Origin of the sequence: Sphingopyxis sp., from assembly GCF_035686825.1 — a bacterium.
Classification (GTDB): Bacteria; Pseudomonadota; Alphaproteobacteria; order Sphingomonadales; family Sphingomonadaceae; genus Sphingopyxis.
Window position 1 is genome coordinate 168559 of sequence record NZ_DASRYZ010000004.1, and the last position, 112174, is coordinate 280732.

Annotated in this window: 111 protein-coding genes and 1 tRNA gene (1 of these 112 cut by a window edge); 56 read left to right on the top strand and 56 right to left on the bottom strand. The window is 66.2% G+C overall.

Going from position 1 to position 112174, the window contains the following annotated elements:
• The 8 genes from VFG17_RS09635 to VFG17_RS09670 all read right to left on the bottom strand — a co-directional run.
• Positions 1 to 692 carry the 5' portion of a hypothetical protein gene (locus VFG17_RS09635; protein ID WP_325029254.1) on the bottom strand. It extends 28 nt beyond the left edge of the window, so only the first 692 of its 720 coding nucleotides appear in the window; its start codon is at positions 690 to 692; the stop codon falls past the left edge of the window.
• A 360-nt stretch (positions 693 to 1052) separates the two neighbouring features.
• A complete protein-coding gene (locus VFG17_RS09640) occupies positions 1053 to 1262 on the bottom strand; it encodes a GIY-YIG nuclease family protein (RefSeq protein ID WP_414712945.1) in 210 nt (69 codons plus the stop codon).
• Positions 1263 to 1380: 118 nt separating this feature from the next.
• Complete coding sequence (locus VFG17_RS09645; RefSeq protein WP_325029255.1) at positions 1381 to 2382, bottom strand: DUF3800 domain-containing protein; 1002 nt, start codon at positions 2380 to 2382, stop codon at positions 1381 to 1383.
• A 44-nt stretch (positions 2383 to 2426) separates the two neighbouring features.
• Complete coding sequence (locus VFG17_RS09650) at positions 2427 to 2657, bottom strand: hypothetical protein (RefSeq protein WP_325029256.1); 231 nt, start codon at positions 2655 to 2657, stop codon at positions 2427 to 2429.
• Between the two features lie 122 nt (positions 2658 to 2779).
• Positions 2780 to 3844 carry a ribonucleotide-diphosphate reductase subunit beta gene (locus tag VFG17_RS09655; protein WP_325029257.1) on the bottom strand — a complete coding sequence of 355 codons (1065 nt, stop codon included), beginning with the start codon at positions 3842 to 3844 and terminating at the stop codon, positions 2780 to 2782.
• A gap of 121 nt (positions 3845 to 3965) precedes the next feature.
• Positions 3966 to 5933 carry a ribonucleoside-diphosphate reductase subunit alpha gene (locus VFG17_RS09660; protein ID WP_325029258.1) on the bottom strand — a complete coding sequence of 656 codons (1968 nt, stop codon included), beginning with the start codon at positions 5931 to 5933 and terminating at the stop codon, positions 3966 to 3968.
• A 729-nt stretch (positions 5934 to 6662) separates the two neighbouring features.
• Positions 6663 to 8951: an EAL domain-containing protein gene (locus VFG17_RS09665; RefSeq protein ID WP_325029259.1), complete on the bottom strand. Its 2289-nt coding sequence runs from the start codon at positions 8949 to 8951 to the stop codon at positions 6663 to 6665.
• A gap of 114 nt (positions 8952 to 9065) precedes the next feature.
• Positions 9066 to 10808 carry an acyl-CoA dehydrogenase gene (locus VFG17_RS09670; RefSeq protein ID WP_325029260.1) on the bottom strand — a complete coding sequence of 581 codons (1743 nt, stop codon included), beginning with the start codon at positions 10806 to 10808 and terminating at the stop codon, positions 9066 to 9068.
• Positions 10809 to 10859: 51 nt separating this feature from the next.
• Between VFG17_RS09670 and VFG17_RS09675 the strand changes: the two genes are divergently transcribed.
• Positions 10860 to 11807, top strand: a complete 948-nt coding sequence (locus VFG17_RS09675) for an L-threonylcarbamoyladenylate synthase (RefSeq protein WP_325029261.1) — start codon at positions 10860 to 10862, stop codon at positions 11805 to 11807.
• Positions 11808 to 11912: 105 nt separating this feature from the next.
• On the opposite strand, the gene VFG17_RS09680 is transcribed toward VFG17_RS09675, so the two are convergent.
• Genes VFG17_RS09680 through VFG17_RS09690 form a run of 3 tightly spaced genes read right to left on the bottom strand, consistent with a single transcriptional unit; the run spans position 11913 to position 14100 of the window.
• The gene (locus VFG17_RS09680) at positions 11913 to 12812 is read right to left on the bottom strand and encodes a DMT family transporter (protein WP_325029262.1); all 900 of its coding nucleotides are present in this window, start codon (positions 12810 to 12812) and stop codon (positions 11913 to 11915) included.
• 10 nt (positions 12813 to 12822) lie between these two features.
• Positions 12823 to 13602, bottom strand: a complete 780-nt coding sequence (locus tag VFG17_RS09685) for an SDR family NAD(P)-dependent oxidoreductase (RefSeq protein WP_325029263.1) — start codon at positions 13600 to 13602, stop codon at positions 12823 to 12825.
• A 9-nt stretch (positions 13603 to 13611) separates the two neighbouring features.
• On the bottom strand, positions 13612 to 14100 hold the full coding sequence (locus VFG17_RS09690; RefSeq protein ID WP_325029264.1) for a thioredoxin family protein: 489 nt from the start codon (positions 14098 to 14100) through the stop codon (positions 13612 to 13614).
• Positions 14101 to 14156: 56 nt separating this feature from the next.
• Between VFG17_RS09690 and VFG17_RS09695 the strand changes: the two genes are divergently transcribed.
• Positions 14157 to 15674 (top strand): acyl-CoA carboxylase subunit beta, encoded by a 1518-nt coding sequence (locus VFG17_RS09695; protein ID WP_325029265.1) that lies wholly within the window; start codon positions 14157 to 14159, stop codon positions 15672 to 15674.
• A 100-nt stretch (positions 15675 to 15774) separates the two neighbouring features.
• On the opposite strand, the gene VFG17_RS09700 is transcribed toward VFG17_RS09695, so the two are convergent.
• On the bottom strand, positions 15775 to 16626 hold the full coding sequence (locus VFG17_RS09700; protein ID WP_325029266.1) for a LytTR family DNA-binding domain-containing protein: 852 nt from the start codon (positions 16624 to 16626) through the stop codon (positions 15775 to 15777).
• Positions 16627 to 16718: 92 nt separating this feature from the next.
• On the opposite strand from VFG17_RS09700, the gene VFG17_RS09705 reads away from it, so the two are divergent.
• From VFG17_RS09705 to VFG17_RS09715, 3 genes are all read left to right on the top strand, one after another.
• Positions 16719 to 17864, top strand: coding sequence for an acyltransferase family protein (locus VFG17_RS09705; protein ID WP_325029267.1), 1146 nt, complete (start codon positions 16719 to 16721; stop codon positions 17862 to 17864).
• On the top strand, positions 17864 to 18061 hold the full coding sequence (locus VFG17_RS09710; RefSeq protein WP_325029268.1) for a hypothetical protein: 198 nt from the start codon (positions 17864 to 17866) through the stop codon (positions 18059 to 18061). The genes VFG17_RS09705 and VFG17_RS09710 overlap by 1 nt, the downstream gene beginning before the upstream one ends.
• 79 nt (positions 18062 to 18140) lie before the next feature.
• A complete protein-coding gene (locus VFG17_RS09715; RefSeq protein WP_325029269.1) occupies positions 18141 to 19250 on the top strand; it encodes a S41 family peptidase in 1110 nt (369 codons plus the stop codon).
• Positions 19251 to 19336: 86 nt separating this feature from the next.
• Here the strand turns inward: VFG17_RS09715 and VFG17_RS09720 are convergent, their stop codons facing one another.
• From VFG17_RS09720 to ispG, 3 genes are all read right to left on the bottom strand, one after another.
• Positions 19337 to 19816, bottom strand: coding sequence for a GNAT family N-acetyltransferase (locus VFG17_RS09720; RefSeq protein WP_325029270.1), 480 nt, complete (start codon positions 19814 to 19816; stop codon positions 19337 to 19339).
• A gap of 31 nt (positions 19817 to 19847) precedes the next feature.
• Positions 19848 to 20264: a hypothetical protein gene (locus VFG17_RS09725; protein WP_325029271.1), complete on the bottom strand. Its 417-nt coding sequence runs from the start codon at positions 20262 to 20264 to the stop codon at positions 19848 to 19850.
• A gap of 228 nt (positions 20265 to 20492) precedes the next feature.
• The gene (gene ispG, locus VFG17_RS09730) at positions 20493 to 21644 is read right to left on the bottom strand and encodes a flavodoxin-dependent (E)-4-hydroxy-3-methylbut-2-enyl-diphosphate synthase (RefSeq protein WP_325029272.1); all 1152 of its coding nucleotides are present in this window, start codon (positions 21642 to 21644) and stop codon (positions 20493 to 20495) included.
• Between the two features lie 194 nt (positions 21645 to 21838).
• On the opposite strand from ispG, the gene VFG17_RS09735 reads away from it, so the two are divergent.
• Both VFG17_RS09735 and VFG17_RS09740 read left to right on the top strand, forming a co-directional pair.
• Positions 21839 to 22591 (top strand): TorF family putative porin, encoded by a 753-nt coding sequence (locus VFG17_RS09735; protein ID WP_325029273.1) that lies wholly within the window; start codon positions 21839 to 21841, stop codon positions 22589 to 22591.
• Positions 22592 to 22826: 235 nt separating this feature from the next.
• On the top strand, positions 22827 to 23576 hold the full coding sequence (locus tag VFG17_RS09740) for a TorF family putative porin (protein WP_325029274.1): 750 nt from the start codon (positions 22827 to 22829) through the stop codon (positions 23574 to 23576).
• A gap of 156 nt (positions 23577 to 23732) precedes the next feature.
• Here VFG17_RS09740 and VFG17_RS09745 read toward each other — a convergent pair whose 3' ends face one another.
• The 4 genes from VFG17_RS09745 to VFG17_RS09760 all read right to left on the bottom strand — a co-directional run bounded on the left by VFG17_RS09745 (position 23733) and on the right by VFG17_RS09760 (position 28802).
• Positions 23733 to 24881, bottom strand: coding sequence for an alpha-hydroxy acid oxidase (locus VFG17_RS09745; RefSeq protein ID WP_325029534.1), 1149 nt, complete (start codon positions 24879 to 24881; stop codon positions 23733 to 23735).
• A 126-nt stretch (positions 24882 to 25007) separates the two neighbouring features.
• Positions 25008 to 26273 carry an FAD-dependent oxidoreductase gene (locus VFG17_RS09750; protein ID WP_325029275.1) on the bottom strand — a complete coding sequence of 422 codons (1266 nt, stop codon included), beginning with the start codon at positions 26271 to 26273 and terminating at the stop codon, positions 25008 to 25010.
• Entirely contained in the window at positions 26263 to 27927 is a 1665-nt protein-coding gene (locus tag VFG17_RS09755) for an amidohydrolase (RefSeq protein WP_325029276.1), read from the bottom strand. Before VFG17_RS09755 ends, VFG17_RS09750 begins: the two co-directional genes overlap by 11 nt.
• Entirely contained in the window at positions 27924 to 28802 is an 879-nt protein-coding gene (locus tag VFG17_RS09760; protein ID WP_325029277.1) for an NAD(P)-dependent oxidoreductase, read from the bottom strand. The genes VFG17_RS09755 and VFG17_RS09760 overlap by 4 nt, the downstream gene beginning before the upstream one ends.
• Positions 28803 to 28858: 56 nt before the next feature.
• Between VFG17_RS09760 and VFG17_RS09765 the strand changes: the two genes are divergently transcribed.
• The 4 genes from VFG17_RS09765 to VFG17_RS09780 all read left to right on the top strand — a co-directional run bounded on the left by VFG17_RS09765 (position 28859) and on the right by VFG17_RS09780 (position 31633).
• Positions 28859 to 30109, top strand: a complete 1251-nt coding sequence (locus VFG17_RS09765) for a threonine ammonia-lyase (protein ID WP_325029278.1) — start codon at positions 28859 to 28861, stop codon at positions 30107 to 30109.
• Positions 30110 to 30259: 150 nt separating this feature from the next.
• Entirely contained in the window at positions 30260 to 30649 is a 390-nt protein-coding gene (locus tag VFG17_RS09770) for an acyl-CoA thioesterase (protein ID WP_325029279.1), read from the top strand.
• On the top strand, positions 30646 to 31128 hold the full coding sequence (locus VFG17_RS09775; protein ID WP_325029280.1) for an N-acetyltransferase: 483 nt from the start codon (positions 30646 to 30648) through the stop codon (positions 31126 to 31128). Before VFG17_RS09770 ends, VFG17_RS09775 begins: the two co-directional genes overlap by 4 nt.
• Positions 31129 to 31204: 76 nt before the next feature.
• On the top strand, positions 31205 to 31633 hold the full coding sequence (locus VFG17_RS09780) for a VOC family protein (protein WP_325029281.1): 429 nt from the start codon (positions 31205 to 31207) through the stop codon (positions 31631 to 31633).
• Here VFG17_RS09780 and VFG17_RS09785 read toward each other — a convergent pair.
• The 4 genes from VFG17_RS09785 to VFG17_RS09800 form a co-directional block, all read right to left on the bottom strand.
• The gene (locus VFG17_RS09785) at positions 31623 to 32234 is read right to left on the bottom strand and encodes an HD domain-containing protein (RefSeq protein ID WP_325029282.1); all 612 of its coding nucleotides are present in this window, start codon (positions 32232 to 32234) and stop codon (positions 31623 to 31625) included. The genes VFG17_RS09780 and VFG17_RS09785 overlap by 11 nt on opposite strands.
• A gap of 81 nt (positions 32235 to 32315) precedes the next feature.
• Positions 32316 to 32861, bottom strand: a complete 546-nt coding sequence (locus VFG17_RS09790) for a helix-turn-helix transcriptional regulator (protein WP_325029283.1) — start codon at positions 32859 to 32861, stop codon at positions 32316 to 32318.
• 56 nt (positions 32862 to 32917) lie between these two features.
• A complete protein-coding gene (locus VFG17_RS09795; RefSeq protein ID WP_325029284.1) occupies positions 32918 to 33613 on the bottom strand; it encodes a class I SAM-dependent methyltransferase in 696 nt (231 codons plus the stop codon).
• A complete protein-coding gene (locus VFG17_RS09800) occupies positions 33606 to 34070 on the bottom strand; it encodes an Rrf2 family transcriptional regulator (RefSeq protein WP_325029285.1) in 465 nt (154 codons plus the stop codon). Before VFG17_RS09800 ends, VFG17_RS09795 begins: the two co-directional genes overlap by 8 nt.
• Positions 34071 to 34325: 255 nt before the next feature.
• Here VFG17_RS09800 and VFG17_RS09805 point away from each other — a divergent pair, with 255 nt between their 5' ends.
• Positions 34326 to 34844, top strand: a complete 519-nt coding sequence (locus tag VFG17_RS09805; RefSeq protein ID WP_325029286.1) for a GNAT family N-acetyltransferase — start codon at positions 34326 to 34328, stop codon at positions 34842 to 34844.
• Here VFG17_RS09805 and VFG17_RS09810 read toward each other — a convergent pair.
• The 4 genes from VFG17_RS09810 to VFG17_RS09825 all read right to left on the bottom strand — a co-directional run bounded on the left by VFG17_RS09810 (position 34823) and on the right by VFG17_RS09825 (position 37873).
• On the bottom strand, positions 34823 to 35602 hold the full coding sequence (locus VFG17_RS09810; RefSeq protein ID WP_325029287.1) for an esterase/lipase family protein: 780 nt from the start codon (positions 35600 to 35602) through the stop codon (positions 34823 to 34825). The two genes, VFG17_RS09805 and VFG17_RS09810, sit on opposite strands and share 22 nt — an antisense overlap.
• Before the next feature lie 47 nt (positions 35603 to 35649).
• Positions 35650 to 36825 carry a PQQ-dependent sugar dehydrogenase gene (locus tag VFG17_RS09815; protein ID WP_325029288.1) on the bottom strand — a complete coding sequence of 392 codons (1176 nt, stop codon included), beginning with the start codon at positions 36823 to 36825 and terminating at the stop codon, positions 35650 to 35652.
• A gap of 182 nt (positions 36826 to 37007) precedes the next feature.
• Positions 37008 to 37643 carry a sigma-70 family RNA polymerase sigma factor gene (locus VFG17_RS09820; protein ID WP_325029289.1) on the bottom strand — a complete coding sequence of 212 codons (636 nt, stop codon included), beginning with the start codon at positions 37641 to 37643 and terminating at the stop codon, positions 37008 to 37010.
• A complete protein-coding gene (locus VFG17_RS09825) occupies positions 37643 to 37873 on the bottom strand; it encodes a NepR family anti-sigma factor (protein WP_037554839.1) in 231 nt (76 codons plus the stop codon). The genes VFG17_RS09820 and VFG17_RS09825 overlap by 1 nt, the downstream gene beginning before the upstream one ends.
• 172 nt (positions 37874 to 38045) lie before the next feature.
• On the opposite strand from VFG17_RS09825, the gene VFG17_RS09830 reads away from it, so the two are divergent.
• A complete protein-coding gene (locus tag VFG17_RS09830) occupies positions 38046 to 38450 on the top strand; it encodes a BLUF domain-containing protein (RefSeq protein WP_325029290.1) in 405 nt (134 codons plus the stop codon).
• 142 nt (positions 38451 to 38592) lie between these two features.
• The gene (locus tag VFG17_RS09835) at positions 38593 to 39147 is read left to right on the top strand and encodes a sigma-70 family RNA polymerase sigma factor (protein WP_414712947.1); all 555 of its coding nucleotides are present in this window, start codon (positions 38593 to 38595) and stop codon (positions 39145 to 39147) included.
• Between the two features lie 86 nt (positions 39148 to 39233).
• Here the strand turns inward: VFG17_RS09835 and VFG17_RS09840 are convergent, their stop codons facing one another.
• Complete coding sequence (locus VFG17_RS09840) at positions 39234 to 40028, bottom strand: response regulator (protein ID WP_325029291.1); 795 nt, start codon at positions 40026 to 40028, stop codon at positions 39234 to 39236.
• Positions 40029 to 40237: 209 nt separating this feature from the next.
• Here VFG17_RS09840 and VFG17_RS09845 point away from each other — a divergent pair, with 209 nt between their 5' ends.
• The 13 genes from VFG17_RS09845 to fghA all read left to right on the top strand — a co-directional run bounded on the left by VFG17_RS09845 (position 40238) and on the right by fghA (position 53676).
• Positions 40238 to 41779 carry a sensor histidine kinase gene (locus tag VFG17_RS09845; protein WP_325029292.1) on the top strand — a complete coding sequence of 514 codons (1542 nt, stop codon included), beginning with the start codon at positions 40238 to 40240 and terminating at the stop codon, positions 41777 to 41779.
• Positions 41780 to 41834: 55 nt separating this feature from the next.
• Positions 41835 to 43085: a putative DNA modification/repair radical SAM protein gene (locus VFG17_RS09850; protein ID WP_325029293.1), complete on the top strand. Its 1251-nt coding sequence runs from the start codon at positions 41835 to 41837 to the stop codon at positions 43083 to 43085.
• Complete coding sequence (locus tag VFG17_RS09855) at positions 43082 to 44509, top strand: UdgX family uracil-DNA binding protein (protein ID WP_325029294.1); 1428 nt, start codon at positions 43082 to 43084, stop codon at positions 44507 to 44509. The genes VFG17_RS09850 and VFG17_RS09855 overlap by 4 nt, the downstream gene beginning before the upstream one ends.
• The gene (locus VFG17_RS09860) at positions 44509 to 45525 is read left to right on the top strand and encodes a ligase-associated DNA damage response exonuclease (protein ID WP_325029295.1); all 1017 of its coding nucleotides are present in this window, start codon (positions 44509 to 44511) and stop codon (positions 45523 to 45525) included. Before VFG17_RS09855 ends, VFG17_RS09860 begins: the two co-directional genes overlap by 1 nt.
• A complete protein-coding gene (locus VFG17_RS09865; RefSeq protein ID WP_325029296.1) occupies positions 45522 to 47090 on the top strand; it encodes a cisplatin damage response ATP-dependent DNA ligase in 1569 nt (522 codons plus the stop codon). The genes VFG17_RS09860 and VFG17_RS09865 overlap by 4 nt, the downstream gene beginning before the upstream one ends.
• 87 nt (positions 47091 to 47177) lie before the next feature.
• A complete protein-coding gene (locus VFG17_RS09870; RefSeq protein ID WP_325029297.1) occupies positions 47178 to 47792 on the top strand; it encodes a superoxide dismutase in 615 nt (204 codons plus the stop codon).
• Between the two features lie 112 nt (positions 47793 to 47904).
• Positions 47905 to 49284 carry an L-serine ammonia-lyase gene (locus tag VFG17_RS09875; RefSeq protein WP_325029298.1) on the top strand — a complete coding sequence of 460 codons (1380 nt, stop codon included), beginning with the start codon at positions 47905 to 47907 and terminating at the stop codon, positions 49282 to 49284.
• A 166-nt stretch (positions 49285 to 49450) separates the two neighbouring features.
• A complete protein-coding gene (locus VFG17_RS09880; RefSeq protein ID WP_325029299.1) occupies positions 49451 to 50563 on the top strand; it encodes an S-(hydroxymethyl)glutathione dehydrogenase/class III alcohol dehydrogenase in 1113 nt (370 codons plus the stop codon).
• A gap of 12 nt (positions 50564 to 50575) precedes the next feature.
• Positions 50576 to 50962: a VOC family protein gene (locus VFG17_RS09885; RefSeq protein ID WP_325029300.1), complete on the top strand. Its 387-nt coding sequence runs from the start codon at positions 50576 to 50578 to the stop codon at positions 50960 to 50962.
• A gap of 1 nt (position 50963) precedes the next feature.
• A complete protein-coding gene (purU, locus tag VFG17_RS09890) occupies positions 50964 to 51836 on the top strand; it encodes a formyltetrahydrofolate deformylase (protein ID WP_325029301.1) in 873 nt (290 codons plus the stop codon).
• A gap of 101 nt (positions 51837 to 51937) precedes the next feature.
• Positions 51938 to 52318 carry a VOC family protein gene (locus VFG17_RS09895; RefSeq protein WP_325029302.1) on the top strand — a complete coding sequence of 127 codons (381 nt, stop codon included), beginning with the start codon at positions 51938 to 51940 and terminating at the stop codon, positions 52316 to 52318.
• 9 nt (positions 52319 to 52327) lie between these two features.
• The gene (locus VFG17_RS09900) at positions 52328 to 52831 is read left to right on the top strand and encodes a prolyl-tRNA synthetase associated domain-containing protein (RefSeq protein ID WP_325029303.1); all 504 of its coding nucleotides are present in this window, start codon (positions 52328 to 52330) and stop codon (positions 52829 to 52831) included.
• Positions 52828 to 53676, top strand: a complete 849-nt coding sequence (fghA, locus tag VFG17_RS09905) for an S-formylglutathione hydrolase (RefSeq protein WP_325029304.1) — start codon at positions 52828 to 52830, stop codon at positions 53674 to 53676. The genes VFG17_RS09900 and fghA overlap by 4 nt, the downstream gene beginning before the upstream one ends.
• Before the next feature lie 80 nt (positions 53677 to 53756).
• Here fghA and VFG17_RS09910 read toward each other — a convergent pair whose 3' ends face one another.
• The 5 genes from VFG17_RS09910 to VFG17_RS09930 all read right to left on the bottom strand — a co-directional run bounded on the left by VFG17_RS09910 (position 53757) and on the right by VFG17_RS09930 (position 58645).
• Positions 53757 to 54743 (bottom strand): quinone oxidoreductase, encoded by a 987-nt coding sequence (locus VFG17_RS09910; protein ID WP_325029305.1) that lies wholly within the window; start codon positions 54741 to 54743, stop codon positions 53757 to 53759.
• Positions 54744 to 54841: 98 nt separating this feature from the next.
• Entirely contained in the window at positions 54842 to 56665 is a 1824-nt protein-coding gene (locus VFG17_RS09915) for a DEAD/DEAH box helicase (protein ID WP_325029306.1), read from the bottom strand.
• 147 nt (positions 56666 to 56812) lie between these two features.
• Positions 56813 to 57985 carry an NAD(P)/FAD-dependent oxidoreductase gene (locus tag VFG17_RS09920; RefSeq protein ID WP_325029307.1) on the bottom strand — a complete coding sequence of 391 codons (1173 nt, stop codon included), beginning with the start codon at positions 57983 to 57985 and terminating at the stop codon, positions 56813 to 56815.
• A 7-nt stretch (positions 57986 to 57992) separates the two neighbouring features.
• Entirely contained in the window at positions 57993 to 58172 is a 180-nt protein-coding gene (locus tag VFG17_RS09925; protein WP_054724496.1) for a hypothetical protein, read from the bottom strand.
• Positions 58169 to 58645 carry a GreA/GreB family elongation factor gene (locus VFG17_RS09930; protein ID WP_325029308.1) on the bottom strand — a complete coding sequence of 159 codons (477 nt, stop codon included), beginning with the start codon at positions 58643 to 58645 and terminating at the stop codon, positions 58169 to 58171. Before VFG17_RS09930 ends, VFG17_RS09925 begins: the two co-directional genes overlap by 4 nt.
• 119 nt (positions 58646 to 58764) lie before the next feature.
• Here VFG17_RS09930 and VFG17_RS09935 point away from each other — a divergent pair, with 119 nt between their 5' ends.
• On the top strand, positions 58765 to 59526 hold the full coding sequence (locus tag VFG17_RS09935) for a head GIN domain-containing protein (protein WP_325029309.1): 762 nt from the start codon (positions 58765 to 58767) through the stop codon (positions 59524 to 59526).
• A 44-nt stretch (positions 59527 to 59570) separates the two neighbouring features.
• A complete protein-coding gene (locus VFG17_RS09940; RefSeq protein ID WP_325029310.1) occupies positions 59571 to 60293 on the top strand; it encodes a head GIN domain-containing protein in 723 nt (240 codons plus the stop codon).
• A gap of 171 nt (positions 60294 to 60464) precedes the next feature.
• Here VFG17_RS09940 and VFG17_RS09945 read toward each other — a convergent pair whose 3' ends face one another.
• A complete protein-coding gene (locus tag VFG17_RS09945; protein WP_325029311.1) occupies positions 60465 to 61268 on the bottom strand; it encodes an SDR family oxidoreductase in 804 nt (267 codons plus the stop codon).
• Positions 61269 to 61378: 110 nt separating this feature from the next.
• Between VFG17_RS09945 and VFG17_RS09950 the strand changes: the two genes are divergently transcribed.
• The 9 genes from VFG17_RS09950 (at position 61379) to VFG17_RS09990 (ending at position 71523) form a co-directional block, all read left to right on the top strand.
• The gene (locus VFG17_RS09950; RefSeq protein WP_325029312.1) at positions 61379 to 61894 is read left to right on the top strand and encodes a hypothetical protein; all 516 of its coding nucleotides are present in this window, start codon (positions 61379 to 61381) and stop codon (positions 61892 to 61894) included.
• A 9-nt stretch (positions 61895 to 61903) separates the two neighbouring features.
• Entirely contained in the window at positions 61904 to 62902 is a 999-nt protein-coding gene (locus VFG17_RS09955) for a TonB family protein (protein WP_325029313.1), read from the top strand.
• A gap of 89 nt (positions 62903 to 62991) precedes the next feature.
• Positions 62992 to 63258 carry a hypothetical protein gene (locus VFG17_RS09960; protein WP_325029314.1) on the top strand — a complete coding sequence of 89 codons (267 nt, stop codon included), beginning with the start codon at positions 62992 to 62994 and terminating at the stop codon, positions 63256 to 63258.
• A gap of 112 nt (positions 63259 to 63370) precedes the next feature.
• Positions 63371 to 66106, top strand: a complete 2736-nt coding sequence (gene secA / locus VFG17_RS09965) for a preprotein translocase subunit SecA (protein ID WP_325029315.1) — start codon at positions 63371 to 63373, stop codon at positions 66104 to 66106.
• 247 nt (positions 66107 to 66353) lie between these two features.
• Positions 66354 to 67751: a circularly permuted type 2 ATP-grasp protein gene (locus tag VFG17_RS09970; RefSeq protein WP_325029536.1), complete on the top strand. Its 1398-nt coding sequence runs from the start codon at positions 66354 to 66356 to the stop codon at positions 67749 to 67751.
• A gap of 5 nt (positions 67752 to 67756) precedes the next feature.
• On the top strand, positions 67757 to 68701 hold the full coding sequence (locus tag VFG17_RS09975; protein ID WP_325029316.1) for an alpha-E domain-containing protein: 945 nt from the start codon (positions 67757 to 67759) through the stop codon (positions 68699 to 68701).
• 2 nt (positions 68702 to 68703) lie between these two features.
• On the top strand, positions 68704 to 69507 hold the full coding sequence (locus VFG17_RS09980; protein WP_325029317.1) for a transglutaminase family protein: 804 nt from the start codon (positions 68704 to 68706) through the stop codon (positions 69505 to 69507).
• A 47-nt stretch (positions 69508 to 69554) separates the two neighbouring features.
• Positions 69555 to 70286 carry a peptidase gene (locus tag VFG17_RS09985; protein ID WP_325029318.1) on the top strand — a complete coding sequence of 244 codons (732 nt, stop codon included), beginning with the start codon at positions 69555 to 69557 and terminating at the stop codon, positions 70284 to 70286.
• A 49-nt stretch (positions 70287 to 70335) separates the two neighbouring features.
• Complete coding sequence (locus tag VFG17_RS09990) at positions 70336 to 71523, top strand: serine hydrolase domain-containing protein (protein ID WP_325029319.1); 1188 nt, start codon at positions 70336 to 70338, stop codon at positions 71521 to 71523.
• 91 nt (positions 71524 to 71614) lie between these two features.
• Here the strand turns inward: VFG17_RS09990 and acs are convergent, their stop codons facing one another.
• Positions 71615 to 73579, bottom strand: a complete 1965-nt coding sequence (gene acs / locus VFG17_RS09995; protein WP_325029320.1) for an acetate--CoA ligase — start codon at positions 73577 to 73579, stop codon at positions 71615 to 71617.
• Between the two features lie 97 nt (positions 73580 to 73676).
• On the opposite strand from acs, the gene VFG17_RS10000 reads away from it, so the two are divergent.
• The gene (locus tag VFG17_RS10000) at positions 73677 to 75176 is read left to right on the top strand and encodes an aldehyde dehydrogenase family protein (RefSeq protein WP_325029321.1); all 1500 of its coding nucleotides are present in this window, start codon (positions 73677 to 73679) and stop codon (positions 75174 to 75176) included.
• Positions 75177 to 75285: 109 nt separating this feature from the next.
• On the opposite strand, the gene VFG17_RS10005 is transcribed toward VFG17_RS10000, so the two are convergent.
• From VFG17_RS10005 to fsa, 3 genes are all read right to left on the bottom strand, one after another.
• Positions 75286 to 76785, bottom strand: coding sequence for an acetyl-CoA acetyltransferase (locus VFG17_RS10005; RefSeq protein WP_325029322.1), 1500 nt, complete (start codon positions 76783 to 76785; stop codon positions 75286 to 75288).
• A gap of 1 nt (position 76786) precedes the next feature.
• Positions 76787 to 77581: an enoyl-CoA hydratase-related protein gene (locus tag VFG17_RS10010; RefSeq protein ID WP_325029323.1), complete on the bottom strand. Its 795-nt coding sequence runs from the start codon at positions 77579 to 77581 to the stop codon at positions 76787 to 76789.
• 193 nt (positions 77582 to 77774) lie between these two features.
• Positions 77775 to 78425 (bottom strand): fructose-6-phosphate aldolase, encoded by a 651-nt coding sequence (fsa, locus tag VFG17_RS10015; protein ID WP_325029324.1) that lies wholly within the window; start codon positions 78423 to 78425, stop codon positions 77775 to 77777.
• Positions 78426 to 78635: 210 nt separating this feature from the next.
• Here fsa and radA point away from each other — a divergent pair, with 210 nt between their 5' ends.
• From radA to VFG17_RS10035, 4 genes are read left to right on the top strand one after another with little or no spacing between them, the layout of a single operon-like run.
• On the top strand, positions 78636 to 79997 hold the full coding sequence (radA, locus tag VFG17_RS10020; protein ID WP_325029325.1) for a DNA repair protein RadA: 1362 nt from the start codon (positions 78636 to 78638) through the stop codon (positions 79995 to 79997).
• A gap of 10 nt (positions 79998 to 80007) precedes the next feature.
• The gene (locus VFG17_RS10025) at positions 80008 to 80550 is read left to right on the top strand and encodes a CvpA family protein (protein ID WP_325029326.1); all 543 of its coding nucleotides are present in this window, start codon (positions 80008 to 80010) and stop codon (positions 80548 to 80550) included.
• Positions 80547 to 80975: an iron-sulfur cluster assembly scaffold protein gene (locus tag VFG17_RS10030; protein WP_325029327.1), complete on the top strand. Its 429-nt coding sequence runs from the start codon at positions 80547 to 80549 to the stop codon at positions 80973 to 80975. The genes VFG17_RS10025 and VFG17_RS10030 overlap by 4 nt, the downstream gene beginning before the upstream one ends.
• Positions 80972 to 82879: a cation:proton antiporter gene (locus VFG17_RS10035; protein WP_414712946.1), complete on the top strand. Its 1908-nt coding sequence runs from the start codon at positions 80972 to 80974 to the stop codon at positions 82877 to 82879. Before VFG17_RS10030 ends, VFG17_RS10035 begins: the two co-directional genes overlap by 4 nt.
• A gap of 10 nt (positions 82880 to 82889) precedes the next feature.
• On the opposite strand, the gene aroB is transcribed toward VFG17_RS10035, so the two are convergent.
• Positions 82890 to 83996: a 3-dehydroquinate synthase gene (gene aroB, locus VFG17_RS10040; protein WP_325029328.1), complete on the bottom strand. Its 1107-nt coding sequence runs from the start codon at positions 83994 to 83996 to the stop codon at positions 82890 to 82892.
• Complete coding sequence (locus VFG17_RS10045; protein ID WP_325029329.1) at positions 83984 to 84562, bottom strand: shikimate kinase; 579 nt, start codon at positions 84560 to 84562, stop codon at positions 83984 to 83986. The genes aroB and VFG17_RS10045 overlap by 13 nt, the downstream gene beginning before the upstream one ends.
• Positions 84563 to 84706: 144 nt before the next feature.
• On the opposite strand from VFG17_RS10045, the gene VFG17_RS10050 reads away from it, so the two are divergent.
• From VFG17_RS10050 to VFG17_RS10065, 4 genes are all read left to right on the top strand, one after another.
• The gene (locus VFG17_RS10050) at positions 84707 to 86515 is read left to right on the top strand and encodes a hypothetical protein (protein WP_325029330.1); all 1809 of its coding nucleotides are present in this window, start codon (positions 84707 to 84709) and stop codon (positions 86513 to 86515) included.
• A 28-nt stretch (positions 86516 to 86543) separates the two neighbouring features.
• Positions 86544 to 87419 carry a tyrosine recombinase gene (locus VFG17_RS10055; RefSeq protein WP_414712948.1) on the top strand — a complete coding sequence of 292 codons (876 nt, stop codon included), beginning with the start codon at positions 86544 to 86546 and terminating at the stop codon, positions 87417 to 87419.
• A 9-nt stretch (positions 87420 to 87428) separates the two neighbouring features.
• Positions 87429 to 88376 carry an acetyl-CoA carboxylase carboxyltransferase subunit alpha gene (locus VFG17_RS10060; protein WP_325029332.1) on the top strand — a complete coding sequence of 316 codons (948 nt, stop codon included), beginning with the start codon at positions 87429 to 87431 and terminating at the stop codon, positions 88374 to 88376.
• Between the two features lie 135 nt (positions 88377 to 88511).
• The gene (locus tag VFG17_RS10065) at positions 88512 to 90011 is read left to right on the top strand and encodes a M48 family metalloprotease (protein ID WP_325029333.1); all 1500 of its coding nucleotides are present in this window, start codon (positions 88512 to 88514) and stop codon (positions 90009 to 90011) included.
• Positions 90012 to 90097: 86 nt separating this feature from the next.
• On the opposite strand, the gene VFG17_RS10070 is transcribed toward VFG17_RS10065, so the two are convergent.
• Positions 90098 to 90259, bottom strand: a complete 162-nt coding sequence (locus tag VFG17_RS10070) for a Flp family type IVb pilin (protein WP_325029334.1) — start codon at positions 90257 to 90259, stop codon at positions 90098 to 90100.
• 143 nt (positions 90260 to 90402) lie between these two features.
• Positions 90403 to 90552 (bottom strand): Flp family type IVb pilin, encoded by a 150-nt coding sequence (locus VFG17_RS10075; protein WP_325029335.1) that lies wholly within the window; start codon positions 90550 to 90552, stop codon positions 90403 to 90405.
• Between the two features lie 86 nt (positions 90553 to 90638).
• Here VFG17_RS10075 and VFG17_RS10080 point away from each other — a divergent pair, with 86 nt between their 5' ends.
• Complete coding sequence (locus tag VFG17_RS10080; RefSeq protein ID WP_325029336.1) at positions 90639 to 91067, top strand: (deoxy)nucleoside triphosphate pyrophosphohydrolase; 429 nt, start codon at positions 90639 to 90641, stop codon at positions 91065 to 91067.
• Here the strand turns inward: VFG17_RS10080 and VFG17_RS10085 are convergent.
• Positions 91064 to 91855 (bottom strand): methyltransferase domain-containing protein, encoded by a 792-nt coding sequence (locus VFG17_RS10085; RefSeq protein ID WP_325029337.1) that lies wholly within the window; start codon positions 91853 to 91855, stop codon positions 91064 to 91066. The two genes, VFG17_RS10080 and VFG17_RS10085, sit on opposite strands and share 4 nt — an antisense overlap.
• Before the next feature lie 102 nt (positions 91856 to 91957).
• Here VFG17_RS10085 and VFG17_RS10090 point away from each other — a divergent pair, with 102 nt between their 5' ends.
• The 4 genes from VFG17_RS10090 (at position 91958) to VFG17_RS10105 (ending at position 93674) form a co-directional block, all read left to right on the top strand.
• Positions 91958 to 92818, top strand: coding sequence for a ComF family protein (locus VFG17_RS10090; protein WP_325029338.1), 861 nt, complete (start codon positions 91958 to 91960; stop codon positions 92816 to 92818).
• Positions 92819 to 92822: 4 nt separating this feature from the next.
• A complete protein-coding gene (grxC, locus tag VFG17_RS10095) occupies positions 92823 to 93083 on the top strand; it encodes a glutaredoxin 3 (RefSeq protein WP_325029339.1) in 261 nt (86 codons plus the stop codon).
• 3 nt (positions 93084 to 93086) lie between these two features.
• Positions 93087 to 93548 carry a DUF1178 family protein gene (locus VFG17_RS10100; protein WP_325029340.1) on the top strand — a complete coding sequence of 154 codons (462 nt, stop codon included), beginning with the start codon at positions 93087 to 93089 and terminating at the stop codon, positions 93546 to 93548.
• Positions 93549 to 93597: 49 nt separating this feature from the next.
• Positions 93598 to 93674, top strand: a tRNA-Arg gene (locus VFG17_RS10105).
• 775 nt (positions 93675 to 94449) lie between these two features.
• Here VFG17_RS10105 and VFG17_RS10115 read toward each other — a convergent pair.
• Entirely contained in the window at positions 94450 to 94794 is a 345-nt protein-coding gene (locus VFG17_RS10115; RefSeq protein ID WP_325029342.1) for a helix-turn-helix transcriptional regulator, read from the bottom strand.
• A 279-nt stretch (positions 94795 to 95073) separates the two neighbouring features.
• On the opposite strand from VFG17_RS10115, the gene VFG17_RS10120 reads away from it, so the two are divergent.
• On the top strand, positions 95074 to 95754 hold the full coding sequence (locus VFG17_RS10120; protein ID WP_325029343.1) for a helix-turn-helix domain-containing protein: 681 nt from the start codon (positions 95074 to 95076) through the stop codon (positions 95752 to 95754).
• Positions 95751 to 97199, top strand: a complete 1449-nt coding sequence (locus VFG17_RS10125) for a hypothetical protein (protein ID WP_325029344.1) — start codon at positions 95751 to 95753, stop codon at positions 97197 to 97199. Before VFG17_RS10120 ends, VFG17_RS10125 begins: the two co-directional genes overlap by 4 nt.
• A gap of 103 nt (positions 97200 to 97302) precedes the next feature.
• On the opposite strand, the gene VFG17_RS10130 is transcribed toward VFG17_RS10125, so the two are convergent.
• The 10 genes from VFG17_RS10130 to hutI form a co-directional block, all read right to left on the bottom strand.
• Positions 97303 to 97869, bottom strand: coding sequence for a hypothetical protein (locus VFG17_RS10130; RefSeq protein WP_325029345.1), 567 nt, complete (start codon positions 97867 to 97869; stop codon positions 97303 to 97305).
• Between the two features lie 8 nt (positions 97870 to 97877).
• A complete protein-coding gene (locus tag VFG17_RS10135) occupies positions 97878 to 98603 on the bottom strand; it encodes a C39 family peptidase (protein ID WP_325029346.1) in 726 nt (241 codons plus the stop codon).
• Positions 98604 to 98619: 16 nt separating this feature from the next.
• Positions 98620 to 99027: a hypothetical protein gene (locus VFG17_RS10140; RefSeq protein ID WP_325029347.1), complete on the bottom strand. Its 408-nt coding sequence runs from the start codon at positions 99025 to 99027 to the stop codon at positions 98620 to 98622.
• A gap of 78 nt (positions 99028 to 99105) precedes the next feature.
• Positions 99106 to 99639 carry a hypothetical protein gene (locus VFG17_RS10145; RefSeq protein ID WP_325029348.1) on the bottom strand — a complete coding sequence of 178 codons (534 nt, stop codon included), beginning with the start codon at positions 99637 to 99639 and terminating at the stop codon, positions 99106 to 99108.
• A gap of 217 nt (positions 99640 to 99856) precedes the next feature.
• Positions 99857 to 100687, bottom strand: coding sequence for an FAS1-like dehydratase domain-containing protein (locus VFG17_RS10150; RefSeq protein ID WP_325029349.1), 831 nt, complete (start codon positions 100685 to 100687; stop codon positions 99857 to 99859).
• 3 nt (positions 100688 to 100690) lie between these two features.
• Positions 100691 to 101854, bottom strand: coding sequence for an acyl-CoA dehydrogenase family protein (locus VFG17_RS10155; protein WP_325029350.1), 1164 nt, complete (start codon positions 101852 to 101854; stop codon positions 100691 to 100693).
• 75 nt (positions 101855 to 101929) lie between these two features.
• Positions 101930 to 103594 carry a urocanate hydratase gene (gene hutU / locus VFG17_RS10160; RefSeq protein WP_325029351.1) on the bottom strand — a complete coding sequence of 555 codons (1665 nt, stop codon included), beginning with the start codon at positions 103592 to 103594 and terminating at the stop codon, positions 101930 to 101932.
• Entirely contained in the window at positions 103591 to 104394 is an 804-nt protein-coding gene (gene hutG, locus VFG17_RS10165) for an N-formylglutamate deformylase (RefSeq protein WP_325029352.1), read from the bottom strand. Before hutG ends, hutU begins: the two co-directional genes overlap by 4 nt.
• Complete coding sequence (gene hutH, locus VFG17_RS10170; RefSeq protein ID WP_325029353.1) at positions 104394 to 105914, bottom strand: histidine ammonia-lyase; 1521 nt, start codon at positions 105912 to 105914, stop codon at positions 104394 to 104396. Before hutH ends, hutG begins: the two co-directional genes overlap by 1 nt.
• A complete protein-coding gene (gene hutI / locus VFG17_RS10175) occupies positions 105911 to 107122 on the bottom strand; it encodes an imidazolonepropionase (RefSeq protein WP_325029354.1) in 1212 nt (403 codons plus the stop codon). The genes hutH and hutI overlap by 4 nt, the downstream gene beginning before the upstream one ends.
• Before the next feature lie 29 nt (positions 107123 to 107151).
• On the opposite strand from hutI, the gene VFG17_RS10180 reads away from it, so the two are divergent.
• Both VFG17_RS10180 and VFG17_RS10185 read left to right on the top strand, forming a co-directional pair.
• Positions 107152 to 108501: a formimidoylglutamate deiminase gene (locus VFG17_RS10180; RefSeq protein WP_325029538.1), complete on the top strand. Its 1350-nt coding sequence runs from the start codon at positions 107152 to 107154 to the stop codon at positions 108499 to 108501.
• Complete coding sequence (locus tag VFG17_RS10185; protein ID WP_325029355.1) at positions 108498 to 109178, top strand: UTRA domain-containing protein; 681 nt, start codon at positions 108498 to 108500, stop codon at positions 109176 to 109178. Before VFG17_RS10180 ends, VFG17_RS10185 begins: the two co-directional genes overlap by 4 nt.
• Here the strand turns inward: VFG17_RS10185 and VFG17_RS10190 are convergent.
• Positions 109162 to 110682, bottom strand: a complete 1521-nt coding sequence (locus VFG17_RS10190) for an MFS transporter (protein WP_325029356.1) — start codon at positions 110680 to 110682, stop codon at positions 109162 to 109164. The genes VFG17_RS10185 and VFG17_RS10190 overlap by 17 nt on opposite strands.
• Positions 110683 to 110959: 277 nt before the next feature.
• A complete protein-coding gene (locus VFG17_RS10195; RefSeq protein ID WP_325029357.1) occupies positions 110960 to 111994 on the bottom strand; it encodes a LacI family DNA-binding transcriptional regulator in 1035 nt (344 codons plus the stop codon).
• Positions 111995 to 112174: the final 180 nt, after the last annotated feature.

A 112174-nucleotide genomic window follows, 5' to 3' on the forward strand; every position in this document is an offset into this window, starting at 1 on the left:
GACGCGCGCGGCGGTTCGGTGGGCACCGCGGCGGCATCGTCCGCATCGTCGCGGTGCCAGCGCGGCAGCGCCCCGTCGCCCATATCGGCCACCTCCAGCGCCACCACGAGATCGCCCGGCGCCATCAGCGCTTCGGGCGCGGCGGGCGGCGCGGGGTGCAGATGGACCAAAGCCTCGGCCACCGGCGTGACCGCCGGTGCGGGGGCGGTGCCGCGGGCCGCGGCATCGCGGAAACAGTCGGGGCCATAGGCACGCAGCAGGAACATCAGCAACCGGTCGCTCTGGCGCAGGCGGCGTCCGACGCGGTTGCCGTCGCGGTCGAACACCGGCTCGTCGGTGCCGACGAGCGCGCGTTCGAAGGCGGCGTCGAGCAATTTCTTCGACGCCGCATCGATCGCCGCGCCCCAGGCGCGGTCGAACGCCTCGGCCCCCGGCGACCGGCGCAGGCGATAGGCGGAGGATTCGGACATGCCGACGCGCTGCGCCGCGGTGACGACCGACCCGCTGTCGGCCAGCGCCTCGATAAAGGCGCGCTGCTTGTCGGGCGACCAGCCGTCCTTGCGGCGCTTTTTCAGCACCGGCACCCAATCATAGGCGGCGGGGTCGTGGCCGTGCGCGTCGAGCGCGGGGGTGACATCGGCCGCGGCAACGGGGGCCGCGCCGGGCGAGGGGATGGGGGCGATGTGGCTCATCCGCCAGTTTGGAGCATAGCCGGATAATGTAGGAAAGGGGGTTTCGGGAGTGGGGTGTGCGAAATAGGATTTGGGGGGGCGGGGTGCGGCGTGGGCGAGGTTTGGTCTCGCGCGAAGGCGCAAAGTCACCAAGACACGGCGCGCTCCCCCCTTTCGTCACCCCGGACTTGATCCGGGGTCCATGACGCCGGCGCTGGAATGGATGCCGGATCAAGTCCGGCATGACGAAAGAGGGGGAAGCGCGGAGGGTCGGCGTCACGTGCCGAGCGGCGGCAACCCGAGTTCTTCGGCGAGGTCGCGCCAATCAGGATTCGCCGCCTCGATCAGCTCGATCTTCCACTGGCGCTGCCAGTTCTTGATCTACTTTTCGCGGGTGATCGCGGTGTGCATCGTCCCGGCGAGTTCGAACCAGACGAGCGTCTTGACGCCGTAGCGTTTGGTGAAGCCGCCGAAGCTGCCGTCGCGATGCTGGCAGACGCGCTGGATCAGGTGCGAGGTGACGCCGGTGTAGAGCGTGCCGTGCGGCGCGCCGGCCATGATATAGGCGCAGGGCTGGAAGTCGGCGTGCATGGGGTGGAGGCTAAGGCGGCGATGGACCCCGGATCAAGTCCGGGGTGACGAGATTAGGTCGGATTGGAGGCTTCTCTTCGGGTCGTCATGCCGGACTTGATCCGGCATCCATGCGTATTTAGCGACGGCTTGCCGCCGTGAGCATATCCCGGCCTCCGTGTCGGAACGCTTTCGTCACGATATTGCGATAAGGGAGATGAGAACTATCGACTGCCTTGCTCAGCGAGCAAAAGTGGAGTGCCTGTTCGCGCGCGATCATCAGTGCAGGAATCTGTCGCCAGCCTTCCGAACTAAGATTTCCTTTGAGTGCGCGCCGTGTAGCGTTGGTCACGATGTCTGCCAATTCGAGACCATAATCGACGCCCGAGTTGAACTGGAAATCTTCTTCCAAAAGCAACTTGAGATTATATCCGTGCTCGTAAGGAAGTATCGTTTCTTTCAGATAATCGGGCATCGGCATCAGATATTTGTTATCGAACGCAGTATAATCCAACCAGTCCAGCATAATCACGGGTTCGCGAGCTAACGCCGATTGGAGGAAGCCTGCCTTGGTTGTCGACCACCAGTTTTCCGAGCTCGTCTCGCTATCGATCCCCTTGCCATCAACCACCCAATGAAAATTGAGAATTTCCTTTGGTTGTCGCTGAATCCAATAGGCTGGAAGCTCCCGTATGATTCGAGCGAGTAGCACGTTCATTAGCGCGGCTTGCACATAGAGCGGCAGGGCCATCGCTTCGAGGCGAGACTTGAGCTTCTTCACGCCTGCGACAAGCTCTGGATGATGTTCGTCGGTTAGATTGGCAGTCAGCGCTTCGGCTGCTTTTAGTTGATGCTCTGCAAGATCCGCCGCAGATTCTCGCCCCATTTCGATCACGATAGCTTCGAAAAGACAGTGATTTCGCCGGAGCCATGTCATGACGGAATCGACTTGTGTTTCGTTAAGCCTCCGCCCTTTTACCTCACCGCCCTCCTTGGGCAGATGTTGACGCAGTCGCTCGTACTTCTGAAAAAGGCGACCAATCGTATAGTCAGGGACAATGAGCGCGCCGACTATACAAGGGCTTGTTTGCCCAGCAGCAGGTATCGCGAAAGTGCCAGATTCGTCGATGAAGATGTGCAAATCAAAGCTCGTCCTGCACTAGTTGGCAGTTGCGTTGCGGCTTTTTAAACCGAAAACCCCCCGGCATTCCGCCGGTTCGATCCCGCCGCCAGCACCTTCTTGCCTGTCGGGGTCAGCGCCCATTTGGCGCCCTGTTTGACGACGAGGCCCAGCGTGACGAGTTCGTCGCGGACGGGGTCGGTGGGGAGTTGGGGGCGGCGGTTCGAGAGGCCTTCGAGGGTCGCGCGCTGGGGCTGGCTGAGGATCAGGAGTTTTTCTTTTTTCTTTTCGGTCATTTTTGGCCTCGGGCTTCTTCTTGTCTGGTGCGGCAGGTGGGCTTTGGTGCCCACCCCGCTGCGACTAGCGGGCTCTGCCCGCAAGTCTCGCTGCCCCTCCCGCTTGCGGGAGGGGATATAAACTATTCCGCGGCGATGCCGGCCTTGGCGAACATGTCTTCGCCGTCGTCGCCCGCTTCGCCGGCCGTCGTGCCGTCGTCGTTGGCTTTCGCCTTCTTGCGGTTGTCGAAGCTCGACCACACGGTGTTCCAGTCGCCGCGCGTCGCGCCCTTGCTGTATTCGGTCGCGCGCGTTTCGAAGAAGTTCGCGTGCTCGACGCCGTTGAGGAGCGGGGCGAGCCAGGGGAGCGGGTGTTCGTCGATCATGTAGATCGGCTGGAAGCCGAGCTGGCCCAAGCGCCAGTCGGCGATGTAGCGGATGTAGCGCTTGATCTCCTTGGGCGTCATGCCGGGGACGGGGCCCTGTTCGAACGCGAGGTCGATGAACGCATCCTCGAGCCGCACCGTTTTCTGGCAGGTGTCGATGATGTCTTCCTTCACCGCCTTGGTCAGGCAGCCGCGTTCCTTGGTGAAGGTGTGGAACAGCTTGATGATGCCTTCGCAGTGGAGGCTTTCGTCGCGGATCGACCAGCTGACGATCTGGCCCATGCCCTTCATCTTGTTGAAGCGCGGGAAGTTCATCAGCATCGCGAAGCTGGCGAAGAGCTGCAAGCCTTCGGTAAAGCCGCCGAACATCGCGAGCGTGCGCGCGATATCCTCGTCGCTCTCGACCCCGAAGGTGCCCATATAGTCGTGCTTGGCGCGCATCTCGTCATATTCGAGGAACATGCCATATTCGCTCTCGGGCATACCGATCGTGTCGAGCAAATGGCTGTATGCCGCGATATGCACCGTTTCCATGTTGCTGAACGCGGTCAGCATCATCTTGATCTCGGTCGGCTTGAACACGCTGCCATATTTTTCGTGGTAGCAATCCTGCACCTCGATATCGGCCTGCGTGAAGAAGCGGAAAATCTGCGTGAGCAGATTGCGTTCGTGGTCCGAAATCTTCTGCGCCCAGTCGCGGCAATCCTCGCCCAGCGGCACTTCCTCGGGCACCCAGTGGATCTGCTGCTGGCGCTTCCAGAAATCGAACGCCCACGGATATTCGAAGGGCTTGTAGGTCTTGCGGGCTTCGAGAAGGGGCATCGGCTTATCCTTGGATCAGATCTTGTTCGTCATTCCGGCGAAAGCCGGAATCCATCGATGGTTTGCGCTCCTTCGCGTGGACCCCGGATCAAGTCCGGGGTGACGAGGGAGGGGCGAAGGCTCACTGACAGGCCAGGCACTCGTCGTAGTCGGTGCTGCCGGCCAGTTCGAACTTCGCGGCCTCGGGCGTATTGTCGGCCTCGACCCCGCCCGCGAAGCCGGCGCGCTGCACCGATTTCGAACGGAGATAATAGAGCGATTTGATCCCGAGTTCCCACGCGCGATAGTGGAGCATGAGCAGATCCCATTTCTCGACGTCGGCGGGGATGAACAGGTTCAGCGACGCCGCCTGATCGATGTAGGGCGTGCGATCGGCGGCGAGTTCGAGCAGCCAGCGCTGGTCGATCTCGAAGCTGGTCTTGTAGCAGTCCTTCTCGTCCTGCGTCAGGAAGTCGAGGTGCTGGACGCTGCCGCCGCGTTCGAGGATCGAGTTCCAGATCGCGTCGCTGTTCTTCGCCTTGTCGACGAGGAGCGCCTCGAGGTGCGGGTTGCGGATCGAGAAGCTGCCCGAGAGCGTCTTGTGCGTGTAGATGTTCGCGGGAATCGGCTCGATGCACGCGCTGGTGCCGCCGCAGATGATCGAGATCGACGCGGTCGGCGCGATCGCCATCTTGCAGCTGAAGCGTTCCATCACGCCCTGATCGGCGGCGTCGGGGCAGGGGCCGCGCTCGTTGGCGAGCAGCATCGAGGCGGCGTCGACCTGCGCGCGGATATGCTTGAAGACGCGCAGGTTCGACGATTTCGCCATCGCCCCTTCGAACGGCAGGCCGCGCGCCTGCAGGAAGCTGTGGAAGCCCATGACGCCGAGGCCGACCGAGCGTTCGCGGCTGGCGCTATATTTGGCGCGCGCCATTTCGGGCGGGGCGCGGTCGATATAGTCCTGAAGGACATTGTCGAGCATGCGCATGACATCCTCGATGAAGCTTTTGTCGCCGTTCCACTCGTCCCAGGTTTCGAGGTTGAGCGACGAGAGGCAGCAGACCGCGGTGCGATCGTTGCCGAGATGGTCGCGCCCCGTCGGTAGCGTGATTTCGCTGCAGAGGTTCGAGGTGGTGACCTTGAGCCCGAGGTCGCGATGATGCTTCGGCATCATGCGGTTCACCTGGTCGATGAAGATGATGTAGGGCTCGCCGGTCGCGAGGCGCGTTTCAACGAGCTTCTGGAACAGCCCGCGCGCATCGACGGTGCCGCGGACGCTCTGGTCCTTGGGGCTGCGCAGGTTGAATTCGGCGCCGTCGCGGACGGCCTCCATGAACTCGTCGGTGATCAGCACGCCGTGGTGGAGGTTGAGCGCCTTGCGGTTGAAGTCGCCCGAGGGTTTGCGGACCTCGAGAAACTCCTCGATCTCGGGGTGCGAGATGTCGAGGTAGCAGGCGGCCGAACCGCGGCGGAGCGAGCCTTGGCTGATCGCGAGGGTGAGGCTGTCCATCACGCGGACGAAGGGAATGATGCCGCTGGTCTTGCCGTTCAAACCGACGGGTTCGCCGATGCCGCGCACCGCGCCCCAATAGGTGCCGATGCCGCCGCCGCGGCTCGCGAGCCAGACATTCTCGTTCCACGTGCCGACGATGCCCTCGAGGCTGTCGTCGACCGAGTTGAGGTAGCAGGAGATCGGCAGGCCGCGGCCGGTGCCGCCGTTCGACAGAACGGGGGTCGCGGGCATGAACCACAGTTTCGAGATATAGTCGTAGAGGCGCTGCGCATGATCCTGATCGTCGGCATAGGCGTCGGCGACGCGCGCGAAGAGATCCTGGTATGATTCGCCGGGCAGGAGATAGCGGTCCTGCAGCGTTTCCTTGCCGAAATCGGTGAGCAGCGCGTCGCGGCTCGCATCGGTCGCGATGTCGAAGCGGCGCGCGTGAACCTTGGGCTCGCTGCCGTCGTTGAGCTTGGCCGCGGGCTTCGGCTCGGGCGCCGAATCATTCTTCGATTCGCGCTTCGCTTCGGATGCCGCCGGAGCGTCATTCTTCGCCAGTTCCATCGTCGCCACGTCGCTCGTCTCCACCCGTTCGCTTTCCCGAAAATCCATCGCATTCGCCCCCGATCTCAGCGCGCACATGGGTGCGCTTTGTTCCTGTCTTGTTCGACTCAGGGCGAAGCCCCGATCCTAGCATCTAAACCCGTCCACGGGGCACTTTTTTTGGGCGCAGCAAGGGTTTTTCCGGGTCCATATGCGATGGACGACGGAAATCCGCCACTTGCAGCCGAATACTATTTATTGGGGTGCCCCCGTGGTTGACCCACCACCTATAGTGCCACGTCGGCGCGACGATGCAAGACGGTAAATGACAGGTTGAAGACTCAACTCGTCGATAATTTGATTCGTCTCGTCGCCTCCGATGCACGAACAAAAGGCGTCGCGCCAGCGTTTCCGCGGCTTTGCGCGCGAAGGGGCGGATACGGGTGCGGGACCAAAATTTTTTCGGTCGCGAAGAAGGGCTTGCCGCGACGCGGCGCCATTACCCGAAGCGCGACGCGGCGACGGCCAGAGGGGCGGTCTCGCCTGGCGCCCGCACAGGATCGGCGTTGGGCAAAAAGAAAGGGCCCCGGCGATGCCGGAGCCCTCTCCTTTTAATTTGTTTCCGAGTTAGGCCTGGCCGCCACCGTTGCCGGTGCCGCCGCCACCCAGAAATTTCCAAAACCAACCCATTTCAGATCTCCTGTTGGCACTGCCCATGCGGAACAGTTAACAGGGCGTATACCTTAATTAGTAAGGTAAATCGAGTCTTAACTATAAGCATTATAGCCAATCTGGCAGTTATGCGATGCGGTTATGGGGAAGCGCCGTGAGAGTCGCGGTCAGTTCGGAAAACAATTGTGGTTTTCCAAGATGATAGCCTTGGCCGACATCGCAGCCGAGGCCGGCGAGCAGGGCCATGGTTTCGCCGTCCTCGATGCCTTCGGCGACCGCGACGGCGCCGAGGCGGTGCGCGAGATCGATCGTCGATTTGACCACTTCGAGGTTCCGCTGCGAATCGCGCATCGTCATCACGAATCGCTTGTCGATCTTGATCTCGTCGGCCTCGATCTCGGTCAGATATTCGAGGTTCGACTGGCCGGTGCCATAATCGTCGATCGACAGGCGGATGCCCGTCCGGCGCAGCTGTGCGAGCGTCTGGCGCGCCTGGCGGCTGTTTTCGATCTGCGCGGTTTCGGTGATCTCGATCGTCAGCGTCTCGGGGGGCAGGTGATGCGCGGTCAGCATCACGCGGATCGTGCCGACAAGGTCGCTGTGGTCGAGCAGGCTCGCCGACAGGTTAACCGACATGTTGATGTGGATGCCGCGCTCGCGCAGCTGCGCCGCCGACCGGATCGCCTGATCCATCACGAACAGCGTGAGGCGATAGATATCCTGGCTCTTTTCGGCCTGGACGATGAACTCGTCGGGCGGGATCGGCCCGCGCGTCGGGTGCGTCCAGCGCGCGAGCGCCTCGACCCCGACGAGCTTTTTCGACGCGATTTCATATTGCGGCTGGAAAGCGACCCAGATGTCGCCGCCGGTGAGCGCGTCTTCGAGCTGCGAGTGGAAGCTCAGCTGCCAGCCCGCGTCCTCCTTTTGGCGCGAGGTATATTTGGTCCAGAGCGACCGGGTGCGGATCGCGCGTTCGGCGGCGACGAGCGCGGCGGCGAGACGCTGCGCGTTCGAGCCTTCGAACTCGTCGTTGACGCCGAAGGCGATCGCGACGTCGACACGCAGCTCGCCGATCGTCAACGGCGCGTTGAACAGCGCGGCGAGGCCCGCGAGCTGCCCCTCGATCTGGCTGTGCTGATAATAGGGCACCAGCCAGGCGAAGGTGCCGTCGAGATCATGGTGGAGCGCAGTACCCTGCGACGCGAGCTGGAGCCGGCGGGTGACCTGTTCGACGAGCTTGCCGATGCCGTCGCCCGGGATGAAGGCGGCGAGATCTTCGAAATTGACGACCTTGGCGGCGATGACGGTGGCGCTGCCGAACGACGGCTGCGAGCGCAAGGCTTCGAAATTGGGGAGGCCCGACAGGGGGTTTTCACGCTGCGCCAGGCGGCGGCGGCTGGTACGCGAGACGTTTGCGCCGATCACGGCGGCAAGGAACAGGGCGGCCCCGATCGAACTGCTGACCAGCATCGTCATCAGATAGATTTTGCTGACGATCAGCACGATGGCGAGCGCCGCAGCGATGATGTTGAACCAGCGTGCGCGGCGAAAGGCGGCGGCGCCAAGCAGGAGAATCGCGGTCAATGCGAGATGCGGAAACCAGCCGATGTCGACAGGCATGCCGCGTTTCAACGTTTCGGCACCGATCACATGTACATAGGCCCCTGGCACGCGGTCGTGCCCGGGAAGATAATGATTGTCTTGAAACTCCGCCGCCGTCGGCGCGAAGATTACGTCGCGCCCGGCAAGTTCGCGCGCGACCTTGCCCGACAGGACGTCGCTTGCGCTATATTCGGTAATCGAACTCGTCTTGTAGGAATAGTCGAGAGCATAAACCCCGGCTTCGTTCGATCGCCGGTTCGCGAGCAATGACGAGAAGCTTGGAATGGCCCGTCCGTTGACGTCCAGCGTGATCGGTATCCGCCAGACCTGCCAGAGTTCATATTCCCAGCCGATGCATGCGATCCGGGCCGCGGTGCCGAAGGCGGGGCTGGGGAAGCGCGCCAATTCGGAATCGCCGCTGCGTGCCGATTTCGCCGCGACGGCAAGGATGGCGCGGTCGCCCATTTTCTTCACCGCCGCCGTCAGCAAGCGAAAATCGGAATCGCTTTCGCGCCGGTCATAAGTGAAGTCGATAAACAGGCGTTTCGCACCGGCCCGGTCGATCGCATCGACCAGCTGCGCGTGCCGGGTCATCGAAAAATCGCGACCGGCAACTTCGTCGAGTGTCCGGTCGTCGAGCGCCACCACGACGATGTCGTCCGACACCGGTCGCCACGCAACACGGCCGATCGCAGCCTCGATCACGCGATCGATCGGCTCGCTGACCGCCGCCAGCCCCACGACCACGCTGAGCAGCAACGACAGCGCGATCGTTCGCCAGCTGATGATCAGACTTTTGACCGGGAAGGGCACGCACGTCTCCAGCAATTGCCGGTCGCGTCTAGCCCCAGATGGTTATCATCGCGTTAATTATGAATGAAATCCCGTGCCGTGCGACGGAACGCAAAGCACAGGATTCCGGCAGATTCAGGCGATCGCGGGCAGCGGTTCGAGCGCGGCGTCGCCGGCGAGCGCCGATGCCGCCAGCCCGGTCGCCGCGGGGACGATCTGCTGAAGGTAGAAGCGCGTCGAGGCGATCTTGGCCTCGAGGAAGGCGCGGTCGCCGTGCCCCTCGTCGAGCGCGGCGCGCGCGGCCTTGTGCTGGATCGCCATCAGCCAGCCGCACGTCGCCGTCGCGAGCATGGTGAGATAGGGATAGCTGCCCGCGAGCCGGTCGGCGGTGTTCGCGTTCACCATCCAGTCGGTGACCGCGCGGCACGCGTCGACGAGCTGCTGCAATTCGGGGGAATCGGCGGCGCCCGCCGCAATGTCGTCGATCAGGCCGCGGACGAGATCGCCGCCCGCCATGCCGAGCTTGCGGCCCACCAGATCGGCGGCCTGGATGCCGTTGGTGCCTTCGTAGATCGGCGCGATGCGCGCGTCGCGATAATGCTGCGCGGCGCCGGTTTCCTCGATGAAGCCCATGCCGCCATGCACCTGCACGCCGAGGCTGGCGACCTCGCAGCCGATGTCGGTCGCGTGCGCCTTGACCAGCGGGATCAGCACTTCGGCGCGCATCGCGGCGCCCTCGTCGCCGAGCTTGCCGAAGTCGATCTGCGCCGCGGCATAGTAAGTGAGCGCGCGCGCGGCCTCGGTCTGCGCGCGCATCCGCCACAGCATGCGGCGGACGTCGGGGTGCTGGTCGATGGTGACGGGGGTGCGGTCGGGCGCGCCCGCGAGCGCCGACTGGACCCGCTCGGCGGCGAAGCGCTGCGCCTGCTGCGTCGCGCGCTCGCCGATCTGGATGCCCTGACAGCCGATCATCAGGCGGGCGTTGTTCATCATCACGAACATCGCGCGCATGCCGCCCATTTCGCCGCCGACGATCTCGCCGAGGCAATCCTCGTCCTCGCCATAGACCATCACCGCGGTCGGCGAGCCGTGGATGCCGAGCTTGTGCTCGATCGAGGCGCAGTGGACGCCGTTTGAAATCGTCGGCTTGCCGCCCTCGTCGAGGCGGTATTTGGGGACGAGGAAGAGCGAGATGCCGCGCGTTCCCTCGGGCGCGCCGGGGGTGCGCGCGAGCACGAGATGGACGATATTGTCGGTGAGATCATGCTCGCCGAAGGTGATGAAGATCTTTTGCCCCTTGATCCTGTAGAGGCCGGCGTTCGGGCCTTCGGTGACCTTCTCCGCGGTCGAGCGCAGCGCGCCGACGTCGCTGCCCGCGGCGGGCTCGGTCAGGTTCATCGTGCCGTTCCACTCGCCGGTGACCAGCTTGGGCAGCCAGGTCTGGCGCTGCTCCTCGGTGCCATAGGCCATCAGCGCGTGGATCGCGCCGGGGGTCAGGATGCTGCACAGCGAAAAGCCCATGTTCGCGCTGCCGAGCGCCTCGATCACCACGGTCGCGAGGGTGAAGGGCAGGTCCTGCCCGCCATAGTCGCCGGGCCCGTCGATGCTGCCCCAGCCGGCCTCGACGAACTGTTTATACGCTTCCCTGAAGCCCGGGGGCATGGTGACGTTACCGTTGTCCCATTTGGGGTTTGTCGTGTCGCCGACGCGGTTGAGCGGCGCATAGACGTCGGCGGCGAACTCGCCGATGCCGGTGACGATCGCCTCGACCATATCGGGGGTCGCAGCGGCGAAACGTTCGTGCTGCGCCATCGCGTCGATGCGCGCGATATGGTTAAGGACGAAGAGCTGTTCGGTGGTGGGCGGCGTATAGGTCATGGATTGGCCACTTTGCTGGTGAATATCGTTGCGCGGGCGCTATAGCGCGGCATGGCCGAAGCCTCAAAGCCCTCTATTGTTCGCGCCTTCGATAGCGCGTCTATCGCCGAAGCGGCGGCGCTGATCGCGTCAGGGCAGCCGGTCGCAGTGCCGACCGAGACGGTGTACGGCCTCGCCGCCGACGCGCGGAGCGCCGACGCGGTCGCGCGCATCTATGCCGCGAAGGGGCGACCCGATTTCAATCCGCTGATCGTCCATGTGCCGACGCTCGCGGCGGCCGAGACGCTGGGCGAGTTCGGCGCCGCCGAACGCGCGCTTGCGACGCGCTTCTGGCCGGGGCCGCTGACCCTGGTGGTGCCGCGCACGCCCGGATGCCCGGTCGCGAGCATCGCGACAGCGGGGCTCGACACGATCGCGCTCAGGGTGCCTGGGCACCGCGCGATGCAGGCGCTGCTGGCGGAGAGCGGCGCACCGCTCGCGGCGCCGAGCGCCAATGCGAGCGGGCGGGTGAGTCCGACGAAGGCCGAGCATGTCCTCGCCAGCCTCGACGGACGGATCGCGTTGGTGATCGACGACGGGGCGACGAGCGCGGGGGTCGAATCGACGATCGCGCGGGTGAAGGACGGTGCGGTCGAAATACTGCGGCCGGGTCCGGTGACCGCGGATATGCTGGCGGCGGCGAGCGGGCTGGTGGTGGCGGGCGTTAAGGGGGCGGAGATCGTCGCGCCGGGCATGCTCGCGAGCCATTATGCGCCGGGGAAGCCGGTGCGGCTGGGGGCGACGGCGTTCGCGGACGACGAGTTCGGGATCGGGTTCGGCGCGGTCGCGGGCGATTACGACCTGAGCGCGCGCGGAGATTTGACCGAGGCGGCGGCAAGGCTGTTCGACGCGCTGCATGCCGGAGCGGCAAGTGCCAAGCCGAGGATCGCGGTGGCGGCGATTCCGGCCGACGGACTGGGCGCGGCGATCAACGACCGGTTGAGCCGGGCGGCGGTTTAAGTCCCCCTCCCATTTAGGGGAGGGGTTAGGGGAGGGCCTGTTTCGGTATCTCCCAAGAACGACATGCCCTCCCCCGACCCCTCCCGCAAGCGGGAGGGGAGAAGGTCAAGCCGCCGCCGGTTCGATCGGATCGCCGTGCGGCGCCTTGCGCGCGACGATCAGGCAGGCCGCGACGATCAGCACCGCGCCGGTGAGCGTCGGCAGCGTCACCGCTTCGTCGAAGAAGAGCCAGCCGAAGAGCATCGCCCAGAGGAAGCCGGTATATTCGGTCGTCGCGAGAATCTGCGTCTCGGCGCGGGCATAGGCCCAGCTCAAAAGCAGCAGCGAGCTGGTCGCGAGCACGGCGGCGCCGACGATGTTCGGGGCCTGCCCCGCGTCGGGAACCGCGAGGAACCATGGCGCCCCCAGCGCGAGGATCGCGGCGACGAAGAAATTCTGGAAGAAGGCGATCTCCATCGGCTCGGCCATCTTCGCCTGCCGCCGCGCGAGGATGAGGTTATAGGCGTAAAAGATCGCCGACAGGAACACCGCGCCGACCGCCCACAGCGCTTCGTCCGAATAATCGCCGCCGAGCTTGCCCGCGACGATGACGATCACCCCCGCGAGCCCGAGCAGCGACGCCGCGATCGAACGCGGGCCGATCTTCTCGCCGAGGAAGATCGCCGCCATGTAGAGCGCCATCAGCGGCGCGACGAAGGCGAGCGCGATCGCCTCGGCGATCGGCAGCCGCGCGAGCGCCCAGAAGAAGCAGAGCGCCATCCCCGCGACGAACAGCGAGCGCCACGCGTGGATCCGCAGCGTCGCCCGACCGGGCCATTTGGGGCGGCTCGCGAAATAGAGAAGGCCGCTCAGCAGCGTGCCGGCGCCGGTGCGCCAGAGCACGGCGTTATAGGCGCCGATGTCGATCGACAGCCCCTTCATCAGCACGTCCATCGCCGAATAGGTCGCGATCCCCGCGCAGGCGATCAGGAAGGGGATGACGGGCGAGGGCGAATCGGGGCGCATGGAAGCGCCTTTAGCGAAAGGTCGCCTGTCCCGCGCCGTCGATATTGAGTTTCTGTCCCGAGCAATAGGGGTTCGCGGCCGAGACGAACCACACCACCGCCGCCGCGACGTCGGCGGGGACGGCGACGCGGCCGAAGGGCATTTTGGCGTCGAGATGGTGGATGTCGGTGTTGCCGGTGATCGCGCGCGAGAGTTTTTCGCCCATGTCGCTGACGGTGAGCGCGGGGGCGACGATGTTGACGCGGACGCCGTTGACCAGCTCTTCCTTGGCGAGCGCATAGGCGAGGGCTTCGCCCGCCGCCTTCGCCATCGTATAGGGCGCGCCGTTCGGCGAATGGGTATAGGTCGCGATGCTCGAGATGACGATGATGTCGCTGCGCTCGTGGGTGCGAAGCTGGGGCAGCGCAAGGCGGCTGAGGCGGTGCGGGCCGGCGGCGTGGACGGCGAAGAGCCTGTCGACTTCTTCGGGGCTCGTGTCGGCGACCGCGAGCCCGCGGCTTGCGATGCCGGCGTTGTTGATCAGGATCGACATGGAGCCGAAGTCGGCCTCGATGGCGGCGACCATCGCGGCGCACGCGGCTTCGTCGGTGACCGACGCCTGATAGGCTTTGGCCTTGCGGCCCAGCGCCTCGATCGCGGCGACGGTTTCGCCGGCGGCCTCCTCGCCGCGGGTGTAGTTCACCGCGACATCGGCGCCCGCTTCGGCAAGGCCGATCGCGATGCCGCGGCCGATGCCGCGCGAGGCGCCGGTGACAAGCGCGACGCGCCCCGCAAGGTTCATGTCGGTCATCGTCTCTCCCTATCGCATCAGTTCATTGTAGATGTCGTCGTCGCTGCGGCTCGCGGCGTTGCGCCATTTGGGCGCGGCCTTGCGGTTGAGCACGCGGCCTTCGGCGTCGAGGATCGCCACCGTCGGCGTGCCCTTGATGCGGAAGCCGAAGCGCTTGGGCACGTCGGGATTGCGGCCCAAGCCCTTCACATGCGGCATGCCGATGTCGGCGTAGACGATCGCGTAGCGGGCGCGGACGGGGGCGAAGCGGTCGGTGGCGAGGAGGTTGGCGAGCCACGCGCTGTCGTGGCATTCGTTCGCGCCCATGACGAGGAGGACGGGTTGGCCCGACTGCCTCGCTTTGGCGAGCGCGGCATCGATCGCGGGCATCGGATCGGCGACGAAGGCGCCGGTCTTATAGGCATCCTCGATGCCCGGGAGCGTGCGCTTTTCGCCGGCGGTCGCGGGTGCGAACGCGAGCAGCGCGGCGGTGAGGGCGAGGGCGATCGGGCGGTGCATGGGGTGACGATAGGTTTTGCATGACGTTTCCGTCAACGTAAGATAGCCTCGCCTCCATGAGCTGGAAAAAAGAAGTGGGCGAACTCGGACAGCGCCGCGCGATGGCCGAGAAGATGGGCGGCGAGGAAAAGGTCGCGCGCCAGCATGGGCGCGGCAAGATGGACGCACGGGCGCGGCTCGCGGGCATCGTCGATGCGGGCAGTTTTCGCGAGATCGGCAAGATCGCGGGGCGCGGGCGCTATGACGCCGACGGCGAACTCGAAGACCTCGCCGCGAGCAATTTCATCTTCGGGCGCGCGAATATCGACGGCCGGCCGGTGGTCGCCTCGGCCGATGATTTCACCGTGCGCGGCGGCGCGGCCGATGCGGCGCTGCACAGGAAGTTCGTCCAGTGCGAGGCGATGGCGCATGAATATCGCCTGCCGCTGATCCGGATGATCGACGGCACCGGCGGCGGCGGGTCGGTCAAGACATTGGAGGATATGGGCTATACCTATATCCCGCACGTGCCCGGCTGGGACGAGATCATCGCGAACCTCGACACGGTGCCGGTCGTCGCGCTCGCGCTCGGGCCGACCGCGGGGCTCGGCGCGGCGCGCGTCGTCGCGAGCCATTACAGCGTGATGGTGCGCGGGCTGTCGCAGCTGTTCGCGGCGGGGCCGGCGGTCGCGGCGGCGATCGGCGACACACTCGACCGCGAGGAACTCGGCGGCAGCGACGTCCATACGCGCAACGGGGTGGTCGACGACGAGGTGGCGAGCGAGGCCGAGGCGTTCGCGGCGGCGCGGCGGTTCCTGTCGTACCTGCCGTCGTCAATCCACGACCGGGCGCACCGCACCATATGCAGCGATCCGGTCGACCGGCGCGACGAGAGCTTGCTGTCGGTCGTACCGCGCGAGGCGAAACAGGTCTATTCGATGCGGCGCATCACCGGCGCGGTATTCGATCAGGGCAGTTTCTTCGAAATGGGTGCGCGCTGGGGGCGCGCGGTGATCACCGCCTTCGCGCGGCTCGACGGCTATCCGGTCGCGGTGCTGGCGAGCGATCCGTCGTACCTCGGCGGATCGTGGGATGCGAAGACGAGCGAGAAGGCCGAGCGTTTCGTCAAGATGGCCGATCAGTTCCGGCTGCCGATCGTCCACCTTGTCGACAATCCGGGCTTCATGATCGGCGGCGAGGCCGAGCGGACGGGGACGATCCGCTACGGCGTGCAGGCGATGAACGCGATCTACCGCGCGACGGTGCCGCTCGCGTCGGTCGTGGTGCGCCGCGCATACGGGATCGCGGGCAGCGCGATGTCGAATGCCGAGCGTTTCCAATATCGTTTCGCCTGGCCGTCGGGCGACTGGGGCAGCCTGCCGATCGAGGGCGGGGTCGAGGTCGCATACAAGAGCGAGTTGGAGGCGGCCGAGGATCCGGCGGCGCATCTCGAGGCGATCCGCGAGCGATTGAACCGCGTCCGCTCGCCGTTCCGCACCGCGGAGAAATTCGGGGTCGAGGATATCATCGACCCGCGCGATACGCGGCCGCTGCTCTGCGAGTTTGCCGAACTGGCGTGGCGGGTGGTGGGGTAAGTCACCCACAGTCGTCATCCCGGACTTGATCCGGGATACATTCTCGCTACGTCGCCTGGATCCCGGATCAAGTCCGGGATGACGGATGGTTGGGTGCCGGTCATCCTTCCAGATTCTCGCGAAACCGCCGGCTGCCGCGTAGCGTCTCGCCGCTTGCCATTTCGACGTCGAAATCGCCGCTCTTGTGGGTGACCACGCGCCGCACCGCATTGCGGCGGACGAGGCGGCCGCGGTGGATGCGCTCGAAACCCGCGCCGGCGAGTTCGGCCTCGATCGCGGTCAGCGTCGCGCGGTGGAGCAGGCGCTCGCCGCGCCAGGCGACCTCGACATAATTTCCCGCCGCGCCGACATGCTCGATCTCGTCGACCGGCAGGTGATGCGTGACCGCCCCGTCGCCGATCGCGAGCGTCCTGCGTTCGGGCGCCGGCGCGGGCGGCGCGGCGTAGCGGGCGACGAGCCACTGGACGAGGAAGAGGATGAAGACGAGTTCGGCATAGGCCGAGAGATCCTTGCGGAATTCATAGAGGATCGGTGATCCATCGGGCGAGGTGAAATCATAGCCGATCCCCATCGTCCACCAGAGCGCGGTGCGAAAGGCGACCATCAGCGCGATATGGCCGAGCGAGACGGGGATCGCGAGCAGCGCGTGGATCGCGATCGTGGCGGGCAGCGAGAAGCGCGGCGGGCGGATGCGCCGGACCGTGAACCAGCAGGGGATCATCATCACCACCCAGGCGGCGAGACTGCTGCCTTCGAGCATCCAGGCGATCGTCGGCGACGTCGCAAGGCCCGCGCCCTGCCGGTCGGCGATATAGGAATAGACATTGGCCGTGATGCGGATGAGCCCGAAGAGGAAGATCGCCATGAGCAGCAGCGCGGTCAGCGCGCGCGCGCTCAGCCCGCTCGTCCCGGCTCCGCCGCCATTCGTCCCGGCCCTGTCTTTCTCCGTCACATCGGCCCCGCTGTTCGTCCCGCCGGGATCGCCCGCCGTCCGCTTTTCCGATTAGCGGCTGCGGCAAGTCCCGGCAAAGGAGATTTGGGCAGATGCAAGCGGCGCGGCATTACGGAATGGACTGGCTGCGGATCGGCGCCTTCGCGCTGCTGATCCTCTATCATATCGGCATGTTTTTCGTGCCGTGGGGCTGGCATGTGAAGATCGACCCGGTGATCGACTGGGTCGCGATCCCGATGTTCGCGACGAACGGCTGGCGGCTGCCTTTGCTGTTCCTCGTCTCGGGCTATGCGAGCGCCGCGCTGGCGGCGAAGCTCGGCGGGGCGGGGGCCTTCGCGCGCTCGCGGAGCGCGCGGCTGCTGGTTCCACTCGCCTTCGGGATCCTGATCGTCATCCCGCCGCAGCCGTGGATCGAGCTGGTCGGCCAGCATGGCTATGATCATGGCTTCCCGCATTTCTGGGCGCATGACTATTTCCGCTTCGGCTCGCTCGGCGGGATCATTCTGCCGACCTGGCAGCATCTGTGGTTCGTCGTCTATCTGTGGGTCTATACGATGCTCGCGGCGCTGCTCCTGGCAGCACTGCCCGCGGCGGCGCGCGCGCGGATCGCCGACGGTGCGGCGCGGCTGCTGTCGGGCTGGGGGCTGCTGATCGTCCCGATGCTCTGGTGGCTTGCCGTCTATGCGGCGTTTCCCGGGCATGAGGAGACGCACGCGCTGTTCGACGATGGGCCGTCGCATCTTCATTATTTGATGGCGTTCGCGGCCGGCTGGCTGTTGCGCGTGCGGCCGATCCTGTTCGAAAGTGTCGCGCGCTGCTGGAAGGCGGCGGCGCTGCTGGCGCTGCTCGCCTTCGTGCCGGTCGCATGGGTCGAATGGACATGGCCCGGCGATACGCGCGCGCCGCACTGGCCGATCATCCTGTTCCATGTCGCGCGGCAGGTGCAGGGGTGGGCGACGATCGTCGCGCTCGTCGGGATCGCCGACCGCTGGTGGAACCGCGACCATCCGCAGCGCGCGATGCTCGCCGAGGCGGTGTTCCCCTTTTACATTGTCCATCAGACGATCATCGTCGTCGTGGGCTGGTGGCTGCTTCAGGCTCGCGTCGCGGCCTTGCCCTCCTTCCTGATCCTTATCGCGGCAACGGTGATCGGGTGCTGGCTTTTCTATGCGATCGGGCGCAGCATCGGCTGGCTGCGACCGCTGATCGGATTGCAGCGAAAAGCGGGGAGGATGTGATGGGCGCTTTGAAGGGCATATTGGCGATCGTCGGGGTGGCGATGATCCTCGTCGGCGGTTTGTGGGCGCTGCAGGGGCTCGACATCGTCCGCTGGCCGGCGAGCAGCTTCATGCTCGGCGACACGACATGGACGCGCAATGGCGTCATCCTCATGGTCGTCGGCGTGGTGCTGGTCTGGTTCGCGCGGAAGCGATAGGGATTGACTACAAATGTAGTTGATCTGTATTGCAGATATGATACACCTCCGTGCGGCCGGGGCCGGATGGGAGACAGATATGATTCGTTCATCGCGCCTATTGCCCGCTCTGCTGGTAGCGACTGCCATCGCCGCCGGCCCGATTTTCGCGCCGCCGCCCGCGATGGCGGCCGACGAGGTCGATACCGAGACGATCGCCGAAAAATATGCGGCGCTGCTCGAACGCGACTATCTCTATTCGGAGACGGGCAAACGCTACGCCGACGCGATCCGCGCGGCGATCGCGGCGGGGCGCTACAAGGGGCTGAGCGGTGAGGCGCTGGGCGCGGCGGTTGACAGCGATGTAAACGCGGTTGCGCCCGACGGCCATCTGCGGCTGCGCGTGCCCGAGGCTGCCGCGGACGCAGCGGCGCCTGCTCCAGGCGGTGCGGCACCGGTGCGCCGGTCGCCCAAGGTGCCGGTCGAGCAGGCGGGCTGGATCGCTCCGGGGATCGCTTTCGTTCGCTTCAACGTCTTTCCGATGGACGATGCGGTGACCGCCGAGGCCGCGAAGTTCATGGCCGATCATGCCGATGCGAAGGCGATCATTTTCGACATCCGCACGCACAATGGCGGCGGGCTCGACCAGATGGACGCGATCTTTCCCTGGCTGTTCGACAAGGAAACGCGGCTGGTGACGATGGCGACGCGCGCGTCGGTCGATGCCGAGGGCGGATCGCCGATCGCCGGCATCGCCTCGATGCGCATGGTGAAGGGCGACGCGGGCATGGTAGCGCGCGAGCATTGGGCGACGCCGAACGAGGATAGGCGGTTGCGCGACGCGAAAGTCTATGTGCTGACCTCCGGCGCGAGCGCGTCGGCGGCCGAGCATTTCGCGCTGGCGATGAAGCACACGGGACGCGGGGTGCTGGTTGGCGCGCCGACCGCGGGCGCCAATCATTTCGGGCGCGGCGAGCAATTGGGCGGCGGTTACGGGGCCTTCATTCCGGTCGGGCGCACCTATGATCCGGTGACGGGCAAGGATTGGGAAGGCGAGGGGGTTTTGCCCGATATCGCGGCGCCGCCGGCGGAAGCATTGGCGCGCGCGCTGACCGAGCTCGGCGTCGCGCCCGCCGAGGCGAAGCGTCTGTCCGACGCGCATATGCCGAGCTGGCCGATGGAACGGCGGAGGCCGCGCGGCGCGCGTTAATTTCCCTCTTTCGTCATGCCGGACTTGATCCGGCATCCATGCTACGGCGGTGGCTTGGACCCCGGATCAAGTCCGGGGTGACGATGTTATTGGGAAGCCAAGCGCGTCAGCGCCTCGCCATCGACGCGCATCACGGTCCATTCGTCCATCGGCTTGGCGCCTAGCCCCAAGTAAAACCCGATCGACGGGGCGTTCCAGTCGAGCACCCACCATTCGAGGCGCGCATAGTCGCGCTCGACGCAAAGCTTGGCGAGATGCGCGAGCAGCGCCTTGCCGAGCCCCGAGCCGCGCGCTTCGGGGCGCACGAACAGATCCTCGAGATAGATGCCGGGGCGCCCCTCGAAGGTCGAGAAATTGTGGAAGAAGAGCGCGAAGCCCTGCGGCGCGCCATCGATTTCGCCGATCACGACCTCGGCATAGGGGCGCGCGCCGAACAGATTTTCGCCGAGCCTGGCTTCGTCGAAGCGGACTTCGTGCGACAGCTTTTCATATTCGGCGAGGTCGCGGATGAACCCGGCGATCAGCGGCAGGTCGGCTGGCGTGGCGGAGCGGATCGATAGCGTCATGGCGCTGCTGTGTCGGCGCGCACGCACGCTGTCAAATGCGCGATCGCGCTTTCAGGATCGCGAGCGCCGCGATGACGAGCGCGGGCTGGCCGAGCACCGCCGGCGCATCGGCCCAGAAGGTCGCGGGGCCGCAAATCCCGGCGGCGACTTCATAGATGTGGAGCAGCCCGTGCAAGGTCAGCCACAGCCCGCCGACGAACGCCGCGCGCCAGCGGCGGGCGGGACCGGCGGTCGCATAGAGCAGGATCAGCCCCGAACCCAGATAGGCGAGCCCGATGTCGCGGATGAAATGCGCGTTGGGCGGGCCGGTGGTGACGACGGTGGGCACGAACACATACCAGTCGAGCGGCTTCGCCACCATGAAGAGGCCGTTGGCGATCGTCGTGACCGCGGCGACAAGCAACAGCAGCTGGACGAGGCGGTCGAGGGTGTCGGGCTTGGCGGGCATGGCGGCTTGCTCCTGCTGGGGATGCGAGGTTAGTTGTTACTGACAGAGATGTAAATGCGGTGTGGGGTGAGCGGCCGGTTTCGGCTGAAGGCCGACCTTTATTGCATCGTCACCCCGGACTTGATCCGGGGTCCATGACTTCGGCGACGCAATGGATCCCGGATCAAGTCCGGGATGACGAAGGTTGGGGTAGCAACGTCCGCTCTCCACCCCAAAGCGGAATCGCGCCTAGGCCGCCTTGCCGTGCGTCACGTCCATGCTCACCGCGCTGCCCGCCTCGATCTCGGCGGCCTTCGCTTCGACGAGCCCGACGATGTGCTGGATCATGTCGGCGTCGGCGACATGATGGTCGGTGACCCCCGAGAGGAAGACCATATGCTTGCCGTTGCCGCCGCCGGTGATGCCGATGTCGGTTTCGCGCGCTTCGCCGGGGCCGTTGACGACGCAGCCCAATACCGAGAGCGACATCGGGGTCTTGATGTGCTGGAGTGCTTCTTCGAGCGCCTGGACGGTGCGGATGACGTCGAAGCCCTGCCGCGCGCAGCTGGGGCAGGAGACGACGCGGACGCCGCGGGTGCGGAGCCCCAGCGACTTCAATATTTCGTAACCGACGCGCACTTCCTCTTCGGGCTCGGCCGAGAGGCTGACGCGGATCGTGTCGCCGATGCCGGCCCAGAGGAGGTTGCCGATGCCGAGCGCCGATTTGACCGTGCCGCCGATCAACCCGCCCGCCTCAGTGATGCCGAGGTGGAGCGGACAGTCGACCGCGTCGGCGAGCTGCGCATAGGCGGCGACCGCGAGGAAGACGTCGCTTGCCTTCACCGCGACCTTATATTCGTGGAAGTCGTGATCCTGGAGCAGCTTGATATGATCGAGCGCGCTTTCGACGAGCGCCTCGGGGCAGGGCTCGCCATATTTTTCGAGCAGATCCTTTTCGAGGCTGCCGGCGTTGACGCCGATGCGGATCGCGCAGCCGTTGGCTTTCGCGGCGCGCACGACCTCGCCGACGCGCTCCGACGAGCCGATGTTGCCGGGGTTGATGCGCAGGCACGCGGCGCCCGCGTCGGCGGCCTCGAGTGCGCGCTTATAGTGGAAATGGATGTCGGCGATGATCGGGATGCGCGCCGCGCGCACGATCTTGCCGAGTGCCGCGGTCGAATCACTGTCGGGGCAGGAGACGCGGATCAGGTCGGCGCCCGCTTCCTCGCAGCGGCGGATCTGGTCGATCGTCGCGACCGGATCGCTGGTCAGCGTATTGGTCATCGTCTGGACGCTGATCGGCGCGCCGCCGCCGACCGGGACGGTGCCGACCATGATCTGGCGGCTTGTCCGCCGTGCAATATCGCGCCAGGGGCGCAGGCCGGGATTGTGATCGCTCATCGCTAGTGGCTCGACAGATGGGGAGATATGCGTCGCTCTTTAGCCGCGCCGGGGCGGCTTGGCAAAGCCAAGCGACGGCGGGCGGCTTGTGGGCGAAGATTGGCGGCCCTATGCTGCGCCGGTACGGGGCGGAGGTTCCGGTCGTGCCGATGCGGCGCGATCGGCGGTTTCCGCCCGAGAATGAAAGAGTATTGATGCGTTTTTTCGACACGGCCGGCACCGGCCTGTTGCTCGCGGCCGCGACCATGCCGGTCCCCGCTTTTGCCCAGGATGATCCGATTACCGGCGGCGGCGGCCCGCTTTCGCTGTCGGGCGAGGTCGCGGTCGTCAGCGACTATCGTTTCCGCGGCCTTTCGCTGTCGGACGAGGAAATCGCGCTGCAACCGACGCTGACGCTTGCCCATGAAAGCGGGCTTTACGCCGGCGTCTGGGGATCGACGATGCCCGACAGTCCGCTGTCGGGAAAGTTCGAGCTCGACCTCTATGGCGGCTATGCGACCGAGATCGCGCCCGGCACCTCGGTCGATGTCGGGGTGATCTGGTACGGCTATCCCGGCAACCGGAGCTGGGCCGGGCCCGCCGATTATGTCGAGTTCAGCGGCAAGCTGTCGCACGACATCGGTCCGCTGTCGGCGACCGGGACCGTTGCCTATGCGCCCGCGCAGCGATCGATGGGCGACAGCTGGTATTATAATCTCGGCGTCTCCTCAGGCATCCCCAATACGCCGGTCACGGTCCACGCCGGGGTCGGCTATTCCGACGGCTCGCTCGCGCTGACCGCGCCCCCGGGCGATTATGTCGACTGGTCGCTCGGCGCATCCTATGTCGTCGGTCCGGCGACGCTCTCGGCGCGCTACATCGACACCGATATTGCGAAGACGGGGGTGAAGGCGATCGACACGCTTTACGACCCGACGGTGGTATTCAAGCTCGGGCTTGCCTTCTGATCGCGCGCAGAGACTCGATTTCGTATAATATAATTTCGCGCTGCGCATCGATTCATAATCAACTGTTGCACAAAAGTCGCATTGTGCCCTCTTAACGTGGCGGATGCTGCTTTTTCGTTTGTGCGTCGCACCAATCTGGTGAAGATCGACGCACGCACGACGGGACCAGACCCGAAAAGAGGCCGGCAGCCGTGCGGCAGGCAGGGACGATCCACCAACTAACAGGGATCTGTCCATGAAAATTCTCGTACGCGCGTGCCTTGGTGCGCTTGTCGCCGCGACGGCGATGTCCACCCCGGCCTTTGCCCAGGAAGAAGAAGCCGCCGGCCCGCTCACGCTGTCGGGCGGCATCGCGGTGACGAGCGACTATCGTTTCCGCGGCATTTCGCTGTCGAACGAAAAGGTCGCGGTGCAGCCGACGCTGACCGTCAGCCACGAAAGCGGCTTCTATGCCGGGGTCTGGGGCTCGTCGCTTCCCGACAGCCCCGCCTATGGCAAGTTCGAACTCGACGTCTATGGCGGCTTCAACACCGAAATCGCGCCCGGGACGACCGCCGACATCGGCGTGACCTGGTACACCTATCCGGGCAGCGACGACGGCGGCGCGCCGACCGACTATTTCGAAGGCATCGGCAAGCTGTCGCACGACATCGGTCCCGTTTCGGTCACCGGCATGGTCGCCTATGCGCCCAAGCAGGATTCGCTCGGCGACCAGGACAATATCTATCTGAACCTCGGCGCCGGATACGGCATTCCCGGCACGCCGGTCACGCTGACCGCGGGGATCGGCTATAACGACGGGTCGCTCGGTCTCGTCTCGCCCGACGGCCAATATGTCGACTGGTCGCTCGGCGCGTCCTTCGCCGCCGGCCCGCTGACCTTCTCGGCGCAATATATCGACACCGACGTCAAGAAGACGGGGGTCAAGGCCGTCGACACGCTTTACGATCCGACCGTGGTCTTCACGCTGGGCGCATCTTTCTGATCGCCTGACGGGGCGGCGTAAGTCGTACGATCCTCCCTGTCGCGTAGCGATGGGGAGGTGGCAGCCCACAGGGCTGACGGAGGGGCTGCGACGTCGCCGCCCCTCCACCACCTTCGGTGGTCCCCCTCCCCATCGCTGCGCGACAGGGAGGATTTTTTATCGCCAGCGCAGATTATGGGGGCCGAGGTCCGCGAGGGTCTTGGCCCCCATCAATTTCATGCCGCGCTCGATTTCGGCGCGGAGCTGCGCGATCGCGCGCGCGACGCCCTGCTCGCCCGCCGCGGCGAGCGCGTAGAGATAGAGGCGGCCGCCCGAGCAGGCCTTCGCGCCGATCGACAGCGCTTTCAGCACATGCGTGCCGCGCGTGATGCCGCCGTCGCAGATCACCTCGACCTTGTCGCCGACCGCATCGACGATGGCGGCGAGCGCGTCGAAGGGCGCGATGCTGCCGTCGAGTTGCCGCCCGCCATGGTTCGACACCATGATCGCGGTGGCGCCGATATCGGCGGCGCGCCGTGCGTCCTCGACCGCGACGATGCCCTTCAGGCAGAAGGGGCCGTCCCACTGCTTGCGGATCGCCTCGGCGCGTTTCCAGTCGAGGCTCTGGTCGAGCATCGAGGTGAAATATTCGGCCACCGATTTGGGAACGCTCGACCCTTCGGACACATGCGTCGCGAGGTTGGGCAGGCTGAACTTCTCGCGGAGGACGTAGTTCAGCCCCCAGCCGGGCTTGATCGCATAGGAGAGCATGTTCGACGCGGTGAAGCGCGGCGGCGAGGTGAAGCCCGAGCGCAGGCAGCGTTCGCGGTTGCCGCCGACGATCGTATCAACGGTGAGCGCGACCGCGTCGAACTTCGCCTCGCGCGCGGCGTCGAGCATCGCCCGGTTGAGCCCTTCGTCATGATGGACATAGAGCTGGAACAGCTTGGGGCCGCCCGTCAGCGCGCCGGCTTCGGCGAGGCCGATCGTCGCGAGGCTCGAAATGCCCGCGACGGTGCCAGCATTCGCGGCGGCGCGAAGCACCGCGCGCTCGCCCTGCCAGTGGAAGAGGCGCTGGAGCGCGGTCGGCGCGAGGAAGAGCGGCATCGCGATCTCGCGCCCGAAGAGCGTCGTGCGCATGTCCACGCTTTCAACGCCGGCGAGCACGCGCGGGATGAGGTCGCAGCCGTCGAACGCTTCGCGGTTGCGGCGGCGGGTGACCTCGTCGTCGGCGGCGCCGTCGATATAGTCGAACACCGGCCAGGGCAGGCGCCGCTTCGCGAGCCCTCGGAAATCGTCGATATTGTGGCAGTCGGTCAGGCGCACGCTCATCACCCCCGTTTGTCCCGAGCTTGTCGAAGGACTGTCCTTCTGCGCTGCCTATGAAGGAAAGAACGGCCCTTCGACAAGCTCAGGGCGAACGGTTTCGGAATTAACGGCGCGCGCTCCGGCTCAGAACACCGTCCGCGCCGCGACCGTGCCCTTGGTCGCGAAGGCGAAGCGCGGTTCGACCGCGAGATCCTCGTCGAGGATATGTGCGGCGACGCGTTTCCCCACTGCGGGGCCGTTCTTGAAACCGTGCCCCGACCCGCCGCCGACGAGCCAGACGCGTTCCTGTCCCGGGAAGCGGTCGATCAGATAATCGCCGTTCGAGCTATTCTCATATTGGCAGACGCGCCCGCCGAGCAGCGGGGCATTGGCGAGGCCGGGGAAGCGTCGCGTCATATAGGCGCGCGCTTCGGCGATGCCGGCCGGAGTGAGCTGGCGTTCGAGCGTGTCGGGGTCGATCACCGGGCCGTGCGTGTCGAACGCGATCTTGAACCCCGCGCCTTCGAGGTCGGGGATGCCGTAAACGATGCGGCCGTTGTTGAAGTCGGCCCAGACGGGCAGCTCGGGGGGGGCGAAGCGGCTGTCGCCCTGCGGCGCGCCGAAATGATAGACTTCCTGCCGCGTCGCGACGATTTTGTGCATCAGCTGCTGCGGAAAAAGCTCGGCGAGCCACGGACCCGCGCAATAGACGAGATGGTCGGCGGTCCCGCCGTCGGGAAGCCGGTGCTTCTTGATCCGCTTCGAGAAGAGCGGCGCGGGCATGACGACGCGCTCGACCTCGATCTGGGCGTCGGCGATCACCTCCTGCACGCCGCGCGCCGCGATCAGCGCGCCCGCTTCGGTCTCGAGGATGCCCGTCTCGCCCTGATAGAATTGAATCTGGCGATATTTATTCTGCAGCCAGCTGACGTCGCCATGCTCGTGGCCGACGCGGTTCGCCTGCAGCCAGGCGAGCGACTGCGCGGTGTAGCTTTCGCCCTGCGGCGCGAACCAGAGCACGCCGCTATTGTGAAAGATCGGTGCGCTTGCGGTGTCGGAAAGCTCCTTCCAATATGTGAGCGATTCGCGCGCCATCTCCGAATAAAGCGCGTCGGCGCCATAGCCCATGCGGATGACGCGGCTCGCCCCGCCCGACGAACTGCGCGCGTTGCCCGCGCCATAGGCGTCGAACAACCGCACCGACTTGCCCGCGCGCAAGAGGTGCCACGCGGTCCACGCCCCGAACACCCCCGCGCCGATGATCGCGACGTCGACATGCTGGATTTTGGGTTTGGCGGGCTTGCGTTTTTTCGAGCGGCGCTCCTTGCGCTGGGCCGCCGCCGCGCTCGCCGCGACCGGCAGCGCCGCGAGGCCGGTCAGCAGCGCGCGGCGCGAAGGACTATCGGCCAACGGTCGCGCCTTCCTTCTGCTTGTAATAGCGATAGCCGCCGACCCAGGTTTCGAGCGGCGCCATGCGGCGGATCTCGTCGGGGCTCGCGAGCATCGGGTCGGCGTCGACGATCAGGAAGTCGGCGCGCATCCCCGGCATCAGCGTGCCAATGCGGTCCTCGGCAAAGGCCGCATAGGCCGCGGTGCGGGTAAAGCCGTCGAGCGCGGTCTCGCGGCTGACCGCTTCCTCGGGGTGCCAGCCGCCGAAGGGCTCGCCCTTCGCATCGGTGCGCGAGATGGCGGCGGCGATGCCGGGGAAGGGGTTGGCGCTTTCGACCGGCACGTCGGAGCCGAAGGCGAGGCGGACGCCCGCGTTCTGGAGGCTGCGCCACGCATAGGCGCCCTTGAGACGGTCGGGGCCAAGGCGCGCTTCGGCCATCACGCGGTCGCTCGGCTGGTGGATCGGCTGCATCGAGGCGATGACCTTGAGTTGGGCGAAGCGCGCGATGTCGGCGGGGTCGATGATCTGCGCATGTTCGATACGCCAGCGGCGCTCGCCCGGCAGGTCGGCGGTGAGGTCGGCGATGGCTGCGAGCGCCTCGGCATTCGCCGCATCCCCAATGGCGTGGATCGCGACCTGGAACTTGTCCATCGACGCGCGCACCATCTTGTTGCGGAGCTGCGCGGGGGTGAGGAGGGGGAGGCCCTTTTGCTCCGGCGCGTCGCTATACGGCGCCTTCAGCCAGGCGCCGCGCGAGCCGAGGGCGCCGTCGAGATAGAGCTTCACCCCGACCATGCGGAGGCGGTCGTCATAGAGCCACGGGGTCGGCTCGGACCCGGCGATGATCGCCATATTGTCGATGTCCCCGCCATAGGAGAGGATGCGCACCGCGAGCTGTTTCTTGTCGCCCGCGCGGCGATAGGCCTGCCATTCCTCGATCTTCGTGCCCATGTCGGCGATAGTCGTGACGCCTTGTTCGAGCAGCTTCTGCTGTGCGAGATACAGCGCGCGGTCGAGGTCGCGCGCGAGCGGCTTGGGCTTGGCGCCGTCGATCAGGCTCATCGCGGCGTCGACGAAGACGCCGCTCGGCTTGCCGCCCGCCATTTCGATGCGGCCGCCCTCGGGCGACTTGCTCGCGGGGGTGATCTTCGCCGCCGCCATCGCGGCCGTATTCGCCCAGCCGGCGTGGCCATCGACGCGTTCGAGCCAGACGGGGCGGTTCGGCACCGCGGCGTCGAGATCGGCGGCGGTCGGGAAGCGGCCGAGGCCCCACTTCTCCTGATTCCAGCCCGTTCCGATGATCCACGGCATTTCGGGATTTTCGGCGGCATATTTGCGGATCGCCGCCTGCGCTTCGGTGAGGCTGCCGGTGCCCGAGAGGTCGAGCAGCATCAATTTGAAGCCCAGACCCATGACATGGCCGTGCGCGTCGATCAGCCCGGGGATCAGCGTGCGGCCCCTGCCGTCCTGCTTGAAATCGGGGCGTTCGGGGCGCTTGTCCTTGCGGTCGAGCAGCTGCTTCACCTTGCCCTCGGTATCGATGACGAGGCCGGTGAAGCGGACGAGCTTGCCGTCCTTGTCGAGGGTGATGCCGTTGACGTTGTCGATCAGCGTGTCGGCGTGCGCGGGGGCGGCGAGGGTGAGGGCCAAAGCGGCCAGCAGGAGGCGCTTCATTTCGGCAACCGCGTCACGAGCGAGCTCGTATCCCTGCGCCCGCCGCCGGCCTTTTGCACATCGGCGTAGAATTGGTCGACGAGGCTGGCGACGGGGAGCGTCGCGCCGTTGACGCGTGCTTCGTCGATCGCGAGGCCGAGGTCCTTGCGCATCCAGTCGACCGCGAAGCCGAAGTCGAACTCGTCCTTCGCCATCGTGCCCCAGCGGTTGAGCATCTGCCAGCTTGCCGCGGCGCCGCCCGACACGGCTTCGAACACCTTGTCGGTGTCGAGCTTCGACGCCTGCGCGAAACGCAGCGCTTCGGAGAGGCCCTGGACCACCCCGGCGATCGCGATCTGGTTGACCATCTTGGTCGTCTGCCCCGCGCCGGGGCCGCCGATATGCACCATGCGCGCGGCATAGGCCTGCATCACCGGCGCCGCCGCCTCGAACGCGGCCTTGGTGCCGCCGCACATGATCGAGAGCGTGCCGTTCTGCGCGCCGGCCTCGCCGCCCGAGACGGGGGCGTCGAGGCAGAGCAGGCCGAGGCCGTCGGCCTCGACCGAAAGCTGGCGCGCGATGCGCGCCGAGACGGTGGTGTGGTCGACGAAGAGCGCGCCCTTCTTCATCGCCTTGAAAGCGCCATCGCGTCCGAGCGTAACCTGCGCGAGATCGTCGTCGTTGCCGACGCAGGTCAGGACGACGTCGGCGTCCTTCGCGGCCTCGGCGGGGGTCGCTGCCGCCGTGCCGCCATGCTGTTCCGCCCAGGCGTCGGCCTTGGGGCGGGTGCGATTATAGACGGTGAGGTTATGGCCCGCCTTGACGAGGTGGCCTGCCATCGGTCCGCCCATGACGCCGGTACCGATGAAGCTGATACGCAATTTTCGTTCGCTCATGCGCAGTCCATAGCATTGTTTGCTTCGGGCGCCAGATGGGCTAGGGCGCTTCGCCTATGACCGATCAACTCACCCTGACCCCCGCCGCCGATTTTCCGGCGATCACATTGGACGATGTGCGCGCGGCGGCGGGACGAATTAACGGTGCGGTGGTGCGCACGCCGACGCTGCATTCGCAGACGCTGTCCGAAATGGTCGGCGCCGAGGTGTGGCTGAAGTTCGAGAATCTGCAGTTCACCGCGGCGTATAAGGAACGCGGCGCCTTGAACGCGCTCCTGCTGCTGAGCGACGAAGCCAAGGCGCGCGGCGTGATCGCGGCGTCGGCGGGCAATCATGCGCAAGGGCTCGCCTATCATGGCAAGCGCCTCGGCGTGCCCGTCACGATCGTGATGCCCAAGACGACGCCGCAGGTGAAGGTGTCGCAGACCGCGAGCCACGGCGCCGAAATCGTGCTGTTCGGCGAGAAGTTCGACGACGCCTCGGCGCACGCGCGCGTGCTCGAAAAGGAACGCGGGCTGACCTTCGTCCATCCGTTCGACCATCCGCATATCGCCGCGGGGCAGGGGACCGTCGCGCTCGAAATGCTGGAGGATGTGCCCGAACTCGACACGATGATCGTGCCGATCGGCGGCGGCGGGCTGCTCACCGGCATGGGCACCGCGGCGCGGGGGGTGAAGAACGATATGCGGCTGATCGGCGTGCAGGCCGAACTCTATCCGTCGATGTATGCCGAACTCAACGGCGTCGACATGGCGTGCGAGGGCGACACGCTCGCCGAGGGCATCGCGGTCAAGGAACCGGGCGCTTACACGCGGCGGATCGTCGCCGAACTCAACGACGATATCGTGCTCGTCGCCGAACGGCATCTCGAACGCGCGGTCAGCCTGCTGCTCCAGATCGAAAAGACGGTCGTCGAGGGCGCGGGCGCTGCGGGGCTGGCGGCGATGCTCGCGCATCCCGAAGAATTTGCAGGGCGCAAGGTCGGGCTGGTGCTCACCGGCGGCAATATCGACACGCGGCTGCTCGCCAATGTGCTGCTGCGCGACCTCGCGCGCTCGGGCCGCATCGCGCGGCTGCGCATCCGCCTGCAGGACCGGCCGGGCGCGCTGTTCAAGGTGATGAAGCTGTTCGACGAGAAACAGGTCAACATCATCGAAATCTATCACCAGCGCATCTTCACCACCTTGCCGGCCAAGGGGCTGATCACCGACATCGAATGCGAAGCGCGCGACCGCGAGCATCTCGACAGCCTCGTCGCCTCGCTGCGCGATGCGGGTTATATGGTGACCACGGTCGAACTGGCATAGACTATGCCGATATTCAGCCCGTGGCGGGCTGCGAACGGCCGTCTCCTCCGCTTCCGGTGCTCACGTACTGAAGTACGCTGCGCTCCGGTTCTCGGAGCCAGCCATTCTCGCTCCACCACGAACTGAATCTCGACATAGTCTGGGCGGCCGATGAAAGAATTCACCCTCCAACTCACCGCGACGCCCGAGAGCATCGACGAGCTCGGCCATGTCAACAATGCGGTCTGGGTCCAGTGGATCCAGCAGGTCGCCATCGGCCATTGGGACGCCGCGGCGCCTGAGGCGCACAAGGACGCCTATATCTGGGTCGTGGTGCGCCACGAGATCGACTATCTCCGTGCGCTCGGCCCCGGCGAGACGGTGACCGCGCGGACCTGGGTCGCCGACAGGCCGCAGGGCGCGAAATTCGACCGCTTTATGGAGTTCACCGGCGCGGACGGCAAAGCCCATGTGCGGGCGCGGACGGTGTGGGCGCTGCTCGACAAGGCGAGCGGGCGGCCGCTGCGCGTGACCGACGCGATACTCGCGCCGTTTCAATGATCGTCCGGCCCGCCACGCAAGCCGACGCCGCCGCGGTCTGGGCGATCCTCGAGCCCGTGATCCGCGCCGGCGAGACCTATACGCTCGACCGCGCGATGAGCCGCGATGACGCGCTCGCATACTGGTTCGGCGCGGACAATGAGGTGTTCGTTGCCGAGGCCGACGGCGCGATCCTCGGCACCTCTTATCTGCGCGCCAACCAGGCGGGCGGCGGCGCGCATGTCTGCAACGCGGGCTATATGACGGGCGCGGCGGCGACCGGGCGCGGAGTCGCGCGCGCGATGTGCATGCACTCGATCGAGCGCGCGAAGGCGCGCGGCTTTCGCGCGATGCAGTTCAACTTCGTCGTCAGCAGCAATGTCCGCGCGATCGGGCTGTGGCAGTCGCTGGGGTTCGCGGTCGTCGGCCGGCTGCCGGGGGCGTTCGCGCATCCGACCGAGAGCTTCGTCGACGCGCTGGTGATGTTCCGGACGCTCTGACCTCCTGTTCCTCTTGGGGAACCTTCGGAACGGCGCGGCCGTATCTCTGCCGGTCCGGAACAACGGGAGAGAGACGATGGAAACGCAATTGCTGTATCGCGGCCGGCTGATCGATCATATCCAGCTGGTCGTCGCCGACATCAGGGCCAGCCGCACATTCTACGACGCGGTCTTCGGCGTGCTCGGCATTCCGCTCGGCGGCGAGATCGGGGATGATTTCTGGTTCGACGAATTGTTCGTATCGACCAGGGACAGCGAAGCGGCACTCGGCGAGCTTACCGGCCGGCATCATCTCGCCTTTCAGGCGGCGGATCGCGCGATGGTCGACGCCTTCCACAACGCCGGACTGGCGGCGGGCGGGCGCGACAATGGCGCGCCGGGCGAGCGGCCCTATCATCCGGGCTATTATGCCGCCTTCCTGCTCGATCCCGACGGCAACAATATCGAGGCGGTCTATCACGGCGAACACCAGCGGAGCGCGCCATCGGTGGAGATCAGCTTCTAGTCGCCCCGGCCGGCGCCATCATCGCCACGCGCTTTTGCGTTTCCCGATCGACGAGGACGCGCAATTGCGCGAGCAGCGGATGGCGCGCGGTATGCTTCGCGCCATAGGCAAGGTTGAACCGGTAGTCGAAGCCGGGGCCGTTTTTGCCGACGAGGTGCTGGAGCATCGTCTTGAGCTTGTCGAAGCCCTTGGCGAGGATCGCTTCGGGCGAGGCGGCGGAGCTATATTCGTCCCAGAGCGCGACGATTTCCTGGCGAAGGTCGCCGGGCAACGGTTCGCATAGCGCTACAAGGTCGGCGCGTTCCTGCGCGGCGCGCCCGTCGCCCGCGACCTGCTGCGTCGCCGGGACGTCGCCTGAAATTGCTTCGCCGAGATCGTGGACGATACATAGCTTGAGCAGTTTGAGCCGGTCGAACTCGCCGAGTTCGCGGTCGAACAGCATAGCCATCAGGCAGAGCCGCCAGCTATGTTCGGCAGTGCTCTCGGCGCGGCCCTGCGACGTGATGCCGCTGCGCAGTGTATCCTTCAGCTTCTCGGCCGCCTGGACGAAGGTGAGAATCGCCTCAAGCCGGGCGGGATCTGTCTGAATGGCCTGTTCCATCGGGCGGTCCTTCACAGCGACGCTTTATGGGTATCGCCATAGGAATGCGCCGCGAGCGCGGACACGAAAAAAATATGCGCGTCAGCCAAGCGTCGTCGTCAGACGTCCGGTGCGCCCGCCCGAAAGCGGAATGGTTTCCCAGCGCATCCATCCGGGGCTAACGGGGATTTCGCGACTGCCGTTGGCGCCGGTCCGGACGTCGAGGGTCTGGAACGGGCGCTCGAACCAGCCCGCCGCCGCAAGCCCCGCCTCGGCGAGGATGATTTCGCGCGTCGCGAAGCGCCACAACGACATGCCGACATAGGCGCGGGCATCGGCATTCCACGACGCCGCGCGCGCGGGCGACGCCGCGAGCAAGCGGTGCGTCGCGTCGCAGACGAGGTGGACCGCCTGCGTCGAGGTCTCGACCAGCCGTTTGAGCGCGGCGTCGGCGTCGCTCCCCGTCTGCGCGGCGATGAGCGCGGCGATTTTCTCGCGGTGAGCCGCGTCGGGCTCGTGCGCGCCGCTTTCCCAGCGCGAGACGCTCGCCTGCGCGACGCCGAGCAGCTCCGCGAAATGGCCCTGCTTGATGGCGTTGAGGCGGCGGAAGCGGCGGAGCGCCCGGCCGATCGGCAGATCCTGTGTCATCGCCCGATATTAGCGCGCCGCGCCGCCGCTACAATATCGTTCGTCGAACCCGAGGCTCAAGCATAGCCCACCCAGCCGCGCCAGGTGAAGGCGGCGTAGAATTGTTCGACGCCGGAGAAACCCGCGGCGCGGAGCACTTCCTCGTCGGCTTCGGGGCTGAGCATCGCGACATGGGTGGCGACCGCCTCGCGGCCCTTGGCGACCTGGTCGGGATCGCCGCCCGAGGCGATGGCATAGGCGGCATAACGATCGAGCCAGCGGTCGCGCTCGCCGGCGCCTTGCGGGAAGCTGCCGTGCGCGGCGACGAAGGGCGCGCCGGGTTTGAGGCGGCGGCGGATTTCTGCGGCGGTGCGGATGCGTTCTTCGGTATCGAGGAAATGGAGCGTGAGCAGGCAGGTCGCGCCATCGAACGGCCCAGCGGGGGCGTCGTCGATATAGCCTTCGACCAGATCGGCGCGATGCGCGTTCGGACCCATGACCCTGGCGGCAAGGTCGAGCATTGGCCCCGCGGGATCGACGCCGGTGAAGCGCCAGCCGGGATGCGCCTCGGCCATCGCCTTCATCTCGCTGCCGCCGCCCGCGCCGAGGACGAGGATATGCGCGTCGCCCGGAACGCGTTCGGTAAGCAGGAGCCCGGTCATGCGGTGGAGCCCGTCGAGGCCGGGGACGAAGCGCCGCGGCCCTTCGGTGTAGCGTGCGACCGCTTCGGGATCCTTAAAGCTGTCTAGGAAATGCTGGGCGCCTTCAGCCATGGAATTGCTCCTGTGCGGTGGGGGAAGTCGATCGCGCGGCCATGCGCGCGTGGAAATCGGCGGCGAGTTCAGCAAGCGTCACCTCCCCGAAACGTGCGAGCAGCAGCGCTTCGGCCTCCTGAAAACTTGTGTCGAGCGCGGCGTTGACCGCCTGTTCGACGAGGCAGCCGGGCGCCTCAGTGCGGTTGCCCATCGCCATCAGGCTGGGCCGGCCGATCGCGTCATAGACGTCGCGCATCGTGATGTCGGCGAGGGGCTTCGCGATCGTCCAGCCGCCGCCATGGCCCTTTTCGCTGTGGACGAAGCCCGCATCGCGGAGGCCGCCGAGGATGCGGCGGATCACGACAGCGTGCGTCTGCATCGCCTTGGCGAGCTGCTCCGAGGTCATCGGCGTGCCCGCTTCGGCCATGTGGAGGAGGACGTGGAGCACGCCCGAGAGTCGGCTGTCGCGTTTCATGTAACTTTAAATAGTGCATGAAACGCGACCGTCAAGACGCGGGATTGACCGGCGCCGCCGCAGCGATTAGCCACAGCGGCGATGACCAACGACCGATCCACCCGATTCAAGGCGTATTGGCGCTCCTTTACATAGGAGCGGCATGGCATCACCCTATGACCATCGCCGCCGTGTCCGGAAGGCGAATGGTTGTCATCACATCATCACACCACTTAACCCCCGGTCGCGGCGCGCGCTTTTGGAAGAAGACGCGACATGACCGATACCCTGCTTGCCCTGTCGACCGAGAATTGCCGCATCACGCCGCTGCTGGCCGACGATGCGCGCGCGCTCGCCGCGATCACCGACGAGACGGTGACCTCGCGCGTGCATTTTCTGCCCGCCCCCTTCACCGAAGCCGACGCGCGTGCGCTGATCGCCGGATCGGGCGGCGGCGACGTGTTCCATGCGGTGCGCGACGAAAGCGGCCTCGACCTCAACGGCGTGATCGGCGTCCATCGCCGGCCGGGCGGCGAATATGAGATCGGTTACTGGTTCGCGGCGCGCGTGCGCGGCAGGGGGATCGCGACCGAGGCGGTGCGCGCGGTGGTCGAGGCGCTCGCCGCGTCGCGGCCGGGTGCTTCGATCGTCGCCGAATGCCATCCCGACAACGAACGATCGCGCGCACTGCTGCGCCGGATCGGCTTCGTGTCGACGGGGCGGGCGGGGAAACGTCCGGGCCGGATGCTGATGGCGTGGCGCGCGGCGCCGGCCTATCGCATCGATGTCTGCTGATTGGGCACGTCCGCTTCGGCGCCGACCTCCTCGGTCAGCGCCTTGACGATCGCCGCGACCGAGGTCGGCGCATAGGCGAAGCCCATATGGCTGCAGTCGACCTCGACCTCGCGATCGCTTTCGTGCGGAAGCCCGCGCGCGCTGTTCACCGCGACGACGCCGTCGTGCTTCGACCAGAGCGCGAAGGTCGGCATTTCGGGACGCGGCGCGGGGTGGAAGTCGATCGGCGGATTGTCGACCGGATGGCGCGCGATCAGGTGGTAGAGGCGCCACGCGCGGTTGGCGCGGCGGCTGCCCGAAAAGGGCGAGCCCAAGGTGACGACGCGCGCGACCTTGTCCGGGTGATGCTTCGCATATTCGCGCGCATAGATGCCGCCGAGCGACCATCCCACCAGCGCCGGGGCGTAGCCCGTGCGGTCGATGATCCACTGGACGCGGGTGTCGATGCGCTCGATGATGTCGGCGGTCGCGCCGCGGTTGAAGCCGAGACCCCAAGCATAGCAGCGAAAGCCCGCGCGGCGGAGGTCGGCGCGCAGCGCCTTGGTCGCCCAGTCGCCCGAGAGGAAGCCCGGCAGCACCATCACCGGCGGATGCTCGCTGTCGGGGTTGGGCTCGGGCGGCAGCGGGCGGATCCGTCCGCCGATCGCGCGCGCGAGCGACCCGACCTCGCGCCACAGCAAGGTCAGCGGCGGCGGCGCGTCGGGATCGGGGACGCGCGCGGGCCATTCGGCGCGCCGGGTGAGGAATCCGCGGATCATGGGAGCGATATAGGGATGCTTGCCCCGCGGCGAAAGCCGGACCGCCGCTACTTCTTCGGCACCAGCTTCACCAGCTTGCCGTCCTCGCCGTCGGTTAGCAGCCAGACCGAGCCGTCGTCGCGCACCTCGACCTCGCGGATGCGCCGGCCGAAGTCCCAGCGGTCCGACTTGTGCAGCGTCTCGCCGTCGATGTCCATGCGGATGAGGCCCTCGCCCGACAGCGCCCCCATCAGCAGGCTGTTCTTCCAGCCGGGATAGAGGTCGCCGCCATAGAAGGCGAGGCCGGCGGGCGAAACGGCGGGATTCCACCACAGTTTCGGCGCGGCGAATTCGGGGCGGGTCGGATGGTCGGGAATATCCTTGCCGTCATAATGATCGCCGTTCGACACGATCGGATAGCCGTAATTGGCCTTCGCCGCGACGAGGTTGACTTCGTCGCCGCCCTTCGGCCCCATTTCCTGGTTCCAGAACCTGCCGGTGCCGTCGAAGGCGAGGCCAAGGATGTTGCGGTGGCCGAGCGACCAGATTTGCGCGGTCACGCCGCCTTCGCTGGAAAAAGGATTGTCGGCCGGAACGCTGCCGTCGGGGTTGAGGCGGACGATCTTGCCGAGATTGGCCTTCATGTCCTGCGCGGGATCGAATTTCTGCCGCTCGCCCGATCCGATGAAGAGATATTTGCCGTCGGGCGAGAAGATGAGGCGGTGCGAATAATGGCCGCGGCCCGTCACCTTCGGATCCTGTTTCCAGATGATCTGAAGACCCTCTATCCGCGGCGCGGCGCCCTGGACGAGCTTCGCCTTGCCGACGACGGCGCCGGCGGTATTGCCCGTCCCGGCCTCGACCCAGCTCAGATAGATGGTGCCGGTCGCGGCGAAATCGGGCGCGACGATCACGTCGCCGAAGCCGCCCTGCCCACCATAGGCGACCGGGGGCACGCCCGCGACATCCTGCGTCGCGCCATTTTCCTGCCAGAGTTTGAGCTTGCCCGATTTCTCGGTGATCAGCGCGGCGCGGGTGCCGGGGATGAAGGTCATCGCCCAGGGTTCGTTGAAGCTCGCGATCTCCTTGACCGTGAAGGGCGCATCGGCGAGCGGCGTCGCGGGATGATCGCCCGACGCGTCGAGCTTGGCGGTGTCGGCTGGCGCCGCTTCGGTGGCGGCGGGCGCCGAGCAGGCGGCGACGGCCAGCGCGGCGATCAAGGCGAGGGGCGGTAGATTCTTCATCGGAGGAGCTCGCTTTGCTGGGGAAGAGGTATCGTTTTGACGCGACCGATGCTCGATGTCGAGTGCTCACACGCCGTTTGCCCTGAGCTTGTCGAAGGGCTGCTCTTTTTTACGAGGTCGAGAAGAAGGACGGTGCTTCGACAAGCTCAGCACAAACGTAATTAAGGGCTATGATCAGCCTATTAGCGGTTCGCTGCCTCGCGCCGCGCGGTAATCGTCTCGACGCTGTCCATGATCGCGTCGACCGCCTCGCTCGATGGCGGCGCGTCGGCGCGCTTTTGCGAGAACTGACCGCTGTTCATGATCTCCTCGAGCGCGGCGCGCGCGCGCGATACGCGGCTCTTCATCGTGCCGAGCGCGCAGTCGCAGATGCTCGCGGCTTCCTCATAGGACAGGCCGCCGGCGCCGACGAGGATCAATGCCTCGCGCTGATCCTGCGGCAATTCCATCAGCCCGCGCTGCAGGTCGGCCATCTCGCCGCTGTCTTCCTGGTTCGCCGGGGTCGACATGGTGCGCTCGACCGCGGTCTCGTCATATTCGCCGACGAACTTGTTGCGGCGCATCTGCGACAGGAAGGTGTTGCGCAGGATGACGAAGGTCCACGCCTTGATCGACGTCCCGCGCTCGAACCGCTCGCGCGAGGCCCACGCCTTGACCATCGTGTCCTGCGTCAGGTCGTCGGCAAGGTCGGGGTTGCCCGACAGGCTGCGGCCATAGGCGCGCAGATGCGGAATGACGCCGGCGAGCAGTGCCTTGAATTCGCTGTCCGACAGGGTGTCGGCCTGCGGCTGCGATGCAGCGGCGGGGTTTCCGGTCATTATTGCTTCGGGCTTTTCTGATCGAGCTGAGACAGAAGGTCGAGCATGTTGTCGGGCAATTGTTCGGAAACGATATTGCCATAGATCATGCGCAACTTGGCGCTCACCGGCTCGGGCGCCTGCCGCCCGGTCAGGGTGCGGTGCCACTGGTCGCCGTGCGTTCCGGGGAAGCTCCCCTGTGCGCGGCGGGGCGCGTCGGCGCCGGGCGGGAGAGTGCCCTTTCCGTTCATCCTATCATTGCCTTGCGTAGCCATGCGAGAGCAACGAGGAAAGGCGCCGCTAGTTCCACGACTTCTGTTTTTTGCGACGAACGCGTTGCCAAGAAACCACACCGGCCTTAAGCGAAGGGATGTGAGGGGTCACACTTGGCCGGCCCCTGTCCGGCCTTCGGGAGATGACCAGTTGCTTTCCGTCACATATGTGAGTGTCGCCGATCCGTTGATCAGCGATGAGGATATTGCTGCGATCCTCGTTTCGGCGCGTCGAAACAATGCGCGCGACGAATTGACCGGGGCGCTCGTCTATAACGGCCATAATTTCCTCCAGCTTCTCGAGGGGCCGGACGACCGGGTAGAGGCATGTCTCGCTGTCATCAGGGCCGATCCGCGTCACAGCGGCATGGTCGAAGTGCGGCGCCGCGCCGTCGAGATGCGTGATTTCGGTGAATGGGCGATGCTTTACGATCCACGTTTCGAATGGCAGGACAATGGCTTGGCGCGCCTCGCCGCCAACGGCAGGATCGATTTGCAGGACGAGCGGATGTTCGCCAATTTCATCGCGCTGGGACGCCGCCCGCGTGTCGCGTGACCGGGGCGGGTGCTTGCAATGCCACCCCAACCCGCTAAGCCGTTCATGATATGACCCGACATCGTCACGCAAAGGTTTTTTTATCAACGACGTAACGCCTCAACCGCTCGACGATGCCAGCTTCAAGCGTGAATTGGCCGCGATGCTTCCGCATCTGCGCGCGTTCGGCCGCAGCCTGACGGGCAACGCCGACCTTGCCGACGACCTGGTGCAGGAAACGATGCTGAAGGCTTGGAAGGCGCGCGCGCAATATATTCCGGGGCCCGCCAGCATGAAGAGCTGGGCCTTCGTCATCCTGCGCAACTGCTTCCTGTCGCAAATGCGGCGCAAGAAATTCACCGCCGAATATGACGAGATGGCGGCCGAGCGGTTGCTCGTCGCGCCCGACGATCAGGACGACAGCCTGCACCTCGCCGACGTGCAGCGCGCGCTGCTGTTGCTGCCCGTCGACCAGCGCGAGGCGCTGGTGCTGATCGGCGCGGGGCAATTATCCTATGAGGAAGGCGCGGCGATCTGTGGCTGCGCGGTCGGGACGATGAAGAGCCGCGTGTCGCGCGGCCGCGCCGCACTGCAGGCGATCCTCGAAAGCGGCGAAATGCCGCGGCGCAGCACCGACGCGATGCCGTCGAGCGAGGTGTTCCGGTCGATCATGGACAATGTCGACCATCTGACCGGTGGCGGACCTTCGCCCGATTGAGTCATTTTTCCGGCTGACGTCGAAAACGGCACCTGTCCGCTCCCCGTCGTTTTCGGGCGGGAGCAGGCGGGTGTCGCCCTTATGCGTTACGCCGCAAGCTGCGGCGTAAAGAGCAGGCTCTGACTGATCGCCGCGCGCACCGTATTCTCGCGGAACGGCTTGGAGATCAGGAAGGTCGGTTCGACCCGACCGCCGGTGAGCAGCCGTTCGGGAAAGGCGGTGATGAAGATCGCCGGCACAGGCGCGATCGCGAGGATGTCCTGCACCGCATCGATGCCCGACGATCCGTCGGCAAGCTGGATGTCGGCGAGGACGAGGCCGGCGTCGGTTTCCTCGAACGCCGCGACCGCGTCCTCATGCGTTGTCGCGATCCCCGCGACGCGGTGGCCGAGGTCGCGAACGATCTGTTCGAGTTCCATCGCGATCAGCGGTTCGTCCTCGATGATCAGCACCGAGGTGCGCGATTCGCGGTCGAGTTCGCCGACCGCGTCGGCCAGCAGCACCTCGACCGTCGGCTGGTCGGTGCCGGTGATCAGCCCCGCCTCCTCGACCGAAAAACCCTCGAGCGCGGTGAGCAGCAGGATCTGGCGGCCGAGCGGGGTGAGCTGCACGAGGCGTTGGTGCGCGGCGCGGACGAGCGGATGCTCTTCGTCGTCGCGGCCTTCGCCATCGTCGATATAGGCGCTTTCCCAGATGCGGTGAAAATTGCGGTAGAGATCGATCCGCGTGCCGTCGCCGCTGTGAAATTCATCGGGGGCGGCGACGATGACTTCGAGGGTGGTGTGGACGAAATTGTCGCCATGCTGCTGGCTGCCCGTCAGCGCGCGCGCGTAGCGGCGCAGATAGGGCAGATGGCCTCGAATTTCCTCACCCAATGTCATCAAAACACCTCCCTCTTGAGAGCAGTCATACGCGTGCGCGTGCGGGTCGGTTCCCTTGGCGGACGCCGAAAAAGCGATGCGCCCGACTGCAACTTGTCGCGCACTAAAGCGTAGATTTAGCCGGGACGCCAGAGGGTCGCGACGTAAGCTGGTGGAATACAGCCACTTTCTTATTGCGCGGCAAGGATGCTTTTGTAGGGACCTTATTCATGGCAGAGCGGCGGCCCGGGGAATATGGCGATGGGGCGGCATCGCACGGCGGCGGGGGACGGGAAGTGGCGGACGGAAGCAGCGATGAGGCGAAACGGGCCGAACGGCTGCGCCTCGACACGCTTCGCGAATATCGCATCATGGATACCCCGCCCGAGGCGGCGTTCGATCGCGTGACCAAGATGGTCGCCGACCTGTACGATGTGCCGATCGCGCTGGTGTCGCTCCTCGACGAGTGCCGCCAGTGGTTCAAATCGGCCCACGGGCTCGATGCGACGGAAACGCCGCGCGAAATCAGCTTCTGCCAATATGTCGTTGCCGAAGGGCGGCCCGTCGTGGTGACCGACGTGTTGGACGATCCGCGTTTTCGCGACAATCCGCTCGTCACCGGCGACCTCCATATTCGTTTCTATGCCGGGGTGCCGCTCCGCGCCTATAATGGCGCGATCCTCGGGACGCTGTGCCTGATCGACCGCGAGGAGCGGGCGCCGTTGACCGCTACCGAACTCGAGCGGCTGGAGGATTTTGCCGGGATTATCATGGCCGAAGCCGACCTGCGCCGCATCGTCGGCGAACGCGACGAAGCGAAGCGAACGCTCGAGCGCGCGCTCGATTTTTCGGGGATCGCGACCTGGCGCTACGATGCCCGTGCGGGCACGATTCAATGGAGCGGCGCGGCCGCCGAGCTCTGGGGCGCCGACTATGCGACCGCGCTTGGGCATGTCGATGACTTCTTCGACCGCCTCCATCCCGACGACCGCGAAACGGTCCGCGGCGTGCTCGGCGATTCGGTGGCGCATGGCGCGCATTATGCGACCGAATATCGGATCCAGCACCCCGAACGCGGCGTGCGCTGGATCGCGGTCCACGCCGACTGGGATGTCAGGACCGACGACGCGATCCTGACCGGGGTCAGCATCGATATCACCGAACAGAAAAGCCGGCAGGAAAATGCCAATCTGCTGATGCGCGAACTGCACCACCGGATGCGCAACCTGTTCGCGACGGTCGGCGCGATCATCTCGCTCACCCGCCACGCGGCGCGCGATGTCGACGATTATGTCGAGCGGATCAGCAGCCGGCTCGACGCGCTCAACCGCGCACAGAACGTCCTGCTCGGCGCCAATTTCATGACGGGATCGATGCACGCGCTGATGCGCGAGGTCGAGGCGGCCTTTCCGCGCATCCGCTGGTCGGGGCCCGACCTGCTGCTTCCCGAAAACGCGCTCGTCGCGATGGCGCTCTTTTTCAACGAGCTCGCGACCAATGCCGCGAAGCATGGCGCGCTGACCGGCGCGAACGGCCAGGTCGAGGTGAGCTGGACACAGGAGGCCGAGGGCAGCGACGACCGCAGGTTCCGCCTGACCTGGGCCGAAAGCGGCGGCGACCGCAAAGTCGCCGCGCCCGAGCGCACCAGCTTCGGCACGCTGCTGATGGAGCGCAGCGTCAAGAACAACCTTGGCGGCACGATCGAACGGCGGTGGGAACCCGGCGGGCTGATCGTCGACATCACGCTCCCCGCGCGGTGGCGCGAGGCGTAACCGAACTTAATCTGGATTATTTGTTCTCTCTATGTTCCCATGCTAATCATGGAGCATGTCCGCCAAAGCGATTCTCGAAAAGCTGGCCGTGCTCGCCGACGCGGCGAAATATGACGCGTCGTGCGCCTCGTCGGGGACGGTCAAGCGCGATTCCATTGAGACAAAGGGCATCGGATCGACCGAGGGCATGGGGATCTGCCACAGCTATGCGCCCGACGGGCGGTGCATTTCGCTGCTCAAGATCCTGCTCACCAACTTCTGCATTTACGACTGCCGTTTCTGCATCAACCGCGCGTCGAGCAATGTCGAGCGCGCGCGCTTCAGCCCGCAGGAGGTCGTGCGGCTGACGCTCGATTTCTACAAGCGCAACTATATCGAGGGGCTGTTCCTCTCATCGGGCATCATCCGCTCCGAAGATTATACGATGGAGCAGCTGGTCGAGGTCGCGCGCATCCTGCGCGAGGAGCATCGCTTTGCCGGCTATATCCATCTGAAGACGATCGCCGGCGCCGACCCGGGATTGATCGCGCTCGCGGGGCTTTATGCCGATCGCCTCTCGACCAACGTCGAATTGCCGACCGAAGAAGGGCTGTGGAGTTTCGCGCCGGAGAAGAAACCGGCGACGATCCGCAAGACAATGGCGTCGGTGCGCGTCGGCGAGGCCGATGCGATCGAGGCGGCGAAGAGCCGGCTGATCGGCAAGGCGAAGCCGCCGCGCTTCGCGCCGGCGGGGCAATCGACGCAGATGATCGTCGGCGCCGACGCCGCGCGCGACGACGATATATTGAAGACCGCGAGCAACCTCTATTCGGGCTACCAGCTCCGCCGCGTCTATTATTCGGCGTACAGCCCGATCCCCGACGCGAGCCGCGACCTGCCGCCGGTCCGCCCGCCGCTGATGCGCGAGCACCGGCTCTATCAGGCCGACTGGCTGCTGCGCTTCTATGGCTTCGAGCGCGCCGAGATCATGGAGGGGGCGCGCGGGGGCATGCTCGACCTCGCCATCGATCCCAAGCTCGCCTGGGCGCTCCAGCGGCGCGAGGCGTTTCCGGTCGACATCAACCGCGCGCCGCGCGAATTGCTGCTGCGGGTGCCGGGGCTCGGCACGCGCGCGGTCGAGCGCATTGTCGCGGCGCGGCGATTGGGCAAGCTCGGGCTCGGCGATCTCGCGAAGCTCACCGCGTCGGTAAAGAAATTGCTGCCCTTCATCGTCACCCCCGACTGGCGGCCGGGCAAGCTCACCGACAGCGCCGATCTGCGCACGCGTTTCGCGCCACCGGCCGAGCAATTGGCACTGGCGCTGTGAGGGAGGTCGTCCTCTCGGTGCCGGGCGATTTCGCCGAATGGCGGAGCGCCGCACGCGGGCTGCTCGCGGACGGGGTGGCACCCGAGGAAGTGAGCTGGTGCGACAGCGCGGCGGGGGCATCGCTGTTCGGCGAGGCGGCCGCTCCGGCGCGCGCCGGCGCGGTGGCGCTGCCGCGCGAACTGCTCGAAATCGCCGAACGCGTGATCTGCCATCGCGGCGCCGAGGTCCCCGCGCGGCTCTATCGCGTGATCTGGCGCGCGGCGCGCGACCGCCTTCTTCTGGCGCGGACGACCGACGCGGATGTCGACTGGCTTCGGGGGGCCGACAAGGCGATCCGTCGCGACGTCCACAAGATGCACGCTTTCGTCCGCTTCCGGCGTTTGGGCGAAGACGCGGCGCGCGAGCGGTTCGCCGCCTGGTTCGAGCCGTCGCACCGCATCGTCCGGCTGACCGCGCCCTTCTTTCAGCGGCGCTTCACCGGGATGGACTGGGCGATCGTCACCCCCGATGCGCGCGCGATCTGGCAGGGCGAGACGCTCGTCTACGGCCTTGGCGGGACCAAGGATGAAGTTCCGGACAGCGACGTCGTTGAGGATCAGTGGCGCACTTATTATGGCGCGATCTTCAACCCCGCGCGGGTGAAGATCGACGCGATGCGCGCCGAGATGCCGAAGAAATACTGGAAGAACCTGCCCGAGGCGCAGGATATCGCGCCGCTGCTCGCGGGCGCCGAGGCGCGGGTGGAACGCATGCGCGAAGCGGCCGTTTCCATGGCGAACCCTCTGACCGAAAAATGGCGGACGCGCGTGGCGCAAGAATTGGCCCTCGATGACGATGTGAAAACGCTCGACGACCTCGCGCGCGCGGTCGACCGCTGCACGCGCTGTCCGCTCTATTGCAACGCCACGCAAGGCGTCGCGGGCGAGGGGCCGAAGGCGGCGCGCATTATGCTCGTCGGCGAGCAGCCGGGCGATCAGGAGGATTTGCAGGGGCGCCCTTTCGTCGGCCCCGCGGGGCAGGTGCTGAACGAGGCGCTCGACGAAGCCGGACTCGACCGGCGGCGGCTGTTCCTCACCAACGCGGTCAAGCATTTCAAGTTCGAGCCGCGCGGCAAAAGGCGGCTGCATCAAAATCCGACGACCGGTGAGATCGACATCTGCCGCTGGTGGCTCGACAAGGAACGCGCGTTGGTCCAGCCCTACCTGATCGTCACCTTGGGTGCGAGCGCGCTGCGCGGGGTGACGGGCAAGAGCGCGAGCATCAAGTCGATGCGCGGTGCCGCGCACGAACTCGAAGGGGGGACGAAGCTGATCGCGACGATCCATCCGTCCTTCCTGCTCCGCATGCCCGATCGCGCGCGGGCGGCGGAGGAGCGAAAGGCGTTCGTCGCCGACCTGATCCGCGCTCGGAAGCTCGCCGCCTGATGGCGAAGGCGAAGCATTGGATCGAGCCGCATCCGGGCGGCATCTATGTGAAGCCCGCCGATTTGTGGATCGACCCGTCGCGCCCGGTCGAGCGCGCCGCGGTTACGCACGGCCACGCCGACCATGCGCGCAGCGGCCATGGCGCGGTGTTCGCGACCCCCGAGACGCTCGCGATCATGGCGCTGCGCTACGGCGTCGATGCCGAGGCGAGCCATAATCAGGCCTTCGTCTACGGCGACGGGTTCGAGCGCGGCGGGGTGCGTTTCAGCTTCCACCCCGCGGGACATGTGCTCGGCAGCGCGCAGATCTTGATGGAATATGCGGGCGAGCGGATCGTCGTCACCGGCGATTACAAGCGCCGCGCCGACCCGACCTGCGCGCGCTTCGAGGTCGTGCCATGCGATATTTTCATCACCGAGGCGACTTTCGGCCTGCCGGTGTTCCGCCATCCCCCGACCGGGGACGAGATCGCCAAGCTGATCGGCGCGGTGCGTGCCGAACCCGATCGCTCGGTGCTCGTCGGCGCCTATGCGCTCGGCAAGGCGCAGCGCGTGATCGCCGAATTGCGCGGCGCGGGGTGGGACGCACCGATCTATATTCATGGCGCGCTCGAGAAGATGTGCCAGCTCTACGCGATCCACGGCGTCGACCTCGGCGAACTGCGGCTGGTTAGCGAGACCGACAAGGCCGAGATGGCGGGACAGATCATCCTCGCGCCGCCGTCGGCGCTCAACGACCGCTGGTCGCGGCGGCTGCCCGATCCGGTGACCGCGATGGCGTCGGGCTGGATGCGCGTCCGCCAGCGCGCGCGCCAGCGAATGGTCGAACTGCCGCTCGTCATTTCGGATCATGCCGACTGGGACGAACTCACCGCGACAATCGAGGAGGTGAACCCGAAGGAAAGCTGGATCACCCACGGTAGCGAGGACGGCCTGCTGCGCTGGTGCGAACTGACGCAGCGCAAGGCGCGCGCGCTGCATCTGGTGGGCCGCGATCTGGAGGAGGAGGAAGCGTGAAGCGCTTCGCGGCCCTGATCGACCGGCTGATCTACACGCGCTCGCGCAATACGAAGCTCGCACTGATCGTCGATTACCTCCGCCACACCCCCGATCCCGATCGCGGCTGGGCGATCGCCGCGCTGACCGAAAGCCTCGATTTTCCGGCGGTGAAGGCGGGGACGGTGCGCGCGTTGCTGGCTTCGCGGGTCGATGAGGAATTGTTCCGGCTCTCGCGGCACTTCGTCGGCGACACCGCCGAGACCGCGGCGCTGTTGTGGCCCGACGCGCCGGGAAAGAAGGCCGACCTCAGCGTTTCCGAAGCGGTCGATGTCCTCGCCGCCGCCACGCGCAGCGATGCCCCCGCGGTCGTCGCGTCGCTGCTCGACCGGCTCGACGCCGACGGGCGCTATGCCTTGCTCAAGCTCGCGCTCGGCGGCATGCGCGTCGGGGTGTCGGCGCGGCTCGCCAAACAGGCGTTTGCGCAAGCATTCGACGTGCCCGTCGACGATGTCGAGGAACTATGGCACGCGATCCCGCCGCCCTATGCGCCGCTGTTCGCATGGGGCGAGGGCAGGGCGGAGCGCCCCGACCTCGCCGACGTCGCCTTCTTCCGCCCCTTCATGCTCGCACATCCGCTCGAAGCAGAGAGCATCGACCTCGCCGACTATGCCGCCGAATGGAAATGGGACGGCATCCGCGTCCAGATCGTTCATGGCGGCAGCGAGACGCGCATCTACAGCCGCGGCGGCGAAGAGATCAGCGCCGCCTTCCCCGAACTGGTCGCGGCGTTCGATCAGGATGCGGTGATCGACGGCGAACTCCTCGTGCGCGGCGATGTGCAGGGGGGTGAAGCGGCGAGCTTCAACGCGCTGCAGCAGCGGCTTGGGCGGAAGGTCGTCTCGAAGAAGATGCTTGCCGATTATCCGGCCTTTGTGCGCGTCTACGATCTGCTTGGCGTCGACGGCAACGACTTGCGCGGCCTGCCGTGGAGCGAGCGGCGGCGGCAACTGGAAGCCTTCGTCCCGCGCCTCGCGGACAGCCATTTCGACCTTTCGCAAGTCATTGATGCGACCGACTTCGACGATCTCGCCGCACGCCGCGCCGGCGCGCGCGATGCGGCGATCGAAGGCGTGATGCTCAAGCGCCGCGATGCTCCTTATGTCGCGGGACGCCGCGCCGGGCTCTGGTATAAATGGAAGCGCGATCCGCTCACCGCCGACTGCGTGATGATGTACGCGCAGCGCGGCAACGGCCGCCGCGCGAGCTTCTATTCGGACTATACCTTCGGCTGCTGGTCCGACGCGGGTGAGTTGCTCCCCGTGGGGAAGGCCTATTCGGGCTTCACCGACGAGGAGCTGAAATGGCTCGACAAGTTCGTGCGCGATAACACGCTCAACCGCTTCGGACCGGTGCGCGAGGTCGAAAAGTCGCTGGTGCTCGAAGTCGCCTTCGATTCGATCCATGGCAGCAAGCGCCACAAGTCGGGACTCGCGATGCGCTTCCCGCGCATATCGCGCATCCGCCGCGACAAACCCGCCGAGGAAGCCGACCGGATCGCGACCTTGCAGGCGATGGTGACCTGAAATTTAGCCCTAAAAATTGCGGTCACGGGGTTGCAACTCGCGGGCAAGATACCGAGTTAGACCCCCGAACACAAAAAGGAGACTGCCATGACGATCGCCCATCCTCCCCTGCCGTACGCCCAGGACGCGCTGGAACCGCATATCTCGGCCGACACGCTGGCGACGCACCATGGCAAGCACCACAAGGCCTATGTCGATAAGACCAACGCCGCGATCGAGGGCACCGACCTTGCCTCGAAGCCGCTCGAGGAAATCGTCCATCACGCCGAAGGGTCGGGCAACAAGGGCCTGTTCAACAACGCCGCGCAGGCGTGGAATCACGCTTTCTATTGGGAAAGCCTGAGCCCGTCGAAGACCGAGCCCGCTGGCGACCTCCTCGCCGCGATCGAGCGCGATTTCGGTTCGCTCGACGATCTGAAAAAGAAGCTCAAGGAAACCGCGGTCAACCATTTCGCGTCGGGCTGGGCGTGGCTCGTCTCGCGCGACGGCACGCTGTCGGTCACCGACACCCACGATGCGGGCACCGAGCTCGTTGCGGGCATCAAGCCTTTGCTCGTGATCGACGTGTGGGAGCATGCCTATTACATCGACCGCAAGAATCTGCGCCCGGCCTATGTCGACGCGGTGGTCGACGAGCTGCTCAACTGGGATTTCGCCGCGGAGAATTTCGCGCGCGAGTCGACCTGGACCTATCCGGCGTAATCTGTTGATCCTCCCTGTGCTGAAGGCATGGGGAGGATTTTCCTCTTTGCCGTAACGAAAATTGGCCCGCGCGGGCCTATCCCGATGATCGCGATGCTCCTATAGCGCCGCCATGACGATCAGCCTGTTCGAACTTTTCAAAATCGGTGTCGGTCCCTCGAGCTCGCATACGGTGGGCCCGATGGTCGCGGCGCGCCGTTTCACCGTCTGGCTCGACGGGCAGGGCCTGCTCGCGAAGACCGTGCATGTCGAAGCCGACCTTTACGGCTCGCTCGCGCTGACGGGGAAGGGCCACGCCGCCGACACCGCGGTCGTCGCGGGGCTCGCGGGCGAAATCCCCGCCTCGACCAGCCTTGCCGCGATCAAGGCGCATTGGGACCGCGCGACGAGCGAAGGCTTCCTCTATCTGCTCGGCCGCCAGCGCGTGCGCTTCCAGCCGGCGACCGACCTTCATTTCCAGATGAAGCAGCGCCAGCCGTTTCACAGCAATGCCCTGAGCTTCACCGCGCGCGACGGTGACGGCGAGATTCTCGCCAAGCGCATGTATTTCTCGATCGGCGGCGGCTTCGTCGTCGACGAGGACGAGGCGGGGCGCAACAGCCGCGGCGCCGAGGACGAGGTCGAACTGCCCTTCGCCTTCACCTCGGGCGCCGACCTGCTGAGCATGGGCGCGGCGTCGGGCAAGAGCTTCGCCGAAATGATGCTCGAGAATGAACTCGCGCACCGCAGCCTTGCGGAGGTCGAGGCGGGGCTCGACGCTGTTGCTGAGGCGATGGACGCGTCGATCGACGCGGGCTGCTCGAGCACGGGCGTCCTTCCCGGCGGGCTCAAGGTCAAGCGCCGCGCGCCGCAGATCGCCGCCGACATTCGCAGCCGCCACGAGCAGAATCTGTCCGATCCGATGGCGATGATGGACTGGATCAACCTGTGGGCGATGGCGGTGAACGAGGAAAATGCCGCGGGCGGCAAGGTCGTCACCGCGCCGACCAATGGCGCGGCGGGGATCATCCCGGCCGTGATCCGCTATTATCGGCGCAGCTATCGCGGCGACGCCAAGGGCGTGCGCACCTTCCTGCTCGCCGCGGGCGCGGTCGGCGCGCTCTACAAGCGCAACGCCAGCATTTCGGGCGCCGAGGTCGGCTGCCAGGGCGAAGTCGGCGTCGCTTGCTCGATGGCCGCGGCGGGGCTGACCGCGGCGCTCGGCGGCACCAACGCGCAGGTCGAGAATGCCGCCGAGATCGGCATGGAGCATAATCTCGGCCTCACCTGCGACCCGATCGGCGGGCTGGTGCAGATTCCGTGCATCGAGCGCAACGCGATGGGCGCGATCAAGGCGATCGACGCCAGCCGCATCGCGATGATCGGCGACGGCACGCATGTCGTGAGCCTCGACACGGTGATCGCAACGATGCTGCAGACCGGCCGCGACATGCGCGACAAATATAAAGAAACGTCGAAGGGCGGGCTGGCGGTCAGCGTGGTGGAATGTTGAGCGCGACGTTTCTTTAATCGTCATCCCGGACTTGATCCGGGATCCATTCTTCCAAACGTCGCGTGAATGGATCCCGGATCAAGTCCGGGATGACGAGGATTAGACGCTCGCATCTTGCATTGCCGCCCTGTTTGTCTGATTGGGAGCGCCGAGAAGGAGACCGCCCATGAAGACCCGCGCCGCCGTTGCGTTCGAAGCGAAGAAGCCGCTCGAAATCGTCGAACTCGACCTCGAAGGCCCGAAGGCGGGCGAGGTGCTGGTCGAAATCATGGCGACCGGCATCTGCCATACCGACGCTTACACGCTCGACGGTTTCGACAGCGAGGGCATCTTTCCGAGCGTGCTGGGGCATGAGGGCGCGGGCGTTGTGCGCGAGGTCGGCGCGGGCGTCGCCAGCGTGAAGCCCGGCGATCATGTGATCCCGCTCTACACCCCCGAATGCCGCCAGTGCAAAAGCTGCCTCAGCGGCAAGACCAACCTCTGCACCGCGATCCGCGCCACGCAGGGCAAGGGGCTGATGCCCGACGGCACGACGCGGTTCAGCTATAAGGGCCAGCCGATCTTCCATTATATGGGCTGCTCGACCTTCTCCAACTTCACCGTGCTGCCCGAGATCGCGGTCGCGAAGATCCGCGAGGACGCGCCGTTCCAGTCGAGCTGCTACATCGGCTGCGGCGTCACCACCGGCGTCGGCGCGGTCATCAACACGGCAAAAGTGCAGGTCGGCGACAATGTCGTTGTCTTCGGGCTCGGCGGCATCGGGCTCAACGTGATCCAGGGCGCGCGGCTCGCGGGTGCGAACCGGATCATCGGCGTCGATATCAACCCCGATCGCGAGGCATGGGGCCGCAAGTTCGGCATGACCGAGTTCCTCAACTCCAAGGGCATGAGCCGCGAGGATGTCGTCGCGGCGATCGTCCAGATGACCGACGGCGGCGCCGACTATACGTTCGATGCGACCGGCAACACCGAAGTGATGCGCATTGCCTTGGAAGCGTGCCACCGCGGCTGGGGCACCTCGATCATCATCGGCGTCGCCGAGGCGGGCAAGGAAATCGCGACGCGTCCCTTTCAGTTGGTCACCGGGCGCAACTGGCGCGGCACCGCGTTCGGCGGCGCCAAGGGCCGCACCGACGTGCCGAAGATCGTCGACATGTATATGCAGGGCAAGATCGAGATCGACCCGATGATCACCCACGTCATGGGGCTCGAGGAGATCAACAAGGGCTTCGACCTGATGCATGCGGGCGAGAGCATCCGCAGCGTCGTCGTTTACTGAGGAAGGCACGTCATGTTCAGTCATGTGGCGCTGGGGTCGGATGACATCGCGGCGAGCAAGCGGTTCTACGACGCGGTTCTGGGCATATTCGGCGCGCCTGCGGGCGTGATCGACGAGCGCGGACGGCTGATTTACATGCACGACGGCGGGCGGCTGATCGTCACCCATCCGGTGAACGGCGAAACCGCCGCCTGCGGAAACGGACATACTTTGGGCTTCCTCGCGCCGTCGACCGACGCGGTCGATGCCTGGCACGCCGCGGGGGTCGCGAACGGCGGCACGACGGCGGAAGACCCGCCGGGCGTCCGCCAAGCGACCGAAGGGCGTGTCGTCTACCTCGCCTATCTGCGCGATCCCGCCGGCAACAAGCTCTGCGCCACGCACAAGATTTCGGGCTGACATGACCGGCGAGAATGGCCCCGCCTATGTGCTGACCTTCAGCTGCGCCGACGCGGTCGGGATCGTCGCGGCGGTGACGGGGCTGCTCGCGGAGCGCGACGGCTTCATCCTCGACAGCCAGCAATATGCCGATCTCGATTCGGGGCGCTTTTTCATGCGCGTCGAGTTTCGCGGCGAAGGGCCGCGCTTTCCCGCGGGACTGGCGGGCGTGCAGGACGCTTTCGCGCCGGTCATCGCGCGCTTCGCGATGGATGCGCGGATCAGCGATACCGCCGCCAAGCCGCGCTTCGTGATCGCGGTGTCGCAGGGCAGCCATTGCCTCAACGACCTGCTCCACCGCTGGTCGACGGGCAATCTCGCGATCGACGTGGTCGGTGTCGTGTCGAATCACGAGGCGCAGCGACGGCTTTCCGAATGGCACGGCGTGCCCTTCCACTATCTGCCGGTGAGCAACGACAATCGCGCCGAACAGGAAGCTGCGATCCTCGACGTGATGGCGCGCGGCGGGGCGGAATATCTCGTCCTCGCACGCTATATGCAGGTGCTGTCGCAGGATTTGTCGGCAAAGCTCGCGGGCCGCTGCATCAACATCCATCACAGCTTCCTGCCGGGCTTCAAGGGCGCGAAACCCTATCACCGTGCGCACGAGCGCGGGGTCAAGCTGATCGGCGCGACCGCGCATTTCGTGACGAGCGATCTCGACGAGGGGCCGATCATCGAACAGGCGGTCGAGCGCGTCGATCACCGCGACGGCGTCGACGAACTGATCCGCATCGGCCGCGATACCGAAGCGCAGGTGCTCGCGCGCGCGGTGCGCTGGGTCGCCGAGCAGCGCGTGCTGATCGACGGCCGCAAGACGGTGGTATTTCGCTAGTTCGTCATTTTCGGTGAACAAGGGCCGTTATCGTGGCTGGTCCTGCACCGGCGGGCGGAGTAGGTATCGATTCGCAACCAGAATCAGGAGGAGCCAAAGCCGTGTACAGTCACAATATGGTCGGATCGAACGACATCGAGGCGTCGAAGAAATTCTATGACGCGACCTTTCAGGCGATCGGCGGCAAGCCCGCGATCACCGACGACAAGGGACGCCTGATCTATATTCACAACGGTGGGCTGTTCCTCGTCGGCGAGCCTATCGACGGTCAGCCCGCGACCATCGGCAACGGCTGCACGATCGGCTTTGCGATGGACGGCCCCGAACAGGCCGACGCATGGCACAAGGCGGGCGTCGAAAATGGCGGCACCTCGATCGAAGACCCGCCGGGCATTCGCGAAGGCGGCTTCGGCGCGATGTATCTCGCCTATCTGCGCGATCCGTCGGGCAACAAGCTTTGCGCGCTTCACCGCGTCGTCTGAGGAATAATCATGCGTGGCGAAGCGGGATTGCTGGCGGACCTTGGCGCGCTCGCCATCCCCTTCGCCGCACATGAGCATGAAGCGGTGTTCACCGTCGCCGAGAGCGACGCGGTGAACGCCGCCATTCCGGGCGCGCATACCAAAAATCTGTTCCTCAAGGACAATGGCGGCGCTTATTGGCTCGTCACCGTGCCGTCGGAGGCGCGCGTTGACCTGAAGGCCTTGCCCGCCGCGATCGGCAGCAAGCGGGTGAGCTTCGGCAAGGCCGGGGATATGGAGCGGTTGCTCGGCATTTCGCCGGGATCGGTGACGCCTCTGGCGGCGATCAACGCTCCGCCGGGAAGCCTTACCGTCGTGCTCGACGAGGGGCTCGCCGCGGCGGAGACGGTGAACGTCCATCCGCTCCGCAATACCGGCACGTTGGGCCTTTCGGGCGGAACGATCCTCGACCTCTTGCGTCATTGGGGACATCGGCCGCTCGTCGCACCCATCCCCGTTCAGGACCCCGCATGACCATCGAAACCCTTTCCACCGTTCGCAGCCATGGCGGCACGCAAGGCGTCTACAAGCATGCGAGCACGACTACCGGCACCGACATGACCTTCGCGGTCTATGTCCCCGACCATGACGGCGGCGCGAAGCTCCCCGTGCTCTGGTATCTGTCGGGGCTGACCTGCACCCACGCCAATGTGATGGAGAAGGGCGAATATCGCGCCGCCTGTGCCGAGCAGGGCGTGATCTTCATCGCGCCCGATACCAGCCCGCGCGGCGAAGACGTGCCGGACGACCCCGATGCGGCCTATGATTTCGGGCTCGGCGCGGGCTTTTATGTCGACGCGACCGCCGAACCCTGGGCGAAACATTACCGGATGCGCTCGTACATCGAGGACGAGCTGCCGTCGCTGGTGCTGCGCAATTTCGCGAGCGCCGACCTGACGCGGCAGGGGATCACCGGCCATTCGATGGGCGGGCATGGCGCGCTGACGATCGGGCTGCGCGGGCAGGACCGCTTCCGCTCGGTGTCGGCCTTTTCGCCGATCGTTGCGCCGTCGCAGTGCCCGTGGGGCGAGAAGGCGCTGGGCGGCTATCTCGGCGACGACCGCGAGGATTGGCACGCCTATGACGCGTGCGCGCTGCTCGATCAGGGGCTGCGCGTGCCCGACCTGCTCATCGATCAGGGCGAGGCCGATAATTTTCTCGCCGAGCAGCTCAGGACCGACCTCCTCGTCGGCGCGTGCGAACGCGCGGGGCAGAAGGCCGAAATCCGGATGCAGCCGGGCTATGACCACAGCTATTATTTCATCTCGACCTTCATGGCCGAGCATGTCGCGTGGCACGCGGAGCGGTTGAAGGCTTGATCGTCGCCCCCGCGCAAGCGGGGGCCGCTATCGACCTTACGCTATGCTGCCAGCGGCCCCCGCCTGCGCGGGGGCGACAATTAGGCGTGCTCCGGAATCAGCAGCGTCGATCCCGTCGTGCGCCCCGCCTCCAGATCGGCGTGCGCCCTGGCCGCATCCTCCAGCGAATAACGCTGCCCGACGGTGATCTTCACCGCGCCGCTTTCGATCATCTCGAACACGCGCGCGGCGCCCGCGGCGCGTTCGCCGGGCAGGTGATAATAATCGAAAAGCGTCGGGCGCGTCACGAACTGCGACCCGTGCTGCGCGAGGATGCCGAGGTTGACGCCGGTCACCGGACCACCGGCATTGCCATAGCTGACGATCAGCCCGCGCCGCGCGGTCGCCTTCAGCGAGGTCGCCCAGGTCGCCATGCCGATGCCGTCGAAGGTGACGGGAACGCCTTGGCCGTCGGTGATTTCGCGGACGTGCGCGGCGACGTCATCCTGTTTGTAGCGGATGACATGGTCGGCGCCGGCTTCGCGCGCAGCATGCTCCTTGGCTTCGGTGCTGACGGTGCCGATGACGGTCGCGCCGATCGCCTTCAGCCATTGGACGAGGATCAGCCCGACCCCGCCGGCGGCGGCATGGACGAGCACGGTCGCGCCCGCTTCGACCTTGGCGCAGCGTTCGACGAGCGCTTCGACGGTGCACGCCTTGAGCAGCGCGGCGGCGGCGGTTTCGTCGTCGATCCCGGGCGGCAGCTTGAACAGCGAGGACGCGGGAACGAGCCGCGCCGACGCATAGGCGCTCCGCTGCGGCCCGAAGGTCGCGACGCGGTCGCCGGGCCGGAGGCCGTGGACGTCGGCGCCGATCGCGATCACCTCGCCCGCCGCCTCGACGCCGAGCCCGCCCGGAAGCTCGACCGGATAGGTGCCGTCGCGGTGATAGGTGTCGATATAGTTGAGCCCGACCGCGGTCTGGCGCACGAGCACCTGTCCGGGGTCGGGATCGGCGAGCGTCACGGTCCGCCAGTCGATGACCTCGGGACCGCCCTGCTTTTCGATGAAAGCCTCAATCGCCTGCATGCGCCGCTCTCCTGCTGTCCGGTCCATCTGGTGGGCCGGAGCAGAGAGCGCAAGGGCGGTGCGATGAAAGCCCCTCCCGCAAAGGGGAGGGGATCAACTCATTTGGGGCGACGCGGGCTGCGCTGGCCGTATGGCTTGGGCTTGTAGCGTTCGGTGTTGCCGCCGGGACCGCCCGAGCCACGCGGCCCGCGTGGACCTGCACGATGGCCGCCCGGCGCGCCGCGCGGAGCGCCATCGCGCGGGCCTTTGTCGCGGCGCGGCGGATAGGTGGGGCCGTCGGGCGCGGGCGTGATCGACACGCCGCTGTCGTCCTCGCCGTCCTGGTTCGCGGTGCGCACCACGGCTTCGGCGAAGCGGTCGGCGATCGCGCGCGGGATATTGAACATCGTTTCCTTCGGCCCGATGCGGATCGCGCCGATCTCGTTCTTGCTCACATGGCCGCGGCGGCAGAGCAAGGGCAGGATCCAGCGCGGATCGGCATTCTGGTGGCGGCCGATGTTGAGGCGGAACCAGACGCTGTCCTCGAAGCCGTCGCGGCGCTCGCCGCCGCCGCGTTCAGGGCGTTCGAACCGCTCGCCGCGCTCGCCGCGTTCGGGACGCTCGCGGCCGCGCGGGCCGTTGTCGAGCAGATCCTCGGGCGGCGGCATCAGCGCGCGGTGCGCCTGGACGAGCGATGCGGCAATGTCTTCGGGTGCGCGCTCGGCCATCAGGCGCTGCGCGAGTTCCAGATCCTCAGGCTCATGCTCGACGGGGGTGAGCAATTTCTCCATCAGCCGTTCCTGATCGCGCGCCCGCACATCGGCGGCGGTCGGTGCGTCCATCCATTCGGCGTTGATGCGCGCGCCGCGCAGCATGCCGTCGACGCGGCGGCGGCGCGGATAGGGGACGATGATGACCGCGGTGCCCTTTTTGCCCGCGCGGCCGGTGCGGCCCGAACGGTGCTGGAGCGCCTCGGCGTCGCGCGGGATTTCGACGTGGATGACGAGGCTGAGCGTTGGCAGATCGATGCCGCGCGCGGCGACGTCGGTCGCGACGCAGACCTTGGCGCGGCGGTCGCGCAGCGCCTGCAGCGCGGCGTTGCGCTCATTCTGGCTATGCTCGCCCGACAAGGCGACCGCGGCGAAACCGCGCTCGACAAGGCTGGCGTGGAGGCGGCGGACATTGTCGCGCGTCGCGCAGAACAGCATCGCGGTTTCGGCATCGTGCAGTCGGAGCAGGTTGACGACCGCGCCCTCGATGTCGGCGGGCGCAACGGTCACCGCCTGATAGGCGATGTCGCCATGGCCGCGGTCCTCGCCGACGGTCGAGATGCGCAGCGCATCCTGCTGGTAACGCTTGGCGAGCTGGACGATCGGCTTGGGAAGCGTCGCCGAGAAGAGAAGCGTGCGGCGCGTTGCGGGAGTTCCGTCGAGAATTTCCTCGAGGTCGTCGCGAAAGCCCATGTCGAGCATTTCGTCGGCCTCGTCGAGCACGGCGACGCGCAGCGCGGTGAGGTCGAGCGCGCCGCGTTCGAGGTGATCGCGCAGGCGCCCCGGCGTGCCGACGACGATCTGCACGCCTTGCCCGAGCGCGCGGCGTTCCTTGCTGGCATCCATGCCGCCGACGCAGGTCGCGATGCGGGCGCCGGCCTTGGCATAGAGCCAGCCGAGTTCGCGGCTGACCTGCAGCGCGAGTTCGCGGGTCGGCGCGACGATCAGCGCGAGCGGCGAGGTGGCAAAGGGCAGGCGCTCGCCCTCGATCAACTCATCGGCCATCGCGAGGCCGAAGGCGACGGTCTTGCCCGAGCCGGTCTGCGCCGAAACGAGCAGATCGCGGCCTTTGGCTTCGGCCTCGGTGACCTGCGTCTGAACGGGGGTGAGCGCTTCATAGCCGCGCGCGGTGAGGGCGTCCGCAAGGACGGGCGAGAGATGTTCGAAAGGCATTTTGTTCTTCTTATCCTGGACGGCAAAGGCGCCGTAGTTTGCTTCTTCGCCGCCCGGGATTCGGCTCGGGTCTATCGCCCGAGTCCGGCAATTGGGTCGTGGATGCTGAAACCGGTTCAGCATGACGAGGAAATATGTGGGTTTTTCCTAAAGGGCCTGACCCGCCGCGTATCCGCTGGCCCAGGCCCATTGAAAATTATAGCCGCCCAGCCACCCGGTGACGTCCACGGCTTCGCCGACCGCATACAGGCCGGGAACGCTTTTGGCCATCATTGTTTGCGACGACAGATTTGCGGTCGAAATTCCCCCGACGGTGACCTCGGCCTTGGCGAAGCCCTCGGTGCCATTGGGGTGGAACGACCAGCGCTTGAGGCGCGCGCCGGCCTCGGCGAGCTTGCGGTCGGTCTGCGCGCCGAGTTCGCCGGCCAGCGCGAGGCGGTCGGCGAGCGTCTGGGCGAGGCGGTCGGGAAGTGCGAGCACCGACGCCAGCGTCGCCCGCGGCCGCGCGCGCTTGGCTTCGAGCAGCCAGTCCGGCGCCGCATCGGGAAGGAAGTCGATCGTCACCGGCTCGCCGTGCCGCCAATAGCTGCTGACCTGAAGGATCGCGGGCCCCGAAAGGCCCTTGTGCGTGAAGAGCGCGGCCTCACGGAAAGCGGCCTTGCCCGCGCGCGCTTCGACCGGGGTCGCAACCCCCGACAGGTCGCGGAACAGCACATCGTCGCCGCCGAGCGTCAGCGGGACGAGCGCGGGGCGCGGCTCGACGACCTTCAGCCCGAACTGGCGCGCGAGGTCATAGGCGAAGCCGCTCGCGCCCATTTTCGGAATCGACGGCCCGCCGGTCGCGATGACGAGGTTGGCGGCGGCGAAGCACTGGTCGCCAAATTGCACGCGGAAACCGCCGTCGCCATGCGCCACCTCGCGCACCGGCTGGCCGCAGCGGACGTCGACGCCGCCCTTTGCGCATTCGTCGAGCAGCATCGCGACGATCTGTTTCGCCGATCCGTCGCAGAAAAGCTGGCCGAGCGTCTTTTCGTGATGCGCGATCCCGTAAGCGTTCACCAGATCGATGAAATCGGCGGCGGTATAGCGCGCGAGCGCCGACTTGGCGAAATGCGGGTTCGCCGAGAGGAAGCGGTCGGGCGCGGCGTGGATGTTGGTGAAATTGCACCGTCCGCCGCCCGAGATCAGGATTTTCTTGCCCACCTGCTCGGCATGATCGAGCAGCAGGACGCGCCGCCCCCTTTGCCCCGCGACCGCGGCGCACATCAGCCCGGCCGCGCCGGCACCCAGCACGATGGCGTCATAATCGGGGACGGTCATGAAAGGCCTAGTGCAGCTTCGCGATCGAAAGGCCGTCGGCCTTGGCGCGGACCTTCACCGATTCCTCGCTGCGCGTCAGCGCCTTGGCGATCGCTTTCAGCGCCATGCCCTTTTTCGCGAGCGTGTGGAGCTTGTCGATCTCGGCCGCGGTCCACGGCTGCTTGTGACGCTCGAACTTGTCTTTCATGCCTGCGTCTCCGGATCGGTTTCGACGGAAAGGATAAAGATCGCATCCTCGCGATCCTGATATTCGACGCTCTCGCCTGCCTCTGCCCCCATCAGCGCGCGGGCGAGCGGGGCGAAAAAGGCGATGGTGCCCAGCGCCGGGTCGGCCTCGTCCCCGCCGACGATGGTAATCGTCTTTTCGACCTTGTTCAGCCGATAGGTCACGCGGCTGCCGATGCCGGTGTTGCCGCCCGCGGGGGGCGCCTGCACCTCGGCGGTCGCTTGGCGCGTGTGGAAATAGCGCAGCCGGCGCTGCAATTTCTTGCGCGCCTCCTCGTCGGTTTCGGCGGCGATCGCGGCCTCGATGCGCACGACCTCCTCGCCGAGCAGGCGGAGCCCGCGCGGGGTGACGAGGTTCGGCCCGACCGGAATCGGGAGTTCGAACGCGGGTTCTTTATGTTCGTCGTCGCTCTCGCGGCGAAAGGCTACGCTCATCGTCTCTTTCCTGAAGGATTTGCGCCTCTGGGCCACGAAGGTGGCGACAAGATGGCGGCTTGCACTGGACAGCCGGGCCGAGTGTGTGTTACGTGCATAACACACGAAGGAGATTTTCGATGCGTAACTGGACGATGGCGATCCTGCCGCTGGCGCTCGTGACGGGATGCAACGGCACGGCACCGAAGGACGAGCAGCAGGCCGAGCGGCAAGCCGAGCGGGATGGCCCGCCCGCCAGCGTCGGCCCGATCACCACGCAGAGTTTCGATCTGACCGGCTTCACCGGGGTCGAGGTTACGGGCCCCGACGACGTCACCGTGCGTCGGGGTGACAGTTTCTCGATCGTCGCACGCGGGCGCCAGGAAGTGCTCGACCGGCTCGAGATCAAGGTCGACGGCTCGCAATTGTCGATCGGCCGCAAGCGTGACGGCTCCTATCTTTCGCTCCGCGACGACGATCTCGATATCGCGATCACCATGCCCCGGCTCGACAAGCTCCGCCTGACCGGATCGGCGTCGATCGACGCCGACAGCGTCGATGGCGACGCGGTCGAAGCCGCGGTGACGGGATCGGGCGACCTCAAGATCGCGAAGCTGACGGGCAAGAGCGCCGAGATCGAGGTTTCGGGATCGGGCGATATCGAGATCGGCGGCGGCAACATCGAGTCGGGCGATATCAGCGTCACCGGATCGGGCGACGTCGATGCCGAAGCGCTCGTCGCGCGCGACCTCGACGTCTCGATCACCGGGTCGGGCAATGTCGACACGCAGGCGACCGGCAAGGCCGGCATCCGCATCCTCGGTTCGGGCGACGTCACGCTGACCGGCGGCGCGGCTTGCACGACGCGCAAGCTCGGTTCGGGCACCGCGACCTGCAACTGACGCCGGGCTGGCGGCGGCGGCGGCGCAACGCTAAGACGGCGGGTATGACCCACGCCTTGCGATGCGCCGCGCGCGCGACCCCCGTCCTCGCCGCCCTGCTTCTGGCCGCCGGCCCGGCGTCGGCGGCCGAGAAGCGGTTCGGTCTCACCAGTTTCGAGACGATCGAGGTCAATGCCGACGTCGCGGTCGAGGTGGTGACGCGCGCGCCCGTCAGCGCGGTGGCGACGGGGCCGCAGGACGCGCTCGACCGGCTGAGCCTCGAAAGCCGCGACGGCCGGCTGGTGATCAGCCAGCGCCAGTTCGCGGGCGATGAAAAGCGGCGGCGGCCGCACGGGCCGGTGACGGTTCGCGTCAACGCCGCCCATCTGAACAGCGCGACGCTCGCCGGCGCCGGCTCGCTCCGCATCGACACGCTCAAGGGGCAGCGCGCGATGGTCGGCCTGCGCGGTCCCGGGCAATTGACCGTCGGCGCGATAGCGGCCGACCGGCTGCAGGTGGCGATGATCGGCAACGGCACGATGACGCTCGGCGGCGCCGCCAAGACCGCGCGCATGACCCTGTCGGGCGCGGGGATGGTCGATGCCGGCGCGCTGGAGGTGGGCGAACTGATCAGCGACAGCGAAGGCGCGGGCGATCACATCCTCCACGCGGTCAAGAGCGCCGCGGTCACCGCGCGCGGGATCGGCAAGGTCGTCGTGCTCGGGCGGCCGGTGTGCACGGTGCGCAATGTCGGCAGCGGATCGGTGACCTGCGGGTCGGGGAAATAGGCTCGGGCGACTTTCGACCGGGAGCGGCCGCTTGCCTCTTTACTTCGTCATCCCCGCGAAAGCGGGGACCCAGAGCGTGCGTAGGCTGATCCCAGACTGGGTTCCCGCTTTCGCGGGAATGACGAATATTTGGACCGTCCGCTTACCACACCCCAAAACCGCCGCCGCGCCTCAATGCCCCGCGGTGCCCAGCCCGTCGATCTTCTTCGACTGGCGCACGATCAATCCCGGGAACCAGCGCGCGATGCGCGACAGCCGCCTGGCCATCTTGCCGACGGGCATATGCACGCGGTCGCCGTGCACCGCGTCCCATGCCGCGCGTGCGACATCCTCGACCGGCGAGATCTCGAACCCGCTCGCCGACAGGCGGGTGCGCGCGGGTTCGTTGCTGTCGGCGCTGACCTGATCGAGCAGCGGCGTATCGATGAAGCCGGGCATCAGCGATCGCACCTTGATGCCGTGCTTGGCGAATTCGATCTCGAGCGCCTCGGTCAGCCCGCGTACCGCGAATTTGGTCGCCGAATAGACCGCGAGGCCCGCGACGCCATAGAAGCCCGACGCCGATCCGGTGTTGAGGATCGCCGACCCCGGCGTCGCCTTGAGCAGCGGCAGCGCCATATAGATGCCGTTGACGACCCCGCCGAAATTGATCGCGATCAGCCGGTCGGCCTCGTCCGGCGCCATCTCCATGAACTGCCCGCCCGATCCGATGCCGGCGTTGTTGAAGAGAACGTCGAGGCGGCCGCCGCTCGCCGTGGCGAATTCGTCGAGCGCGGCCTTCCACTGGTCGCGGTCGCGCACGTCCATCACATGGCGCGAGGAGGCGCCTTCGGGGAGCAGCGCCGCGGTCTCGTCGATCCCGGTGCGGTTGACATCGGCGATGCCGACGAACCAGCCCTGCCCGGCGAAATGGCGCGCGACCGCGCGGCCGATGCCCGATCCGCCCCCGGTGATGAAAATCGCCTTCCGTGCCATCCGCTCCCTCCTTACATTGATGTCAATGAGACATGATGCGAAGTCGGCGCCGCGGTCAAGCGGCAATCGCGGCTTGGCAAGATCGGGGGGTGCTGGCTAAGAGGGCGGGGATGACCCGCGGCCTTCGCTTGATCCTCCTGTCGCTGCTGATGCTGTGCGCGGGTTTCACGACCCCGGCGCGCGCCGAAGTGGTCGTGAGCTTTTACAGCCATGATTTCGGCGATCGCTTTCCGCACGGTTTCATCGTGATGAAGGGCACGCTCGATGCGACGGGCGAGGTGGTCGACGCCAATTACGGCTTCACGGCGGTTTCGGTCAGCCCCGCGATCCTGTTCGGGTCGGTTAAGGGCAAGGTCGAATCGTCGAAACCCGACTATATCGAAAAGAGCGACCGCCAGTTCGACGTGACGGTCGACGATGCGACCTATGGCCGGATTTTGGCGAAGGTCGCCGAATGGCGCGACCGCGAGCAGCCGAGCTACAGCCTGAACAAGCGCAATTGCGTCCATTTCGTGATGGAGTTGGCCGAAGTCGTGGGCTTGCAGGTCAATCGCAAGAGCAAATTGTTCAAGAAGCCCAAGAGCTTTCTTATAGAGGTAAAGGGGCTGAATCCGGGGCTTGAATAGGGGGGCACGATGCTGACGATGATGTTGTTGCTGGCGATGCAGGGCGCGCCGGCCCAAGAGGGGGGCGCCGAAACGGGGCTCGCGCCGGCGACCAATCCGGGAAGCTGGGTTACGAGCGATGATTATCCGGCGAGCGCGATGCGCGAGGAGCGCGAAGGGACGACTGGGTTCAAACTGACGATCGGGACCGACGGCCTGCCCACCGGCTGCGAAATCACCGCGCCGAGCGGGCATGCCGACCTCGACGCCGAAACCTGCCGATTGATCATGGAGCGCGCGCGCTTCACGCCGGGGCGGGGCGCGCGCGGCGAGGCGGCGGGCGGAACCTATAGCAACCGGATCCGCTGGCAGATCCCAGAGGGCGGCGGCCATGCGGTGGAGGTCGCTGGCTTCGGGCTCGATCCGGCGCTGGAAAGCTGGCCGCGCGGCGCGATCCCCGACGATGCTTTCACACGGATCGATCCCGCCGCCCATTATCCGCCCGCCGCGCTCGCCGCGCGCGAACAGGGCACCGTCCATATGGAGCTGACCGTCGACAGCGCCGGGCGGGTTTCGGGGTGCAAGGTCAACGAAAGCAGCCTGTCGGCCGCGCTCGACGATGCGGCGTGCGCCTTGATGCGCAGCGAGGGCAAATTCTCGCCGGCGCTCGACAGCGACGGCAAGCCGACCAGAGGCGTGCTCGCGGCAAAATTCCGTTGGTCGCTGCCGGGCGAGGCGCGGGAAGGCGGCGACGGCGTATCGATGGCGCCCGATCCGGGCTTTCCGATGGGCGAGCCGGGCAGCGCGACGATGACGATATTGGTCGGGGCCGACGGTCGCGTTCAGGATTGCCGCTATTCGAACACGGGCAAATTCGGCGCCGCGCCGAACGGTTTGACCCCATGTGACATGATCGGGCGGCAGACGCGCTATTCGCCTTTCACCGGCGCCGACGGCAAGCCGGTCGCGAAGCGCGTGATCATGCGCAGCGACCTGACGATCGAGGATGCGCCCGCCGCGGCCGAATAGCGGGAACGCTGGACGCGGCGCCACTTTCACCCTATGTTCAGGGAACGGGGCGCAATATTCCACGCTCCGGACGTAAAGAGGGGCGATTCTTGCGGTTGTTTTTGACCCTTTTGGCATTGCTGACCGGCCTGGCGACCGCCGACCGGGCCGTTGCCGCGCCTGCCGTTCCGGCGGCGATGGGGGCGCTGGTCCTGCTGGCCGAAACGACGGGCAAGACCGAAGCGAGCGACAGCGAGCGCCGCCCGACCACCAATACACCGCCCCGCCGCACCTCGAGCGGCAGCGGCAAGCCGCGCAAGGCGGCTCCGCCGCATCTTCCCGGCCTGTTGACCGGAAGCGACCGCGCGCTCGAATAGCGCCGGCTCCTTCGCGCCTTTTTGAGCGCGCCGCCCCGCGATGGGGCCCTGTTTCATAATATTCGCGGCTCGAAAATGCCGCCACTTCATTCTCATTTCCAAGGAAAATTCGATGTTTTCTGGCCTTGCCAAGAGCCTGTTCGGCTCGTCCAACGACCGCTATGTCACCTCGATCCGCAAGATCGTCGACAAAATCAACGCCTTCGAACCCGCGATGCAGGCGCTCGACGATGCCGGGCTGCAGGCGCAGACGCAGAAGTTCCGCGACCAGCTCGCGGCCGGCGAAACGCTCGACGATATTCTGCCCGAAGCCTTTGCCACGGTGCGCGAGGCCGCGGTCCGCACGCTTGGGATGCGCCATTTCGATGTGCAGATGGTCGGCGGCGTCGTCCTTCATCGCGGCGAGATCGCCGAAATGGCGACGGGCGAGGGCAAGACGCTGATGGCGACGCTGCCCTGCTATCTCAATGCGCTCGAGGGCAAGGGGGTCCATGTCGTCACCGTCAACGACTATCTCGCGCGCCGCGACGCCGAATGGATGGGCACCGTCTACGGCTTCCTCGGCCTGACGACCGGGATCATCGTCCCGAACCTCAACGAGACGCAGCGCCGCGACGCCTATAACAGCGACATCACCTATGCGACGAACAACGAGCTCGGCTTCGATTACCTCCGCGACAATATGAAGTTCGATCGCGCGCAGATGGTCCACCGCGAATTCAATTTCGGCATCGTCGACGAGGTCGACTCGATCCTGATCGACGAAGCGCGCACCCCGCTGATCATCTCGGGCCCGACCGACGACAAGTCCGAGCTTTATATCCGCGTCAACGAGGTCGTCCTCCAACTCGGCGAAGAGGATTATGAGAAGGACGAAAAGTCCAAGTCGATCAGCCTGACCGAAGACGGCACCGAGCATGTGGAGCGGTTACTGGAGGCCGCGGGGCTGCTTCAGGGCAACAATCTCTACGACATCGAAAACACCCAGGTCGTCCATCACGTCAACCAGGCGCTGAAGGCGATCCAGATGTTCCGGATCGACACCGACTATATCGTCAAGGACGGCAAGGTCGTGATCATCGACGAGTTCACCGGCCGCATGATGGACGGGCGCCGCTGGTCCGACGGCCTGCACCAGGCGGTCGAGGCGAAGGAGGGCGTGCAGATCGAGCCCGAGAACCAGACTCTCGCGTCGATCACCTTCCAGAATTATTTCCGCATGTATCCGAAGCTGTCGGGCATGACCGGCACCGCGGCGACCGAAGCGGCCGAATTCTTCGATATCTACAAGATGAATGTCGTAAACATTCCGACCAACCGCCCGATCGCGCGCGTGGACGACGAAGACGAGTTTTACAAGAATATCACCGACAAGTTTGGCGCGATCGCCAAGACGATCCGCGAGGCGAACGAGCGCGGTCAGCCGGTGCTCGTCGGCACCGTGTCGATCGAAAAGTCGGAGCTTTTGTCGTCTTACCTCGAAAAGGAAGGCGTGCCGCACAGTGTTTTGAACGCGCGCTTCCACGAGAGCGAAGCGCATATCGTCGCGCAGGCGGGCCGCACCGGCGCGGTCACCATCGCGACCAACATGGCGGGCCGCGGCACCGACATCAAACTCGGCGGCAACGAGGAATTCCGCATCGACGATGAGCTGAAGGATCTGCCCGAAGGCCCCGAGCGCGACGCCGCGATCGCGCGCATTCAGGCCGAAGTCGCCGCCGAGCGCGAAGCGGTGAAGGCCGCGGGCGGGCTGTTCGTGCTCGCGACCGAGCGCCACGAAAGCCGCCGCATCGACAACCAGCTGCGCGGCCGCTCGGGGCGTCAGGGCGACCCCGGCCTGTCGAAATTCTACCTCTGCCTCGACGACGACCTTTTGCGCATCTTCGGCCCCGACACGCTGTTTTCCAAGATGATGAACAAGAATCTGGAGGATGGCGAGGCGATCGGGTCGAAGTGGCTGTCGAAGGCGATCGAGACCGCGCAGAAGAAGGTCGAGGCGCGCAACTACGACATCCGCAAGCAGGTCGTCGAATATGACAACGTCATGAACGACCAGCGCAAGGTGATCTACGAACAGCGCGGCGAGATCATCGATAGCGAGACCGTCGACGAGGTGATGACGGCGATGCGCGCCGAGACGGTCAACTCGATCGTCGCCGACGCGTGCCCCCCGGGCAGCTATCCCGAACAATGGGACGTCGAGGCGATGAAGGAGCGCGTCGCCAACATCCTCGACCTCGCCCCGCCGATCGACGACTGGATGCAGGAAGATGCGGTCGACGCCGAAATCTTCGAGGAGCGCATCCAGCAGGCGGCCGACGCGGTCGCCGCCGAGAAGGCGGGCCTCGTCGATGCCGAGACGTGGAAGGGGATCGAAAAGTCGATCCTGCTCCAGACGCTCGACCATCACTGGAAAGAGCATCTCTCGACCCTCGACGCGCTGCGCCAGGTCGTGTTCCTGCGCGCCTATGCGCAGAAGCAGCCGATCAACGAATATAAGCAGGAAGCCTTCGCGCTGTTCGAGCGCATGTTGTCGAACATCCGCGAGGATGTGACGCGCACCGTGGCGCGGATCGACCTGCGCTTCGAAGAGCCCGAGCCGATGCCGCTTCCCGATCTGCCCGATTTCCTGACGACGCATATCGACCCGTTCACCGGCGAGGACAACAGCGGCGACATCGACGCGGGGGCGCTCGGCGTGATCGCGAATACGCTGCCGCCGATGCAGGTGCCCAAACCCGACATGCCCGAGGGCGAAAATCCCTATGCTGCGCTGGAAATCAGCCGCAACGCGCCGTGCCCCTGTGGTTCGGGGCGCAAGTACAAGCATTGCCACGGGGCGATCTGATCTGCTGTCCGCCGCGCGCTCTCGGGCGCGCGGCAAGCCCTTGATGTTACCGTATCAATCGGCCCCACAAGCCCGCTTGCCAAGGTGAGCGGGCGCGATTAGCATCGCCTTCATAAGCTTGACGGCCGCGTAGCCAGACAAGCGACGCAGCAGGCAGGAACTAAGGGGCCGCGCACGCCCGAAGCATCGCGGCCGGACCGGTGGCGTGTTGCGTGGAAAGGGCTGGCGCATTCATTTTTTCGACGAGATGACCGGACAGGGAGGCGAGGTCCGGTCGCCCTATCGCGAATATTCGGACTGGTTCGGACGCGAGGATGCGGCGCGCATCCAGCGTAAGACGCAGCAGGCCGAGGCCTTTTTCCGCACCACCGGCATCACCTTCAACGTCTATGGCGAGGATGAAGCCGACGAGCGGCTGATCCCCTTCGACGTCGTGCCGCGGATCATCGCGGCGAGCGAATGGCGGCGCCTGTCGCGCGGGATCGAACAGCGCGTGCGCGCATTGAACGCCTTCCTCCACGACATCTATCACCGGCAGGAGATTTTGCGCGCGGGCCGTGTGCCGGTCGAGCTGATTTCGCGCAACGAGGCCTTCCTGCCGATGATGATGGGCATGGACCCGCCGGGCGGCGTCTATACGCACATCAGCGGCATCGACATCGTGCGCACCGGCGCCGACGAATATTATGTACTCGAAGATAATGCGCGCACGCCGTCGGGCGTCTCCTACATGCTCGAGAATCGCGAGACGATGCTCCAGATGTTTCCCGAGCTGTTCGCGAAGATTGCGGTGCGCGAGGTCGGTGACTATCCGCTCAACCTCCTGAAGTCGCTCGCGGCATGCGCGCCGCCCGCCTGCAACGGCACGCCGACCGTCGCAGTGCTCACCCCGGGCATCCACAACAGCGCCTATTTCGAGCACAGCTTCCTCGCCGACCAGATGGGCGCCGAGCTGGTCGAGGGGCATGATTTGCGCGTCGTCGATGGCCGCGTCGCGATGCGCACGACGCAGGGCTATACGCCGATCGACGTCCTCTATCGCCGCGTCGACGACGATTTCCTCGATCCGCTGAACTTCCGGCCGGATTCGGTGCTCGGGGTACCGGGGATCTGGGACGCCTATCGCGCGGGCGCGATCACCATCGCCAACGCGCCCGGCACCGGTATCGCCGACGACAAGGCGCTTTATAGCTATATGCCCGACATCATCGAATTCTACACGGGCGAGAAGGCGTTGCTGCCCAATGTGCCGACCTGGCGCTGTTCGGAGCCCGAGCATCTGCGCGAGGTGCTCGACCGGCTGCCCGAACTGGTGGTGAAGGAGGTCCACGGATCGGGTGGATACGGGATGCTCGTCGGCCCGGCGGCGAGCAAGAAGGAGATTGCGGCGTTCCGCGCCAAGCTGGAGGCGAACCCGCGCAATTATATCGCGCAGCCGACCTTATCGCTCTCGACCGTGCCGATCTTCACCAAGGCGGGGCTCGCGCCGCGCCACGTCGACTTGCGGCCTTTCGTCCTGATGTCGCCGCAGGGGATCCGGATTACTCCGGGGGGGCTGACGCGCGTCGCGATGCGCAAGGGGTCGCTGGTCGTCAATTCGAGCCAGGGCGGCGGCACCAAAGACACCTGGGTCCTGGAGGACTGACGGCGATGCTGGGGAAAACAGCCGGCAGCCTCTATTGGATGGCGCGCTATCTCGAACGGAGCGAAAACAACGCGCGATTGATCGACGCGGGGTTTCGCATCGCGCTGACGCGGTCGAGCACCGCGCGGTCGGAATGGCGGTCGGTGCTCGTCACCGCGGGGCAGGATCTCGCGTTCCGGCAGGCGCATGGCGAGGATTATACCTCGCAGCGCGTCGTCGATTTTCTGCTGCGTGATCCCGCCAATCCGTCGAGCATCCTGTCGGTGGTCAAGCGCGCACGCGACAATGCGCGCACCGCGCGCACCTATATGACCCGCGAGGTGTGGGAGGCGGTCAACACGAGCTGGATGACGCTCGGCGCGCTGCTCAAGCGGCAGGTGCGCGAGGATGATTTGCCCGACGTGCTCGCGGCGATCCGGCGGCAGAGCGCGCAGGTCGGCGGGACTTTTTCGGGCACGATGCTGCGCAACGACGGCTATAATTTTGCGCGGCTCGGCACCTTTCTCGAGCGCGCCGACAACACCGCGCGCATCCTCGACGTCAAATATTATCTGCTGCTGCCGTCGGTTGCGCATATCGGCAGCTCGATCGACAATGTGCAGTGGGAGACGATCCTGCGCTCGGTGTCGGCGCACCGCGCCTATCACTGGCTCTACGGAACCGAAATCAGCGCGCTGAAAATCGCCGAATTTCTGATCCTCTACAAACAGATGCCGCGCAGCCTCGCTTTCTGCTGCGATCAGATGAACGACAATCTCGGGCTGCTCCAGCGCAGTTATGGCGAGGAGACCGAGGCGATCCGGTTGGGCGCCGCGATCGACCGCGACCGGCTGTCGCGCCCGATCCAGTCGATCTTCGACGGCGGGCTCCACGAATTCATCACCGACTTCCTCCGCGCCAATGCCGCGCTCGCGCGGCAGATCGAGCGCGATTACCGCTTTGTGGAATAACTATGAGACTGCGCGTCGAACATATCACCCATTATCAATACGACAGCCCGGTCCGCTATGCGCTGCAGCAGGTGAAGCTGACGCCGAAGGAGCGGCCGGGACAGCAGCTGATCCACGGCTGGACGATCGCGGTCGACGGCGGCGTGCAGCAGCTTCACTATACCGACCATCACGGCAATGGCGTCGATCTGATCGCGGTCGACGGCGGAACGAGCGAGCTCGTCATCCGCTGCACCGGCGAAGTCGAACTGGTGACGTGGGACGGCGTGATCGGCCCGCACCGCGGCGCGATGCCGCTATGGACCTTTCTGCGGCCGACCCCGCTGACGCGCGCGGGACGCGGAGTGCGTTCGCTGACCGCCGAGCTCGGCCGTGATTTCGCGAACGACATCGAGCGGGCGCATGCGCTGTCGGCGCTGATTCTCGACAAGCTGCCTTACCGGATCGGGCTCACCGGCGCCGATACGACCGCCGAGCAGGCGCTCGCGGGCGAGGGCGGCGTGTGCCAGGACCATGCGCATATCTTCATCGCCGCGATGCGCCATCTGGGGCATCCGGCGCGTTATGTCTCGGGCTATCTGATGATGAACGACCGGACGCACCAGGACGCGACGCACGGCTGGGCCGAGGCGCATTTCGACCATATCGGCTGGATCGGCTTCGACGTGAGCAACGGCCATTCGCCCGACCGGCGTTATATCCGCGTCGCGACGGGGCTCGATTATCGCGACGCTGCCCCGGTTCGCGGGATGCGCTATGGCGCTGCGCAGGAAAATCTGGTTGTCCAATTGCAGGTCCAGCAATAAGCGGACCGGGAACCTGAGGACAATCGGGGCGGGGAATACAGAATTCGATGACTTATTGCGTTGGCATGCGTTTGAACAAGGGGCTGGTGTTCATGTCGGACACCCGCACCAACGCGGGCGTCGACGACATCTCGCAGGTCCGCAAGATGCGCAGCTGGCACATGCCGGGCGAGCGCGTGATCACGCTGATGTCGGCGGGCAATCTCGCGACGACGCAGGCGGTCGTCAGCCTGCTCGACGAACGCACCAAGGCGCCCGAAGAGCGCCACCCGTCGATCCTCGCGGCGCCGTCGATGTTCGCGGTCGCTTCGATCGTCGGCGAGACGCTGCGTAGCATCGTGATGCGCCACAATGACGAAGGCCCGGCCGCCGAATCGCTGTTCCGCGCTTCGCTTATCGTCGGCGGGCAGATCAAGGGCGCCGAACCCCGGCTGTTCCTGATCTATCCCGAAGGGAATTTCATCGAGGCGGGAGAGGATAATCCCTTCTTCCAGATCGGCGAGACCAAATATGGCCGGCCGATTATCGTGCGATCCTATGATCCGACGATGTCGTTCGAGGATTCGGTGAAACTGCTCTGCGTCTCGTTCGATTCGACGATCCGGGCGAATGCCGGCGTCGACCTGCCGATCGACCTGAAAATCCATGAGCGCGACGATTTCACCACGGTGCGCGAGCGTCGCTTCGAGCGGGGCGACCCCTATTTCGAAAGCGTCGCGAACGGCTGGGCCGAGGCGCTGGGAATCGCGCTGGCGGAGCTTCCCGACTTTCATTTCTGATCGGCTTCGGCCACCTTCCCCTCCGACGACGAAGAGGGGAAGGATTGCCATGTTGCGCTGGATTGCCGTCGCGCTTGTCCTGACCGCCGGACCGGCGGTTGCCGAAGAGGCGGGTTTCGACAAGGCGCTAGGCGATTTCCGCGCGCTGCACCGCACCGAAATGCGCAAGGCGAACATCGCGGGGAGCAGCTTCTACGTCGTGCGGGACGGGCAGACCGTCGCCGCCGATCATCTGGGCGAGCAGGACGCCGAGGCGCATGTTCCGGTCGATGCGCGGACGATCTACCATTGGGCCTCGATCACCAAGACAATGACGGGGATCGCGATCATGCAGCTCCGCGATCGCGGGCTGCTGTCGCTTGACGATCCCGTCGTCAAATATGTGCCCGAGCTCGCGGCGATCCATAATCCTTATGGAGACACGGGCGCGATCACGCTGCGCCAGCTGATGAGCCACAGCGCGGGGTTCCGCAGCGGCACCTGGCGTTGGCGTAACCATGACTGGCAGCCGTTCGAGCCAAAGGGCTGGGCGCAGCTGGCGGCGATGCTGCCTTACACGCAGGTCGAGTTCAAACCGGGCAGCCGCTTCGGCTATTCGAACCCCGGCATCGTCTATCTGGGGCAGGTGATCGAGCGATTGTCGGGCGAGGATTATGAAGTCTATGTCGACAAAAACGTCCTGAAGCCGCTTGGCATGCACGACAGCTATTTCGACCGCACGCCGCCGCATTTGCTGCCGCACCGGTCGCACAGCTATTATGTCAGGGACGGCCAGCGCGTCGCGGCGCCGTTCGACGTCGATACCGGGGTGACGGTGTCGAACGGCGGGCTCAACGCGCCGATGCCCGACATGGCGAAATATGTCGCCTTCCTGCTCGGCGATCCGGCGCGCCAAGCCGACTATGATCTGGTGCTGAAGCGCTCGTCGCTCAAGGAAATGTGGGTGCCGCAAATCGCGGCGGGCGAGGACTTCACGCAGGGCCGTATGGCAAAGACGACGCAGAGCGGCCTGTCTTTCTTCATCGACCGCAGCGCGGGGGTGCGCTTCGTCGGGCACAATGGCGACCAGAACGGCTTTCGCGCCTATCTGAGCCTCTGTCCTGACCAGCGCGTCGGCAGCCTGCTGGCGTTCAACACCGAAACGCGGGGGGTAGAGAACAGCGCCGCCAATCGCGAAACGGCGGAATCGCGTATTGCGCTCGCGACCGACGGGCTGTGCGAGGCGCTGGCAAAGTAGTCCGACTTTCTCGTCACCCCGGACTTGATCCGGGGTCCAAGGACGCGCCGTCGCAATGGATCCCGGATCAAGTCCGGGATGACGATTGGGGCTATTTGTTCTTCCGCCCCTCGATCAACCCGTCGACCAGGCTCGGATCGGCAAGGGTCGACGTATCGCCCAGCGACCCAAAGTCATTCTCGGCGATCTTGCGCAGGATGCGGCGCATGATCTTGCCCGAACGCGTCTTGGGAAGCGCGGGGGTCAGATGGATATGGTCGGGGGTCGCGATCGGGCCGATTTCCTTGCGGACCTGCTGCTTGAGCTGTGCCGCGACCTCTTCGGTCGGCTCGACCCCGGCGTTGAGCGTCACATAGGCGTAGATGCCCTGACCCTTGATGTCGTGCGGGAAGCCAACGACCGCGGCCTCGGCGACAAGGTCGTGGAGGACGAGCGCGCTTTCGACCTCGGCGGTGCCCATGCGGTGGCCCGAGACGTTGATGACATCGTCGACGCGGCCGGTGATGCGCCAGTAACCGTCGGCATCGCGGCGACAGCCGTCGCCGGTGAAATATTTGCCCTTATAGGTCGAAAAATAGGTCGACACGAAGCGGTCGTGGTCGCCGTAAAGCGTGCGCGCCTGCCCCGGCCAGCTGTGGGTGATGCAAAGATTGCCCTCGGCCGCGCCGCCGCTCTGTTCGTCGACCAGGACGCCGCCCTCGGCATCGACGAGCTGCGGGCGGATGCCGAAAAAGGGACGCCCCGCGCTCCCCGGCTGCATCGGATGCGCGCCGGGCAGGGTGGTGATCATGATGCCGCCGGTCTCGGTCTGCCACCAGGTGTCGACGATCGGCACGCGGCCCTTGCCGACGACATCGTGATACCAGCGCCACGCCTCGGGATTGATCGGCTCGCCGACGCTGCCGAGCAGGCGGATCGACGACAGGTCGTGGCGCGTCACATAATCGTCGCCCTCGCGCATCAGTGCGCGGATCGCGGTCGGCGCGGTGTAGAGGATGTTGACCCGATGCTTGTAGACGACCTGCCAGAAGCGGTCGTGATCGGGATAGTTGGGCACGCCCTCGAACATCAGCGTCGTCGCGCCGTTCTGCAAGGGACCATAGACGACATAGCTGTGGCCGGTGACCCAGCCGATGTCGGCGCTGCACCAGAAGATTTCGCCGGGGCGATAGTCGAAGCCGTAGAAGAAGGTACTCGCGGTCCAGACGCTGTAGCCGCCGACGGTGTGGAGCACGCCCTTGGGTTTTCCGGTCGAGCCCGAGGTGTAGAGGATGAAGAGCGGGTCCTCGGCACCCATCGGCTCGCACGGACAGTCGGCATCGACGTCGGCCGAGAGCGCGTCGTACCAATGGTCGCGGCCTTCCTTCATCGCGACGTCGCCGCCGGTGTGCGCGATGACGAGCACCGCCTTCACCTCGACGCGATCGAGCGCCTTGTCGACATTGGCTTTCAGCGGAACGGTCTTGCCGCCGCGCAGGCCTTCATCCGCGCAGATCACCCAGTCGCTGCCGCAATCCTCGATGCGGCCGTGGATCGCCTCGGGCGAGAAACCGCCGAAGACGACACTGTGGACCGCGCCGATACGCGCGCAGGCGAGCATCGCGACCGCCCCCTCGGGGATCATCGGCATATAGATGGTGACGCGGTCGCCCTTCTGGACGCCCATCTTCTTCAGCGTGTTCGCGAAGCGGATGACGTCGGCGAGCAGCGCGGCATAGCTGATGTGGCGCGTCTCGCCGTCGGGCGCGTCGGGTTCGAAGATGATCGCGGTGCGCTCGCCGTGCCCCGCGGCGACGTGGCGGTCGAGCGCGTTGTGGCAGAGGTTGAGGACGCCGTCCTCATACCATTTGATTTCGACGGGGTCGTAGGACCAGCCCGAAATCTTCGTGGGCGCCTTGATCCAGTCGATGCGCTCCGCCTGTTCGGCCCAGAAGGTGTCGGGATCGGCGATGCTCGCCGCATAAAGCCGGTCGTAGTCGGCGGCGCTGCAATGCGTGTTCGCGGCCGCGTCGGCGGGAACGGGGACAAAGGGCTCTGACGGCGGCAACTCGGACACAGGCGACTCTCCCATTCGGGTTTGCATTGTTCGCCCGCTGCGATAACCCGCGAGCCACAAACTGCAAGGCGCATGCGCGCCAATGAAGGGACGGAATATGGTTCAACTGGGCCAAGAGGTAGGCGGCCTGCTCGACCGGCTCGGCGTCGATCGCGCGCTGTGGAGCGACGGGTCGATGCCGTCGGTGACGCCGCTGACCGGCGAACAGCTCGGCATGGTGCAGGTCGTCGATGCGGCGGCGATCGACGAGGTGCTGGATAGCGCGAGCGCGGCGTTCCGCACCTGGCGCAACGTTCCGGCGCCGCGGCGCGGCGAGCTGGTGCGACTGTGGGGCGAGGAATTGCGCGCCGCCAAGGACGATCTCGCCAAGCTCGTCACGATCGAGGCGGGCAAGATCCCGTCCGAGGGTGCGGGCGAAGTGCAGGAGATGATCGACATCTGCGATTTCGCGGTCGGGCTTTCGCGGCAATTATACGGCCTCACCATCTCGACCGAGCGGCCGGGGCACCGGATGATGGAGGTCTGGCATCCGCTCGGCGTGGTCGGGGTGATCTCGGCCTTCAACTTTCCCGTCGCGGTATGGGCGTGGAACGCCGCGCTCGCGCTCGTCTGCGGCAACAGCGTGGTGTGGAAGCCCTCGGAAAAGACACCGCTGACCGCGCTGGCGACGCAGGCGATCTTCCAGCGCGCGGTGGCGCGCTTCGGCGACGCGCCCGCAGGATTGGCGCAGCTGCTGGTCGGCGGGCGCGAGGCGGGCGAGGCGCTGGTCGACGACCGGCGCGTCGCGCTGGTGTCGGCGACGGGCTCGACGCGCATGGGCCGCGCGGCCGCGCCTCGCCTCGCCCAGCGTTTCGCGCGCGCGATCCTCGAACTCGGCGGCAATAATGGCGTGATCGTCGCGCCGTCGGCCGACCTCGACCTCGCGCTGCGCGGCGTCGCGTTCGGGGCGATGGGGACCGCGGGGCAACGCTGCACGACGACGCGGCGCTTGTTCCTGCACGACAGCGTCTATGACGGCTTCGTTGCCAGGCTGAAGGCCGCCTATGGCAGCGTCGGGGTCGGCAATCCGTTGGAGAGCGATGTGCTCGTCGGACCGCTGATCGACCGGGCGGCCTATGACATGATGCAGGACGCGCTGGCGGCCGCCAAGGCGGCGGGCGGCGTCGTGCACGGCGGCGAGCGCGTCGGCGAGGGGGCGAGCTTCTATGCGAGACCCGCGCTCGTCGAGATGCCCGGACAGGTCGGGCCGGTGCTTGAAGAGACTTTCGCGCCGATCCTCTATGTGATGCGCTATTATGACCTCGATGCGGTGATCGAGGAGCACAATGATGTAGCGGCGGGGCTGTCGTCGGCGATCTTCACCACCGACATGCGCGAGGCCGAGCGCTTCCTCGCCGCGAGCGATTGCGGGATCGCCAACGTCAATCTCGGTACGTCGGGCGCCGAGATCGGCGGCGCGTTCGGCGGCGAGAAGGAAACCGGCGGCGGGCGCGAAAGCGGGTCCGACAGCTGGAAAGCCTATATGCGGCGTGCGACGAACACGGTGAATTATTCGGATGCGCTGCCGCTGGCGCAGGGCGTTTCGTTCGAGATTTAGTTCCCCTCCCGCTTGCGGGAGGGGTTACGGGAGGGCGTGTAGCTCTCGCGTATCTCGATTTTGAAACAGGCCCTCCCCCGCCCCCTCCCGCAAGCGGGAGGGGGGAGGCTTACGCCCGCCAGCCGTAGCCTTCGTCCAATGCGACGATTTGCCCTTCGGTTCCAACCGGTTCCTTCGCCCCGTCGGTCAGAAATGCCAACATCGCGGTGTCGCCGACATCGACGTGCGCGAGCGTGCGCCTGTCGTCGGGGATTCGTGCCACCACGACGCCCGCCCGCGGCGCGCCGTCGCGGCCGTAAAACACCGTATAGCTCTCGATCGTCGCCGGCCCCGCATAATCCTCGACCAGATCGGGCACCGGGCCACGCTTTGCTTCGGCTTCGGCCTGATAGTCGAAATCCTGCGGGAAGCGCGCGACCGTGATCGGCTGGTTTCCCAGCACGATGCAATGATTGTCGGTCGCAAAACCCCCGTTGGCGAAGAGGAAGCCATAGCGGCCCTCGTGCCGCAGTTTCTCGACCATCGAGACGATCGCGTGGCTCATATAATTGGCGATCGGGCCGCCGCCGAAGGTCAGCCCGCCGAACACGCTCGCGGGGCGGTCCCAGGGCCAGCCGAGGATGCGCCGCGCCATCTTGGGGACGCAGGGGAAGCAGCTGTAGAGTTCGACGAAATCGAAATCCGCGGCGGTCATGCCGTTCAGTTCGAGCGTGCGCATGATCGAGGTTTCCATGCTGACGCTACCGTCGTAGCGGTCGCGGTGGAGGATGCTTGGCGGCTCCTTTGCCGCCGCGCCCATGCCGATATGGATCAGGCGATCTTCGGGGATGCCGCGGCGCCATGCTTCGGCGAGGCTTGCGACGAGGAAGCCCGCCCCCTGATTGACCGAGGAATTGGCGACCATCAGCTTCGAATAGGGGAAGGCGATCGGGCGGTTGCGCTCGTCGACGCGGAGGATGTCGGCGGGCGACGCGGGTTTCCTGATCCACGCGCCGTCGTTGGCGGCGGCGACTTCGGAAAAGCGCGACCAGATTTCGGCGCTTTCGAACTGCGCATCCTCGAGGCTTTCGCCCCACGCGGCACGCGTCGCATTTTCGTAGAGCGGATAGACGTCGACCGGCGCGGCGAGGCCGTGCTTCTGCGCGTAATTGGGTTCGCGCCGTGTCGCGACCTTGCGCACCGCATTATAGCTTTTGTCTTCGCCGCTTGCGGCCTTGGCGGCGCGGCCGGCGGCGGTGCGCAGCGCCTCGCCGCCGACAATGGCCGCCAGTTTGACCTCGCCCGCACCGATGCGGTTCGCCGCCTCGTTGAGCAGGCGCACCGGCGTGTCGCCGTGCGGTGCGGCCGACTGGTAGTTGATCGCCGGATTGGCGCCGATCGCGGCGGCGAGGGGTTCGCAGAGCTTGCCCAGATGATGGAAGCTGATCTGGTCGACGATCGCGAGGCTGTCGATCTCGGCGAGCGGCACGCCCGCATCGTCGGCCGCGACCTTCAGCGCCGCGACCATCAGCCCGAGCGAGTCGAGCCCCTGATCGGGGTCTTCGGGCCGGTCGTTGACCTGCCCGACGCCGATGATGACGGGAATGCGCTCGGGATCGGTCGTCGTCATGTCAGCGCGCCTTCCATTCGGGCTTGCGCTTTTGCGCAAAGGCGAGCGGGCCTTCGCGTGCATCCTCGCTGCGCATCAGGACCGACCTTTCGCGCGTATTATGCTCCCAGAAGGGCGCGTCAGCCGCGATCCGGCCCTGCTCGATGCCGAGCGCGACGCGCTTCGACGCCTGCACCGACAGCGGCGCGTTGCCGACGATCTTCTCGGCGAGCGCGAGCGCGGTGGGCATCAGGTCGGCGAGCGGCACGACATGGTTGACGAGGCCGAATTCGGCGGCGCGCGCGGCGGGGATCGGGTCGCCGGTTAGCATATATTCCATCGCGAGCTTCTTCGGCAGTTGCTGCGCGAGGCGGAAGGCGCCACCCGCCGCGGCGAACAGCCCGACCTTGACCTCGGGCAGCCCGAATTGGGCGTGATCGGCGGCGATAATGATGTCGCTCATCAGCGCGATCTCGCACCCGCCGCCGAACGCGAAGCCATTGACCGCGGCGATGATCGGCTTCGAGATCGGGTGCGACACCATGCCTGCGAAACCCCACGCCTGCTGCGCCGGATCATCGGGATAGAGGCTTTCGCCGCGCGACAGCGCGACGAGGTCGGCGCCCGCGCAGAAGCTCTTGTCGCCCGTGCCGGTGATGACGACGGCGCGGATCTCGGGGTCGTTCTCGGCCTCTTCGAGCGCGGAGCCGACGCCGATATGGACCGCGGCATTGACCGCGTTGCGCGCCTCGGGCCGGTTGATCGTGACGATCAGGATGTGGCCGCGGCGTGTCGTGAGGATGGTGGTGTCGGTCATCGCGAATCTCTCCCTTTCGGGCGAGTATCGCGATGACTTGACGTTTACGTCAACTGTAAAGGGCGGCGGTGCTCAAACAGGCGCTGTGCTCCCGCGAAGGCGGGAGCCCATCACCGGTCGGCGCTATTTTGAATCGGCGGGAGATGGGTCCCCGCCTTCGCGGGGACACACAGCTATCACAGATTCCGTAAAATCAGATCGACTGGCCGGTCTTCGCCCAGTCCGCAAGGAAGCCTTCGATGCCCTTTTCGGTCAGGACATGCTTGAACAGCCCCTTGATCACCGACGGCGGCGCGGTCATCACGTCGGCGCCGATCTTGGCGGCTTCGAGCACATGGATACCGTGACGCACGCTCGCGACGAGGATTTCGGTCTCATAGCCGTAATTGTCATAGATCAGCCGAATGTCGGAGATGATCTGCATCCCGTCGAAACCATTGTCGTCGTGACGACCGACGAACGGCGAGACGAAGGTCGCGCCGGCCTTCGCCGCGAGCAGCGCCTGCGTCGCCGAGAAGCAGAGCGTGACGTTGACCATCGTGCCGTCGCTGGTGAGCGCCTTGCACGTCTTGAGCCCGTCGATCGTCAGCGGTACCTTGATGCACACATTGTCGGCGATCTTGCGGAGGATTTCGGCCTCTTTCATCATCGTCGCGTGATCGAGCGCGACGACTTCGGCCGACACGGGGCCGGTGGTCAGCGCGCAGATTTCCTTCGTGACTTCCTTGAAGTCGCGGCCCGACTTGGCGATCAGCGACGGGTTGGTGGTGACGCCGTCGAGCAGGCCGGTCGCGGCGAGCTCCTGAATGTCGGCGATTTCGGCGGTGTCGGCGAAGAATTTCATGGCGCGGGCTTTCGTTTGGGAAGGTGATTCGGCTGTTGCTGCTCCCCTAGAGCAACGTGTGCGAAATATGAACTGTCCAAGCCTCTTTCGTCATGCCGGACTTGATCCGGCATCCATCTCGGCGGTCGTCGCATGGACCCCGGATCAAGTCCGGGGTGACGATGTTTGAAACCACTGGCGTTCCATCTTTGTTCGCATTATGCGATCCGCATGGCCAAAGCGAAACGTCAATATGTCTGTCAGAATTGCGGCTCCGCCACCTATCGCTGGCAGGGGCAATGCGCCGATTGCGGCGAGTGGAACACGCTGGTCGAGGAGGCGGCGGAGACCGTGTTTTCGGCGAAGCACGACCTCAGCCGCGGGGGGCGCACGATCGCGCTCGAAACGCTCGATGCCGACAGCCGGATGCCCGAGCGGATGCTGTGCGGCATCGCCGAATTCGACCGGGCATTGGGCGGCGGCTTCGTCGCGGGATCGGCGACGCTGATCGGCGGCGATCCGGGGATCGGCAAATCGACGCTGCTGCTGCAGGCGGCGGGACGGCTCGCGAAAGCGGGCAAGTCGGTCGTCTATATCAGCGGCGAGGAAGCGGCGGCGCAGGTGCGGCTGCGCGCGCAGCGGCTCGGGCTCGGCCAGGCGCCGGTCGCGCTCGCGAGCGCGACGTCGGTGCGCGACATATTGGCGACGCTCGACGGACGCGATGCCGATTTCGTCGTGATCGATTCGATTCAGACGATGCACAGCGACCTGATCGACAGCGCGCCGGGGACGGTGAGTCAGGTGCGCGCGAGCGCGCAGGAACTGATCCGCTATGCCAAGGACAGCGACGCCGCGATCGTGCTCGTCGGCCATGTCACCAAGGACGGGGCGATTGCGGGACCCCGCGTGCTCGAACATATGGTCGACACGGTGCTGGCGTTCGAGGGCGAGCGCAGCCATCAGTACCGCATCCTCCGCGCGGTCAAGAACCGCTTCGGCGGCACCGACGAGATCGGGGTGTTCGCGATGGGCGAGGAAGGGCTGGGCGAAGTTTCCAACCCGTCGAGCCTGTTCCTGACCGACCGGTCGCGCGACGTGCCGGGGTCGGTGGTGTTCCCGGCATTGGAGGGCACGCGCCCGGTGCTCGTCGAGGTGCAGGCGCTGACCGTGCGGCTCGCGAGCGGCGCGACCCCGCGCCGCGCCGTCGTCGGCTGGGACAGCGGGCGGCTCGCGATGGTGCTCGCGGTGCTCGAAGCGCGTTGCGGGCTCCAGATGGGCGCCGCCGAAGTCTATCTCAACATCGCGGGCGGCTATCGCCTTACCGATCCCGCCGCCGACCTCGCGGTCGCGGCGGCGCTGATTTCGGCGTTCAGCGAGCGGCCCGTGCCCGCCGACGCGATCGTCTTCGGCGAATTGTCGCTGTCGGGCGAGGTGCGGCAGGTCGCGCATGACGGATTGCGCCTCCGCGAGGCGGCGAAGCTCGGTTTCTCGCGCGGTTGGGGGCCGCAGGGAATGAAGGGCGTCGGCGGGATTTCGGTCACCGGCTTCGGCCGGCTCGGCGAACTCGTTGACCTGATGCTCGGGCGCGACTAGCGACCGGGAAATGGGAAGTCTGACGGCTCTGGATATCATCGTGCTGACGCTCGTGGGTGGCGGCGCGGTGCTCGGTTTTTCGCGCGGCCTCGTGCAGGAAGTGACGCTGCTGCTCGCGTGGGTCCTCGCGATCGCGGCGGTGCGCTTTTTTCATCCGCTCGTGACGGACCTGCTCGCGGGATGGGTGGGGACCGAGGGCGGTGCGGCGATGCTGGCGTTCGTGCTGCTTTTTGGCGGCGTTTTTGCGCTCGCCAAATGGGGATCGCGCGCGATGGGGCAGCGCAGCCGCGCGTCGCTGGTCGGCGGGTTCGACCGCGGGCTCGGCGCGGGCTTCGGCGCGGTGAAGGGGCTGCTGATCGCGACGATCGGTTTCATGGTCGTGACGCTGCTCTACGACATCGGCTATGGCAACGCGCAGCGTCCCGTGTGGATGACCGACAGCCGCACCTATCCGGCGCTCAACGCGACGAGCGGCGCGATGAGCAAGGTGATTGCCGAGCGGCGTGCCGAGGCGCGCGAAGCCGAGGCGCAAGCCACCGAGGACGCATCATGAGCGCGCCGCTGTACAATCGCGACATATTGGCGCTCGCGGTCGCGACCGCCGACTATCTGCCGCTCGCCGATGCGCGCCACCGTGTCAGCAAGCGCGCGCCGCTGTGCGGCAGCGCGATCATCCTCGACCTCGACACCGACGATGCGGGCCTTGTGACGCGGGTCGGCCTGCATGTCGAAGCGTGCGCGCTCGGGCAGGCGTCGGCGGCGCTGCTCGCGCGCCATGCGCAGGGGTTGGGGCTCGCCGAAATCCGCGCCGCGCGCGAACGCATCGCGGGCTGGTTCGCCGGTGAGGGCGAGCGGCCCGACTGGCCGGGCTTCGACCTGCTTGCCCCCGCGCGCGATTATCCCGCGCGCCACGGCGCGATCCTGCTGCCCTTCGATGCCGCGATCGCGGCGCTCGAGGATCAGGCGGCGGCGGCGTGACGCTGCTCGCACTCGCTGCCGGTGCCTCCGAAGCGGCCGAGAAGCTCGCCGAAACCGCCACCGACACCGCGCTGATCGAAGGCGCGATCCTGCTCGGCGTTGCGACCTTGTTCGTGCTGATTTTCCGCCGGCTCGGCCTCGGCGCCGTGCTCGGTTACCTGATCGCGGGTGCGATCGTCGGGCCGCACGGGCTGGGCCTTGTCGGCGGCGGCGAATCGAAGCTGGCCTTTGCCGAGCTTGGCATCGCTTTCCTGCTCTTCCTCGTCGGGCTCGAATTGTCGCCCGGCCGGCTGTGGCAGATGCGCCGCGCGATCTTCGGGCTCGGCATGGTTCAGGTCGTCGTGACGGGGCTGGTGCTCACCGCGCTCATCCACCTGACGCTGGGGTTCAGCCCAGCCGCTTCGCTCGCGCTCGGCCTGCCGCTCGCGCTGTCGTCGACCGCGCAGGTGCTGCCGGGGCTCAAAAGCTCGGGGCGGATCAATTCGCCCTTCGGCGAAAAAGCCTTTTCGATCCTCCTGTTCCAGGATCTCGCGATCGTCCCGATGATCACCATCGTCGCGGTGCTGTCGCGCGCGCCGGCCAATCCGTCGGCGCCGCCGGGGTGGCAGATGGCCTTTTTCACGCTGTGGGCGATCGTCGTGCTGGTGCTGGCGGGGCGTTTCGTGGTCAATCCGTTGCTCCGGATCATCGGACGTTATGGCGAGCGCGAACTGTTCGTCGTCGTCGGTTTGCTCACTGTCCTTGCCAGCGCGGCGCTGATGCACAGCCTGCATGTCTCAACGGCGCTCGGCGCCTTCGTCGCGGGCGTCATGCTCGCCGATTCACCCTATCGACACGAAATCGAATCGGACATCGAGCCTTTTCGCCTGATCCTGCTCGGCCTCTTCTTCCTCGCGGTCGGCATGGTGCTCGACATCGGCGCGGTGATCGAGCGTCCCTTGCTCGTGCTCGCGCTCGCGGCGGGATTGGTCGCCGTCAAATTTTCGGTCCTCACCGTGATCATCCGCCTCTTCGGCAAGCCCTGGAAAGCGGCGCTCGGCCTTGGCCTGCTCCTGAGCCAGGGCGGCGAGTTCGGTTTCCTGCTCTTCGCGCAGGCCGCCGACGCGATGCTCATCCAGCCCGAAGCCGCGAGCCTGTTCAGCGCCGTCGTCACCTTGTCGATGATCTCCACGCCCTTCCTGATGCTGTTCGCACGCAATCTGGAATTCGCGCCCGAAACCGACCAGCCGGCGCTCGACGACCCGGCCGATGCGCCGCGCGGATCGGCCATCGTCGTCGGATATGGGCGGTTCGGGCAGATCGTGTCGCAGATGCTGCACGGCGTCGCCTGTTCGGTCACGCTGATCGACAAGAAGCCGAGCCAGATCGAGCTGTCGAGCCGCTTCGACACCAAAGTCTATTTCGGCGACGGGCTGCGGATCGACCTGTTGCGGCGGGCGGGGGCCGAGGAAGCGCGGCTTATCATCTTCTGCATGGATGACGCGTCGGTCGACGCCGAAGCGATGAGACCGATCGTCGAGGCTTTTCCGAATGCGAAGATATTAATGCGCGTATTCGACCGCCGTCAGTTGCTCGCAATTGACGGGGCCGGAGTCGACGCGGTTATTCGCGAGGTTTTCGAAAGTTCGATCGCGATGGGCCTCACCGCGCTGCGCCATCTCGATGTCGACCCGAGCGAGATGGACGATGTCGAGGCAACCTTGCGCCATCTCGACGAAACGCGGCTGCAGGCGCAGATCGACGAAGGCGATATTTCGGCGGGAATGGACCATCGCTTCAAGCCCGGCGGCGGGCGCGAGGCCGACAGCGTGCTCGAAAAATTCCGCCGCAAGCGGCAGGCGGCGAAAGCGGCGCGCGAAGAACGCGAAGAAAATGAGGCAATGGGCTTGCAGGCCGACAGTTAGTCGAAACGCTTTATGCGGCGCGCTGTCCGTCGAGGAATGCCGCCACCCTATCAAGACCGAATTCGTCGGTGACGAAGCTTTGCCCGATGCCGCGCGTCAGGATCAGCGGCAGCTTGCCGCCGCGCACCTTCTTGTCGTGCGCCATATGCGCGGCGAGTTCGGTGCCGCCCGTGTTGACGCCGGCGCTCGCCAGGCTGTGCGGCAGGTCGACGCTGGCAAGGTGCACGCGCACGCGGTCGGCATCCGCGGCCGGGCAAAGGCCGTTCGCGGCCGAAAATTGATGCGCGAGCACCATGCCCGCCGCGACCGCCTCGCCGTGCAGCAGCCGGTCCGAATAGCCCGTCTCGGCTTCGAGCGCATGGCCGAAGCTGTGACCGAGGTTGAGCAGCGCGCGGATATCCTGCGTCTCGCGCTCGTCGGCGGCGACGATGCGCGCCTTGGCCGCGACGCTGTGCGCGATAGCCTTATGCCGTGCCGCGCTGTCGCCCGCGAGCAAAGCCGCGCCATTCGCTTCGCACCAGGTGAAGAAGCTTGCATCGTCGATCAGCCCATATTTGACGACCTCGGCATAGCCGGCGCCGAGTTCGCGGCGCGGCAGCGTTTCGAGCGTCGTGGGATCGATCACGACCATCGCCGGCTGATGAAAGGCGCCGATCAGATTCTTGCCCGCGGGCACGTTGATCGCGGTCTTGCCGCCGACGCTGCTGTCGACCTGTGCGAGCAAGGTGGTCGGGACCTGGATGAAATGGCAGCCGCGCTTGACGATGCTGCACGCGAAACCGACGAGATCGCCGATCACGCCTCCCCCCAGAGCGATGACATGGTCGCCGCGCTCGATGCCTTCGCCGATCAGCCATTCGGTCAGGCGCGCGAGCCCCGCCCAGCTCTTCGTGCTTTCGCCGGGTTCGAGCACGAAGGAGGAAAAGGAGATATTTTCCATCGCCAGCGAGGTGCCGAGCGCGACCAGATAATGGTCGGCGACATGCGCGTCGGTGACGATCATCGTGCGCGGGCGCTTCAAGAGCGGCGCGACATGCCCGCCGATCTCGCGGATCAGCCCGTCGCCGATCAGGATCGGATAGCTGCGAGCGCCCAGTTCGACGGTTAGTTTTTCCATTGCGGATCTTCCCATTTCGACAGGGCCTCCAGGATCGCGCGCACCGTGTGGTCGTGCGGCGTGCTTGCCGAACTGACGCGCAGATGCGCCTCGGCGTAAATGGGATTGCGGACCGCCGCCAGTTCGCGCAGCACTTCGCCGGGATCGCGGTCCTTCAACAGCGGACGGTGGCTGCGGCGCCCGACGCGTTCGACCAGCGTGGGGATGTCGGCGTCGAGCCAGATGCAGAGGCTGTCCTTCAGGATCAGCGCGCGCGTTTCCTCGTTGACGAAGGCGCCGCCGCCGGTCGCGAGCACCATCGGCCTTCCGGCTAGCAGGCGTGCGATCACGCGGCGCTCGCCGTCGCGGAAATGCGCCTCGCCGAAGCGCGCGAAAATGTCCGAAATCGTCATGCCCGCGGCGCGCTCGATCTCGTCGTCGGCGTCGGCGAAGCGCATGCCCAGTCGCTGCGCGAGGCGGCGGCCGATCGTCGACTTTCCCGAGCCCATCAGCCCGACGAGCACGATCGACCGGTCGCGGATCGACGCGGGGATGGCAGCGGCCGGGCTTTTCGGGTTTCGCGACATGGTGCGCGCGGCTATACCGCCCGTTCGGCGCGGAACAATGGTTTTGCGCGATACCGGACGAAGGGCGGGCTGCGGCGTCATGGCCGATCAGGCCGGAATGATTGAGGTGAATGTGATCGACAAGATTGCCGAAGGCGCGGCGCGATGAAAAAAAACACGCTGGCGTTGACGTTGGGCCTGTCGGCCACCGCGCTCGCCGCCATATTGGTGCTGCCCGCGATCGCACAGGAATCGCTATTGCCCGAAGGGTTCGGCACGCCCGCCGACACGCCCGCTCCGAAATCCTCACCGACGCCGTCCCCGTCACCTACCGCGACGCCCACGCCCGGTTCGGCGCCGACGAATGGCGCTGTACCGCCGCCGGTTACGCCGACGCTCGATACCACCACGGTCGGCGCAGCAGATGAAGAGGACGAGGAAGAGGTCGAATCGGGCGGGCTGAAATATGACCTGCCGCCCGGCGCGCGCCGACTGCTCACCCGGATCGGGCCGCTCACCCCCGAAACCGGCGGACTCGCTCCCGATGCGTTCGGGGTTCGCGGACAATATGCCGCGGCGATCATGCGCAAGACGAGCGGCCAGTTCGCGTCGCGCTGGGGCCAGATATTGCTTCGCCGCGCCCTCGCCTCGGCGATCGACACGCCGTCGACGATCAATGGCGCCGACCTTGCTGCCGAGCGCGCGTCGCTGCTGCTCCGCATGGGCGAATCGATCACCGCGCGCCGGATCGTCCAGTCGGTCGATTATGACCGCGCGAGCCCGCGTCTCGTCGCCGCGGCGCAGCAGGTCTATCTCGCCAATGCCGATCCGGCGGGCATGTGCCCCTATGTGCCGGCGGGGCTCGCGCATGGCGACGAGCAGGCGTGGCGCCTGTCCGCCGCGATTTGCGCGGGCCTGTCGGGCGAGGCCGGACCCGCCGGCTGGGCCGTCAGCCGCGTGCGGTCGAGCGGCCGAATCTCGAACTTCGACATATTGCTCGCCGAACGCGTGCTCGGCGCGACCGGCGCGGGGCGGCGGTCGACGACGATCGAATGGGACAATATCGACCGGCTGACGAGCTGGCGCTTCGGCATGGCGACCGCGACCGCGATCGAGGTTCCCGAGGCGCTACGGACCTCGGCGCCTTATTATATGAAGGGCTGGGCGGTTCTCGCGCCGATGACCGGCATGGCGAACCGCGTGACCGCAGCGCCCGAGGCGGCGGCGCGCGGTGTGCTGTCGAGCGATGCCTATGTGTCGCTGCTGAGCGCCGCGGCGAGCGAGGAAGAACCCGCCGAAGCCCTTGCGGCGCAGACCGATCAGCTTCGCGGCGCCTTTAGCCTTGCCACCGGCGCCGAGCGTTACGCCGCGATGGAGCAGCTTTGGGGCGCGGGCGGTAGCGCGGCGCAAAGCTATGCCGCGATGGTCGCGACCGCGCGCGCGGCCGCTGCACTTTCGCCCAGCACCGACACCGGCGGCGATCCGTGGCAGCTTCTGGGATCGATGCTCGCGGGCGGTTATGACGCGAATGCGCTCGCCTGGGTTCCGACCGTGTCGGTGGGCAGCCGCGCGTGGGGCGTACTCGCGGTGGGCTCGCCGCGGGCGCTCAGCGGCATGAGCGCGGGCGCGGTCGAGCGGTTTTCGGACGATGACGACAGCGCCGACACGCTCCGCTCGAAATTCCTGCTCGCGGGACTCGCCGGTCTCGGGCGTCTCGATGCGAATGCCGCCGCGTCGGCCGCGGGCGACCTCGGCGTCGATCTGGGCAGGCAGACGCGCTGGTCGCGCGCGATCATGGCGGCGGCCGAGCGGCGCGAGCCGGGCATGGTGGCGCTGCTCGCAGCGACGGGTATGCAGGGCGAATGGTCGAAAGTGCCGCCCTATCACCTCTATTATATCGTCCGCGCGCTGCGCGAGGTGGGCCTCCCATCCGAAGCACGGATGATCGCCGCCGAAGCATTGGTGCGTGTCTGACGCGGCGCTAATCGGCCGCTTTCTGGAAATGATGGCGGCCGAGCGCGGGGCGTCGCGCAACACGCTGGCCGCCTATCGCCGCGATCTGGAACAGGCGGCCGAGTGGGTCAAAGGCCCGCTCGGCGACGCCGATGCTGCGGCATTGCGCAACTTGATGGCGGATTATCGGTCGCTTGCCGCGAGCAGCGCGGCGCGCAAATTGTCGGCGCTGAGGCAGTTCTTTGCTTTCCTGCTCGACGAGGGCGAGCGGGCGGACAATCCCGCGCTCGACATTGCGCGTCCCGCGACACGGCGGCCGTTGCCGCGCATCCTGACGCACGCCGATGTCGAGCGGCTGTTCGAGCAAGCGGGCGAGGAGGCTTCGGGGGAGGCACCGCCCGCGAGCGCGGTGCGGATGCTGCTATTGCTCGAACTCCTCTATGGATCGGGGCTCCGCGCGAGCGAACTCGTGTCGCTCCCGCGCCGCGCCGTGGCGGGCGAACGCGAATATCTGATCATCCGCGGCAAGGGCGACAAGGAACGGCTGGTGCCTTTGTCGCAGCGCACACGCGCGGCATTCGATCGCTGGCTGCCGCTGCTCGCCGACGGCTCGCCTTGGCTCTTTCCGTCGGGCAAGGCGCATATCTCGCGCGTGCGGCTGTTCCAGATGCTGCGCGAGCTGGCCGCGCGTGCCGGGATCGACCCGACCGCGATCAGCCCACATGTGCTGCGCCATGCCTTTGCGACCCATTTGCTGGAGGGCGGTGCCGATCTGCGCGCGCTGCAATTGATGCTCGGCCATGCCGACATCGCAACCACCGAAATTTACACGCATGTCGATAGCCGACGCCTCGTCGAGCTGGTCAACAAGCGCCACCCGCTTGCCCGCATGGATGGCGTTGACCTCGGCACATCATCGTCCTAGCGACTTCGCATGACAGCCTTTCTGGACTTCGAAAAACAGGTCGCCGCGCTCGATCGGCAGATTGCCGAACTGCGCGAAATGGGTGACGATCCGTCGCTCAATATCGACAACGACATCGCGCGGCTGGAGGACAAGTCCTCGAAACTGCTGCGCGAAATCTATTCCAAACTGACGCCGTGGCAAAAAACGCAGGTCGCGCGTCACCCCGACCGCCCGCATTTCAAACATTATGTCGCGGGGCTGTTCGACGACTGGATGCCGCTGGCGGGCGATCGCAACTTCGGCGACGATCAGGCGATCCTCGGCGGGCTCGCGCGTTTTCGCGGCCGCCGGGTGATGGTGATCGGTCATGAAAAGGGCGACGATATCCCGTCGCGCATGAAGCATAATTTCGGGATGGCGAAGCCCGAGGGCTATCGCAAGGCGATCCGCCTGATGCAGCTCGCCGACCGTTTTGGCCTGCCGGTGGTGACGCTCGTCGACACGTCGGGCGCCTTTCCCGGCATTCAGGCCGAAGAACGCGGGCAGGCCGAGGCGATCGCGCGCTCGACCGAGCAATGCCTCGCGCTCGGCGTGCCGATGGTCGCGGCGGTCGTGGGCGAGGGCGGATCGGGCGGGGCGATAGCCTTGGCCGCGGCCAACCGTGTGCTGATGTTCGAACATGCGGTCTATTCGGTGATCTCGCCCGAAGGCTGCGCCTCGATCCTGTGGCGCACGTCGGACAAGGCGGCCGACGCTGCGACGGCGATGAAGATGTCGGCGCAGGATCTGCTCGGCCTCAAGGTCATCGACCGGATCGTTCCCGAACCCGTCGGCGGCGCGCATCGCGCGCCCGAAGTCGCGATCGCGTCGCTGGGCGATGCGATCGAACAGGAACTGGGGGCGCTGACGGGGCTGCCGCGCGACACGCTGCTGGCCGCGCGCGAGGAAAAATTCCTCGCGATGGGGCGCGCTTAGCCGGGTCTTCGCCGGAACCCGATCGCGGGTCCTGGCGTTCCATTTTTACGAAATCGACGAGCCGCGCGCGATGGCGCGGCTTGCCTTGCCGCGCGGCGAAGCTACCCTCGGCAAGGCACAAACGGGAGGCATTGCATGAGCTGGAAGACCGGAAAGACACTGGCGGCGGCGCTGGCGATCGGCGGCATCGCCTTTACCGGCGCGGCCGATGCGCAGTTGAAGGCGATCAAGACCCAGACCAATATTTCGCCCGCCGAGCGCAAGCAGGGCGATGAGGCGCATCCGCAATTGCTCCAGGAGTTCGGCGGCGCATACAAGGGGCCCCAGGCGGCCTACGTGAACCGCGTCGGGCAGAATATCGCGGTGCAATCGGGCCTGTCGCGATCGCCCAGCGATTTCACCGTCACCCTGCTCAATTCGCCCGTGAACAATGCTTTCGCGATCCCCGGCGGCTATATTTATGTCACCCGCCAACTGATGGCGCTGATGAACGACGAGGCCGAACTGGCCGGGGTGCTGGGGCACGAAGTCGGCCATGTCGCCGCGCAGCATAGCAAGAAGCGCCAATCGGCGGCGACGCGCAATTCGATCCTCGGCGTGCTCGGCGCCGTGCTCGGCAGCGCGATCGGCGACAATGGCGGGCTGCTCGGGGGGCTTGGCGGGTTGCTCCAGAATAATTCGATGCGCGTCGCACAACTCGCGACGCTGGGTTTTTCGCGCAGCCAGGAATTGCAGGCCGACCAGCTGGGCGTCCAATATCTGCATAGCGCGGGCTATGACCCGCTCGCGCTGTCGACGATGCTCGCGAGCCTCGCGAACCAGACGAACCTCGACGCGCGCCTGTCGGGCGGCGATGCACGCTCGCTGCCCGAATGGGCGAGCACCCACCCCGATCCCGCCTCCCGCGTGCGCAATGCGCAGTCGCTGGCGAACCGCGTCGGCGGGCGCGGCGGCAACCGGAATGCCGACGCGTTTCTCGCAACGGTCGACGGCGTGCTCTATGGCGACGACCCGGCGCAAGGCGTCGTCGAGGGACGCGATTTCCTGCACCCCGACCTCCGGCTGCGATTCACCGTGCCGAACGGTTACGGGATGCAGAATGGCACCGATGCGGTATCGATCAGCGGCAACGGCGGGCAGGCGCAATTTTCGACCGGACCCTATAGTGGCGACATGAATGCCTATATCTCGGCCGTTTTCCGGTCGGTCGCCGGCAATGCGTCGATCAGCCCGAGCGCGATCCAACGGACGAGTGTGAACGGCATTCCCGCGTCCTATTCGACCGCGCGCGTGAACAGCCAGTCGGGTCAGGTCGACGTCACCGTCTTCGCCTATGAATTTTCGCGTGGGCAGGCCTTTCACTTCGTCGCGCTGACGCAGGCGGGCCGCGGCAGCGCCTTCAATTCGATGTTCAGCAGCGTGCGGCGGCTGAGCACCGCCGAGGCGGCGGCGATCCGGCCGCGGCGGGTCGATGTCGTCACCGTCGGCCGCGGCGACACGGTCGCCAGCCTGGCGCGGCGGATGGCCTATAGCAATTACCAGGCCGAACGTTTTCAGGTGCTCAATCGTCTGACCGGATCGAGCCGGCTGACGCCGGGGCAGAAGGTCAAGATCGTCGTCTACGCGAACCGCTAGGCCCGAACGCACGAAAAAGGGCGGTGGGTAACCCACCGCCCTTTCCGATCTTGTCCGCGCGCCCGAAGCCGCGCAAACCAAGGCGATTAGTCGAGGTTCGACGCAACTTCGTTGAAGGTGTTGCTGACGCTGTTGCCGACGAGGCCCATGGCCGAGATGCCGGCGACGGCGATGAGGGCCGCGATCAGGCCATATTCGATGGCGGTGGCGGCTTTGGTATCGCGAACGAACTTCTTGATGAACTTCATGACTGGTCTCCTGATTTCACTTACCCTGTTGACGGTCTGGTCTGGGTCAACATCTGCGGTTTAGGGTGGATAGGTTTTGAAAATCTTAATGGAGCCGGGCAAAGCGCACGAAATCTCGGCCCGAAAAGGGACAGTTGCCGCGACTACATATTGGCGTCGGCAGCGTTCGAAACCTTGCCCCACATATTGCCGGTGGAGTTGGCGACGTTGCCGACCGCCACGACGGCTGCCAGAAAGACGAGGGCGAGGATCAGCCCATATTCGACGGCCGTCGCGGCCCTGGTCGACCGCATCAGCCTGTAAAAGTTTCGCATTGTTCCGCCCCTGACTGAAATATAGTTCCCGAGGGTCCCATCATTCGCACAGGAAGGTTAACAATTTGACCGCGCTTACCCCCGGAAAACTGCCAAAAACATCGCTGGTTGTCGTCGCCGCGGCCCTGATCGACCGCGACGGACGGCTGCTCGTCCAACAGCGCCCGGAAGGCTTGGCGATGGCGGGACTCTGGGAGTTTCCGGGCGGCAAGCTGGAACCGGGTGAAACGCCCGAACAGGCGCTGATTCGCGAGCTCGCCGAGGAACTGGCGATCGATGTGGACCATAGCTGCCTCGCGCCCGCCTGCTTCGCGAGCGACATGCTGGGCGACCGGCATCTGCTGCTCTTGCTTTATGTATGCCGCAAATGGCGCGGAACGCCGGTCGCGCAGCACGCGAGCGCGCTCCGCTGGGTGCGCCCGGTCGAACTGCACGGCCTGGACATGCCCCCCGCCGACAAGCCGCTGATCGGCCTTCTCGAGGCGCTGGTCTAGTCCTTCGGCTTGAGCGCATCGGCGAGCGAGGCGGTGCCGCTGCCGCGCCGCGCGGGCTGCGGCTGGTCGGGATGCGGCGCCCAGCCGCTGAAATGGACGATGCGGAAGCTTTCGGCGATACGGCCGTCGGGGTCGGCCTGCGCCGCGAACGCCGCGGCGATCCGCGCCGCCTCGTCGCGGCTCAGCGGTGGGGGTGCGGGGTCGAGGCGGCTCGACAAGCCGGTGGCGCGCAGGTCGCGCACGAGCGCGAACCAGTCGCCATAGCGCACCGTCAGCGCCTCGACGTCGACGACCGGAAGCGCGAAACCGACGCGCTGGAGCAGATTGCCCATCGCGGCCAGGTCGATCTGCGGGTGCAGCCGCGCGATCGACCGCACGCCGTCGGCCATCACCGCGCGGCGGAGGCGCGGCAGGCTGCCGTCACCGACGAAGGCGCCGAGCAGCAGGCCATCGGGCGCGAGCAGCGCGCGGAGCCGCACGAGTGCGCCCGGCACGTCGTTGACGCTGTCGAGCCCGCCCGGCCAGACGATGAGGTCGAAGCTGCCGAATGGCAGGTCGACGGCATCGGCCTCGACCGCGATCGCCGTCGTTCGCGCGGCGAGCCGCGGGGCCGCCTCGATGATCATAAGGTCGGTGCCGGTGCCGCGAAGATGATCGGTCAGCGCGGCGTCGTGCGCGCCGACGAGCAGCGTGCGGGGAAATTCGCGCGTCACCATCGTCAGCCGGTCGAGCAAGGTTTCGGCGATGATCGGCGCGAGGAAATTGGCGGTCGCGGGCAGGCGCGCCATACGGTCGCGCTGGGCGCGGTGGCGGGCGGGCGAAAAAAGCGAAGGTGGAGCTTGCGACATGCGCCGCTTGTGCCGTTCCCGGCGATGCTTCACAACCCGCCTATGGCAAGGGCGACGGGGGATGCCGAAAAAACGGACGCGCCGGCCGGAGCGTGGCTCGGCGGCCTGCGCGCCGCGACGCGCGCGATCGTCGATTATGCGCTGCCGCCGCGTTGCCCGGGTTGCGGCGTCATCGTCGGCGACGATCGCCAATTCTGCCTCGCCTGCTGGTCGTCGCTCGATTTCCTCGGCGGGCCGGGATGCACGCATTGCTCGATCCCGTTACCGACGGCCGCACCCGGCGGGGCGGTAGCGTGCGGGGCGTGCCTTGCCGAGCCGCCGCCGTTCGACGGCGCTCCGGCGGCGCTCGCCTATGGTCCGGTCGCCCGCACCGTCGCGCTGCGGCTCAAATATGGGCGGCGGACCGGGCACGCGCGGCTGATGGCGCGGCTGATGGCGCGCCATCTTGTCGTGGCGGGCGAGACCGATGCGGTCCTGCTCGTTCCGGTGCCCTTGCACCGCTGGCGGCTCTGGTCGCGCGGGTTCAATCAGGCCGCGCTGCTCGCCGACGAACTCGCGCAGCTGACGGGCGCGCCGCGCGATCATCATCTGCTGCTCCGCGTCAAGCCGACCGCATCGCTGCGCGGTAAGGGCCGCGGGGAGCGCGAGCGCATCGTCGCCGGCGCCTTTGCGCTGGCGCCCGATGCCAAGGCGCGCGCGGCGGGCAAGCATGTGGTGCTGGTCGACGACGTGCATGCGAGCGGGGCGACGCTGCGCGCCGCGGCGCGGGTGCTGCGGCGAAGCGGCGCGGCGCGCGTGTCGGCGCTGACCTGGGCGCGCGTCGTCCCCGATGCCGCGGGGGGCAACATATTTGACTTTGCTTCGTTGGATTCCGATATGCAGAGCGAAAGGACGACAGGATAGCCGCATGGCCCAGATCGAAGTTTATACGAAGGCTTTCTGCCCCTATTGCACCCGCGCGAAGATGCTGCTGGGCGGCAAGGGCGCCGATTTCCGTGAAATCGACGTGACGATGGACCGCGCGGGGTTCGACGCGATGGTCGAGCGCGCGAACGGACGCCGCACCGTGCCGCAGGTCTTTATCGACGGAAAACATGTCGGCGGCAGCGACGACCTCGCCGCGCTCGATGCGAAGGGCGAGCTCGACGCGCTGATCGGGACCGCCTGATCCATGATCGTGTTCGATCTTTGCTGCGCGGCCGGCGATCACCGGTTCGAGGCCTGGTTCGCGAGCAGCGACAGCTTCGCCGACCAGCAGGCGCGCGGCCTGATCGCCTGCCCGGTCTGCGGCGACAGCGCGGTGAAGAAGGCGGTGATGGCTCCGCGGGTGGGCGCGAAGTCCAATCAGGCGGCGGTCGCGCCCGTTTCCGTGCCGGCGGCGCCCGAACCCGGCCCTGAATTGGTGCGCAAGCTGCTCGCCGGCATTGCGGCAAAACAGGCCGAAATGCTGCCGCAATCGCGCTGGGTCGGCCGCGATTTCGCCGATGCCGCCCGCGCGATGCACGAAGGACGCGCGGCCGAGGATATGATCCACGGCCAGGCCTCCCCCGAGGAAGCGGAGGCGCTTCGCGACGATGGGATCGCCGCGATGCCCCTGCTGGTGCCGATCGTGCCGCCCGAGGCGGCCAATTGACCCAAGCCGATTGACGCTCCGCGCGCTCCGCCGCTACACGAGCGGCGGCGCACCCGTAGCTCAGCAGGATAGAGCATCAGATTCCTAATCTGGGGGCCACTGGTTCGAATCCAGTCGGGTGCACCATTCCCGTTCGATGATGGGCATGGGAAATGCGGTATGGTTGGACGTCCGGTCAACTGCATGTTCCGGTGCCTTCGTAGATCCCGACGCCGGATCTGGTGGTCGCTACTTCCACGCGTCCGACGCCGCGTCAGTTCAGGATTGCCCAACGGACGCCTGCCATGCCGCTATCGGGCCATCGCTATGGGCATCCGCTCGATGGCAAGGATCGGCCGTTCTCATTCTCCCCCGACTAGCGGTTTTTTTGAACGCTTCGGCTAGCGCGACGCCGATGCAACGGAACAATCGTTGTGACCCGCCGTTGTCGAAATATTGCAACTCAAGGGTTGTTCACCCTCGCCGGCGGAGAGAGAGAATGAGAAAGCTTCTGACAATTTTCGCAATTAGCGGCTCGATGTTTATCCTGTCTGCTTGCAATACAGTTGAAGGTGCAGGAAAAGACGTTGAATCCGCTGCAGATTGTGCCGATGGAGTTGAAGGCAACTGCTAGGTGGCGTTGACAAATCGGCGTGAACCGGCATTCGCGGATCGCTTTTATTGACCGACAGCTTTTCGGCCATAACTGAAAGACGCACCATTTATTGATGGGCCGCGAAGACGTGGGCCACCGATAACGGTCGTCATGTCGATTGGTGAAGCTTCGGGACGCATAAATACTTCGCCATGTGCCCTATGTGGCGCGAGCGACGGCGGGCCTTCGGGAACGTCGGCATTGGCGGCGGGAACCGCGCGCACGTCGGGCGCAAAACGCGACATTGGCTTCATGCCGGGCGAAGCATCATTTGAGTTCGAAGAGCGTCGGCTCGTCGGGCGGCGGAGTCTCGATGACTAGCAGGCCCAGGTGCATCGCTTGGGTAATCAGGTGCGCGCGGTTGCGGGCATTGAGTTTGAGCCGAACATTTTCAATATGCCGCTCGACGGTGCGCGGCGCGATATTGATCTCGAGCGCGATCTGCTTGGCCGAGCAGCCGACGGCTACCAATTCCAATATCTGATGCTCGCGAAAGGTCAAATGCGGTTCGACGTTCAAAGCATTTCGATGCACGGTGCAATCCCCTGACACCCAAGGCGTGGACACTTTGCGACCGACGAGCATCTTTTGCGCGGCAAAGCCGCCACCCACCTGCTCTGGTGAGGAGCATATCGCTTTGCGAGCTGTTTAGCAATTAACGCAAGCTAATTAAGTATATGGCGGCACTCGTTGTGCCAATACAGCTATGATGCTGAAATCCAAATGTATATTCCTAGAAAATGCTAAGGAATTATACGTAAGTGATTCGTCTAGGCCGTTCCTACACACGAATTCCTAGGTCTTTCCCCGGATGGATTCGGGGTCCGCAAAGGCAGATGAGACTCGCAAACGGGGTCGCCGCAAATACCAATTCGAGATTGGAGACGTGGCGTGCAAGGTCTGTCGGCAGAAGTTCATCGCGGGGCGATTCCGCAAGATACGATCCTGAAATTTCGTAAAGGCGAAATCATATTTTCGCAGGGCGATCCCGGCGATTGCTGGTTCGAGGTCATCGCCGGCACCGTCCGAACCTGTCATTTCCACGTCGACGGGCATCGCCAGCTGACCGGCTTTTTCTATCAGGGCGACGTGTTCGGCGTCGAATATGGCGCGCGCGACGCCGCCGCCGAGGCCGTGACGAACACCGTCCTCGCGCGCCGTCCCGCATCGAACGGCGGGCCCGACGCGCCGGGTCAGAACCGGGCTCTCGAACGCGCGCTCGACAGCGCGAACCAATGTATATTCCTGCTCGGCCGCCGCAACGCGAACGAACGCGTCGCGGCGTTCCTGTTGATCGCGGCGAAGCGGTTGTCGGCGATCGGCAGCGTTCCCCTGCCGATGACGCGCGGCGACATCGCCGATCATCTGGGGCTGACGATCCACACGGTCAGCCGCACCATATCGGGCTTCGTCCGCCAGGGCCTGATCGAGCTCGACGGACCGCAATCGTGCCGGTTGCTCGATCCGGGCGGGCTGCGCGCCATTGCCGGCGAAGAGGCGGGAGTGGCGATCGACAGGATGGGCGCGATGCGGATGCGGCCACCCTTCTCCGGGCAGGAGTTGGGGGCATGAGCATCGTGTCGCCCCCACCCGCGCTGCGCCATTTGGGCGTGGCGGCCGCCGGCTTCTCGGCCGTCTTCATGCCCGCGCAGGCACGGGCGCATGAAGCGCCGGCGCTCGAATGCCTGTGCGAGACGCTGCCGTTCCTCGATACCGCGACGACCTGGCGTGCCGCCGCGATGGCACCGGCAGGCGCCGCCGCGGGCGATCCCGCCGCGAGCCCTGAAAGCGAGATCGACGCGCAGCGCCGGATCATCGCCGAGCAGCGCGCGCTGCTCGACCGGCAGAGCGCCATGATCGCCGAGCAGGGAGAGCAGATCGCGAAGCTGCAGCAACAGATTGTGACCCAGCAGGCGCAGGTCGACCGGCTGTCCTCCTTCGCGCTCGCCGAAGCGCCGCTCGACATCTTCCGCGGCACGGGCATGGGAGGTGTCGGCGGGCAGGGCGTTGGCGCCGGACCCGCGCTTCCCGGCCCGGGCAGCGACGCGGTCGCGCTGCCCGATGCTCCTGTGGGCGAAGCGCCGCCGCCTAGCGAGCCGCCCGAGCAGCGCGTTGCCGCGGTTCCTGAAGGGCAGGGGGTGCTGACCCGCGCCGGCGAGCTCTTCTTCGAACCCTCGTTCGAATATACGCGCTCGTCGACCAACCGCCTCGTGTTCCGCGGGATCGAGCTGATCCCCGGCATCCAGATCGGCTTGATCGAGGCGACCGACGCCGATCGCGACACGCTCGTCGGCACCGCGTCGCTGCGTTACGGGATCACCGACCGCCTCGAAGCCGAAGTGCGGCTGCCCTATCTGTATCGCAACGACCGGATCGAGGTCGTCCAGCAGCGCGACGAGGGCATCGTCCGGCAGATCGCGCTGCGCGAACACGGGATCGGCGACGCCGAATTCTCGCTCCGTTACCAGTTCAACCGGCCGGTCGGGCAAAAGCCGATTTTCGTCGGAACGCTGCGCGTCAAATCGGACACCGGCAAGGGGCCGTTCGAGGTTGGTTATGACGAATTCGGAGTCGCGACAGGCCTCGCCACCGGGTCGGGATTCTGGGCGGTGCAGCCGGGGCTCAACTTCCTGATGCCGTCGGATCCCGCGGTGATATACGGCGGCGCCGCCTATCTCTATCACATCCCGCGCGACGTGAACGAATTGGTCGGCGACGCGCTGATCGGGCGGGTCGATCCGGGCGACGCCGTGTCGGCCAACATCGGCTTCGGCTTTGCGCTCAACCCGCGCTTTTCCTTCTCGCTCGGCTATCGCCACAATTATATCTTCCCGACGAAGACCGAAATCGGCGATACGAACCAGAAATCCAACTATATCCACGTCGGCTCGCTCAATTTCGGCATGTCGTACCGGCTGACCCAGCGCGACGTGCTCAACCTTGGTTTCGAAATCGGGGTGACCGAGGATGCGCCCGACGTGTCGATCACGCTGCGCATGCCGTTCGGGGGCAAATAGCCCCAGCCCGCAAGCCCGCATGGAAAGAAGCCCCGCCAATCACGGCGGGGCCAGGTGAACCGTCCCTGTCGAAACGGGGGCGGGGGGTCGTTCGGAATGGTCCCTAGTTTCCGAGTGCTCCGACGGTCTGGGCGCCCATCACGGCGCCGATCGCGTCGCTGAGCCGCGTCGTCGCGAGCGCGTCGCGGAAGCCTTCATAGCCGCTGATGTCGAGCACGGCGTCGACCTGCTGGTTCAGCGAGACGTTGCTGGCGGTGTTGATCAGCACATTCTGGATCGCGTCGGTGCTCTGGATCAGCGCCGTCTGGCCGTTGTTGGCAAGGAACACCGTCTCGTCGCCGACGCGCATCGAGATGCCGCCGCTGGTCAGGATGCCGCCCTGAACCTGCGCCGCATCGACGGCGGTCAGCGAGGGCGAGACGAAGCGTTCGATCGTCTGTCCCTCGGGCGTCCAGCTGACGATCGTGCGCAGCGCGAGTTCGTCGTTCACATAGCTGCGGATGTCGGCGCCGAAGGCGATCACCATGCCCTGAAAGGCAAATCCGCCGCGCTGGGCCGCGAGCACCTCGTCGGACACAGTCTGCGCGCCGGCCAGCGGATCGGCATCCTCGGGCTCGCTGGCCGCGAGGAGCACGGGCGCGAGGGCGAGCAGGAGGATGCGTGGGGACATGGTCTTTCTCATTTCACGGTGCCGACGCGCACATCGAGCAGAATCTGCGGGGTCAGCTGATATTGGGGGGGAAGGTGGGTGGTGAGATCGCCCGCCGAGACGTGGAGCGAGCCGTCCTTTTCGAGCGGGGCTTGCGACCAGGGGCCCCAGTCGCCTGCGAGATTGAATAAGGGGCGTGTCTTGCTCCCGTCGACGATCGCCAGCGCGATGCCGTTCCAGTGCTTTTCGAAATCCTCGAGCGAATATTCGTTGAGGCCGAGCACCGAATCGCCGGTGAGCACGCGGTCGCCGCGAACGCCCTTGATCACGACGAAATGCTTGAAGCCCTTGAGGTCCATCAGCACGATCGTCGGGCGCTTCACCTGCTTCAATTGGTCGACGGTGAGCCGGAAACCCTCGGCGCGAAAGCCGCGCGAGGCGAGATAGGTCTTCATGTCGAGCATCGAAAAACCGACCTTGCGGATCGCCTCGCGGTCGCCCTTTTCCCACATCGCGCGAAAAGGCATCGTTTCGGAGGTCGGCGCGCCATAATGATAGGTGAGCAGCGTCGCGAGCGCGGCCGAGCCGCAGCTGAAATCATAGCGCTGGCGGATGACCGAACGAAAGGGAATGTCCCACCAGGTCATCACCTGAAGCTGGTAAGTGCCGCCCGTTTCGGGTCCGGTCAGCCGGACCTCGGCAGCGGCGGGCGTCGCGGCGAGGGCGCACAGCGCGCCCGCGATCAAGGCTCGCATGGGCCGCATGGCGATGTCAGTCGCCGAGATTGATGGTCAGGTTCATGCCGCTCTGGGCGCTGACCTGCGCGCCGGTGTTGATCAGCAGATTGCCGACACCGTTGAAGTTCGACAGGGCGAAATCGCTGAGCGCGACCGAACCCGCGGTGTAATCGCCGTTCAGTGTGTTGCCGGCGACGAGCGATTCCATCGTCTGGTTGGTGATCACGAGCGATTGGCCGCCGCGTTGCGAGTCGAGTTCGCCATCGTTCAGCATCGGCGATTTGCGTTCGGGTCGCGCCGGGGTCGCGGCCGCCGCAAGGACCTCGGCCGAGGCGGATTCCGCCACGACGGGCGCCGCCGCATCGGGCGGGGGCAATTGGGCCGATACCGGCACGGACAAGCCTGCCATGACCAGCAGAACCGGGACGATCGGGGGTTTCATGATACGCTCCTCGAAAGCGAAACGGGAAGAAATGGCCGGCCCGCCAGTGGTGCCGGGCCGGCCATCCGGGGGGACTTATCAGTCGCCGCCGCCGCCGCCGCCGCCGGCCGGAGCGCTGTCGCCAAAGCTGACGGTGCCGCTCGCCGCGATGTTGGTTGCAGCCTGGGTGTTGGCGTTGATGCCCGTGTTCCATGCGGCGTTCAGAATGCCGGCATAGGCCGCGAAGGCGCTTCCGCGCACCGAGTTGTTGCCGCTGTTGTAGCCGACAGCCGTTTCGGTGCCGTCTTCACCATCCAGGTCGACGACTTCGTCGAGGTTCTGGTTGGTGTTGTTGGCGCTGAGCGTCTGGCTCGCAATGACCAGGCTGTTGCCGTTGAACGAGCCGTTGCCGTCATTGTCCTGGTCGTCGTCCGAGAAGGTGTCGGCGGCATTGTCCTGGACGAACAGGTCGATCAGGTCGTTCACAACGACGGTATCATTGTCGCTGTTGTTGCCCGACGCACCGGTCGTGGTGTTGTCGTTGTCCTGGTCTTGGCTTCCCTGCGCGATGGCGGGGGCTGCGGTGACTGCCAGCGCAAGCGTGGACACCGCGAGCATGACTTTCTTGATCATGACGTCTTCCTCTCAATCATGGGGACGGCTCGCGATGCCGGATGGCATGGCTGATGCGGATCCTCCCCGACTCCGTCCGCATCGGTGCGAACAAGGCGATGATGCTCCGCGGCTGGTTCCGCCGCTTTGCGAATTGGCAATGTCGGGGGCGGAGAAATACCCAGATGATCCCGGTGGGTGGATTGCTTGGATCAATCCGGCCGATGAGGCCCGGGTTTCAGGCGAGTTTTGCGCGCATCGTCGGATGTCCGGCGGCATCGCGCGCCCACAGTTTCGCTCCATTGCCGTCGCGGACGAGGCAAAGATCGAAGGGCGTTCCGTCGATCAGCGGCGCCTCGGCGCGGAAGTCGAATTGGCGCGGGACGATGTCGGGTGCGGCGCGCAGGGCATGATCGATCAGCAGCGTAGCGATCAGCGGGCCGTGCACGACCAGCCCGGCATAGCCCTCGACTCCTCGCGCATAGTCACGATCGTAGTGGATGCGGTGCGCGTTGAACGTCAGCGCCGAATAGCGGAAGAGCAGCACCGGATCGGGCGAGAGGCGGCGGATAGCGTCGGCGGGGTCGGCGAGCGCGACGGCAGTTGGTGCCTGCGGCGCGGGCGATGCCGGGGCGGGTTCGCGAAAAACGATATCCTGTTCCTCGCGGATCGCGGGCACGCCGTCCGCCGCGATATCGTGGCGCAGGGTGACGAAGAGCAGGTCGCCGCTCGCGCCGCGCTTGGGCTTGATCGCCTCGATCGTCGTGACGCGGGTCAGCGCGGCGCCGACCCGAATCGGCGACAGAAATTCGATGCGGCTGCCCGCCCACATGCGGCGCGGGAGCGGGACGGGGGGCAGGAGACCATGTCCGTCGCGGCGCGGGTGACCGTCTTCGCCGATCGCCGACTGGCGTGCGGCCGGCAGGAAATAAAGCCAGTGGCCGAGCGGCGGGACGATATCCGGCACGGCGTCATGGTCGAGCAGGGCGGCGAGACCGCGCAGCGGCGCTTGGGTCGCGATATCCTCGCGCGTTTCGCTGCGGCCGACCCAGGCGGAATAATCGTCCATCGCTCAGAAACTCTTTGGCAGGCCGAGCGCGTGCGTCGCGACGTGGCTCAGGATCAGGTTCGTGCTGATCGGCGCGACCTGATAGAGGCGCGTCTCGCGGAACTTGCGCTCGATGTCATATTCCTCGGCAAAGCCGAAGCCGCCGTGCGTCTGCACGCACATGTCGGCGGCGTACCAGCTCGCCTCGGACGCCAGCATCTTCGCCATATTCGCTTCGGTCCCGCAGTCCTGCCCCGCGTCGAACATCTGCGTGGCCCTGTCGACCATTCCGGCCGCGGCGGTGATCTGGACATAGGCGCGCGCGATCGGGAACTGGACGCCTTGGTTCTCGCCGATCGCGCGGCCGAAGACCGAGCGGTCCTTGGCGTAAGCAGTGGCGCGGTCGACGAAGAAGCGCCCGTCGCCGATGCACTCGGACGCGATCAGGATGCGCTCGGCATTCATGCCCGACAATATGTAGCGGAAGCCCTTGCCTTCCTCGCCGACCAGGTTGGTGGCGGGGACTTCGAGGTCGTCGAAGAAAAGCTCGGTTGTCGCATGGTTGAGCATCGTGCGGACTGGGCGCACCGTCAGGCCCTTGCCCACCGCTTCGCGCATGTCGACGAGCATCACGCTCATCCCGTCGGAGGGCTTCGCGCACTCCTCGCGCGGGGTGGTGCGGCAGAGCAGGACCATCAGGTCCGAATGTTCGGCGCGGCTAATCCAGATTTTCTGGCCGTTGACGATATATTTGTCGCCGACACGTTTGGCGAAGGTGCGGATCCGCGTCGTGTCGGTGCCCGCGGTCGGCTCGGTGACGCCGAACGCCTGCAGGCGCAGCTCGCCGCGCGCGATCGCGGGAAGATATTCCTGCTTCTGCGCCTCCGACCCATGCTTGAGCAAGGTGCCCATCGTATACATCTGCGCGTGGCACGCGCCGCCGTTGCAGCCCGAACGGTGGATTTCCTCGAGCACCGCGGTCGCGGCGCCGAGGCCGAGCCCCGACCCGCCATATTCCTCGGGGATCAGGACCGAGAGGAAACCCGCGTCGGTCAGCGTGCGCACGAACTCGCTCGGATAGATGCGGTCGCGGTCGAGCCTCTGCCAATATTCGCCGGGAAAATCGGCGCACAGGCGGCGCACCGCCTCGCGGATTTCGGGGTGGCTCTGCGGCTCGGTTTCGGACATCGGCGTTGGGCTCTCCCCTGATCGTCGGGGAGAGCCTTAGAATGCGAAGCTGTTTCGGTGCAACTGAAACAAGCGTCAGATGCTCGGCAGGTCGAGGCCCTTCTCGCGCGCGCAATCGATCGCGATGTCGTAGCCCGCGTCGGCGTGGCGCATCACGCCGGTGCCGGGGTCGTTCCACAGCACGCGTTCGAGCCGCTTCGCCGCTTCGGGGGTGCCGTCGGCGACGATCACCATGCCGCTATGCTGCGAATAGCCCATGCCGACCCCGCCGCCGTGGTGGAGCGACACCCAGGTCGCGCCCGATGCCGTATTGAGCAGCGCATTGAGCAACGGCCAGTCGGACACGGCATCGCTACCGTCGCGCATCGCCTCGGTCTCGCGGTTCGGCGAGGCGACCGAGCCCGAATCGAGATGATCGCGGCCGATCACGACCGGCGCTTTCAGTTCGCCCGACGCGACCATCTCGTTGAAGGCGAGGCCGAGCCGGTGGCGGTCGCCGAGTCCGACCCAGCAGATGCGTGCGGGCAGACCCTGGAATTGAATCTTCTCGCGCGCCATGTCGAGCCAGTTGTGGAGGTGCGCGTTGTCGGGCAGCAGTTCCTTCACCTTGGCATCGGTCTTGTAGATATCCTCGGGATCGCCCGACAGCGCCGCCCAGCGGAAGGGGCCGATGCCGCGGCAGAAGAGCGGGCGGACATAGGCCGGGACGAAGCCCGGAAAGTCGAAGGCGTTCTCGACACCTTCGTCCTTCGCCATCTGGCGGATGTTGTTGCCATAGTCGGTCGTCGGCACGCCCGCCGCTTGCAGGTCGAGCATCGCCTGCACATGCACCGCCATCGACGCCTTGGCGGCCTTGGCGACTGTAGCCGGATCGCTCTCGCGCTTCGAGAACCATTCGTCGAGCGTCCAGCCCGCGGGGAGATAGCCATTGACCGGATCGTGCGCCGAGGTCTGGTCGGTGAGCAGATCGGGGCGGATGCCGCGGCGAACCATCTCGGGTAGGATTTCGGCGGCGTTGCCGAGCAGGCCGACCGACACGGGCTTGCCCTCGGCGTGGGCTTCTTCGATCATCGCGATCGCCTCGTCGATGCTCGACGCCTGCTTGTCGAGATAGCCGGTGCGCAGCCGCATCTCGATGCGGCTCGGCTGGCATTCGATCGCGAGGCAGCTCGCGCCCGCCATCACTGCCGCCAGTGGCTGCGCGCCGCCCATGCCGCCGAGCCCGGCGGTCAGCAGCCAGCGGCCCGAAAGGTCGCCGCCATAATGCTGGCGGCCCATCTCGACGAAGGTTTCGTAGGTGCCCTGAACGATGCCCTGGCTACCGATGTAGATCCAGCTGCCCGCGGTCATCTGACCGTACATCATCAGGCCCTTTTTATCGAGCTCGTGGAAATGCTCCCAATTCGCCCATTCGGGGACGAGGTTCGAATTGGCGAGGAGGACACGCGGCGCGTTTTCGTGCGTGCGAAAGACACCGACGGGCTTGCCCGACTGAATCAGCAACGTCTCGTCATCGTTGAGCCGTTTCAGCGTCTCGACGATCCGGTCATAGCTTTCCCAGTCGCGCGCGGCGCGGCCGATGCCGCCATAGACGACCAGCTCGTGCGGCGCCTCGGCGACGTCGGGGTGGAGGTTGTTCATCAGCATCCGCATCGGCGCTTCGGTGAGCCAGCTCTTTGCGCTGATCTCGGGGCCGGTCGCCGGGCGGATCACGCGGCTGTTATCGAGGCGGGCGGTCATTGTCGTCCTTTCGCAAAATCGAGGGCCGCGGCGATCACTTGCTCCAATACGGGCCGGATCGCCGGGTTCGGGTCGAGGGGGGAGGGCCAATTCATGTGCGTGATCGCATCGGGCTCGGCCATATAGCCGCGCTGCGCGAGCTCCATCTGGATCGCATGGATGCCGCTTTCGGGGCGGCCGTAATGGCGCGTCGTCCAGCCGCCCTTGAAACGGCCGTTGACGACATGGCTCTTGCCGCTCGCCGCGCAAATGTTCGCGATGACGGTTTCGAGCTCGGGGGCCGAGGTCGCGCCGCCGTTGGTGCCGATGTTGAACTGCGGCAGTTCGCCGTCGAAGAGGCGCGGGACATGGCTGCGGATCGAATGCGCGTCGTAGAGGACGACCTTGCCGTGCGCGGATTTCAGCCGGTCGAGTTCGGCGGTCAGCGTGTCGTGATAGGGGCGGTGGTAAAGGTTGAGGCGCTGGGTGATCGACGCCTCGTCGGGCTCGCCGAAACGATAGAGCGGCTCGCCGTCGAAGGTCGTCGTCGGACACAGCTCGGTCGTCGCCTGCCCGGGGTAGAGCGACGCACCCGACGGATCGCGGTTCATGTCGATCACGCTGCGCGAAATGTCGGTGGCGACGAGCGTTGCGCCCAGATCGGCGGCGAAGGCGTAAAGCTCCGCGATCCACCAGTCGGTGTCGATCTGCGCGTGCCAGGGCGAAACATATTGCTCGTCGAGGCCCGCGAGGCTGGTGCCACCGTGCGGGAAGGCGATGACGAGCGGCGCGTCGCCGCGATGGATGCGCAGCCAGTCCATCAGCCGAGGCCCGGCAGGGTGGCGGGCACTGCGGCGGCAAGGCCGCCCGAGCGGATCAGCGCGGTCGCGGCCTCCATATCGGGGTGGAAATGCCGGTCGTCCTCGAGCGTCGGAACCGCGGCGCGCAGATGCTTGTGCGCCGCCTCCAGCGCATCGCTCGATTTCAGCGGCGCGTGGAAATCGATGCCCTGGCACGCCGCGAGCAATTCGATGCCGATCACCGCGCTGGCGTTATCGGCCATGTCGAGCAGGCGGCGCGCGCCGTGCGCGGCCATCGAGACATGATCCTCCTGATTGGCTGAGGTCGGGATCGAGTCGACGCTCGCGGGATAGGCGCGCTGCTTGTTCTCGCTGACCAGCGCCGCCGCCGTCACTTGCGGGATCATGAAGCCCGAGTTGAGGCCGGGGCGCGGGGTGAGGAAAGCGGGGAGGCCCGACAATGCGGGATCGACGAGCATCGCGATGCGGCGCTCGGAGATCGAGCCGATCTCGCAGAGCGCCATCGCGATCATGTCGGCGGCGAAGGCGACGGGTTCGGCGTGGAAATTGCCGCCCGACAAGGCTTCATCGGTATCGGCAAAGATCAGCGGATTGTCGGAGACGCCATTGGCCTCGATGCCGAGCGTGGTGCCGGCTTGGCGCAGCAGGTCGAGCGCGGCACCCATCACCTGCGGCTGGCAGCGCAGGCAATAGGGGTCCTGCACGCGCGGATCATCCTCCGCATGCGAAGCGCGGATCGCCGACCCCGCCATCAACCCGCGCAGCGCGTCGCCAACTTCGCGCTGTCCCGCATGGCCGCGCAGCGCATGGATGCGCGCGTCGAAGGGGGCATCCGAGCCCTTGGCGGCCTCGGTCGACAGCGCGCCGGTGATCAGCGCCGAACGGAAAACGGTTTCGGCGCGGAACAGCCCCGCAAGCGCGTTGGCGGTCGAAAATTGCGTGCCGTTGAGTAGCGCGAGCCCTTCCTTGGGGCCGAGGTCGAGCGGCGCGAGGCTCGCCTGCGTCAGCGCGTCGGCGGCGGGCAGCGTCTGGCCGCCCACCTCGATCGCGCCGACGCCGATCATCGCCGCCGCCATATGCGACAGCGGCGCGAGGTCGCCGCTCGCACCGACCGAGCCCTGCGACGGGACGACGGGGGTCAGGCCCTTGGCGAGCATCGCTTCTAGCATCGCGACCGTCGCGCGCTGGACGCCCGACGCGCCCATGCCGAAACTCGCGAGCTTCAGCGCCATCATCAGCCGGACGATCTTCACCGGCGACGGCGCGCCGGTTCCCGCGGCGTGGCTGAGCACGATATTGCGCTGGAGCGTCGACAGTTCGTCGTCGGCGATGCGCACGCTCGCAAGCTTTCCGAAGCCGGTGTTGATGCCATAGACGGGCGCGCCCTTCGCGACGATGCGCGCGACCGCGGCGGCGCTCGCGTCGATCGCGTCCCATGCATCGGCGCTCAGTTCGGCGCTCGCGCCCTCATAGATTTCGCGCCAGTCGGCGAGCGTCATATGCCCGGGCTCGATAATCATTGTCCGTCCTTGATGCGTTGGTGAAGCGGGTTGAAGCCGATGCGATAGACGAGCTCGGCGGGATCGGTGACGTCCCAGATCGCGAGGTCGCACGCCTTGCCGGCTTCGAGGGTGCCGACCTCGGCCGACAGGCCGAGTGCGGCGGCGGCGTTCACCGTGACGCCGCGCAGCGCCTCGACCACCGTCAGTCCGAACAAAGTCGCACCCATGTTGAGCATCAGCAGCAGCGAGGTCGTCGGCGAGGTGCCGGGGTTGTTGTCGGTCGCGAGCGCGATGCGCGTGCCGTGGCGGCGCATCGCGTCGATCGGCGGCAATTTGGTCTCGCGCATGAAGTAATAGGCGCCGGGCAGCAGCACCGCGACCGTGCCCGCTGCGGCCATCGCGCGGACGTCGTCTTCGGTCGCATGTTCGAGATGATCGGCCGACAGCGCGCCGTGCATCGCGGCAAGCGTGCTGCCGTGGAGCGCCGACAATTGTTCGGCGTGGAGCTTGACCGCGAGGCCATGCGCTTTCGCCGCCTCGATCACGCGCGTGCATTGCGCAGGCGAGAAGCCGATGCCCTCGCAAAAACCGTCAACCGCGGTCGCGAGCGAAGCTGCGGCGGGGATCATCTCGCGGACGACGAGGTCGATATAGGCGTCGCTGTCGCCCTTATATTCGGGGGGCAGCGCGTGCGCGCCGAGGAAGGTCGGCTCGACGAGGATGTTGCGGTGCCCGGCGAGCGCACGCGCGGCGCGCAGCATCTTGAGCTCGTCTTCGGTCGACAGGCCATAGCCCGACTTGACCTCGATCGTCGTGACGCCCTCGGCGATCAGCGCGTCGAGGCGGGGCAGCGCGCTTTCGACCAGCTCCTCCTCGCTCGCTTCGCGTGTCGCGCGCATCGTCGAAACGATGCCGCCGCCGGCGCGCGCGATCTCTTCATAGCTCGCGCCATCGAGCCGCATCGCCCATTCGTTCGCGCGGTTACCGCCGTGGATCAGGTGGGTGTGGCAGTCGATCAGCCCCGGCGTGATCAGCCGCCCTTCGCAATCATGCACCTGCGCTTCGGTCGTCGGCGCGCCTTCGGCCGGCCCGGCATAGACGATCCGGCCATCCTGCGCCGCCACCACGCCATCGTCGATCAGGCCGAGATCGTCTCCGGCCATCGTTGCGATTCGGGCGTTCGTCCAGCGTTGCTCCATCTGGACAGTCTCGCCTCGATGCGCCATTATGTCTAGACATAATATGAGGACGGATGATGGTTTCGCTCTGGTTCGAACGCGCATGGATCGGCAATCGCTGGGAAAAGGAGGTGCGGCTGCGCATCGCCGACGGCCGGATCGCCGCGATCGAGACCGGCGTCGCGGAAGCGGCCGGGGACGAACGCCACCGCGTCGCGCTGCCCGGGCTGTGCAATGTCCACAGCCACGGCTTCCAGCGCGGGATGGCGGGTTTGTCCGAACGCCGCAGCCGCCCCGACGACAATTTCTGGAGCTGGCGCGAGATCATGTACCGCTTCCTCGACCGGCTGACGCCCGAGGATGTCGCGGCGATCACCGCGCAGGCCTATGTCGAGATGCTCGAAACGGGCTTCACGCGCGTCGGCGAGTTCCACTATCTGCATCACGACCCGGCGGGCGCTGCCTACGCCGATGTTGCCGAAATGGCGGGGGCGATTGCCGAAGCGAGCGCGGCAACGGGGCTCGGGCTGACGCTGCTTCCCGTCTTCTACGCGCACGGCAATTTCGATGGTGCGCCGCCTAGCCCGGGGCAGCGGCGCTTCCTCAACGATATCGACGGCTTTGCGGCATTGCTCGATGCGTCGCGGTCGAAGCTCTCGGACGACGCCAATATCGGCGTCGCGCCGCACTCGCTGCGCGCCGTGACGCCCGAAGAGCTTCGCGCGCTGCTCAAAATGTCGCCGACCGGGCCGGTGCATATCCACGCCGCCGAACAGGTGAAGGAGGTCGCCGACTGCGTCGCGTGGAGCGGCGCGCGGCCGGTCGAATGGCTGCTCGACAACGCCGGGGTCGACGAGCGCTGGTGCATGATCCATTCGACGCATCTCGACGAACGCGAAGTGCCGCGGCTCGCCGCGAGCGGCGCGGTCGCCGGGCTGTGTCCCGTAACCGAAGCCAATCTCGGCGACGGCATTTTCCCCGCGATCGACTATCTCACCGCGAACGGCCGTTTCGGCGTCGGCACCGACAGCAATATCCTCGTTGACGCGGCGCAGGAGCTTCGTGCGCTCGAATATTCGCAGCGGCTCGCGCACCGTGCCCGCGCCCTGTTGGCGGGCGAGGAATCGCCTTTCGTCGGCGCCAACCTCTTCACGCGCGCAGTCGCGGGCGGGGCGCAGGCGCTCGGCGTGCCGGCGGGGCTGGCTGTCGGCCATGCCGCCGACATCGTCTCGCTCGACCTCGATCACCCGTCCTTCGCCGGCAACGACGATGCGACCCTGCTCGACCGATGGATTTTCGCGGTGCGCGCGGGTGCGATCGACAGCGTGTGGCGCGCGGGCGCGAAGCGGGTCGAAAAGGGGCGCCATGTCGATGCCGACGCGATCGGTGCCGCTTATCGCACCTGCATCGAACGGCTGCTCGTATGAACCCGGCGCGCCGCATCCGCGACGAGATCGCCGCGGCGATCCGTTCGGGCGAGTGGCGTCCCGGCGACCGGGTGCCGACCGAGCAGGAACTCGCCGCGCGCTACGGCTGCGCGCGCGCGACGGTCAGCAAGGCGCTCGGCGAACTCGCCGCGTCCGGCCTCGTCGAGCGGCGGCGCAAGGCCGGGACCTTCGTCGCGCATCCGCCGGTTCATTCGGCGGTGATGACGGTGCCCGATCTCGCCGAACTCATCGCCGCGCGGGGCGAAGCCTATCGCTGGGACCTCCTGTCGGCCGATACCGACGATGTCGGCGAGGCGTCGTGCCCCGGCCCCGCGCTCCGTATCGAGGGCGTGCATATGGCGGCGGGCGAAGCTTTCGCGCTCGAACGGCGCTTCATCGCGCTGGGCGAAGTGCCCGAGGCGCTGGGCGCGGACTTCGCCGCCGAAGCGCCGGGAACCTGGCTGCTAGGCCATATCCCGTGGACGCAGGCGCGGCACGTCATCCGCGCGGTGACGCCGACGCGAAAGGAGGCGGGGCTGTTGGGCGTGAACGCGAGCGCCGCCTGCCTCGAACTCGATCGCACGACCTGGCGCGCCGGACGCGTCGTCACCCACGTCCGGCAGCTGTTTCGCGGCGATCGCTTCGACCTCGTCGCCGACTTCAACGCGGGGCCGTGACGGCGGGGCCGGCGATCCCGGCCTCGGCACTGGCGACGCGCGTCATCGCCAGCACGGCAAGCAGCAGAGTCACCGCGGCGAACGCCATCGTATAGATCGGTTCGCCCGGAAACAGCGCCTGCATGATCGAACCCATTACGGTCGCGACGAGCAATTGCGGCAGCACGACGAACATGTTGAACAGCCCCATATAGATGCCGAGCTTCGCCTGCGGCAGGCTTGAGGCGAGGATCGCATAGGGCATGGCGAGCACCGACGCCCAGAAGATGCCGATGAAAATCTCGCTCGCGATCAGATGAGCCGGGTCGCGCAGCAGGAAGAAGCTCGCATAGCCGACCGCGCCGCAGCCGAGCCCGATCATATGCGTCCGCGCCTGTCCGAAGCGGCGCGAAAGCCACGGCAGCAAGGTCAGCGCGGCGATGGCCGCGACGCCGTTATAAATGGCGAACAGCTCGCCGACCCAATTGCTCGCCTCCTGATAGGCGGCGCTCGCGGCGTCGGTCGCGCCATAATGATATTGGGCGACGATCGGCGTCGTGTTGATCCACATGATGAACAGCGCCGACCAGCTGAAGAATTGCACGAGCGCGAGCCGCTTCATCAGTAGCGGCATGCCGGCGAAATCGCCGACGATGCTCGACAGCATGTTCCGGTCGTTCCCGCGCCGCGCCAGCGCGATCGCCAATGCGCTCGCGAGGCCATATCCGGCGAGCAACGCGCCGAGCAGCAACACCTCGCGTAGCAACGCGAACCGCATCTGGACGAAAGCGACGGCGATCCCCGCGGCGACCCAGCCGGCACTCGCCGCATAGCCGCGCGAAGCGAGCGCGCGGACGGCGGGCGCGTTCGCCGCCGCCGGCGGTTCGAAGGCCGCCATCTCTTCGGGGCTATATTCGCGCGTCGCGACGACGGTCCACAGCACCGCGAGGAACAGCGCGAGCCCCCCGAACCAGAAGGCATAGCGCACCGTATCGGGGATTTGCCCCGGCGGCGCGACATTGGCGACGCCCATCGCTTCCATCAGGCTGGGGAACAGCGATCCGACTACCGCGCCGGCGCCGATAAAGGCGGTCTGCACGGCATAGCCGACGCTATGCTGCTCCTTGCCCAGCATGTCGCCGACAAAGGCGCGAAACGGTTCCATCGAAATATTGAGCGACGCGTCGAGGATCCACAGCATCATCGCCGCGAACCAGATCGCCGGGCTTTCGGGCATCACGAACAGCGCGATGGCGGCAAGGATCGCGCCGGCGAGAAAATAGGGGCGACGGCGACCGAGCCGGCCGAGCCAGGTCCTGTCGCTCATATGGCCGATGATCGGCTGGACGAGCAGCCCGGTCAGCGGCGCGGCGACCCACAGGCCCGGCAGCTTCTCGATATCCTCGCCCAGCGACTGGAAGATGCGGCTCATATTCGCATTCTGCAGCGCGAAGCCGATCTGGATGCCGAAAAAGCCGAAGCTGATATTCCACAGGCCGGCGAAACCCTGCCGCGGCTTGTCCATCGCGTCTCTCCCCGTCGGTCCGCCGCTCGCGGCTCTCGTCGCGCCCGGGTGTCGCAGCCCCGGCACACTAGGGCAAGCACGGCGCGGCTACGTATACGAATACGTGAAGGGTCGGGTTCGACCGGTAGCGGGCGTCCCATTTATCGTCACCCCGGGCTTGACCCGGGGCCTGCCTTGTCTTTTCGACTTGGAGCAGGAGGAAGGCGGGTCCCGGGTCAAGCCCGGGATGACGAATTGGGGAACTTCCGCTTCCCACCCCCAAATCCGCCGTCGCCGTTTACACCGCCGTGCTCTGCCGCTTGATCAGCTTTGCCGGCAGCATCGTGCGTTCGGCGTCGGCGCCGGCGATGCGGCGGAGCAGCGCGTCGACGAGCAGTTCGCCGGCGCCCTTCATGTCCTGCATCACCGTCGTCAGCGTCGGCGAGGTCTGGCTGGCGGCGGGGATGTCGTCGAAGCCGATCAGCGCGACGTCCTGCGGGCAGCGGAGGTTCGCTTCGGCGAGCGCGCGCATCGCGCCGATCGCGATCAGGTCGCTGGCGGCGAAAATCGCGTCGAAACGCCGCCCGCTCGCGAGCAGCGACTTGGCGGCGGCATAGCCCGAAGCTTCCGACGACACGGCGCCCGCTTGCAGCCCCGGGTCGGGGGCGATCCCCGCGGCGCGCATCGCGCGGCAAAGCCCGGCATAGCGGTCCTGAAATTCGGGGGCATGCTCCGACGCGTCGCCGAGGAAGGCGATATGCCGCCGCCCGATCTCGACCAGATGCGCGCCCGCCAGCTCGCCCGCGCCGACATTGTCCGACCCGACGGTCAGCCCGATGCTGTCGTCCGAAACCGATCCCCAGCGCACGAATTTCGTGTCCATCTCGACCAGATGTTCGAGCTTGGTGCGATAGAGCTGATAGTCGCCATAGCCCAAAAGGATGATGCCGTCCGACCGGTGGCTGTCCTGATAGGCGACGTGCCAGTCGTTGTGCATCTGCTGGAAACTGATGAGCAGGTCATAGCCTTTGAGCGCGCATTGCCGCGTGATCGACCCGAGCATCGACAGGAAGAAGGGGTTGATCATCGATTCGTCGGGGGTCGGATCCTCGAAAAAGAGCAAAGCGAGCGTGTGGGTGCGCTGCGAGCGCAGGCTCGAGGCGTTCTTGTCGACGGTGTAGTTGAGCTCGCGCGCGATGCGCTCGATGTTGGCGCGGGTCGCGGCGCTCACCGACTTGCTGCCGCGCAGCGCGCGCGACACGGTGGGCTGCGAGACGCCCGCCAGATAGGCGATGTCGAAACTCGTCGGCTTGGCGGAGGGCTGGCGCCCCATGTCTCTCTCCCTGGCGCCGCGGCCTTTGTCGGTGGCGGCCGCTGACGGGCGGAGACTAGCGATTGGTCCCGTCGATGCCAAGAATTTGCACGGGGTCGACATCCGCGGTTTCCGGCGCCGAAAGCGTTGCATTTCTGCGACAGTGCGCGCGTCTGCATATTATGCGTATACGTATACCCT

Coding starts and splice junctions, on each gene's coding strand:
- VFG17_RS09640 (WP_414712945.1), bottom strand. CDS start 1,262: ATGCACGCCGACTTCCAGCCCTGCGCCTATATCATGGCCGGCGCGCCG.
- VFG17_RS09650 (WP_325029256.1), bottom strand. CDS start 2,657: ATGACCGAAAAGAAAAAAGAAAAACTCCTGATCCTCAGCCAGCCCCAG.
- VFG17_RS09655 (WP_325029257.1), bottom strand. CDS start 3,844: ATGCCCCTTCTCGAAGCCCGCAAGACCTACAAGCCCTTCGAATATCCG.
- VFG17_RS09660 (WP_325029258.1), bottom strand. CDS start 5,933: ATGGATTTTCGGGAAAGCGAACGGGTGGAGACGAGCGACGTGGCGACG.
- VFG17_RS09670 (WP_325029260.1), bottom strand. CDS start 10,808: ATGACCTATACGCCGCCCACCACCGAACAGCTCTTCGTCCTTAACCAT.
- VFG17_RS09675 (WP_325029261.1), top strand. CDS start 10,860: ATGGCCGAAGCCTCAAAGCCCTCTATTGTTCGCGCCTTCGATAGCGCG.
- VFG17_RS09680 (WP_325029262.1), bottom strand. CDS start 12,812: ATGCGCCCCGATTCGCCCTCGCCCGTCATCCCCTTCCTGATCGCCTGC.
- VFG17_RS09685 (WP_325029263.1), bottom strand. CDS start 13,602: ATGACCGACATGAACCTTGCGGGGCGCGTCGCGCTTGTCACCGGCGCC.
- VFG17_RS09690 (WP_325029264.1), bottom strand. CDS start 14,100: ATGCACCGCCCGATCGCCCTCGCCCTCACCGCCGCGCTGCTCGCGTTC.
- VFG17_RS09695 (WP_325029265.1), top strand. CDS start 14,157: ATGAGCTGGAAAAAAGAAGTGGGCGAACTCGGACAGCGCCGCGCGATG.
- VFG17_RS09705 (WP_325029267.1), top strand. CDS start 16,719: ATGCAAGCGGCGCGGCATTACGGAATGGACTGGCTGCGGATCGGCGCC.
- VFG17_RS09710 (WP_325029268.1), top strand. CDS start 17,864: ATGGGCGCTTTGAAGGGCATATTGGCGATCGTCGGGGTGGCGATGATC.
- VFG17_RS09715 (WP_325029269.1), top strand. CDS start 18,141: ATGATTCGTTCATCGCGCCTATTGCCCGCTCTGCTGGTAGCGACTGCC.
- VFG17_RS09720 (WP_325029270.1), bottom strand. CDS start 19,816: ATGACGCTATCGATCCGCTCCGCCACGCCAGCCGACCTGCCGCTGATC.
- VFG17_RS09725 (WP_325029271.1), bottom strand. CDS start 20,264: ATGCCCGCCAAGCCCGACACCCTCGACCGCCTCGTCCAGCTGCTGTTG.
- ispG (WP_325029272.1), bottom strand. CDS start 21,644: ATGAGCGATCACAATCCCGGCCTGCGCCCCTGGCGCGATATTGCACGG.
- VFG17_RS09735 (WP_325029273.1), top strand. CDS start 21,839: ATGCGTTTTTTCGACACGGCCGGCACCGGCCTGTTGCTCGCGGCCGCG.
- VFG17_RS09740 (WP_325029274.1), top strand. CDS start 22,827: ATGAAAATTCTCGTACGCGCGTGCCTTGGTGCGCTTGTCGCCGCGACG.
- VFG17_RS09755 (WP_325029276.1), bottom strand. CDS start 27,927: ATGAAGCGCCTCCTGCTGGCCGCTTTGGCCCTCACCCTCGCCGCCCCC.
- VFG17_RS09760 (WP_325029277.1), bottom strand. CDS start 28,802: ATGAGCGAACGAAAATTGCGTATCAGCTTCATCGGTACCGGCGTCATG.
- VFG17_RS09765 (WP_325029278.1), top strand. CDS start 28,859: ATGACCGATCAACTCACCCTGACCCCCGCCGCCGATTTTCCGGCGATC.
- VFG17_RS09770 (WP_325029279.1), top strand. CDS start 30,260: ATGAAAGAATTCACCCTCCAACTCACCGCGACGCCCGAGAGCATCGAC.
- VFG17_RS09775 (WP_325029280.1), top strand. CDS start 30,646: ATGATCGTCCGGCCCGCCACGCAAGCCGACGCCGCCGCGGTCTGGGCG.
- VFG17_RS09780 (WP_325029281.1), top strand. CDS start 31,205: ATGGAAACGCAATTGCTGTATCGCGGCCGGCTGATCGATCATATCCAG.
- VFG17_RS09785 (WP_325029282.1), bottom strand. CDS start 32,234: ATGGAACAGGCCATTCAGACAGATCCCGCCCGGCTTGAGGCGATTCTC.
- VFG17_RS09790 (WP_325029283.1), bottom strand. CDS start 32,861: ATGACACAGGATCTGCCGATCGGCCGGGCGCTCCGCCGCTTCCGCCGC.
- VFG17_RS09795 (WP_325029284.1), bottom strand. CDS start 33,613: ATGGCTGAAGGCGCCCAGCATTTCCTAGACAGCTTTAAGGATCCCGAA.
- VFG17_RS09800 (WP_325029285.1), bottom strand. CDS start 34,070: ATGAAACGCGACAGCCGACTCTCGGGCGTGCTCCACGTCCTCCTCCAC.
- VFG17_RS09805 (WP_325029286.1), top strand. CDS start 34,326: ATGACCGATACCCTGCTTGCCCTGTCGACCGAGAATTGCCGCATCACG.
- VFG17_RS09810 (WP_325029287.1), bottom strand. CDS start 35,602: ATGATCCGCGGATTCCTCACCCGGCGCGCCGAATGGCCCGCGCGCGTC.
- VFG17_RS09815 (WP_325029288.1), bottom strand. CDS start 36,825: ATGAAGAATCTACCGCCCCTCGCCTTGATCGCCGCGCTGGCCGTCGCC.
- VFG17_RS09820 (WP_325029289.1), bottom strand. CDS start 37,643: ATGACCGGAAACCCCGCCGCTGCATCGCAGCCGCAGGCCGACACCCTG.
- VFG17_RS09825 (WP_037554839.1), bottom strand. CDS start 37,873: ATGAACGGAAAGGGCACTCTCCCGCCCGGCGCCGACGCGCCCCGCCGC.
- VFG17_RS09835 (WP_414712947.1), top strand. CDS start 38,593: ATGCTTCCGCATCTGCGCGCGTTCGGCCGCAGCCTGACGGGCAACGCC.
- VFG17_RS09840 (WP_325029291.1), bottom strand. CDS start 40,028: ATGACATTGGGTGAGGAAATTCGAGGCCATCTGCCCTATCTGCGCCGC.
- VFG17_RS09845 (WP_325029292.1), top strand. CDS start 40,238: ATGGCAGAGCGGCGGCCCGGGGAATATGGCGATGGGGCGGCATCGCAC.
- VFG17_RS09850 (WP_325029293.1), top strand. CDS start 41,835: ATGTCCGCCAAAGCGATTCTCGAAAAGCTGGCCGTGCTCGCCGACGCG.
- VFG17_RS09860 (WP_325029295.1), top strand. CDS start 44,509: ATGGCGAAGGCGAAGCATTGGATCGAGCCGCATCCGGGCGGCATCTAT.
- VFG17_RS09870 (WP_325029297.1), top strand. CDS start 47,178: ATGACGATCGCCCATCCTCCCCTGCCGTACGCCCAGGACGCGCTGGAA.
- VFG17_RS09875 (WP_325029298.1), top strand. CDS start 47,905: ATGACGATCAGCCTGTTCGAACTTTTCAAAATCGGTGTCGGTCCCTCG.
- VFG17_RS09880 (WP_325029299.1), top strand. CDS start 49,451: ATGAAGACCCGCGCCGCCGTTGCGTTCGAAGCGAAGAAGCCGCTCGAA.
- VFG17_RS09885 (WP_325029300.1), top strand. CDS start 50,576: ATGTTCAGTCATGTGGCGCTGGGGTCGGATGACATCGCGGCGAGCAAG.
- purU (WP_325029301.1), top strand. CDS start 50,964: ATGACCGGCGAGAATGGCCCCGCCTATGTGCTGACCTTCAGCTGCGCC.
- VFG17_RS09900 (WP_325029303.1), top strand. CDS start 52,328: ATGCGTGGCGAAGCGGGATTGCTGGCGGACCTTGGCGCGCTCGCCATC.
- fghA (WP_325029304.1), top strand. CDS start 52,828: ATGACCATCGAAACCCTTTCCACCGTTCGCAGCCATGGCGGCACGCAA.
- VFG17_RS09910 (WP_325029305.1), bottom strand. CDS start 54,743: ATGCAGGCGATTGAGGCTTTCATCGAAAAGCAGGGCGGTCCCGAGGTC.
- VFG17_RS09915 (WP_325029306.1), bottom strand. CDS start 56,665: ATGCCTTTCGAACATCTCTCGCCCGTCCTTGCGGACGCCCTCACCGCG.
- VFG17_RS09920 (WP_325029307.1), bottom strand. CDS start 57,985: ATGACCGTCCCCGATTATGACGCCATCGTGCTGGGTGCCGGCGCGGCC.
- VFG17_RS09925 (WP_054724496.1), bottom strand. CDS start 58,172: ATGAAAGACAAGTTCGAGCGTCACAAGCAGCCGTGGACCGCGGCCGAG.
- VFG17_RS09930 (WP_325029308.1), bottom strand. CDS start 58,645: ATGAGCGTAGCCTTTCGCCGCGAGAGCGACGACGAACATAAAGAACCC.
- VFG17_RS09935 (WP_325029309.1), top strand. CDS start 58,765: ATGCGTAACTGGACGATGGCGATCCTGCCGCTGGCGCTCGTGACGGGA.
- VFG17_RS09940 (WP_325029310.1), top strand. CDS start 59,571: ATGACCCACGCCTTGCGATGCGCCGCGCGCGCGACCCCCGTCCTCGCC.
- VFG17_RS09945 (WP_325029311.1), bottom strand. CDS start 61,268: ATGGCACGGAAGGCGATTTTCATCACCGGGGGCGGATCGGGCATCGGC.
- VFG17_RS09950 (WP_325029312.1), top strand. CDS start 61,379: ATGACCCGCGGCCTTCGCTTGATCCTCCTGTCGCTGCTGATGCTGTGC.
- VFG17_RS09955 (WP_325029313.1), top strand. CDS start 61,904: ATGCTGACGATGATGTTGTTGCTGGCGATGCAGGGCGCGCCGGCCCAA.
- secA (WP_325029315.1), top strand. CDS start 63,371: ATGTTTTCTGGCCTTGCCAAGAGCCTGTTCGGCTCGTCCAACGACCGC.
- VFG17_RS09970 (WP_325029536.1), top strand. CDS start 66,354: ATGACCGGACAGGGAGGCGAGGTCCGGTCGCCCTATCGCGAATATTCG.
- VFG17_RS09975 (WP_325029316.1), top strand. CDS start 67,757: ATGCTGGGGAAAACAGCCGGCAGCCTCTATTGGATGGCGCGCTATCTC.
- VFG17_RS09980 (WP_325029317.1), top strand. CDS start 68,704: ATGAGACTGCGCGTCGAACATATCACCCATTATCAATACGACAGCCCG.
- VFG17_RS09985 (WP_325029318.1), top strand. CDS start 69,555: ATGACTTATTGCGTTGGCATGCGTTTGAACAAGGGGCTGGTGTTCATG.
- VFG17_RS09990 (WP_325029319.1), top strand. CDS start 70,336: ATGTTGCGCTGGATTGCCGTCGCGCTTGTCCTGACCGCCGGACCGGCG.
- VFG17_RS10000 (WP_325029321.1), top strand. CDS start 73,677: ATGGTTCAACTGGGCCAAGAGGTAGGCGGCCTGCTCGACCGGCTCGGC.
- VFG17_RS10005 (WP_325029322.1), bottom strand. CDS start 76,785: ATGACGACGACCGATCCCGAGCGCATTCCCGTCATCATCGGCGTCGGG.
- VFG17_RS10010 (WP_325029323.1), bottom strand. CDS start 77,581: ATGACCGACACCACCATCCTCACGACACGCCGCGGCCACATCCTGATC.
- fsa (WP_325029324.1), bottom strand. CDS start 78,425: ATGAAATTCTTCGCCGACACCGCCGAAATCGCCGACATTCAGGAGCTC.
- radA (WP_325029325.1), top strand. CDS start 78,636: ATGGCCAAAGCGAAACGTCAATATGTCTGTCAGAATTGCGGCTCCGCC.
- VFG17_RS10025 (WP_325029326.1), top strand. CDS start 80,008: ATGGGAAGTCTGACGGCTCTGGATATCATCGTGCTGACGCTCGTGGGT.
- VFG17_RS10030 (WP_325029327.1), top strand. CDS start 80,547: ATGAGCGCGCCGCTGTACAATCGCGACATATTGGCGCTCGCGGTCGCG.
- aroB (WP_325029328.1), bottom strand. CDS start 83,996: ATGGAAAAACTAACCGTCGAACTGGGCGCTCGCAGCTATCCGATCCTG.
- VFG17_RS10045 (WP_325029329.1), bottom strand. CDS start 84,562: ATGTCGCGAAACCCGAAAAGCCCGGCCGCTGCCATCCCCGCGTCGATC.
- VFG17_RS10050 (WP_325029330.1), top strand. CDS start 84,707: ATGAAAAAAAACACGCTGGCGTTGACGTTGGGCCTGTCGGCCACCGCG.
- VFG17_RS10055 (WP_414712948.1), top strand. CDS start 86,544: ATGATGGCGGCCGAGCGCGGGGCGTCGCGCAACACGCTGGCCGCCTAT.
- VFG17_RS10060 (WP_325029332.1), top strand. CDS start 87,429: ATGACAGCCTTTCTGGACTTCGAAAAACAGGTCGCCGCGCTCGATCGG.
- VFG17_RS10065 (WP_325029333.1), top strand. CDS start 88,512: ATGAGCTGGAAGACCGGAAAGACACTGGCGGCGGCGCTGGCGATCGGC.
- VFG17_RS10070 (WP_325029334.1), bottom strand. CDS start 90,259: ATGAAGTTCATCAAGAAGTTCGTTCGCGATACCAAAGCCGCCACCGCC.
- VFG17_RS10075 (WP_325029335.1), bottom strand. CDS start 90,552: ATGCGGTCGACCAGGGCCGCGACGGCCGTCGAATATGGGCTGATCCTC.
- VFG17_RS10085 (WP_325029337.1), bottom strand. CDS start 91,855: ATGGCGCGCCTGCCCGCGACCGCCAATTTCCTCGCGCCGATCATCGCC.
- VFG17_RS10090 (WP_325029338.1), top strand. CDS start 91,958: ATGGCAAGGGCGACGGGGGATGCCGAAAAAACGGACGCGCCGGCCGGA.
- grxC (WP_325029339.1), top strand. CDS start 92,823: ATGGCCCAGATCGAAGTTTATACGAAGGCTTTCTGCCCCTATTGCACC.
- VFG17_RS10100 (WP_325029340.1), top strand. CDS start 93,087: ATGATCGTGTTCGATCTTTGCTGCGCGGCCGGCGATCACCGGTTCGAG.
- VFG17_RS10125 (WP_325029344.1), top strand. CDS start 95,751: ATGAGCATCGTGTCGCCCCCACCCGCGCTGCGCCATTTGGGCGTGGCG.
- VFG17_RS10130 (WP_325029345.1), bottom strand. CDS start 97,869: ATGTCCCCACGCATCCTCCTGCTCGCCCTCGCGCCCGTGCTCCTCGCG.
- VFG17_RS10135 (WP_325029346.1), bottom strand. CDS start 98,603: ATGCGAGCCTTGATCGCGGGCGCGCTGTGCGCCCTCGCCGCGACGCCC.
- VFG17_RS10140 (WP_325029347.1), bottom strand. CDS start 99,027: ATGAAACCCCCGATCGTCCCGGTTCTGCTGGTCATGGCAGGCTTGTCC.
- VFG17_RS10145 (WP_325029348.1), bottom strand. CDS start 99,639: ATGATCAAGAAAGTCATGCTCGCGGTGTCCACGCTTGCGCTGGCAGTC.
- VFG17_RS10150 (WP_325029349.1), bottom strand. CDS start 100,687: ATGGACGATTATTCCGCCTGGGTCGGCCGCAGCGAAACGCGCGAGGAT.
- VFG17_RS10155 (WP_325029350.1), bottom strand. CDS start 101,854: ATGTCCGAAACCGAGCCGCAGAGCCACCCCGAAATCCGCGAGGCGGTG.
- hutU (WP_325029351.1), bottom strand. CDS start 103,594: ATGACCGCCCGCCTCGATAACAGCCGCGTGATCCGCCCGGCGACCGGC.
- hutG (WP_325029352.1), bottom strand. CDS start 104,394: ATGGACTGGCTGCGCATCCATCGCGGCGACGCGCCGCTCGTCATCGCC.
- hutH (WP_325029353.1), bottom strand. CDS start 105,914: ATGATTATCGAGCCCGGGCATATGACGCTCGCCGACTGGCGCGAAATC.
- hutI (WP_325029354.1), bottom strand. CDS start 107,122: ATGGCGCATCGAGGCGAGACTGTCCAGATGGAGCAACGCTGGACGAAC.
- VFG17_RS10180 (WP_325029538.1), top strand. CDS start 107,152: ATGGTTTCGCTCTGGTTCGAACGCGCATGGATCGGCAATCGCTGGGAA.
- VFG17_RS10185 (WP_325029355.1), top strand. CDS start 108,498: ATGAACCCGGCGCGCCGCATCCGCGACGAGATCGCCGCGGCGATCCGT.
- VFG17_RS10190 (WP_325029356.1), bottom strand. CDS start 110,682: ATGGACAAGCCGCGGCAGGGTTTCGCCGGCCTGTGGAATATCAGCTTC.
- VFG17_RS10195 (WP_325029357.1), bottom strand. CDS start 111,994: ATGGGGCGCCAGCCCTCCGCCAAGCCGACGAGTTTCGACATCGCCTAT.